109 protein-coding genes, 3 tRNA genes and 1 pseudogene (1 of these 113 cut by a window edge) are annotated in these 112,897 nt (G+C 54.9%); 53 read left to right on the forward strand and 60 right to left on the reverse strand.

Features of this window, described 5'->3' with window-relative positions; translation table 11 throughout:
* The first annotated feature begins 153 nt into the window (after positions 1-153).
* Positions 154-354, forward strand: coding sequence for a hypothetical protein (locus tag AC2T28_RS10625; RefSeq protein ID WP_486748974.1), 201 nt, complete (start codon positions 154-156; stop codon positions 352-354).
* Positions 355-476: 122 nt separating this feature from the next.
* Here the strand turns inward: AC2T28_RS10625 and AC2T28_RS10630 are convergent, their stop codons facing one another.
* From AC2T28_RS10630 to AC2T28_RS10645, 4 genes are all read right to left on the reverse strand, one after another.
* A complete protein-coding gene (locus AC2T28_RS10630) occupies positions 477-1,598 on the reverse strand; it encodes an aromatic ring-hydroxylating oxygenase subunit alpha (RefSeq protein ID WP_486748975.1) in 1,122 nt (373 codons plus the stop codon).
* A 127-nt stretch (positions 1,599-1,725) separates the two neighbouring features.
* Positions 1,726-2,460 carry a peptidoglycan-binding domain-containing protein gene (locus tag AC2T28_RS10635; RefSeq protein ID WP_486748976.1) on the reverse strand — a complete coding sequence of 245 codons (735 nt, stop codon included), beginning with the start codon at positions 2,458-2,460 and terminating at the stop codon, positions 1,726-1,728.
* Between the two features lie 500 nt (positions 2,461-2,960).
* Positions 2,961-3,755, reverse strand: coding sequence for a DUF2092 domain-containing protein (locus AC2T28_RS10640; RefSeq protein ID WP_486748977.1), 795 nt, complete (start codon positions 3,753-3,755; stop codon positions 2,961-2,963).
* A 131-nt stretch (positions 3,756-3,886) separates the two neighbouring features.
* Positions 3,887-5,206 carry an ATP-binding protein gene (locus tag AC2T28_RS10645; protein WP_486748978.1) on the reverse strand — a complete coding sequence of 440 codons (1,320 nt, stop codon included), beginning with the start codon at positions 5,204-5,206 and terminating at the stop codon, positions 3,887-3,889.
* Positions 5,207-5,293: 87 nt separating this feature from the next.
* Between AC2T28_RS10645 and AC2T28_RS10650 the strand changes: the two genes are divergently transcribed.
* The 3 genes from AC2T28_RS10650 (at position 5,294) to AC2T28_RS10660 (ending at position 6,707) form a co-directional block, all read left to right on the forward strand.
* Positions 5,294-6,211, forward strand: coding sequence for an MBL fold metallo-hydrolase (locus AC2T28_RS10650; protein ID WP_486749513.1), 918 nt, complete (start codon positions 5,294-5,296; stop codon positions 6,209-6,211).
* A 78-nt stretch (positions 6,212-6,289) separates the two neighbouring features.
* Positions 6,290-6,364, forward strand: a tRNA-Asn gene (locus AC2T28_RS10655).
* Between the two features lie 208 nt (positions 6,365-6,572).
* Positions 6,573-6,707, forward strand: a complete 135-nt coding sequence (locus AC2T28_RS10660) for a hypothetical protein (protein ID WP_486748979.1) — start codon at positions 6,573-6,575, stop codon at positions 6,705-6,707.
* A gap of 205 nt (positions 6,708-6,912) precedes the next feature.
* On the opposite strand, the gene AC2T28_RS10665 is transcribed toward AC2T28_RS10660, so the two are convergent.
* Entirely contained in the window at positions 6,913-7,527 is a 615-nt protein-coding gene (locus AC2T28_RS10665; RefSeq protein ID WP_486748980.1) for a dimethylsulfonioproprionate lyase family protein, read from the reverse strand.
* A gap of 516 nt (positions 7,528-8,043) precedes the next feature.
* Here AC2T28_RS10665 and AC2T28_RS10670 point away from each other — a divergent pair.
* Entirely contained in the window at positions 8,044-13,608 is a 5,565-nt protein-coding gene (locus AC2T28_RS10670; RefSeq protein ID WP_486748981.1) for a M10 family metallopeptidase C-terminal domain-containing protein, read from the forward strand.
* A gap of 1,034 nt (positions 13,609-14,642) precedes the next feature.
* Here the strand turns inward: AC2T28_RS10670 and AC2T28_RS10675 are convergent.
* From AC2T28_RS10675 to AC2T28_RS10700, 6 genes and pseudogenes are all read right to left on the reverse strand, one after another.
* Positions 14,643-15,092 (reverse strand): response regulator, encoded by a 450-nt coding sequence (locus tag AC2T28_RS10675; protein ID WP_486748982.1) that lies wholly within the window; start codon positions 15,090-15,092, stop codon positions 14,643-14,645.
* Between the two features lie 23 nt (positions 15,093-15,115).
* Complete coding sequence (locus AC2T28_RS10680) at positions 15,116-15,835, reverse strand: sensor histidine kinase (protein ID WP_486748983.1); 720 nt, start codon at positions 15,833-15,835, stop codon at positions 15,116-15,118.
* Positions 15,819-16,667, reverse strand: coding sequence for a Tll0287-like domain-containing protein (locus tag AC2T28_RS10685; RefSeq protein ID WP_486748984.1), 849 nt, complete (start codon positions 16,665-16,667; stop codon positions 15,819-15,821). The genes AC2T28_RS10680 and AC2T28_RS10685 overlap by 17 nt, the downstream gene beginning before the upstream one ends.
* Before the next feature lie 724 nt (positions 16,668-17,391).
* Positions 17,392-19,542 (reverse strand): CHASE2 domain-containing protein, encoded by a 2,151-nt coding sequence (locus tag AC2T28_RS10690; RefSeq protein WP_486748985.1) that lies wholly within the window; start codon positions 19,540-19,542, stop codon positions 17,392-17,394.
* Positions 19,457-19,942 (reverse strand): hypothetical protein, encoded by a 486-nt coding sequence (locus AC2T28_RS10695; protein ID WP_486749531.1) that lies wholly within the window; start codon positions 19,940-19,942, stop codon positions 19,457-19,459. The genes AC2T28_RS10690 and AC2T28_RS10695 overlap by 86 nt, the downstream gene beginning before the upstream one ends.
* A gap of 331 nt (positions 19,943-20,273) precedes the next feature.
* A pseudogene (locus tag AC2T28_RS10700) lies at positions 20,274-20,738 on the reverse strand (FecR family protein); the annotation flags it as partial.
* Positions 20,739-21,060: 322 nt separating this feature from the next.
* Between AC2T28_RS10700 and AC2T28_RS10705 the strand changes: the two are divergent.
* Both AC2T28_RS10705 and AC2T28_RS10710 read left to right on the forward strand, forming a co-directional pair.
* Positions 21,061-21,657: an ankyrin repeat domain-containing protein gene (locus AC2T28_RS10705; RefSeq protein WP_486748986.1), complete on the forward strand. Its 597-nt coding sequence runs from the start codon at positions 21,061-21,063 to the stop codon at positions 21,655-21,657.
* A gap of 14 nt (positions 21,658-21,671) precedes the next feature.
* Entirely contained in the window at positions 21,672-22,151 is a 480-nt protein-coding gene (locus AC2T28_RS10710) for a YHS domain-containing (seleno)protein (RefSeq protein ID WP_486748987.1), read from the forward strand.
* Positions 22,152-22,158: 7 nt separating this feature from the next.
* Here the strand turns inward: AC2T28_RS10710 and AC2T28_RS10715 are convergent, their stop codons facing one another.
* The 4 genes from AC2T28_RS10715 to AC2T28_RS10730 form a co-directional block, all read right to left on the reverse strand.
* Positions 22,159-24,366 carry an adenylate/guanylate cyclase domain-containing protein gene (locus AC2T28_RS10715; protein ID WP_486748988.1) on the reverse strand — a complete coding sequence of 736 codons (2,208 nt, stop codon included), beginning with the start codon at positions 24,364-24,366 and terminating at the stop codon, positions 22,159-22,161.
* A gap of 828 nt (positions 24,367-25,194) precedes the next feature.
* Positions 25,195-25,269 (reverse strand) — tRNA-Asn (locus tag AC2T28_RS10720).
* Between the two features lie 292 nt (positions 25,270-25,561).
* Positions 25,562-27,877 carry an ATP-binding protein gene (locus AC2T28_RS10725; protein ID WP_486748989.1) on the reverse strand — a complete coding sequence of 772 codons (2,316 nt, stop codon included), beginning with the start codon at positions 27,875-27,877 and terminating at the stop codon, positions 25,562-25,564.
* A gap of 197 nt (positions 27,878-28,074) precedes the next feature.
* Positions 28,075-28,608 (reverse strand): putative pterin-binding protein, encoded by a 534-nt coding sequence (locus AC2T28_RS10730; protein ID WP_486748990.1) that lies wholly within the window; start codon positions 28,606-28,608, stop codon positions 28,075-28,077.
* A 361-nt stretch (positions 28,609-28,969) separates the two neighbouring features.
* Here AC2T28_RS10730 and AC2T28_RS10735 point away from each other — a divergent pair, with 361 nt between their 5' ends.
* On the forward strand, positions 28,970-29,584 hold the full coding sequence (locus AC2T28_RS10735; RefSeq protein WP_486748991.1) for a response regulator: 615 nt from the start codon (positions 28,970-28,972) through the stop codon (positions 29,582-29,584).
* Between the two features lie 171 nt (positions 29,585-29,755).
* On the opposite strand, the gene AC2T28_RS10740 is transcribed toward AC2T28_RS10735, so the two are convergent.
* Positions 29,756-30,568, reverse strand: a complete 813-nt coding sequence (locus tag AC2T28_RS10740; protein WP_486748992.1) for a class I SAM-dependent methyltransferase — start codon at positions 30,566-30,568, stop codon at positions 29,756-29,758.
* Positions 30,569-30,679: 111 nt separating this feature from the next.
* On the opposite strand from AC2T28_RS10740, the gene AC2T28_RS10745 reads away from it, so the two are divergent.
* A complete protein-coding gene (locus AC2T28_RS10745) occupies positions 30,680-31,012 on the forward strand; it encodes a TfoX/Sxy family protein (RefSeq protein ID WP_486748993.1) in 333 nt (110 codons plus the stop codon).
* 75 nt (positions 31,013-31,087) lie between these two features.
* Here AC2T28_RS10745 and ndk read toward each other — a convergent pair whose 3' ends face one another.
* Positions 31,088-31,510 (reverse strand): nucleoside-diphosphate kinase, encoded by a 423-nt coding sequence (gene ndk, locus AC2T28_RS10750; RefSeq protein ID WP_486748994.1) that lies wholly within the window; start codon positions 31,508-31,510, stop codon positions 31,088-31,090.
* Between the two features lie 199 nt (positions 31,511-31,709).
* Here ndk and AC2T28_RS10755 point away from each other — a divergent pair, with 199 nt between their 5' ends.
* From AC2T28_RS10755 to AC2T28_RS10765, 3 genes are read left to right on the forward strand one after another with little or no spacing between them, the layout of a single operon-like run.
* The gene (locus tag AC2T28_RS10755) at positions 31,710-33,563 is read left to right on the forward strand and encodes an ABC-F family ATP-binding cassette domain-containing protein (RefSeq protein ID WP_486748995.1); all 1,854 of its coding nucleotides are present in this window, start codon (positions 31,710-31,712) and stop codon (positions 33,561-33,563) included.
* Positions 33,560-34,180, forward strand: coding sequence for a MarC family protein (locus tag AC2T28_RS10760; protein WP_486748996.1), 621 nt, complete (start codon positions 33,560-33,562; stop codon positions 34,178-34,180). Before AC2T28_RS10755 ends, AC2T28_RS10760 begins: the two co-directional genes overlap by 4 nt.
* A gap of 41 nt (positions 34,181-34,221) precedes the next feature.
* Entirely contained in the window at positions 34,222-34,803 is a 582-nt protein-coding gene (locus tag AC2T28_RS10765) for a retropepsin-like aspartic protease family protein (protein ID WP_486748997.1), read from the forward strand.
* Between the two features lie 33 nt (positions 34,804-34,836).
* Here the strand turns inward: AC2T28_RS10765 and AC2T28_RS10770 are convergent, their stop codons facing one another.
* Both AC2T28_RS10770 and AC2T28_RS10775 read right to left on the reverse strand, forming a co-directional pair.
* Entirely contained in the window at positions 34,837-35,295 is a 459-nt protein-coding gene (locus AC2T28_RS10770) for a DNA polymerase III subunit chi (protein WP_486748998.1), read from the reverse strand.
* Between the two features lie 7 nt (positions 35,296-35,302).
* Positions 35,303-36,778 (reverse strand): leucyl aminopeptidase, encoded by a 1,476-nt coding sequence (locus tag AC2T28_RS10775; RefSeq protein WP_486748999.1) that lies wholly within the window; start codon positions 36,776-36,778, stop codon positions 35,303-35,305.
* A gap of 179 nt (positions 36,779-36,957) precedes the next feature.
* Between AC2T28_RS10775 and lptF the strand changes: the two genes are divergently transcribed.
* The 6 genes from lptF to rsmA all read left to right on the forward strand — a co-directional run bounded on the left by lptF (position 36,958) and on the right by rsmA (position 44,492).
* Positions 36,958-38,100, forward strand: a complete 1,143-nt coding sequence (lptF, locus tag AC2T28_RS10780; protein WP_486749000.1) for an LPS export ABC transporter permease LptF — start codon at positions 36,958-36,960, stop codon at positions 38,098-38,100.
* Positions 38,097-39,200 carry an LPS export ABC transporter permease LptG gene (gene lptG, locus AC2T28_RS10785; protein ID WP_486749001.1) on the forward strand — a complete coding sequence of 368 codons (1,104 nt, stop codon included), beginning with the start codon at positions 38,097-38,099 and terminating at the stop codon, positions 39,198-39,200. The genes lptF and lptG overlap by 4 nt, the downstream gene beginning before the upstream one ends.
* 1 nt (position 39,201) lies before the next feature.
* Positions 39,202-41,343, forward strand: a complete 2,142-nt coding sequence (locus AC2T28_RS10790; protein ID WP_486749002.1) for an LPS-assembly protein LptD — start codon at positions 39,202-39,204, stop codon at positions 41,341-41,343.
* Positions 41,328-42,596 (forward strand): peptidylprolyl isomerase, encoded by a 1,269-nt coding sequence (locus AC2T28_RS10795; protein ID WP_486749003.1) that lies wholly within the window; start codon positions 41,328-41,330, stop codon positions 42,594-42,596. The genes AC2T28_RS10790 and AC2T28_RS10795 overlap by 16 nt, the downstream gene beginning before the upstream one ends.
* Positions 42,593-43,564, forward strand: coding sequence for a 4-hydroxythreonine-4-phosphate dehydrogenase PdxA (gene pdxA / locus AC2T28_RS10800; protein WP_486749004.1), 972 nt, complete (start codon positions 42,593-42,595; stop codon positions 43,562-43,564). The genes AC2T28_RS10795 and pdxA overlap by 4 nt, the downstream gene beginning before the upstream one ends.
* An 82-nt stretch (positions 43,565-43,646) precedes the next feature.
* A complete protein-coding gene (rsmA, locus tag AC2T28_RS10805; protein ID WP_486749005.1) occupies positions 43,647-44,492 on the forward strand; it encodes a 16S rRNA (adenine(1518)-N(6)/adenine(1519)-N(6))-dimethyltransferase RsmA in 846 nt (281 codons plus the stop codon).
* An 82-nt stretch (positions 44,493-44,574) separates the two neighbouring features.
* On the opposite strand, the gene AC2T28_RS10810 is transcribed toward rsmA, so the two are convergent.
* The 3 genes from AC2T28_RS10810 to prfA form a co-directional block, all read right to left on the reverse strand.
* Entirely contained in the window at positions 44,575-45,204 is a 630-nt protein-coding gene (locus tag AC2T28_RS10810; protein ID WP_486749006.1) for a DUF4167 domain-containing protein, read from the reverse strand.
* 221 nt (positions 45,205-45,425) lie between these two features.
* Positions 45,426-46,274: a peptide chain release factor N(5)-glutamine methyltransferase gene (gene prmC / locus AC2T28_RS10815; RefSeq protein ID WP_486749007.1), complete on the reverse strand. Its 849-nt coding sequence runs from the start codon at positions 46,272-46,274 to the stop codon at positions 45,426-45,428.
* Positions 46,271-47,326: a peptide chain release factor 1 gene (gene prfA / locus AC2T28_RS10820; protein ID WP_486749008.1), complete on the reverse strand. Its 1,056-nt coding sequence runs from the start codon at positions 47,324-47,326 to the stop codon at positions 46,271-46,273. Before prfA ends, prmC begins: the two co-directional genes overlap by 4 nt.
* 62 nt (positions 47,327-47,388) lie before the next feature.
* On the opposite strand from prfA, the gene AC2T28_RS10825 reads away from it, so the two are divergent.
* Positions 47,389-47,688, forward strand: a complete 300-nt coding sequence (locus AC2T28_RS10825) for a hypothetical protein (protein ID WP_486749009.1) — start codon at positions 47,389-47,391, stop codon at positions 47,686-47,688.
* A 13-nt stretch (positions 47,689-47,701) separates the two neighbouring features.
* On the opposite strand, the gene AC2T28_RS10830 is transcribed toward AC2T28_RS10825, so the two are convergent.
* From AC2T28_RS10830 to AC2T28_RS10845, 4 genes are all read right to left on the reverse strand, one after another.
* Positions 47,702-48,157 (reverse strand): DUF1499 domain-containing protein, encoded by a 456-nt coding sequence (locus tag AC2T28_RS10830; protein WP_486749010.1) that lies wholly within the window; start codon positions 48,155-48,157, stop codon positions 47,702-47,704.
* A gap of 55 nt (positions 48,158-48,212) precedes the next feature.
* On the reverse strand, positions 48,213-49,160 hold the full coding sequence (gene speB, locus AC2T28_RS10835; RefSeq protein WP_486749011.1) for an agmatinase: 948 nt from the start codon (positions 49,158-49,160) through the stop codon (positions 48,213-48,215).
* A complete protein-coding gene (speB, locus tag AC2T28_RS10840; protein ID WP_486749012.1) occupies positions 49,153-50,121 on the reverse strand; it encodes an agmatinase in 969 nt (322 codons plus the stop codon). Before speB (AC2T28_RS10840) ends, speB (AC2T28_RS10835) begins: the two co-directional genes overlap by 8 nt.
* Positions 50,122-50,200: 79 nt before the next feature.
* Entirely contained in the window at positions 50,201-51,364 is a 1,164-nt protein-coding gene (locus AC2T28_RS10845; RefSeq protein ID WP_486749013.1) for a M20 aminoacylase family protein, read from the reverse strand.
* Positions 51,365-51,427: 63 nt separating this feature from the next.
* Between AC2T28_RS10845 and mazG the strand changes: the two genes are divergently transcribed.
* The 4 genes from mazG to AC2T28_RS10865 all read left to right on the forward strand — a co-directional run bounded on the left by mazG (position 51,428) and on the right by AC2T28_RS10865 (position 54,267).
* The gene (gene mazG / locus AC2T28_RS10850; RefSeq protein WP_486749014.1) at positions 51,428-52,252 is read left to right on the forward strand and encodes a nucleoside triphosphate pyrophosphohydrolase; all 825 of its coding nucleotides are present in this window, start codon (positions 51,428-51,430) and stop codon (positions 52,250-52,252) included.
* A 118-nt stretch (positions 52,253-52,370) separates the two neighbouring features.
* Positions 52,371-53,312 carry a nucleoside hydrolase gene (locus AC2T28_RS10855; protein WP_486749015.1) on the forward strand — a complete coding sequence of 314 codons (942 nt, stop codon included), beginning with the start codon at positions 52,371-52,373 and terminating at the stop codon, positions 53,310-53,312.
* Positions 53,309-53,821 (forward strand): GrpB family protein, encoded by a 513-nt coding sequence (locus tag AC2T28_RS10860; protein ID WP_486749016.1) that lies wholly within the window; start codon positions 53,309-53,311, stop codon positions 53,819-53,821. Before AC2T28_RS10855 ends, AC2T28_RS10860 begins: the two co-directional genes overlap by 4 nt.
* Entirely contained in the window at positions 53,818-54,267 is a 450-nt protein-coding gene (locus AC2T28_RS10865; RefSeq protein WP_486749017.1) for a GNAT family N-acetyltransferase, read from the forward strand. Before AC2T28_RS10860 ends, AC2T28_RS10865 begins: the two co-directional genes overlap by 4 nt.
* A gap of 4 nt (positions 54,268-54,271) precedes the next feature.
* Here the strand turns inward: AC2T28_RS10865 and AC2T28_RS10870 are convergent, their stop codons facing one another.
* The 5 genes from AC2T28_RS10870 to AC2T28_RS10890 all read right to left on the reverse strand — a co-directional run bounded on the left by AC2T28_RS10870 (position 54,272) and on the right by AC2T28_RS10890 (position 58,032).
* The gene (locus AC2T28_RS10870; RefSeq protein ID WP_486749018.1) at positions 54,272-54,718 is read right to left on the reverse strand and encodes a GNAT family N-acetyltransferase; all 447 of its coding nucleotides are present in this window, start codon (positions 54,716-54,718) and stop codon (positions 54,272-54,274) included.
* 105 nt (positions 54,719-54,823) lie between these two features.
* Entirely contained in the window at positions 54,824-54,991 is a 168-nt protein-coding gene (locus tag AC2T28_RS10875; RefSeq protein WP_486749019.1) for a hypothetical protein, read from the reverse strand.
* A gap of 191 nt (positions 54,992-55,182) precedes the next feature.
* Complete coding sequence (locus AC2T28_RS10880; protein WP_486749020.1) at positions 55,183-55,638, reverse strand: MEKHLA domain-containing protein; 456 nt, start codon at positions 55,636-55,638, stop codon at positions 55,183-55,185.
* A gap of 84 nt (positions 55,639-55,722) precedes the next feature.
* Positions 55,723-56,997, reverse strand: coding sequence for a phosphopyruvate hydratase (eno, locus tag AC2T28_RS10885; RefSeq protein ID WP_486749021.1), 1,275 nt, complete (start codon positions 56,995-56,997; stop codon positions 55,723-55,725).
* Between the two features lie 150 nt (positions 56,998-57,147).
* Positions 57,148-58,032, reverse strand: coding sequence for a DMT family transporter (locus AC2T28_RS10890; RefSeq protein ID WP_486749022.1), 885 nt, complete (start codon positions 58,030-58,032; stop codon positions 57,148-57,150).
* Between the two features lie 188 nt (positions 58,033-58,220).
* Between AC2T28_RS10890 and AC2T28_RS10895 the strand changes: the two genes are divergently transcribed.
* Positions 58,221-59,039, forward strand: a complete 819-nt coding sequence (locus AC2T28_RS10895) for an isocitrate lyase/PEP mutase family protein (protein WP_486749023.1) — start codon at positions 58,221-58,223, stop codon at positions 59,037-59,039.
* 80 nt (positions 59,040-59,119) lie between these two features.
* Here AC2T28_RS10895 and AC2T28_RS10900 read toward each other — a convergent pair whose 3' ends face one another.
* Positions 59,120-59,533 (reverse strand): Fur family transcriptional regulator, encoded by a 414-nt coding sequence (locus AC2T28_RS10900; protein WP_486749024.1) that lies wholly within the window; start codon positions 59,531-59,533, stop codon positions 59,120-59,122.
* 365 nt (positions 59,534-59,898) lie between these two features.
* Between AC2T28_RS10900 and AC2T28_RS10905 the strand changes: the two genes are divergently transcribed.
* The gene (locus AC2T28_RS10905; protein ID WP_486749025.1) at positions 59,899-61,212 is read left to right on the forward strand and encodes a DEAD/DEAH box helicase; all 1,314 of its coding nucleotides are present in this window, start codon (positions 59,899-59,901) and stop codon (positions 61,210-61,212) included.
* A gap of 51 nt (positions 61,213-61,263) precedes the next feature.
* Here AC2T28_RS10905 and AC2T28_RS10910 read toward each other — a convergent pair whose 3' ends face one another.
* Together AC2T28_RS10910 and AC2T28_RS10915 are read right to left on the reverse strand one after the other, a co-directional pair.
* The gene (locus AC2T28_RS10910) at positions 61,264-61,962 is read right to left on the reverse strand and encodes an endonuclease/exonuclease/phosphatase family protein (RefSeq protein WP_486749026.1); all 699 of its coding nucleotides are present in this window, start codon (positions 61,960-61,962) and stop codon (positions 61,264-61,266) included.
* A 161-nt stretch (positions 61,963-62,123) separates the two neighbouring features.
* Complete coding sequence (locus AC2T28_RS10915) at positions 62,124-63,542, reverse strand: protein adenylyltransferase SelO (protein ID WP_486749027.1); 1,419 nt, start codon at positions 63,540-63,542, stop codon at positions 62,124-62,126.
* A 55-nt stretch (positions 63,543-63,597) separates the two neighbouring features.
* On the opposite strand from AC2T28_RS10915, the gene AC2T28_RS10920 reads away from it, so the two are divergent.
* Positions 63,598-64,017, forward strand: a complete 420-nt coding sequence (locus tag AC2T28_RS10920; RefSeq protein WP_486749028.1) for a cupin domain-containing protein — start codon at positions 63,598-63,600, stop codon at positions 64,015-64,017.
* A gap of 77 nt (positions 64,018-64,094) precedes the next feature.
* Here the strand turns inward: AC2T28_RS10920 and AC2T28_RS10925 are convergent, their stop codons facing one another.
* Entirely contained in the window at positions 64,095-64,472 is a 378-nt protein-coding gene (locus AC2T28_RS10925) for a VOC family protein (protein ID WP_486749029.1), read from the reverse strand.
* 40 nt (positions 64,473-64,512) lie between these two features.
* Between AC2T28_RS10925 and AC2T28_RS10930 the strand changes: the two genes are divergently transcribed.
* The gene (locus AC2T28_RS10930; RefSeq protein WP_486749030.1) at positions 64,513-65,052 is read left to right on the forward strand and encodes a winged helix-turn-helix transcriptional regulator; all 540 of its coding nucleotides are present in this window, start codon (positions 64,513-64,515) and stop codon (positions 65,050-65,052) included.
* A gap of 147 nt (positions 65,053-65,199) precedes the next feature.
* Here the strand turns inward: AC2T28_RS10930 and AC2T28_RS10935 are convergent, their stop codons facing one another.
* Together AC2T28_RS10935 and AC2T28_RS10940 are read right to left on the reverse strand one after the other, a co-directional pair.
* Positions 65,200-65,862: a phytanoyl-CoA dioxygenase family protein gene (locus AC2T28_RS10935; protein WP_486749031.1), complete on the reverse strand. Its 663-nt coding sequence runs from the start codon at positions 65,860-65,862 to the stop codon at positions 65,200-65,202.
* Positions 65,862-66,980 carry an anhydro-N-acetylmuramic acid kinase gene (locus tag AC2T28_RS10940; protein WP_486749032.1) on the reverse strand — a complete coding sequence of 373 codons (1,119 nt, stop codon included), beginning with the start codon at positions 66,978-66,980 and terminating at the stop codon, positions 65,862-65,864. The genes AC2T28_RS10935 and AC2T28_RS10940 overlap by 1 nt, the downstream gene beginning before the upstream one ends.
* Before the next feature lie 243 nt (positions 66,981-67,223).
* Here AC2T28_RS10940 and tyrS point away from each other — a divergent pair, with 243 nt between their 5' ends.
* Entirely contained in the window at positions 67,224-68,477 is a 1,254-nt protein-coding gene (tyrS, locus tag AC2T28_RS10945; RefSeq protein ID WP_486749514.1) for a tyrosine--tRNA ligase, read from the forward strand.
* A gap of 54 nt (positions 68,478-68,531) precedes the next feature.
* Here tyrS and AC2T28_RS10950 read toward each other — a convergent pair whose 3' ends face one another.
* Positions 68,532-69,494 carry a phytanoyl-CoA dioxygenase family protein gene (locus AC2T28_RS10950; RefSeq protein ID WP_486749033.1) on the reverse strand — a complete coding sequence of 321 codons (963 nt, stop codon included), beginning with the start codon at positions 69,492-69,494 and terminating at the stop codon, positions 68,532-68,534.
* A 265-nt stretch (positions 69,495-69,759) separates the two neighbouring features.
* On the opposite strand from AC2T28_RS10950, the gene AC2T28_RS10955 reads away from it, so the two are divergent.
* Positions 69,760-70,704, forward strand: coding sequence for a GNAT family N-acetyltransferase (locus AC2T28_RS10955; protein ID WP_486749034.1), 945 nt, complete (start codon positions 69,760-69,762; stop codon positions 70,702-70,704).
* Between the two features lie 50 nt (positions 70,705-70,754).
* Positions 70,755-71,510 carry an SDR family NAD(P)-dependent oxidoreductase gene (locus tag AC2T28_RS10960; protein ID WP_486749035.1) on the forward strand — a complete coding sequence of 252 codons (756 nt, stop codon included), beginning with the start codon at positions 70,755-70,757 and terminating at the stop codon, positions 71,508-71,510.
* Positions 71,511-71,720: 210 nt separating this feature from the next.
* Here the strand turns inward: AC2T28_RS10960 and AC2T28_RS10965 are convergent, their stop codons facing one another.
* The 3 genes from AC2T28_RS10965 to AC2T28_RS10975 all read right to left on the reverse strand — a co-directional run bounded on the left by AC2T28_RS10965 (position 71,721) and on the right by AC2T28_RS10975 (position 74,880).
* Positions 71,721-73,526 (reverse strand): ABC-F family ATP-binding cassette domain-containing protein, encoded by a 1,806-nt coding sequence (locus AC2T28_RS10965; protein ID WP_486749036.1) that lies wholly within the window; start codon positions 73,524-73,526, stop codon positions 71,721-71,723.
* Positions 73,527-73,608: 82 nt separating this feature from the next.
* Entirely contained in the window at positions 73,609-74,349 is a 741-nt protein-coding gene (locus AC2T28_RS10970) for a GNAT family N-acetyltransferase (RefSeq protein ID WP_486749037.1), read from the reverse strand.
* 63 nt (positions 74,350-74,412) lie between these two features.
* Positions 74,413-74,880 carry an outer membrane protein assembly factor BamE gene (locus AC2T28_RS10975; protein ID WP_486749038.1) on the reverse strand — a complete coding sequence of 156 codons (468 nt, stop codon included), beginning with the start codon at positions 74,878-74,880 and terminating at the stop codon, positions 74,413-74,415.
* 85 nt (positions 74,881-74,965) lie between these two features.
* On the opposite strand from AC2T28_RS10975, the gene AC2T28_RS10980 reads away from it, so the two are divergent.
* The 8 genes from AC2T28_RS10980 (at position 74,966) to AC2T28_RS11015 (ending at position 80,543) form a co-directional block, all read left to right on the forward strand.
* Positions 74,966-75,502 (forward strand): YceD family protein, encoded by a 537-nt coding sequence (locus AC2T28_RS10980; protein ID WP_486749039.1) that lies wholly within the window; start codon positions 74,966-74,968, stop codon positions 75,500-75,502.
* Between the two features lie 226 nt (positions 75,503-75,728).
* Positions 75,729-75,929 carry a 50S ribosomal protein L32 gene (rpmF, locus tag AC2T28_RS10985; protein ID WP_486749040.1) on the forward strand — a complete coding sequence of 67 codons (201 nt, stop codon included), beginning with the start codon at positions 75,729-75,731 and terminating at the stop codon, positions 75,927-75,929.
* Between the two features lie 37 nt (positions 75,930-75,966).
* Positions 75,967-77,079: a phosphate acyltransferase PlsX gene (plsX, locus tag AC2T28_RS10990; RefSeq protein ID WP_486749041.1), complete on the forward strand. Its 1,113-nt coding sequence runs from the start codon at positions 75,967-75,969 to the stop codon at positions 77,077-77,079.
* A gap of 14 nt (positions 77,080-77,093) precedes the next feature.
* Positions 77,094-78,065 carry a beta-ketoacyl-ACP synthase III gene (locus AC2T28_RS10995; protein ID WP_486749042.1) on the forward strand — a complete coding sequence of 324 codons (972 nt, stop codon included), beginning with the start codon at positions 77,094-77,096 and terminating at the stop codon, positions 78,063-78,065.
* 91 nt (positions 78,066-78,156) lie between these two features.
* The gene (gene ihfA, locus AC2T28_RS11000) at positions 78,157-78,459 is read left to right on the forward strand and encodes an integration host factor subunit alpha (protein WP_486749043.1); all 303 of its coding nucleotides are present in this window, start codon (positions 78,157-78,159) and stop codon (positions 78,457-78,459) included.
* A 13-nt stretch (positions 78,460-78,472) separates the two neighbouring features.
* The gene (locus AC2T28_RS11005; protein WP_486749044.1) at positions 78,473-79,186 is read left to right on the forward strand and encodes a MerR family transcriptional regulator; all 714 of its coding nucleotides are present in this window, start codon (positions 78,473-78,475) and stop codon (positions 79,184-79,186) included.
* A gap of 56 nt (positions 79,187-79,242) precedes the next feature.
* Positions 79,243-79,319, forward strand: a tRNA-Pro gene (locus tag AC2T28_RS11010).
* A gap of 144 nt (positions 79,320-79,463) precedes the next feature.
* On the forward strand, positions 79,464-80,543 hold the full coding sequence (locus AC2T28_RS11015) for a 2'-deoxycytidine 5'-triphosphate deaminase (protein ID WP_486749045.1): 1,080 nt from the start codon (positions 79,464-79,466) through the stop codon (positions 80,541-80,543).
* Positions 80,544-80,549: 6 nt separating this feature from the next.
* Here AC2T28_RS11015 and AC2T28_RS11020 read toward each other — a convergent pair whose 3' ends face one another.
* Positions 80,550-81,080, reverse strand: a complete 531-nt coding sequence (locus AC2T28_RS11020) for an Lrp/AsnC family transcriptional regulator (protein ID WP_486749046.1) — start codon at positions 81,078-81,080, stop codon at positions 80,550-80,552.
* Positions 81,081-81,151: 71 nt separating this feature from the next.
* Here AC2T28_RS11020 and AC2T28_RS11025 point away from each other — a divergent pair, with 71 nt between their 5' ends.
* Positions 81,152-82,312 carry an MFS transporter gene (locus AC2T28_RS11025; RefSeq protein WP_486749047.1) on the forward strand — a complete coding sequence of 387 codons (1,161 nt, stop codon included), beginning with the start codon at positions 81,152-81,154 and terminating at the stop codon, positions 82,310-82,312.
* Here AC2T28_RS11025 and AC2T28_RS11030 read toward each other — a convergent pair.
* The 7 genes from AC2T28_RS11030 to AC2T28_RS11060 all read right to left on the reverse strand — a co-directional run bounded on the left by AC2T28_RS11030 (position 82,272) and on the right by AC2T28_RS11060 (position 89,194).
* Positions 82,272-82,472 (reverse strand): hypothetical protein, encoded by a 201-nt coding sequence (locus tag AC2T28_RS11030; protein ID WP_486749048.1) that lies wholly within the window; start codon positions 82,470-82,472, stop codon positions 82,272-82,274. The genes AC2T28_RS11025 and AC2T28_RS11030 overlap by 41 nt on opposite strands.
* A gap of 69 nt (positions 82,473-82,541) precedes the next feature.
* Positions 82,542-83,195 carry an SMC-Scp complex subunit ScpB gene (gene scpB, locus AC2T28_RS11035; RefSeq protein WP_486749049.1) on the reverse strand — a complete coding sequence of 218 codons (654 nt, stop codon included), beginning with the start codon at positions 83,193-83,195 and terminating at the stop codon, positions 82,542-82,544.
* Positions 83,195-83,986, reverse strand: a complete 792-nt coding sequence (locus AC2T28_RS11040) for a segregation and condensation protein A (protein ID WP_486749050.1) — start codon at positions 83,984-83,986, stop codon at positions 83,195-83,197. The genes scpB and AC2T28_RS11040 overlap by 1 nt, the downstream gene beginning before the upstream one ends.
* Positions 83,979-85,010 carry a beta-N-acetylhexosaminidase gene (nagZ, locus tag AC2T28_RS11045; RefSeq protein WP_486749051.1) on the reverse strand — a complete coding sequence of 344 codons (1,032 nt, stop codon included), beginning with the start codon at positions 85,008-85,010 and terminating at the stop codon, positions 83,979-83,981. Before nagZ ends, AC2T28_RS11040 begins: the two co-directional genes overlap by 8 nt.
* Complete coding sequence (locus AC2T28_RS11050) at positions 85,010-86,110, reverse strand: SPOR domain-containing protein (protein ID WP_486749052.1); 1,101 nt, start codon at positions 86,108-86,110, stop codon at positions 85,010-85,012. Before AC2T28_RS11050 ends, nagZ begins: the two co-directional genes overlap by 1 nt.
* An 82-nt stretch (positions 86,111-86,192) precedes the next feature.
* The gene (argS, locus tag AC2T28_RS11055; RefSeq protein ID WP_486749053.1) at positions 86,193-87,938 is read right to left on the reverse strand and encodes an arginine--tRNA ligase; all 1,746 of its coding nucleotides are present in this window, start codon (positions 87,936-87,938) and stop codon (positions 86,193-86,195) included.
* 101 nt (positions 87,939-88,039) lie between these two features.
* Positions 88,040-89,194 (reverse strand): deoxyguanosinetriphosphate triphosphohydrolase, encoded by a 1,155-nt coding sequence (locus AC2T28_RS11060; protein ID WP_486749054.1) that lies wholly within the window; start codon positions 89,192-89,194, stop codon positions 88,040-88,042.
* Between the two features lie 90 nt (positions 89,195-89,284).
* Here AC2T28_RS11060 and AC2T28_RS11065 point away from each other — a divergent pair, with 90 nt between their 5' ends.
* Entirely contained in the window at positions 89,285-89,608 is a 324-nt protein-coding gene (locus AC2T28_RS11065; RefSeq protein WP_486749055.1) for a HesB/IscA family protein, read from the forward strand.
* 10 nt (positions 89,609-89,618) lie between these two features.
* Here the strand turns inward: AC2T28_RS11065 and AC2T28_RS11070 are convergent, their stop codons facing one another.
* The gene (locus AC2T28_RS11070; RefSeq protein ID WP_486749056.1) at positions 89,619-90,689 is read right to left on the reverse strand and encodes a DUF6902 family protein; all 1,071 of its coding nucleotides are present in this window, start codon (positions 90,687-90,689) and stop codon (positions 89,619-89,621) included.
* Positions 90,690-90,753: 64 nt separating this feature from the next.
* A complete protein-coding gene (locus tag AC2T28_RS11075; RefSeq protein WP_486749057.1) occupies positions 90,754-91,047 on the reverse strand; it encodes a hypothetical protein in 294 nt (97 codons plus the stop codon).
* 350 nt (positions 91,048-91,397) lie between these two features.
* On the opposite strand from AC2T28_RS11075, the gene xth reads away from it, so the two are divergent.
* On the forward strand, positions 91,398-92,204 hold the full coding sequence (xth, locus tag AC2T28_RS11080) for an exodeoxyribonuclease III (RefSeq protein ID WP_486749058.1): 807 nt from the start codon (positions 91,398-91,400) through the stop codon (positions 92,202-92,204).
* Between the two features lie 14 nt (positions 92,205-92,218).
* On the opposite strand, the gene AC2T28_RS11085 is transcribed toward xth, so the two are convergent.
* Both AC2T28_RS11085 and dksA read right to left on the reverse strand, forming a co-directional pair.
* Positions 92,219-93,394: an FAD-dependent monooxygenase gene (locus AC2T28_RS11085; RefSeq protein WP_486749059.1), complete on the reverse strand. Its 1,176-nt coding sequence runs from the start codon at positions 93,392-93,394 to the stop codon at positions 92,219-92,221.
* A 94-nt stretch (positions 93,395-93,488) separates the two neighbouring features.
* A complete protein-coding gene (gene dksA / locus AC2T28_RS11090; protein ID WP_486749515.1) occupies positions 93,489-93,911 on the reverse strand; it encodes an RNA polymerase-binding protein DksA in 423 nt (140 codons plus the stop codon).
* 186 nt (positions 93,912-94,097) lie between these two features.
* On the opposite strand from dksA, the gene AC2T28_RS11095 reads away from it, so the two are divergent.
* The 8 genes from AC2T28_RS11095 to AC2T28_RS11130 all read left to right on the forward strand — a co-directional run bounded on the left by AC2T28_RS11095 (position 94,098) and on the right by AC2T28_RS11130 (position 101,628).
* On the forward strand, positions 94,098-94,937 hold the full coding sequence (locus tag AC2T28_RS11095; RefSeq protein WP_486749060.1) for an AAA family ATPase: 840 nt from the start codon (positions 94,098-94,100) through the stop codon (positions 94,935-94,937).
* A gap of 91 nt (positions 94,938-95,028) precedes the next feature.
* Positions 95,029-95,478, forward strand: a complete 450-nt coding sequence (locus AC2T28_RS11100; protein WP_486749061.1) for a GNAT family N-acetyltransferase — start codon at positions 95,029-95,031, stop codon at positions 95,476-95,478.
* A complete protein-coding gene (locus AC2T28_RS11105) occupies positions 95,475-96,830 on the forward strand; it encodes a DUF2927 domain-containing protein (RefSeq protein WP_486749062.1) in 1,356 nt (451 codons plus the stop codon). The genes AC2T28_RS11100 and AC2T28_RS11105 overlap by 4 nt, the downstream gene beginning before the upstream one ends.
* Before the next feature lie 15 nt (positions 96,831-96,845).
* Positions 96,846-97,013, forward strand: coding sequence for a hypothetical protein (locus AC2T28_RS11110; protein ID WP_486749063.1), 168 nt, complete (start codon positions 96,846-96,848; stop codon positions 97,011-97,013).
* Between the two features lie 4 nt (positions 97,014-97,017).
* Complete coding sequence (locus AC2T28_RS11115; RefSeq protein ID WP_486749064.1) at positions 97,018-98,202, forward strand: vWA domain-containing protein; 1,185 nt, start codon at positions 97,018-97,020, stop codon at positions 98,200-98,202.
* 89 nt (positions 98,203-98,291) lie between these two features.
* Entirely contained in the window at positions 98,292-99,323 is a 1,032-nt protein-coding gene (locus tag AC2T28_RS11120; RefSeq protein WP_486749065.1) for a hypothetical protein, read from the forward strand.
* A gap of 67 nt (positions 99,324-99,390) precedes the next feature.
* A complete protein-coding gene (locus tag AC2T28_RS11125; RefSeq protein WP_486749066.1) occupies positions 99,391-100,821 on the forward strand; it encodes an alkaline phosphatase D family protein in 1,431 nt (476 codons plus the stop codon).
* 120 nt (positions 100,822-100,941) lie between these two features.
* Complete coding sequence (locus tag AC2T28_RS11130) at positions 100,942-101,628, forward strand: M48 family metallopeptidase (protein WP_486749067.1); 687 nt, start codon at positions 100,942-100,944, stop codon at positions 101,626-101,628.
* A gap of 30 nt (positions 101,629-101,658) precedes the next feature.
* On the opposite strand, the gene AC2T28_RS11135 is transcribed toward AC2T28_RS11130, so the two are convergent.
* From AC2T28_RS11135 to AC2T28_RS11155, 5 genes are all read right to left on the reverse strand, one after another.
* Complete coding sequence (locus AC2T28_RS11135) at positions 101,659-102,201, reverse strand: RSP_2648 family PIN domain-containing protein (protein WP_486749068.1); 543 nt, start codon at positions 102,199-102,201, stop codon at positions 101,659-101,661.
* 11 nt (positions 102,202-102,212) lie between these two features.
* The gene (locus AC2T28_RS11140) at positions 102,213-103,427 is read right to left on the reverse strand and encodes an RSP_2647 family RNA methyltransferase (protein ID WP_486749069.1); all 1,215 of its coding nucleotides are present in this window, start codon (positions 103,425-103,427) and stop codon (positions 102,213-102,215) included.
* Positions 103,428-103,480: 53 nt separating this feature from the next.
* On the reverse strand, positions 103,481-104,209 hold the full coding sequence (locus AC2T28_RS11145; RefSeq protein WP_486749070.1) for a DUF6778 family protein: 729 nt from the start codon (positions 104,207-104,209) through the stop codon (positions 103,481-103,483).
* Between the two features lie 157 nt (positions 104,210-104,366).
* The gene (locus AC2T28_RS11150) at positions 104,367-104,642 is read right to left on the reverse strand and encodes a hypothetical protein (RefSeq protein WP_486749071.1); all 276 of its coding nucleotides are present in this window, start codon (positions 104,640-104,642) and stop codon (positions 104,367-104,369) included.
* Positions 104,626-107,421, reverse strand: a complete 2,796-nt coding sequence (locus AC2T28_RS11155; protein ID WP_486749072.1) for a [protein-PII] uridylyltransferase family protein — start codon at positions 107,419-107,421, stop codon at positions 104,626-104,628. Before AC2T28_RS11155 ends, AC2T28_RS11150 begins: the two co-directional genes overlap by 17 nt.
* 454 nt (positions 107,422-107,875) lie before the next feature.
* Between AC2T28_RS11155 and AC2T28_RS11160 the strand changes: the two genes are divergently transcribed.
* The 4 genes from AC2T28_RS11160 to AC2T28_RS11175 all read left to right on the forward strand — a co-directional run bounded on the left by AC2T28_RS11160 (position 107,876) and on the right by AC2T28_RS11175 (position 110,101).
* The gene (locus tag AC2T28_RS11160; RefSeq protein WP_486749073.1) at positions 107,876-108,310 is read left to right on the forward strand and encodes a DUF2852 domain-containing protein; all 435 of its coding nucleotides are present in this window, start codon (positions 107,876-107,878) and stop codon (positions 108,308-108,310) included.
* Positions 108,311-108,379: 69 nt separating this feature from the next.
* The gene (locus tag AC2T28_RS11165; RefSeq protein ID WP_486749074.1) at positions 108,380-108,811 is read left to right on the forward strand and encodes an RDD family protein; all 432 of its coding nucleotides are present in this window, start codon (positions 108,380-108,382) and stop codon (positions 108,809-108,811) included.
* An 85-nt stretch (positions 108,812-108,896) separates the two neighbouring features.
* Complete coding sequence (locus AC2T28_RS11170; RefSeq protein ID WP_486749075.1) at positions 108,897-109,718, forward strand: arginyltransferase; 822 nt, start codon at positions 108,897-108,899, stop codon at positions 109,716-109,718.
* Positions 109,718-110,101: a VOC family protein gene (locus AC2T28_RS11175; RefSeq protein WP_486749076.1), complete on the forward strand. Its 384-nt coding sequence runs from the start codon at positions 109,718-109,720 to the stop codon at positions 110,099-110,101. Before AC2T28_RS11170 ends, AC2T28_RS11175 begins: the two co-directional genes overlap by 1 nt.
* 164 nt (positions 110,102-110,265) lie before the next feature.
* On the opposite strand, the gene AC2T28_RS11180 is transcribed toward AC2T28_RS11175, so the two are convergent.
* Positions 110,266-112,620: a TRAP transporter large permease gene (locus AC2T28_RS11180; protein WP_486749077.1), complete on the reverse strand. Its 2,355-nt coding sequence runs from the start codon at positions 112,618-112,620 to the stop codon at positions 110,266-110,268.
* 17 nt (positions 112,621-112,637) lie between these two features.
* Positions 112,638-112,897, reverse strand: the 3' portion of a protein-coding gene (locus AC2T28_RS11185; RefSeq protein WP_486749078.1) for a TRAP transporter small permease subunit. 697 nt of this gene lie beyond the right edge of the window; 260 of the gene's 957 nt are visible here — the last part of the coding sequence; the start codon falls outside the window, past its right edge; the stop codon is at positions 112,638-112,640.

Here is a 112,897-nt window from a genome sequence, read left to right on the forward strand (position 1 = left end):
TCTCATATCAATAAGGAAATTGAATCAGTCAGACATCCCTAAATCAACAAGAGTTTTTCAACAGAATAAGCCCAAAGTAGCGAAGGCTGCATTCCTCACCAAGTTCAGATATGAGTATGAGAATAAACCTAAAGTAGTAGTTTGGAACTTTGCATGACAGCCAACCAGATAGTCCTGATCCTCCTGACGGTCGTGGTTATTAGCCTGATCGTCGCCTTTTTACTTACTTACAGAAAGCAAAAGAAAAACAATCCCCCAAAAGTTCACGGGCCACACACTCCAGGAGCCGGTTACGACCCTAAACATATTGCACGCAGCAAGGGCAATGGTATGGCGGACGGCGGCGTAGGTTGAAACAAAAGCAGCCGTTTGTTCAACCGCAGCGAACGACAGCTTCGTCCGCATAGCCGGCAATGGTTCCTTTGTGGGAGTAGAATACTCACAAAGGCCACTAGCCCCGACACTGAGCGAAACCTCTAATCTCCCTGCTGAACCCGCGCGTTTACGTATTGGGCAAACTCGAAATTTGGGCGCTCCAAATGGGACAAAGGGCCTGATTCGGCTTGGTCCGAACACAGGCCCCGATAGACTTTCTCGGTGCAGCCGCGGTCTTCTTCGTTCACTTCATCCAGCAGGGTTTTCAGTGCTGCAAAGTGATTTTTGGCTTCTGGGTCGTCGCGAAACTCGGGCGCTAAACCACCGCCGTAGAGAATGTTCACATGATCCGGACCATCGGGGTGCAGGGACAGATACCAGAAATATCCCGGTGTCAGGGTGATCAAGAGCGCTGGATAGATCGACAAGAGGTAGGTCTTGTTGCGGTCTTCCCCTGTCAGGTGGGTATTGTTGGGATGAGCCAGGGTCAGCGGCATTGAATCGTCTTTCATGATCCAATGGTAGTTAAAGGCGGGCTGGCCCGGCGGGCATGTCATGCGTGCCAGATCGACGGTACTGCCAATGGTCGGGCCATGGCAGACCGGCAGGTGGTAGCTTTCCATGAAGTTCTCGGCCAGAACCTTCCAGTTGGTATTCCAGCGGTGAGTTTCTTGGAAACTTTCGACATAGTTTTCCATGCTATATCGACCAACCAGGGCGTCTAAGTCTGCCAAACCTTCGGCAACTGGCGCCGCATTCGGGTTCAAGGTGACCATAATCCAGCCCTTCCAGTCTTCGCACCGGATGCTGGGCAGCTTGATGTCGGATTTGCAGAAGGCCGTATTGTGCATCATTGCAGGCGCCCCACGCAGCGAGCCATCCAGATTGTAGGTCCAGGCATGATAGGGGCAGACGATGGATTTCACGTTGCCGCGCCCTTCGAGCAGGGTGGACATGCGGTGCCGACAGACATTGGATTGCGCACGCAGGACACCATCCCGGTCGCGCAGGATCATGATCGGCTCACCGGCGATCTCCATGGTGGTGTAGTCGCCGGGATTGGGCAAGGTGCTTGCTCGACCCGCACACAGCCATTCTTGGCGGAATATTGTTTTTAACTCCTGCTCAAGAAACGCCTGTGACGTATAAACCGAAGGCGGCATTGCCCTGGCCTGTTCAAAGGGGACTGAAACATTTTTACTGAGCTCTTGCCTGGCGTCCATTGGGTTCTCCAACACCTGGTTGCGTTGGAAACTGTGGGCGATTTCTGGCTATCGAGCAAGCGTTCAATATCGGGCTGGTTCACCCGGGCAAACGGAAAACACCGCCCCCGGGGGCGGTGTTCTAGTTCTAGTTCTGAGGTTCTGCGGCTTGATCGTCGGCGCCTGCAGCGGGGGGCGGCTCTGTCGCCGCTTCCTCGGGCGCGGCCTGATCGGTGCTTGGCGCGGCTTCAGGTTGGGCTGGGGTCGCCGGTTCAGTTGGTGGCGGTGCCCCTGACGGAGCTGCTGCGCCGGGTACATCATATCCCAAGAGCTGAGCGGTTGGCGGATCAATGGCCCCGGTAGATTCAAGCCCATTGTCATACTGCAACCACATCACTGCGGTTTCAGTACCACCACCATAAACACCATCTACACCGCCAACATCGTAGCCGGCACCAACCAATCGGTTCTGTAGCTCACGTACCAACTCACCACGCGTAAGCGGATCAGTTAGCGCCATGCCAACAACAGAGGCTTGCTGTCCCTGTTCAGGTGCTGGGTCCGAGACGATTTCGTAGACCTTTTCGTCTTCATAAAAGGTTGAGCGATACAGCACGCCATCACAGGCATAGAGGGTTTCGCCGTCGTCAACGACCTTCTCGCAGTCCTGATCTGACGGCAGCGAGGTTGTGTAAACCAGCGTCGACCCAACAATGGCCGCCGTGAAGAACCATCCCCAGGCCGGATTATAGTAATAAGGGCCGTAGTGATAGTGTGGTGGCCTGTAGTACGGGGGCCGGTAATAGGGCGGACGATAGGCTGGTGGCCGGTATCCCGGAGGCCGATAGCCAGGCGGGCGGTATCCCGGCGGGCGACTTCCCACTGGTGGTCGTGTTCCAGGTGGCCGTGTTCCAGGTGGTCTAGCCCCAGGCGGTCGGGTGCCGGGCGGACGTGTTCCCGGTGGGCGTGTTCCGGGAGGTCGCGCACCGGGTGGCCGCACGCCTGGTGTAGGACGTGTAGAAGGACGTTGCCCCGCCGCTGGGCGGCTTGGCTTTGCTGCAGGTGGTCTTGCAGGCCGGGTCACAGGCTTTGCTGCGGGAGGCGCTACAGGCCTTGTACTGGGCCGGGCTGCGGGTTTGGTTGCCGGTCGCGTGGCAGGCCGGGTTCCGGTCGACGGACGTGTGCGCGCACCAGACGGACGGGTTCTGGGCGCGGTTGAGAACCCACCGCGGTTCCCACCACCTCCGGCTCTGGCACCCCCTCCTCCACCACGTAAACTGCGGGCATCTGCGGTATCAGTCGTGGGCGATAAGCGCATGACACTTTGCGGTGATGTACCAACAGACAATGCAAAGACAAGTACCCCTAGGAAGAGCTGGCGCATCAGTTTCCCTCCCTTTGCAAGTCAACTTCGCCGGGTTTTGGCCAGGCCATAAGCTCGGCGTCTTCATCCGGCTCATAGACAAACGCATCGGGCGGTATTTCGGGGCTAAAGTTCCAGTTGGTGAAGTAAGCGCGATATTGCGGCCAACCCTGCGTATAGGGATCGGTGCCAACCAACATCAACAATTCCGGCTGCTCGGGATCAGCGGCCACCCAGATCTGCCAATCTGTTTCATAGTCAGAAAACGCCAAGTGGTGCGCAGTGTGACCAGCAATTCGCGTCGTTCCCAAATAGGCCGCCGATTCCGCTCGATCAAGCAGTTCCACACGAGGGTGGCTGCTCATCACCTGCCAGATTGGCAAACGGATGTCATAGGTATCGCCAATCTTGTTTGCCAGTTCATCGAAATCACCCATGAACGGGGCCGAGACATAGGCGTTCTCTTCTACATCCAAAATGCTGAACTGAGCGCCATCAAAGAAGAATTCGCGGGTTTCGTCGCCAAACTCGCTATAGCCATAAAACCCAACACCGCGTTGCAGCAAATTAGCGCCGCTGCGCATATAGGTGATTTTCTCACGCCCATCGACAACCACATCGAAGGACACAAACCAATCCATAGACAGGGTATCCTGCTCGGACAGGAAGCTTGTTGCTGCGGTCAGGATTTCGGCGGCTTGAGGGTCGATTGAAGCAGAGGCTCGAGCTGTTTCAGGGCTCGATTGCGCAGTTGCGGCCCCCCATTGCGATATCCCAGTTATCAATACCGTTGAACCCAGTAATAACAGACGCATTAGCAAACCACCGCTGAAAACCCGTTGGAAAATCAAATCGAAACACAGGGCAAGGGTACAAGTACCGCAGAAAATCACAATAAATTTGTTTATCTCGGCGCGAAGCCGCGTAATGCGACCGGTTTGTGGGGCTATCGCCCGACAACGATATCGGCTTGCAGACCGCCTAGATCATCACTTTTTCCCAATCGCAAGGCGCCCCCATGGGCGCGGGCAACGTCGGCAACAATGGCAAGCCCCAGTCCAACGCCCGACCCCAAATCCTGATTTCGCGCTGGATCGAGACGGGTAAAGGCGCGAATGGCCTCTCCCCGTTGATCATGTGGAATGCCGGGCCCATCGTCTTCAACCCGAACACGCAACGACCGGTCGGTCAGGGTGACGGAAACACGTGCGCGCGTGCCATATCTAAGGGCGTTGGAAACCAAATTCTCGACAGCGCGGCGCAGCGCAACAGAACGCAGCGTCATTGGTCCGGCCCCGCTTAATTCTCCCAGCATCACGTCTTTGCCTTCGCGGCGCCAGTTCTCAACGATGTCCTGCACCAGGGCCATTGGGTCAGTCAGTTCAGGTGAGCTGGTTGAAACGCCGCGCGAAAAATCAAGGAACGCATCCAAAAGCTGCTGCATTTCGGAGACATCGCGCAACAGCGGCTCGGCGTCCTCTTCGTCCAGCATCGCCAGCCCAAGTTTCATACGCGTCAGCGGTGTACGCAGATCATGACTAACGCCCGACAACATGATTGTGCGCTGTTCAATCTGTCGTTCAATTCGGGCGCGCATGTCCAGAAAGGCGCTACCAGCCGCGCGCACTTCGGTGGCCCCTCCGGGTCGGTACGTCACGTTGCGCCCACGGCCAAAGGCCTGAGCTGCATCTGCCAGCCGTTTGATGGGTCGCAGCTGATTGCGCATGTAAAGAACCGAAATTCCGGTCATGAAAATCCCAAAGAACAGCATTGTCACAAGCAGTTGATGCGGGGCTGCTGCGGTAACACGCCGACGGTCAAAGCTGATTTCCAAAGGTCCCAGCTTGTTTCGAAACACCAAGCGAACCAGTCTTTTGTCGGGAAATTGCACCGCCAGAACCGAAGGGAAGTTGCTGCGCAGGGTGTCGCGCACGATACGACCGGAGAACTCGTTCCAGGCCAGAATGTCATAAACCGGGAGTTCTTCTTCATCCAGAAAGCGTGCCCGCATCCGTAGTGGAGCCAGCAAAGGAGCTGTTTGCTCCAGCATTTTTTCTTGAGTTGGCGAATCTGCCGCGAGAACTGCAATCATTTCTAGTTCGCGCAACACGGTAAGGGTCATTTGCACCGTTATGTCCTGCAAGTGGCGCTGAATAAAGGCCACGGACACCACCAATTGCAGGACCACGACAGGCAACATCATGATCAGGGCCGCCCGACCATACAGGCTGCGCGGCATATAGTGTTTGAGCCAACGGAAGAACATGGGTTAAGCCTATAGCGCACCAGCAGGGTTGTGAAACACAGAACTTGCAGGGGTTTGAAATGAATAGCAAATGACCGAGGCAGCATGATGCAGGCTCCAGATAATTTCAACCCGATCCCGGGAGACGCAGTAGAATTGGAACCCGGATTGCGCCGAATATTGGCTGCAAACCCGTCGCCAATGACCTATCGCGGTACCAATACCTATGTGCTGGGGCAAAAAAAATCCTTGGCTGTCATTGATCCCGGCCCCGCCCTACCAGACCATCTCAACGCGATTTTGGCGGCGGTTAAGCCGGGGCAGACCATCACCCATATCGTTGTCACCCACAGTCATCTGGATCACTCCCCTTTGGCTGCCGAGCTGAGCCTGCGCACCGGGGCACCAGTATTTGCCTTTGGAGATGCCAAGGCAGGCCGCAGTTCAGTGATGGCCGAGCTTGCGGCGGCAGGGCTGGCTGGGGGTGGCGAAGGTATTGATGCTGATTTCTCTCCCGACATCTTCGTCGCCGATGGTGACATCATTTCCAGCAGCGACTGGACGCTAGAGGTCATTCACACCCCGGGCCATCTGGGCAACCACATTGCCTTGGCATGGAACGATGCCTGTTTTACCGCGGATCATGTGATGGGATGGGCCAGCTCCCTCGTCTCGCCTCCAGACGGGGATCTGAGTGATTTCATGGCCTCCTGCCATCGCTTGCGCCAACGTCAGTGGCGCGTCTTCCACCCCGGCCACGGCGCCCCGGTTTTTGAGCCGATGGAACGCCTGGACTGGCTGATTGCGCACCGTCAATCCCGCGAAGCAGCAATTCTAAAGGAGTTGGAGAGTGGACCTGCTACAGCACAGACCCTGAGCCAGGCAATTTATATCACAACGCCCCCTGCCTTGCTCCCAGCAGCCGAGCGTAACATATTTGCGCATCTGGTTGATCTCATAGGAAAATCACAGATCTCCGCAATTGGAGATTTATCAGCCACCGCCAGTTTCAGGCTTCGCGACTAAACAGACAAATTATTTTCAGAAATATCACATTTCCCCTCTGGACGGCCCAATTCACCGGCGCTATACGACACAAACCGTTCCGGCGTAGCTCAGCGGTAGAGCAGTTGACTGTTAATCAATTGGTCGTAGGTTCGATCCCTACCGCCGGAGCCATAATAAGTCACTAAGCCCAATAGCTTGGTGGCTTTTTTGGTTAATTGGGCATTTGGCAGACGAAGCCCTAGGGCACCGTTTGCCTGTTATCATATAGTAGAATTTGGATCAGTACTTAGCCCGTTTCCTCTCTATTTGCCGCAAAGATGATGCCTGACACACTTCGCTATTTGCATCGGTAGCGCGTGGCTTAACCCATCCTTCGGAAATGTCTGAGATACTTCGGGTTGGCCAAAGTGTTGTGGCCATGCTTCTCGACCACTTCCTGTCTTTATTCAATGGCTGGCTGGTCTCCGCGGGCATCACCAAGCCTGGCCCAGTAGACACCCCATTTCCATTCTAACACGACGGTCCTCATGACCGAACGAGTTTCGTCGGGTATGATCGAAGCAACCCCACTGACGCGTACAGTCCAGACCTGACATCGGTGACAGCGCTAAATGCTGCAAATGCAGCTTACCATTACGGACGACAGTGCAACCTGCAGCATCCCATGACTTTTGCGGTTAGGTGTTGATAGACGTAAACTTGGATCAAGCGACGGTTGCTCAGGCCAGCAATTCGGTCGCCGGATCTTCTGTGAATGCATAGGAATGTGTGTTGATGTCCCCGCTCCAGCGCCAGACTGCGAGGAACCCTTCAGGCCCGGTTCGAAAGGCATGAGGCATCAAGCTGGGGTGGTGGATCATATCACCTGCCCCCCGCGTCCGGATATCGTCTCCGGCTGTCCACAGCGCTTGTCCCGCAATAATGGAATAGGTCTCGTCAGCGTCATGAAGATGCAGTGGGTAAAAGCTTTCCGGCCTCATATAAACCAACCCCAACCTCACATCCGGTGCTGGAATCGGCCCTTCTGGCCCCAATAGGCTTGCTACGCTAATCATCGAAGCAATACTTCTTTCAGTATTATCTTCGACGGGGTTTGATCCCCGGGGCAGCAGGTTCTGTGCTTTCAGAACTGCTCCTGCTGTCGGGTGGTTACTGCTAGCCATGACCGTGCGAATGCCCTGATCTAGAAAGCAAGGTGGTAGCGGATCAAAGGTCACAGGGGACGGTGTAACTATAAGTGTATTTGCCGTATGAGGCCCCTGTGGGTCGGTCTCGGCCTCGTAGACCCTTGAGATTGCCTCAAGCATATCTTGAAAATGATTATTCTGAACCATCGCCCATACCCTCTGAAAGATGTGTCAATCTCGATCGATTCTCGTCCATCGATCTGCGATCAACGCGACCGGTTCTGGTCGCAATTATGCTGTCGGGAATTTTTGAATTATGCGGGCTTGGGTACCCAACATTGTGCCGAGCTATGGAAAAAACTGACTGAATCCACTCCTGAAGAACTCAGGTTCGCACTTTTTGTTGTTCAATTTTGGTAAGGACTACGTTTTCGGGAGCCTCTTTACGGCCCATTGCCGAGCTTGTTGTTCTGCGCAGCAAAGGTTCGTTTCGACTATTCTTTTCGTTTATTAAGTTGCAATGAGCGTCAGAAATCGTCGACTGATGCTTTGGAAAATCAAAACGTGACATTGGCTCTTTGCGCTCTATTTACGGGAGATGTCGGCCGCATCAGGGAACTGGGCCCGATCCGTCGGCCAGAGTGGTAACTCTGCATGGCCACTCCTCCGGAGTTTTCGGGGCTGCGCTGTCTTACCCAGTTTCTTTAGCTGAGGTAGTTGAAAATGGCTTATGGATGGGACCGGCGCGTCGTAGCGTCTGACTGGACTATTTTTCAATATAACACGTCGGGCGCCACAGCCAATTTTTTGCCTCAGTATGGCACGGGTTCCCTGCAGTACTGGGAACTACCAAACCTGACAGCCCCCAATTCACATAATGGGCAACTGGGATCGGGTTTCGCAGGGATTGGTGGGGCTTTTCAAAACGAAGTTATTGCCAGCCCTATGCATTCAGACATGTTTGGCACTGCGTTTGATAGCGACCAGGTTTCAGGTCAATCGGCGACCGACACCACATCTACCCAGACAGCAGGAGACTCTGGCGGGCTTGTTGGGGCGTTGGGGATTGGTGGCTATACCAACGGAGAGATCAGCACCAGCGGTGAACTTGACGAATATACACTGGCTGTTGAAGCGGGAAAAACTTATACCATTAACCTGTTTGGCAATAGTTCGGGCAACCGGAACTCTCTGACCGACTCTTATTTGCGGGTCTTTACCGATGCCGGGCTCACCAACTTGCTGATAGAAAACGACGATTCTATTTACAACAATGTGACAACCTATCTGAATTCCTATGTGAGGTTCACCGTCGCCACCGATACTACTCTTTATGTTCAGGCCTCGGCGGTTGGATCATTAACAGGTGAATACACCCTGATCGTGGAAGATGAGACCGTAGAGCGCCCCCGTGACAGTCTGGACTGGGGCAGCAGTTTTTATGACACGACGGTGAACGTTTATTTTGCTGGCGCCGGGGAAATTTACGATGGCAAGGCCTCGCTCGGCTTCACCCAGCAGCAAATTGACGACACCATGCACGCGCTGCAATCGATGGTCAGCGGCGTTAATTTGACAGCCTCCCGGTCGCTGACAGCCGGGGCCGCCAATATGTTCCTGATCACCTATAACCAAAATGACAATTCATCGGGCTATTTCAATCCCGCAGGACTACAAAGCGCGGGTGTCGGCGCGTGGAACCTTTATTCCACCAGCTATCTTACAAATGGTTTCTATACCAACGACTGGGATCCCGGAAATGGCGCATATCACACGCTGATCCATGAGTTTGGTCATGCACTTGGCCTAGCCCACGCGCATCAGGGAGGCGGCACGTCTGACACCATGGATGGGGTGACCTCAAACAGGGGGGACTATGGCGACTATGGGTTGAACCAAGGTGCCTATACCATCATGGGCTACAACTATCAGGGTGACATTGACGAAGGGGATGACACGACCGGCACTGCGGGCGCTGTGAATTATGGTTTTGCTCTGGGTCCATCGGCGCTGGATTTGGGCATTCTGCAGTCCCGCTATGGCGCAGACATGACTGTCGCAACGGGTAACGACGGTTATATTCTCGATACCACAAATGACGAAGGAACCGGTTTCACAACAATCTGGGACGCAGGCGGTACTGATTACATTCAGGTGTTTGGGTCAACTGGTGCAACAATCGACCTGCGCGCCGCAACTTTGCTGTATGAAGAAGGCGGTGGTGGCTGGATATCCCACGTGGATGGCATCTATGGCGGTTATACTATCGCCAATGGTGTTGTGATCGAAAACGCATATGGTGACGCCGGTAACGATAGTATCACCGGAAACGACAGCGGCAACACGATCAACGGCGAAGCTGGCAACGATACCCTTAGTGGGATGGGCGGCAGCGACATTTTGGGAGGACGTAGCGGAACAGACCGAATTTTGGGAGGGGCCGGAAACGACTATATTCAAATCGATCCATTGGACCCTACAGTGGGCGATTATTATGACGGTGGCGCTGATTACGACATAGTACAACTGTTTGGGCTGAGCTCCTCTTCGACTTTTGACTTTGAAACATCAGCTTTTTTCAACAACGAAGCACTATCATTTGCAGGGCCAGGTCGTGCCTATTTCCTGGCGGCACAAATAAGTCCGTTGCTTGATGTGAGCGCATCTGCCCACGTCGGGGAGACCGTGTATTTTAACGTGCGGATGTCTAGCCAAACTTTGCTTGATCTGTCGGGTATGGGGTTTTCCGGGTTTGATCAACCGGGAGATGGGACCACGATAACCGGGGACACGGACACCGAAATCATGATCGGCTCTGCTGTTGATGACATCATCCTTGGCAATGGCGGCAATGACACCATGGAAGGTGGCGCTGGTGTTGATCAGATGATCGGTGGCTCCGGTAATGACAGTTTCCGCTATAGTGATGGGCAAAATGGCGCAGTTGGTGAAATCGCCAATGGCGGTCAGGGTGCAAATAAGGTTCTGATTTCCGGTAGTGGCACATCTGACCTAAGGGATGTCACCTTTACCAACATCGGTGAAATTGAGTTTGACTCCAACGGCCCGGCCGGAGATTCAATGGTGATTGTCAGCACTGATCAATTGCTTGGGGACGCAGCATTTCTCGATGCCCTGTTGGTTGACGGCAACCTTGGCGATGACCGCGATGACACGCTGCGCATTGATGCGCTAACGGTACCAGACGTCGATATGACGGGCTTTACCTTCCAGACATGGAACAATGACACTTACAATGATCAGGATCTGATTGTTGTGTTCGGCACCGGGGTTGCCAACAGGTTCTACGGCAGCTCGCAGCACGATAACATGAGTGGCTTTGGCGGAGATGACCTCCTGGAAGGCAATGACGGCAACGATACCCTTGACGGCGGTACCGGTGCCGACACAATGACGGGTGGTCTTGGCAATGACGTTTTCAGAGTGGACAACACCGGCGACACAGTGAACGAAACTGCAGGGCAAGGCGTGCTGGATGTCATTGAGACCAGCATCAATTACACCTTGGGCGCGGGACAAGAGATCGAGATCTTGCGCACAATTACCCCCACGGGCTCCTCGGGGCTGATCCTGGAGGGGAATGCCGGAGACCAACGGATAGAGGGCAACGCAGGAGCCAATATCCTCGATGGCGGCGGCGGTACAGACACCCTGGCCGGAGGGATAGGAAATGACCTCTACCGGGTTGATGATCTCACAACCGTTATCGAAGAAGTGGACGGTGAAGGGAATGCCGACGCCATTGAAACCAGTCTTAGCTATTCTTTGACAGCGGGCCTTAGCATTGAGGAACTGCGCACCAATGATGCCGCTGGGACGACCGCTATTGATTTGACCGGTAATGAGCTGTCACAGCTGATCTACGGCAATGCTGGCGCCAACCGGCTCGACGATGGCGGTGGTGCAAACCTGGATCTGTTGACCGGCTATGCAGGCAACGACACCTATCTGGTCAATGCAGTTGGGACGAGCATTTCCGAGCTGGCAGGTGAGGGAACCGACGATCAGGTGCATACGACGGTTGATTTTGCACTGGCCACCGACAACGACATCGAAGTTCTGAAGGCTGCAGATCGTGCGGCGACAACCGCGTTGGCATTGACCGGCAATGAGCTGTCGCAAGAGATTATCGGAAATGACGGAGCCAACACGCTTGACGACGGAGGTGGTGCTGGGGCTGACAGTATGACCGGCCATGCCGGGGATGATCTGTATGTCGTTGGCAATGCCGGAACAACAGTAACCGAGGCTGCAAGCGAGGGAAATGATACGATCAATTCTGAGGTATCCTTCACGCTTGGTGCATTTGTCGAAAACCTCGTCCTGCTTGGGGGGGATGATCTGAATGGGGTTGGCAATGAGTTGGCCAACACAATTGTCGGGAACAATGGTTCCAATCTTCTGGAGGGTTTGGGAGGAAACGACACGCTGACGGGTTTGGCTGGGGACGACACACTGGACGGCGGTACCGGTGCAGACAGCATGGCCGGCGGTACTGATGACGATCAGTATATTGTTGATAACGCCGGTGACACTGTCACGGAAAACGAAGATGAAGGCATCGACACCGTTGAATCCAGTGTCAGCCGCACCCTAAGCGCTCATGTTGAAAACCTGACCCTAACCGGCACAGGAGATACCGACGCAACGGGCAATTCGCTGGGCAATACTCTTACCGGCAACGAAGGGAGCAATATTCTGTCCGGGGGAATTGGCGAAGATACCCAATTCGGGGGAGAAGGCAGTGATACCTTTGTCGTTTCTCGTGAGCAGTTTGCCATCACAATGGGAGACGAGTTTTCTGACTTTCAGTTTGGCATCGACCGGCTGGATTTCAGCGCCTTTTCTGCAGGTGAAATCGCGCAGATCACATCAGAAGCAGTGACCAATGGGCTCGATTTCATATGGACCCTGTCCGGGCTGGAATACAGCCTCGGGTTCCTGACTTTCGCCGATAGCAGTCTGGCGTCTGCTGGCCCAGTTACAATTACCGGAACCGAAACGCAGGGTGAAACCCTGACTGCAACGGTTGGTCCATTGATCAACCCGGATGACATAGGCACTTTGACCTACCAATGGCTCCGGTCTGGGTCCTTGATTTCCGGTGCTAACTCAGACAGTTATACACTCACCCAAGACGATGTAGATGAAACGATTACAGCGCGCGCTGTATTCCTGGGCGGGTTGTTTGAGGACGTCCACCTGACTAGTGACGCCACGGCAGCTATTGAAAACACGAACGATTTACCGTCCGGAGCAGTGACGATCAGCGGAACGCCAACCCGGGGCGAGGCTTTGATTGCAAACGGCTCCGGAGTTTCAGACCCAGATGGAATTGACGCCAGCACCCTGGCTTATCAATGGCTGCGCGACGGCACTCCCTTATCAGGCGCGACCAGCGCCAGCTATACTCTGACTGTAGATGACATCGGCGCACGCCTGTCCGTAAGGTTCAGCTTCACTGACAACCAAGGCACCGCTGAAAACGTCAGCAGTGCTGAAACGGCGCTCATCGAACCACGCCATTTGACGCTTGTCGGCACACCCGATGCAGATGTTCTACGAGGAGAGGAAGGTAATGACACCATCAGCGGTTTGGATGGCAATGACCGTCTGGTTGGAAACGAAGGCAATGACAGCCTGCTTGGAGGCGACGGCAATGATACGTTGAATGGCGGCGACGGCGATGATTCCATCCTAGGCGGAGAAACAGACGCTGACCTGCGCGACGTCGTGTATGCGGGCGTGGGCAACGATAGTATCGATGGCGGCTATGGCAATGACCTGATCTTTGGCCAAGAGGGGGATGACCATATTGCCGGTGGCTTTGGCGCCGACGAGCTGCAGGGCCAGGAAGGCAATGATATAATCACCGGCTCCGCTCTGTCAGACTTGGTGTTTGGTGGCGATGGCGATGATTTTGTCAACGGCGGCTTTGGTCATGACCGCATCAATGGCGGCGCGGGCGCCGATAGGTTCTATCATCTGGGTATTGCCGACCATGGCTCGGACTGGGTCCAAGAGTACAATGCCGCCGAGGGCGATGTGCTGTTGTTTGGTGACACTTCAGTCAGCGCCGATGACTTCCAGATCAACCTGGCCCATACCGCAAATGATGCGGGCGAACGATCGGGCGAGGATGATGTGATCGAGGCCTTTGTGATCTACAAACCCACCGGTCAGATCATCTGGGCGCTGGTCGATGGCGGCGGTCAGGATGAGATCAACCTGAAGATTGGCGGGGATGTGTTTGACCTGACGGCTTAACATTGAACGAGAAAATCAATTGAAGTGATGGACTGATCCATAGGATATGGCGGAAATTTCTACTGGGAAGTTCAAATGAAAAACCGCCGCTTTTTCCAGGGTCCGAGCGTACTGATATAACGCCACCCCACCACTTGTTTATTTTTTGGCAATCGCCAGTCCCAAGCCACTTCCTTCGACCTCGTCCCGTGGTTTCAAAGCGATAAAGGGCTCAAAATGCTTTGATGAAATTTCTTCTCGATACCGGACCCGTTATCTTCGATCTGAAAACTGCCAAGCTATGATCCAGTTGCCCTATGATGCGAATATAGGCCGTCCCTTGGCTATGATGCCGGACTGCGTTGGAAAGCAGGTGTTGGAAGGGAACGCGAAAAATTCTTGAACAACCTTTAGCCCCTGTAAAAACTGTGTCAGTCTCGATCTCATAAGTTCCCGTTTGTAAGACATCTTGGGCCAGCGCCCTTACCTCTGCATCCGGATCAACACTCTTGGCCTCTACGTCCGGACTTGCGACCAAAGCGTATTCCAGCACCCAGTTGGCAGACCATCCATTTGGTTAGCTTTGCTTTTGATCATTTTCAGATACTCGCCAACTTCAGCTGGGATGTGGGAGCTGGCCGTTTCAAATTATTCAAGACTCCACTCAGACAGGATCTGGAAAACACGAAGCTGGGAACGCATGTCATGCTCAATGCGGCGCGCAAACATTTACATTTCATCTCGTGCCGGGCAATGGTGGCATACCTCGGAGGCGTTGTTTCCTGTTGGTGCCGTTGATTGGGTATCCCCCATTTTCTCTCGATGTTAAAATTCTTTCTGGGTCGCGGCCAACTACGTGCCGTTCAGCTTTTGCTTGGTCATACAAAGATGGGCAGCACCGACAGATACCTCGGTGTCGAGCTGGAAAATGCTCCATTTCACAACACCTGCAGAGCGTTTCCTAGCATGTGTGCGGCGACCGGTCAAAACCGCCGCAGGAGGCAGGCTCTGCGAGGTTGGGTTCGCCCGCGCGCCTCCAACTGGCCGAACAAACCCTAACCGGACGTTTGAACGGTTTGCGGTTTAGGGTCAGCCAGCGAATCCACAATATTCTGGATGTCTTCCTTGGTCAGCGGTTTGCTGATGTAGCCTTGCACAAATGGGTATTTCAAAGCCCGCTCCTTGTCGGCCGGCAACTCGGAGGATGAGAACATCATGATGACCGACGAGCTCAAATTCTCATTAGATTCCAATAACTTTTGGAACTCCTCTAGAAACTCGAACCCACCCATTCTAGGCATGTTGATATCAAGCAGGATAACAGTTGGCGGGAAACCATCCTCCCATGCGGTTGGGTTTTCGCTGTGGCCTTTCAAAAAATCCAAGCCACCTTGGCCGTCGCGTTCCTGAAACATAGGACCGCCAAACCCCCATTTCTTCAGCGCCCTCTTGACAATGTATTGATCCATTTCGCTGTCATCAATTACAAGCAATGATTGTAGCATGCGAATAGTCTCCTGTATGGCTGTTAGCCTTGTCCTCTGGGGCCAGCATCCGGAAGTTCGATTATGAATTCCGTACCGTTGCCCGAATTGAAATCGATTTTGCCGCCAAGAGCATCAACATGCTTTTTGACCAAGTAGAGACCGAGGCCACTGCCAGAAGATTGCGTTGGATGAAACCGTGAAAACATTGAAAACATTGAAAACATTGAAAACACATCCGCCTTTTTGTCTGCAGGTATACCAATACCATTGTCCTGGATTGTAATGACAAAATGGGTCTCAGTTGTTTTAGTCAACACGGTCACACTGGGAAATTCCTGTGTCTTACATGCATATTTTATGCCGTTCGAAATTAGGTTTTCTAGTACTTGCTTAAGTCTGACTTCGTTGCTGTGGGGGTTCCATGCGTGGTTGAAATCTTTTGAAACTACAACTCCGCTCTCTTCGATCAGCCCCTGTAGGTTATCAATGACACTGGTGGTCAGCTCTTCAAAATGGACAATCTCGGCTTCGCTGTTCATATACTCGGCCTTCGTAAGGTTGAGCATACCGTTGATCGTGCCCTCGAGATTTTCAGACAACTTGCCAACCTTTGCAACATTTTCTCTGGCTTCGTCTAAATCGCCATCGTCGAAATCGTCAATGATGTACTGCGACAGCCCTTTTATTGAGAGCAACTGCGCCTTGAGATCATGAGAGGTGCGATAAGCAAACTGTTGCAGTTCGTCATTTAGAACCGTCAAGTTGGCGTTGTTGTCTTCGAGCCGGGTCAAATGGACCGAGTTTTCTGCGATCCGTTTTCGATATGCGAGAAAGACGGTAATCATCCCTAGAGCGCCCAGGGCTATCAATACGCTGAAACCCAGGTAAGATTTTTTTCACCTGCAGTGTAAAATTTTGCTGGATGGTGCCGATTGGCTGGATGACTTCCAGCAGCCCCCGAACATCCCCGATCTGCCAGTCAGTCTTAGGCGACTGAGGATGGGTATTGTGGCAACTGACGCAGGATTCCCGCATCAGGTCAGCCGTCGCGTAGCGAACTGTCGCCACGCCATTGTAAATTTCAGTCCGTACAAAAGGCTCGGAGGGGTTTTGTAAGATAGCCTCCCAAGCATCGACGCGAAAGCTGTCGTTCAGACCAGCGCCTTCGCGCCATGGAAAAGGATAAGGACTGTATAGTGCCGTTGACGCCCCTGTTGGCCCTGCAGCGATGGTTTGCCCCAACTCAATGGTTAGTGATGCTGGCAACGGTATAACGCCGGAATTCCCCTCGAACCGGTGGGAAATCTCAATTCCTTCTGCGCGGGCAACTTCAACAACTTCCCTAGTGTACAGACTTCTAACCGCCGTAAGCGCCGTACTTACCGTTTGGGCGTTATTGACAACCGTTCTCTCGATCACGGTTCCCAGGAGCCCAGAAAGGATGAAGTACCCGGCGACCATGACGGCGGCGAAAACGGCAGCGGCTATGAAATGAGCATAACCCAAAAAAAGCTTGTTGAGCCTATTCCGGGCTATATGGCTAATACTCACATCTATTCTGTCTTTCTCACGGTTAAATGATCCGGTCTGCACAGACGCAAATGCGGCGGCGCGCAAAATGGCACAGCTTTAGTGCTGCTCCATCCTTACCGACATACGTGCGCGTCGTGAACTTTTTGTTAAAAGTGTAGACATGAGACACAGGCTTTGTTGTTGCCTTCGATGTGCCATTCTTTGGCACAATAGGGGCGACTTTCTGTAGGCTTAAGCCGCGTTTAAAGTTGGTTTCCTATTCGGATGATGCGAGAGGACGATCAATTTTTTTCGCAGTATGGACATCTAAGCAATGTACAGTGAAAGGCCGTTTTATTCCGTTGCAGTATGAACTGGTTTTTCGCCAGGCGCGTGAATGAACGTCATGTTTTGGCTGGAACCGGCCATTAGACGCGATCACCTCCAACAGCAGAAATCCGCAGTTTCACGACTTTGGTGCGTCGTGCAGCATTCGACACTAAGAGCGGATACCGGGCCTTCGCCACATAGACCATTTTTGATTGAGGGTTCATGCCAGCAGTTCAAATACCTCACCACCAACTATCAGGTTGATTTCATCCTGCCCCGCGCCATCAACCAGCGCCCACATGATTTGTCCGGTGGGCTTGGTTAGTTGGAATTGTTCATCTACTCACGACCACTTATCTCTGCTGAGAGTTGGCTTGATAGCTGATCTTGCAGCTTGCGGATTGCCGAATTTGCCACGTCTGTCTGTCGTCTAACAAGCTCACATCACTGTAATTTTGACGATGCCGCAATGGCTCTAATGGCTATTGTTCGGAATAGGATCTTTAACCGTTACAGCTCTAAGCCCATTGTATGCTGGCTGTAAAAAATCCTCACGTCGCGCAATAATTTTTGTATAGAAATTTGGAAGGCGCGAGTTTACCTGCCCCGCGACTGCCATGAAAGATTGAATCTGCGTTTCCAAGCTGCTGTTAGCTTTGTTGTCGCAAAGATCTTTGATCAAGTGTTGGTGAAGAGATCTAAGTTTTGTGAACTCTTTAGATTTTGCGATCTCGTTTCCACCAACGACGATGTAAATGGGTTCTCGCTCGGTTTTGCCCTTGAGCTCAACGATGCCAGCTTCGAGCATCCCTATTTCACCGCCAATTGCTTCCATCACAGTTTTGGAGACAACAATATCAAATTCTACGTGCCTGCAGATATTTTCGATGCGTGAAGCGACGTTTACAACATCTCCGATCGCGGTGTAATTGAAACGGCTTTCGGAACCGATGTTCCCGACGCAGGCCTGCCCCGAAGCACATCCGATAGCTAGTTCAATGGGTGGGAGCCCTTGCATCATTGAGGCTTGATTGAAATCATCCAAAGAGGATCGCAATCGAAGCGCTGCGCGCACCGCATGCAATTGATGGTTTTCGATATTGAGTGGTGCATTCCAAAACGCCATGACCGCGTCGCCAATAAACTTGTCGACCGTACCCTTTTCAGCTTGGATGTCGCGGGCCAGACACGTGAACAATTTGTTGAGAAGATCAACCAAATCTGTTGGTGAAATGCGCTCGCTCAGCGGTGTGAAGTTACGAATGTCAGAAAAGAGCACTGTAATGTTTTGTGATTCCCCTCCTAGGCGTAATTCCTGCCCGGTTCGGTCTAACTCCTCTAGCACTCCTGGCGCGACATAATGCGAAAGTGACCTACGGATGACTCTTTTGTCGCGTTCGGCAACGCCATAAAGGTAACCTGAAAGGACTGCAAAATTGACCATTCCTCCTGCAAGAGGAAAGGTTGCGTCAAACAAAATTGAACCGTGTTGAAAGCCAAGCCAACTGGCCAACAGAACCAAAGCTGCCGCGACACCTCCAGCAGCAAAAGACATCAGAGCTCCACCAAGAGACATGACGGTTGTTACCACAAGGCCAAGTGCGACATAGGACAAGATCTCTAATCCGGCGACCGTATCTGAGCGATGCAATGATTGACCAAGAAGCAATTGCTCGATGACTTGAGCATGTATGGATACTCCTGGAACGGATTCTCCAAGAGGTGTCTGGCGGATATCAAGCAACCCGGCAGCAGATGTGCCGACCAAAATGATCTTTCCCTCAATCTCATTTCGCAACCACTCGTCATTTGAACTGTTCATCACATCGACGGCGGAGATGTATAATTCTGGGTTGTCATGGCGAAATCGAACCCATAGCTCGCCTTGTTCGGTCGTTGGAATTACCAATCCACCTAACTCGATGAACCGAACAATTCCCTCTTCCTCATGTGCCCCCTCTAGTATGATGTTGGGTTCTTGCATCGCTACACGGAGCGCTTCGAGACTGAAACTTGGCATCAAGCCATTGGGGCCTTGCCATAGCAAGGGAACGGTACGGACAGTGCCAAAGGTATCCCCCGGTGCAACATTGATACTGCCTATCCCACTAGCGGTTTCGGCAAGTGGAGGTGCCAGTGAAGTCCACGCGGCTACCCAATTCAAGCCGTTACTGGGGTTGTCGCCGATTTGAATGACTCCTGCCTTAGACTGAATGTTACTTTCGTCTGTGGTAGGTTTTAGTGCGACACCCAGGATGACTGGCAACGAAGCATTCGCATTTGCAAGTCTGACATCATTGTCGAGCAGTGATAGTTGATCTGTTCGCGTAAAAAGTTCTGCATAATTGGGGTCTTGGGCAAATCTTGCGGGAGAATACCTATCGGGTTCGGCAAAAAGAACATCGAAACCAACACTCGCTGCGCCATAGGCGTTTAGTTGGTCAACCATATCGGCCACTAATGTCCGTGGCCAAGGCCACTGTCCAAGGATTGATAGCGAAGTCTCGTCAATGTCGACGACACGAACCGGCAAATCTGGTTCAAACAATCGAGGGGAGAGACGTTGCAAATAGTCGAAATAGATGAGGCGTGTGGCAATAACAGGATATGGATCCAAGATCCGCACATAAACGCCCAAGCAGATTAAGATTAATCCGCCAATTCGAAGAAGCCAACGACTGCGCCACTTTAGGGCTTTTTCTGCACGGCTTCGGCGTAAGAACCTGAAAAACAAACCTAACGATCCTTCCCTCTACCTCCATTTTCCGCAGAATTTCCGTGACCATTTGCGTTGCCTCGGTTTTTACCTCCAGCGTTGTTCCGGCCCTTTCCACCATTGCTATTTGAATTTTCTTCTCTTTTTGCAGCGCCCTGGCCATTTCCTGTGCCAAAACCATTTTGGCCTTCGCTAACACCGCCACCTCGTCCTTGGCTTGGGCCGTCATCGCCACTTTGACCGGGAAAACCAGTTCGTTCCTCTTCAGTTGGTTCTGGTTCATCTGGTGTCGATGGGGGATCTGGTTCATCTGGTGTCGAAGCTGGATCTGGCTCAGGCCGTGGGGCAGGCACCGGAGGTTGCACAAAGGGAAGCAAAGGTTGTGGGGGGGTGATTAGGGGGTTGAAAATTGCTTGATTTGGTGGAACTTGGTGCCGCCTGCAACCGGCTGTTGGTGCATGCAATTGTTCATTGAGCGCCCTCTGAGACAAGATGAAGGGGAAACCTAAAGAAAGTAACGCGCTTGCTTGTTGCGGTCCGTTCGGGACGCCGATGGTTCCGCGAGGTGTAGTTGCTGCAATTTTGCAGGACCCTCTCACCAACGAACAACTCCCACTACTCCCACACATGCGCACTGAGCCGTTAAGAATTGCCATTGAAGTTTGGCGGTCTGACAAAACCCAAAAATCGAATATTGTCCCTCGAACACCCATCGTGGCAGTTGGGGTGGTTACCGTGTATGCTTTGCGCCTGCTATTTCCTGATACAAAACGGAATGATCCTCCAATAGCGTTAATGTTAAATTGGCTTGCCCGATTGCTTCTACGATTGAAAGAGGCGTCAACGGTCATCGTGGAATTTGGGCCCACTGCAATTTTTGTGCCATCATTGAAAAGTAGTTGAACGATACCGGTTTTGTTGGTTTTGATGACGTCTCCGGTATCCACCGGCATACCAGCTGAAATGCGCTGTCTTCGCCCGTCGCTCGTAACGTTTGCGCCGCTTTTAACCTCAAGCACCTTCCCAATCGATGCCTCGGCAGAACTAAAGTGCGTCGCAATAAGCGCGCAGATTCCATATCGTAATATGAGGCCGCACCATGTCATGTAGTGTCTCCTCCTAGAGACTACGATGGGCTGGTCGCTATGGGGACCGCTTCTATTTGTCGGTCCTTCAGGACCCAAAATGTGCCTGAATCTTAGCTTTCTGCGTGGCGCGGAGTATTACTTAGTTTTTGGATTTTTGCAAGGATTGATGGCTGATTGATGGCGTGCCGCATAAGCCGGCGACGGAGAAAAGTGCGCTTTGCATTCAGCTATTGGAATATTCACCAGCATCTGCGAGCAAAAGGCAGGTCAAGCCGGAGACGTCGAAGAAACGATGTTAGAATGTTACAATTCGTGGTATGATAAATGCGGAGGGCCGTTCATGTTACGCGTTGGCCTATCGACCTTTGCTCTAGTTCTGATATCCGGTTTTGCTGAAGCCGGTGCGCTCTATGATGCGGCAAAGATGGGTGATCTGGGGTCAGTCGAGCATCTTATTTCGACTGGTGAGAATGTTGACGCATTAGGCCCAAACAAGGAAACACCACTAACTGCAGCCACGCTGAGCGACGATGTCAAAATTGCCGAAATCCTAATTGACCGTGGCGCCAATGTAATGGCGCGCAACACTGGCGGGTTCACAGCTCTGCATGCCGCGGCCTATGCTGGAAGTGCAAAAGTCGCGGCGTTATTGCTAGCCAACGGCGCTGGTCTTGAAGACGTCCGGAATGTTTCTGGCGCGACACCCTTAATCGTAGCGGCAGAGGAAAACAATTTGGAAGTTGCTCGGCTGTTGATCGCGCGCGGTGCAAATATAAGTATTTTGGACAGAGACGGATTTTCTGCGCTGACCGGGGCATGGTCAAAAAACCGGATTGAGATGGTGCGATTGCTAAAGCAAAACGGCGCGGTCTGCCAACCTAGTGAGGTGCTGGGGACAGAAGAATATTACAGGAAATGCGTTGAATATGGCAAATAGCAGGAGGGTCGAAAATGTATGTTTTTCTCCGATTTTGGTTCGCAATTATGGTGGTATTCGGCGGCCCTGCTTTTGCGACCGACCCGGTAAACACCGGTCTTTTTGGCGGGGTGGCAATAAAGGGCTATGACACGGTCGCATATTTTTCTGAGGGTCGAGCAATGAAAGGTTCGGAAGAGTTCTCCCACAACTGGCTCGGTACACCGTGGCATTTCGCCAACGCAAAACATCGAGACATGTTCGCGTATAATCCCGGCAAGTACGCGCCACAATATGGCGGTTACTGTACCCTTGGTGTTGGTCTGGACGGGCACGCCGCAGAAAATATCGATCCCGAAACATCTTGGCGGATCATCGATGACAAGCTCTATTTCGTCTACGCTGCAGAATATGTTGGTGAGCTTGATGGGCCTTCACGGGACGAATGGCTGGCAAAAGCCGAGGCCAATTGGCCTGAAGTGAAAGCGCGTGTTGAGCAGGAACTGAGCAACTGAAACAGGATCAGTCGACCGGCGAAAAATGAAAGACTTTTGTCGCGTTGACGTAGGTGTACATGTACTCCCCCTCGACCCCAGAGGCGGCGTTGCGATAAATCGGACCACAGACGGTTCGACCGAGTGACAATGATTCGACACGTTCGCACAACATGTCGCCCGAAACGGTCACTTCCCCCGTTGCGATGTAAGCGTTTGTACGAAATGCCAATGAACCATCTGCACCGATTTGCGTAACACCGGGGCCGATCCCTTCGACATTTCCCTGCCATGTGCGGCCGAAAGTAACGTGCCTGATTTCATCTCCGGTCAGGGGCTCACGGGTTCCGGCATCGAAGCCCCATGGCCATTTTTGTAATCCACCCCGGGTGAGCGCGCCAAGAAACAGCTTCAAGTCTTCCGCTCTGCGGAGATGTCCAAACTTCATCCGGTATAGTTCCACGGACATGTTTGCTTCTAGACGTTCCGCCTCTGTGGCTGCAGCGCGGGCATGCTCTATGCGATCTGCCAATGTGTAGGCCGCAACGAGATATGCGTAGATTTCATCGACGTTCGGTGCCGCATCGCGAGCTTGTTCGAGCATGCTGACCGCACGTTCTGGCTGGCCACTAAACATGAAGGCTAAACTGGCGTCGAGGCGGGTTCCATTAGGAAGGTTTGGGTTCAGCTTCTGTGCGGCATCGATCGCCGCAACCGCGTCGGCATGGCGGCCGCTAAAGGTATGTACGAGATTCAGTGCCGCATAGGCTTCTGCCTCGTTTGGTCCCAAGGCGACAGCCCGTTCAGCAGAGATTAGAGCGTCCTCATAGCGACCGTCGATCACCTGTAGTTCTGCAAGTACAGAGTAGGTTAAGGAGAGTTCCGCGTCGATCTTCAGCGCTTTGCTGGCGTGTTCATAGGCTCGCTTTCGAGCAACCGGGAATGCCAAAACATCGTCGTAGTTGCTACGCATGACATAGGCCTCGGTCCTCGCTATCGCCGCAAAAGCCCGAGCGAACTCAGGATCGAGTTCCGTCGACTTTGTGTAAAGAGCCAGTGCCTCGTTCAGCTGTGGACGAAAGCCTGTCCGGGCTGCATGTTCGGCGCGTAGATAATAGTCGTATGCTTCGAGATTTTGGGTCGGCAGGCGTTCGAGACGCTTCTGCTCAGACAGTGAGAGCCGGACCGAAAGAGTTTCGACAATGTGGCGGATTACCTCGTCTTGAACCGCAAAAATATCTGAAGCGTTGCGCTCAATCCGGTCAGCCCAGAGGCTGTCACCTGTTTGACTATCAATCAGCTGGGCGTTGATGCGGATACGATCACCGGCGCGGCGCACACTACCCTCTAGTACATAGCGGACGCCAAGCTTACGTCCTACTTCGCGAATGTCCACAGGTTGGTCTGCCAGGGTGAACGCCGTATTACGTGCGATGACCAGCAACCCGGAGAGACCCGAGAGGTCCGTAATCAGATCGTCCGTTAATCCGTCTGCGAAATAGTCGTCGCTGGCATCAGCGCTCAGGTTGTCGAACGGAAGCACAACAAGCGAAGGCCGATCCGCGGGAGCCTGAATTTCTTGAGAGGGAAGCGGCGAAGGGGGCGGAAGCCAAGGCTGAAACCAGAGTACAAGTCCCGCCACCACTACAGCGGTCCCACCACTGCCGAGCGTGAGCCACCACATCATGGGCCGTGGCGTGCGCGGAGGTTTACCGACGGTATTCTGCATGGCCACGCGATAGACGTCGATGGGATCGGGGATATTCTTGACCTGATGCTCGCCCATAGCCTCGAAGGGGTGATCGACCTTTCCGCGTGTGTATTCGAAAACTGCGCGCGAAACACAGATGCCCCCGGGGTGTGCCAGCGCCTCGAGCCGGGCGGCGACATTTACTCCGTCGCCATAAATGTCTCCCTCCTCTGCGATCACATCACCAACATTGACGCCGATGCGAAACAGAATTCGTTGATCGGGCGGAACATCGACCTGACGTTTCGCGACGCTCTCCTGAATTGCAATCGCACAGGAAACGGCATCGACCACGCTGGGAAATTCGATAAGGGCACCATCGCCCATCAGCTTAATAATGTGCCCATTGTGTGTGGCAACAGTAGGCTCGAGGAAGTTATTTCGCTCAGCCCGCAACCTAACATAGGTGTCCGCTTCGTCCTTCGCCATCAGACCGCTGTAGCCGACAACGTCTATGGTAAGAATTGCTGTGAGGCGGCGCTCCATTTTCCCTCGCTGATTGCGACAAAAATTACACTTGTCTCAAACACTACAGCAGAATTGGCTCACTTATGCGATGGTCCGTGCTCTCATTTCCTGTCGCTCCCGATCATTGGGCTGGCAATATCCCATAATAGTAATTTCCAACCGGCGAACGAGGAGCGTTAGTGGCCGACTTTGAACTTCGGTCAAAGTGCGTTGTGTTTCCCGGGCGGCCAATCGCTGCGCCGCCCACGAAGTTCGGCTGAGGTCCGGTCTTGTCGGCCCAGCACACTTGGTGCCGCGGCTTTTCAAAAGATGATCTACTGCGCATTGTTGCCTTCGGAGCTTGGCGCTGCGAAGGTCAGTTGTCATCCGTTTCTACCTACCCTGCCTCGTGTAACCGAATACAGAACCATGTCATTTCGGGTTGTTAGCGCCCAATGAATGCTAACGCCATAAAATAGAGCTGATAGCTACCTTTGCCAGTCGATTTGGGAGGTGCCAATTTTCACTTTCCGTGACGGCGAAAGGTTGGTTCGAGCCCATGGCAGGCGCGCGAGGGCTGCCACATTGGTTATAGGCAGCCAGAAGGGCCTCTGACTGAATTGTCAAAAGTGTAGAAATGTCGAATTTTGTAAGCGGGCCCTATAACGCAATATCTCTGGCTATTGGGCGAGGTGCCGGGGTGAGGGCAGGTATCGGTCGATAGGTGATCGCAACGCTGGCAAAGTAGGAACATTACATAGTTCACTAATACAGATTTTGGGATCCACCTCGGGACCCAAACACACTCAGCCATCTGAAGTTGGGTCCCAAAAAAGCCCTTAAGCTTTTGGGCTCAAGGGCTTTTTATGGCTCCGGCGGTAGGGATCGAACCTACGACCAATTGATTAACAGTCAACTGCTCTACCGCTGAGCTACGCCGGAATGTGAGCCGTCGTATAGGGCCTCATAATCATCACGTCCAGAAGAAAACACCGAATAAATCGTTTTTTTTGGATGCGTTGGTAGTCTTGGAAATCCGACCACAAGAAACCTGTTATTTTGGTAATTTTGGTCTCAATTTAACTGGGGTTTCTTCTGGTTTGGCCATGCTCTCAGACTGTTATAACTGACCCAATGCCCCAAACGTCTAGCGCGTATTTGAATTTGATGGATACAGGACCTTACTGGCCGACGTTTTCCGCACCCTGGGGAAATACCACCACTCAACTTACATTTAGGCGCGAGAGCTATCTAGATGTAGTGCCAGTATTCGCCCCGCCTCGGTCCATGCTTGTTGCAGAGCTGCCAGCGAAACACTTTCGTCTTGGTCGGCAGATTCAATTTCTAGCATGCATGCGCGCAATTCACTGAGGCCTAAGACAGCCGCCGACCCGGCAAGGCGATGGGCCTCGCTTTGCTGAACAGGGCTTATGCGTTCGGTTGCATCAAGTGAACTTTGCAGGCGCACGACATCTTTGCAAAAATCATCAAGAAATCCCTGAGCGCGTTCTGCTCCCAACGCCGCAACAAACTGCTGAATATCAGTATTTTCATCCTCTGATGCCAGAACCTGTATGCCGCTGGTATAAAGCCCTATCATTTCTGCCAGCTTCGCCTGAGACACAGGCTTGGTGATAACTTCTGTAAAGCCCGCACTCAGTATTTTGCCCCGATCATCGGTCGCCGCATGAGCCGTTAACGCCACGATCTCGGTATCCTCGGCCAGCTTCTGAGATCTAATTGTCTTCAGAGCTTCTATCCCATCGACACCGGGCATGCTTATATCCATAAAAACAAGATCATAACTAGAATTACGGATCGACTCGACGCCCTCAGCCCCGCCAGCGGCGCAGTCGACGAGATGCCCCTGCCTTTGCAGCATTTTTTCCAAAAGCATACGGTTAATGTCATTGTCTTCGACAACCAGCAGACGCTTGGGTTCGACGACGTCAACGACCCTGTTGGGTTGCTGTTCGTGGTGTGTGGAGATTGCGCGTAATGGCAGGGAAAACCGGAACAGGCTCCCCTCCCCTAACTCGCTTTCTACACTAATTTCGCCACCCATTTTCTCGATGATGCGCCGTGTGATCGCCAATCCCAATCCGGTGCCTTCACGTGTGCGACTGTAGCTGCTGTCCAACGTTACAAAATCATCAAACACTCGATTTAAGTCTTCTTGGGCTATGCCGTAGCCCGTATCGCTCACCCGGAATTCAATCATGTCATTACTGCCAAGCCGCTCAATTTCGACCAGTACCGCTCCTTCTTCAGAGAACTTCAGCGCATTAGCAATCAGGCTCAACAGGGCCTGTTGAATGCGTTCGACACTGCCTAGAACGATGGGCCTATCGGTTATGCGACACTGGAGACTGAGTTCAATGTTGCAAGACTGGGCAGTGGCCTGCTGACTGTCGACCAGCCTCTGCATCATTTCGGGCAGATGAAACGCCCTGTACCGCTCGGGCGTGACACCTGCATCCAGGCGGGACATCTCGAGCACTTCGTTCACGTGATGAAGCAGCAACTCGCCAGAATCCCGCATTGCTTGTAGATAACGTTTTTCTTCGGGCAGCATTTTGCTGCTCTCCAGCAGCTCGATTGCCCCAAGGATACCGCTCAGCGGTGTTCTGATCTCGTGGCTCATGACGGTAAGCAAATCTGCTTTGGCTCTTTCGCCGGCCAAGGCATCATCACGGGCACGTCGCAACTCCGCCTCCCCTTCTACGCGGGCCGTAATATCGCGCAGAAAGGCGACAAACACTTCGTCGTTGCCGGTTTTGCTCGAGGACACACTGATTTCCATAGGAAAAACGCTGTCGCCTTTGCGCAATCCTTCAAGCTGCAACAGCCCATGGTCGACAATCATACCCCCGCCCGTGGCTTTAAAACTCGCCATATTATCAATGACAAATTGGCGCAGGTGGTCTGGAATTATTAATTCGACCATACGCTGTCCAACAGCTTCGTCGCTGGTATACCCGAAGATTGCTTGGGCGGCCCCATTAAAGCTAAGAATCTTCCCGCGCATGTCGACCATCAGGATGGCATCCAACGACGAGCGTACCATCGTGCGCATACGTGCGGCTGATGCCTTGTTTGCATCCGCCAAGACCTGACCACGATGAACCAATCTCCATACGATAAGGGCTGTTAGTCCCAGTGCAATCACCAAGGCAAGCAACACCCAGCCAAGCCTTTGTAACGTCGACGACAAGTGCACTTTGTTCTCGGCATCGTTTCGCGATTCTGTAAGCAGTCCGTATTGTGCCAGCGCCCTTACATCTCGCCAGTTTCCCTCTAATGCAGTCTCGAACTCTGTTTGCGCATTCAAAAGTCCTTGGTCAGGGCCATCAATCACCGGCGCCATGTTATCCAAGCGGCTTTGTATCCTTATCAGCAGATTGAAGATGTGCTCGTTTGCACGTAAATTCGCGAACATGGGACTCTCGCGCAGTGTCGCCATCCGGCTGTAGTAGACATCGAAATTAAATCTCAGATCTTCCAGCTCTCCACCCTGGTCGACTAAATAGATGCTTTCTTTTAACTGCATATGTTCAACCTGGACTTGTGCCAAATTCCAAACCAACCGTTCCGATGCTATCGGTCCAACGTTTCCGAACGTTCCTATTTTTTCGAGTTCCGTGAGAACCATGCGACCTAACAGAACTGAAAGTGCTGTTAGCGACGCTAAAAACAAAACAGTTAGCGAAAGGGCCAGCCGAGTACTCGTTGAGGCTCGCCCGGTCTTCACCGGCGCGCGCCCTCTTTGCCATCCTCAGGCACAACTTGGATTTTGGTGATCTGCCAAATGGTGTGGGAATACAACTTTTCCCTAACCAAAGGTGGAAATTCATCATAATCATAAACCAAACGCAGGGGGCCTTTTTTGCGAACCGTCATCGGTTCACCGTTGCGCTTATAGGCAATAACCGTGCCGAATTCAGCTGCAAGCGACATATCTATATCAATCGTAAAGCCATCACCGGCCGACACTGCCAGTGTTCCCTCTGTCACGCCGACGGCCTCCATAAGCTCTACCAGACGTACCCCCGCAAAATGCTGGGCTCCGGTAAACCAGATGGTCTCTGTTTCAAAATCAACCGTGGGCATCTTACGCAGATCCTCCATGGTAAACTGAATCTGGCTTGAACTGCCGCCAAGCTTACCCGGCACTTCAACCACCAGCAGAACCGTCTCTCTTTGATTAGTTGTATCAGCAAAGCCGATCACTGGAAGCAACCAGAGAACACTAGTACGAAAAAAGGCCGTTAAACGTGTCATTTTGTACCCCCACTATAGGCGCCCCAAAACGTCCTTCCTTGGCGCCAATAATTTCGCCCAAAGCGATTGTGCCACAAAATCACATTAAACGCATTATAACCAAGGTATAGCTGACTATCCTTTAGCATAGTTGAACTAAACATATTTGAGGATCAGCCCACCTATTGGCAGGTATGCAATGGGATACAATTCGACTAAAACTTGCTTGAGGCCAGGCGCTGAAGGGGGCCAGGTATAACAATAAAAATCGCCGCTCCCCTTCCTAAAAAATAAACGCTCCCCTTCCAAAAAAAAGTAGATGGATTTGAAGCGCCTACCCTTGTAGGCTGGTGTGAGGAACTTAATCCACTCAGTGAGTTTCATGCGCATACTTTTGGCAGACGATCATGACATGGTCCGCGAAACCATATCAGCCTATCTTCACTCAGTGGGTGGGGCTGAGGTTATTTCATCGGTCAACCTCACCGATGCTCTGGATCAAATCGAAAGTACTGGCCCATTTGATCTTGTCCTCCTTGATTACAACATGCCTGGGATGTTTGGATTAGAGGGTTTATCGCGCGCCCTCAAAAGCAACGGCGGAAAAGGCGTTGCTATCTTATCCGGCAGTGCACCATCTCATACTGCGCAAGAAGCTCTGGATGCAGGCGCCATTGGCTATCTCCCCAAAACGATGGGGGCCAAATCTTTGCTAAACGCAGTACGGTTCATGAGCGCAGGTGAAGTTTATGTGCCAGTAGAGCTATTGCGCAATCAGTCAGAAGAGTCTGTTCACCCAATGGCTGAAAAGCTAAGCCCACGTGAATTCGAAGTTCTTAGCGGTCTTTGCCGCGGTCAGTCGAACAAAGAAATAGCACGAGATCTTGAGCTACAGGAAGTCACCATCAAGTTACATGTGCGCACGCTTTGTCGCAAACTAGACGCTAAGAACCGTACTCAGGCTGCACTAACCGCAAAAGAAGCCGGGCTTTTTTAACCCACGATAGAACCCGAGTTTCGACCAGTGCATTACCAGCATTCGCGCTCCGTCATGAGAGCGAACAAGCGCCGCGGTTCTTTTTACTTCCCTTTCCGACATTTTTCACCTTCTCCAAAGCATAGGAAAAGGTGAAAATTAAAGGTGTCTCTGTCGGCTTGCAGTCATTTATCAGCGTCCCGTAAATCCAAATATCCCACGCGCGCTGTCTTCATCTGAACGTTTCAACCGGCGCGGCGAAGGTTTCATATCCTTGCGAATATCAGCATCCGTCTCTAGCTTTGGGTAATCCAATTCCTGATTGGACAACAAAATCCCTCGTGCCCCGGTGGACCCGACAACTTGGTAGATATTGAGAACGGGCCACTCAAGATGCCCTCCCTCATGCAATGATTTCAAATCACTAACAAAATTGTGACATTGCTGATTTTCCACAAGCAGCACATGTTTCTGTGCCATCCTGATCAAGTTGGACAAAGCAACCATATGGCTTACCGCTGTGTGGATATGCATGATGACGGCTTGAGTATAAACCAGTTCAGGGTTCGGCCACTGGTTGGAAAAGGGCATTGTAATATCTTGCAACCCAACTTTTCCTTTTAGCTGCGGATGACGCTGCAGAGCCAAGTCCAGCTGGGTTTCGCCCCGATCGCCTCCGGTGACCTGAACATCCGGGTACAATGTCGAAGCGTTAGCCACATGGTCCCCTCCTCCGCAGCCTACTTCATGTGCCGAGGCGACGTTTAGCTGGCCAATCACTTCAAGAATCAAATGAGGGTTCGGATGGATCGCTTCGCCCGTAGATATAACGGCGCCGGTTTCGGCATCAAAACGCAATTCGTCTTTATCGGAAATCGCACGATACTCGGTTTCGACATCGCCCTTTAACCTGCGATGATAACTGTCCGCCGTGTAGTGCTCCCAATCGAAATCATCGTCATAGAATTTACGTTTCTTGTAAAAAATCTGCCGAAGTAAGTTCATTTGCGCCCCCTAAATGCTGTGGACGGCTTATCCGACGGCAAGATTCGGAGCAAGTTTTAGAAGTTCATTCTATGGGTGACATCAGAAAGTAAGCATCGTAAGAAACGAAACATGAACACACCAATCTCATCCATCCGAAACTTGGGCCCGGCATATGAAGAAGCTTGCGCCCGGGCAGGCATCACCACAGCAGAAGAATTACGTGAATTGGGAGCAGATGAAACGTACTCTCGACTTTTGAGGACCGGCTCAAAACCGCACTTCATTGGATACTATGTTCTGGTGATGGGCCTTCAGGGGCGACCTTGGAACGATTGCAAAGGTGAAGAGAAAAAGGCACTGCGTGTTCGGTTCGACGCCATCAAAGAAAGCGCGTTCGACAAGGGCCTGTCAGAACTTGAGACCGTGTTGAACCAAATTGGCGTCATCGAAAAGCGCCGCTGAACTTTCTGGATCTGCAAACAAAAAAGGGCCGCCTGTATCAAACAGACGGCCCTTTAATTTTTTGACGGCTAAGGTTTAGCCAACCAGTTCAAGACCGGAGAAGAAGTAAGCGATTTCAACAGCTGCAGTTTCTGGAGCGTCGGAACCGTGTACCGAGTTTTCGCCAACAGATTCAGCAAAGTCGGCACGAACGGTGCCAGCAGCTGCGTCTGCAGGGTTGGTTGCGCCCATGACTTCACGGTTCTTTGCAATGGCGCCTTCGCCTTCCAGAACCTGGCAAACGATCGGAGCCGACGCCATGAATTCACACAGTTCGTCGTAGAAAGGACGCTCAGCGTGCACTTTGTAGAACTCGCCAGCCTGAGCTTTGGTCAGGTGAATACGCTTTTGCGCAACTACGCGCAGACCAGCGTCTTCGAACTTGGCGTTGATTTTGCCAGTCAGGTTACGACGTGTTGCATCAGGCTTGATGATCGAAAATGTACGTTCCAGAGCCATTGGGCTTCTCCTGTTTATCGAGTTCGGACAAATCGCCCGAGCGTCGGTGAATTTATTTGGCGCTCCGGTAACACGATGGGCAGCCTTTGGAAAGGCTTCTGTTGGCTTATTGGCGAACCAAACAACACAGTCAGACAGATCATTTGCGAGCAAAGAACTGAGGCTGGCGTAGTCCTTCATGGTCTGCTACGTCCGGCCCATGTTACGCATCCAAGATATCAATTACGCGGTCGAAGGTCGGCCCCTGTTCGAAGGCGCCAGCGCCACAATTCCCAATGGGCACAAAGTGGGCCTTGTTGGCCGCAATGGCACCGGGAAGACCACACTGTTCCGCCTGATCTATGGCGAGCTGGTGTTGGAGTCTGGCGACATTTCGCTGCCCAACAAAGCCCGTATTGGCGGTATCTCGCAAGAGGCGCCATCGTCGAATGTCTCGCTGATCGATACCGTGTTGGCAGCAGACACCGAGCGCGCAAGCCTGATGGCCGAGGCTGAAACCGCCACCGACCCTCACCGGATCGCCGAGGTCCAGACCCGCTTGGCCGATATCGACGCCTGGTCCGCGGAAGCGCGTGCAGCCTCGATTCTCAAGGGTTTGGGTTTCGACGTCGAAGCCCAGCAACGCCCCTGCTCTGATTTTTCCGGCGGTTGGCGAATGCGGGTAGCGCTTGCGGCGGTATTGTTCTCCGAGCCTGACCTGTTGTTGCTGGACGAACCGACCAACTATCTCGATCTTGAAGGCGCATTGTGGCTCGAAGCCTATTTGGTGAAGTACCCGCACACCGTGATCATCATCAGCCACGACCGCGAACTGCTGAACCGCTCGGTCAATGGCATCTTGCATCTGGAAGACCGCGGGTTGACGTTCTACTCGGGCAACTACGATCAATTTGCCCGACAGCGTGCCGCCAACCGTGCGGTACAGGCCGCTGCCGCCAAGAAACAAGATCTACGCCGCGCCCACCTGCAAAGCTTTGTTGACCGGTTTAAGGCCAAGGCAAGTAAAGCCAAACAGGCACAATCCCGCGTAAAAATGCTGGAAAAGATGGAAACCATCCGCGCGCCCGAAGATGCGGCGCGCACTGTATTCACCTTCCCCGAGCCCGAGGAGATGTCGCCACCAATTATCGCAACCGAGGGTGCCTCGGTTGGGTATGATGGCAAGGCAATTCTAAGCAAGCTGGACCTGCGTATCGACCAGGACGACCGGATCGCTCTGCTGGGGAAAAACGGACAGGGTAAATCCACCTTGGCGAAGATGCTGTCGGCACGCCTGCAGGTGATGTCGGGCAAGATGACCCAATCGAACAAACTTCGCATTGGTTTCTTTGCCCAACATCAGGTGGATGAGCTGTTCATCGATGAAACGCCGCTGATGCACTTGCAACGCGAACGCCCTAACGAGGGCCAATCCAAACTACGCGCCCGATTGGCCGGATTTGGCCTAGGCGCCGATCAGGCCGATACCGAAGTTGGTCGCCTGTCCGGTGGGCAAAAGGCCCGTCTGTCGCTGCTGCTGGCCACCATCGACGCTCCGCATATGCTGATCCTCGATGAGCCGACCAACCACCTGGACATTGAAAGCCGCGAAGCCCTCGTCGAGGCGCTGACCGCCTATAGCGGTGCAGTGATTCTGGTCAGCCACGACATGCACTTGCTGAGCCTGGTTGCTGACCGTCTATGGTTGGTGTCCAAGGGCACCGTGAACCCGTATGAGGGTGATCTCGCGTCCTATCGCGACCTGCTACTGGCCAAGGACAAACCCGTCGCCAAGGCGGCGGCGCCCAAGCCAAAGCCCAAGCGCCCCTCTCGCGATGCCATTCTGGCCCTTCGATCCGAAGCCCGCAAAAGCGAGCAAAGGGTAGAGAAGCTGACGCAGATGAAGGAAAAACTGGACGCCAAACTGGGTGATCCGGAAATGTACGAACCAGAGAACAAAGATCAGGCCAAAGTCTGGCAGGGCAAGCACGCCGAAGTCATGGTCGCCCTGAACCGCGCCGAAGCCATGTGGATGAAGGCGCTGGAGAAGCTGGAAAAAGCTGAAGCCTCATGATTGATACCGCCTTTCTGATCACCTCTTTTGTGACGTTGTTTGTCATCGTTGATCCGATTGGCCTGACGCCAGTTTTCCTGGCGTTGACTCAAGGCATGAGCCCTGCCCGCCGCCGATCCGTTGGCCTGCGTGCGTGCTTCACTGCTGCAATCTTGCTGGCTGTTTTTGCCGCATTTGGCGAAGCAGTGCTGGGTTTTGTCGGCATTTCGATGGCTGCGTTCCGCGTGGCCGGCGGTGCGCTGTTGTTTTTGACTGCGTTGGACATGCTGTTTGAGCGCCGCACCAAGCGCCGCCAGGAACAAGGTGGCGAAGACGATATCGAAGATCCGTCGATTTTTCCGATGGCGATGCCACTGATTGCTGGTCCGGGCTCGATAGCGACCATGATCCTTCTGGCCGGTCAAAAGCCCGGTATTGAAGGGTTTGCCATGGTCATCACTGTAATGCTGGCCGTATTGGCGGTCATGGTTCTGATGTTCCTTGCATCGGGCGTATTTGAACGCCTGCTGGGCAAGACCGGTATCAATGTAATTACACGTTTACTGGGTATGTTGCTGGCTGCCCTTTCGGTGCAATTTATCCTTGATGGCCTTAAGGATTTTGGCTTTGCCGGGTAGCCCCGCCCTATTACAAAAAGTGCGTTTTGGGAGGATTAAAAATGGCAGATCTCGACTTCGGCCGGATGGCTTATCTGGTGTTGTTGCTGCTTGTTGTTGGCTCTTGGGTATTTGTTCAAAATCGCCAAACATTAAATAAAACCTTGCAGCAGGCGGCTATTTGGGCGTTCATTTTCTTGGGCACAATTGCGGGGTTTGGACTGTGGGACGACATTCGCCACACCGTAAGTCCACGGCAAGCCGTGATTGGTAACGGCGGTCAAATTGAGGTTCCGCGCTCATCCGATGGCCACTATTATCTGACTTTAGACGTAAACTCCGTTCCGATAACATTTCTGGTCGATACAGGGGCCACAGATATCGTTTTGAACGCAACTGATGCGCACAAAGTGGGACTAGACCCCAATAGTCTTGCTTATCTGGGCCGCGCCAGCACCGCCAATGGAGAGGTGCGAACAGCCTCTGTTCGGCTCGACAGCATTTCACTGGGAAATGTCACAGACGAAAACGTGCGGGTCCGGGTAAATCAGGGGGAGCTTGAGCAATCCCTGCTTGGGATGACCTACCTGCAACGGTGGTCCAGCATTGAAATTCGCAACGGATCTTTGCTGCTTACACGCTAACAAAGTCAGCGCCTTTCGGCGTTGACCTTTTCGCTATTTCTCTGCCTTCTTTTCCCAACCGCCGCTTTCTTCAGACCAGTACTGCGCACTGCACCCTGCATCGGTCAGCGTTTTCCACTGTCCGCGCGCGTGTTGCACTGCCTCTGGGTCGGTGCCGTCAAACAAAACGCAGACCCGTTGCAGCGCTTCAACCTCGTCTGGGGCCACCGGGGCACCTTCGATCGCCATAATACACTCGGGTGAGTTGGCCGCTTCGGCACCAGTTGTCAGCAAGATCGGCTGAAGCGCATCATGCGCCCCGCCCTGCAGACCGTGCGCCAGGAAGCTGTCTTTGCTGCCCTGCCACAACCGCTCATCCAGCCAGCCCATGCGATCCGGGTCATTGCCCCGAACCGCAATGCGCCAACCTGCACCGCGTGCTTTTTCAAGCAACACGGGCAGCGTCTGGTCCAGCGGGCCGCGTGTCAGGTGGTAAAAGTAAACCGCACCCATGTTTGCGTCACTCAGTCTCAAATCCGTCTTGGATCATCCGGCTCAACGCCGCAACGCCCCAGCCAGTTGCCCCTTTTGGCGCATATGCGGTATCCGACTTCACCGAGGCAACGCCTGCAATATCCAAGTGGATCCAAGGGGTATCATCCTTGGTGAACCGCTGCAAAAACTGCGCCGCGGTGATCGACCCGGCCGGGCGGCCACCGATGTTTTTCATGTCCGCGATACGGGATTTCAGCAAATCATCGTATCCTTTGCCAAGCGGCATTCTCCACGCGCCTTCGTCTTCGGCTGCGGCGGCTTTCAAAAAGACATTGCACAGCGCATCATTGTTCGAGAACACACCGGCATTTTCATGCCCCAAGCCTACAACAATCGCCCCGGTCAAGGTTGCCAGATCAATCATGCCCACTGGATTGAAACGCTCTTGCGCATACCACATCACGTCACACAGAACCAAACGCCCTTCGGCGTCGGTATTGATCACTTCAATGGTATCGCCTTTCATCGACTTCACAACGTCACCGGGCCGTGTCGCATTGCCGGATGGCATGTTTTCGACCAGTCCAACCAATCCCACAACATTGGCTTTAGCGCCACGCATCGCCAGAGCACGCATTGTCCCTGCCACAACACCCGCGCCGCCCATGTCCATGGTCATGTCTTCCATGCCACCGGCCGGCTTCAGAGAAATACCCCCCGTGTCGAACACCACGCCCTTGCCCACCAGAGCCACCGGAGCCTCGCCCTCGACGCCGCCATTCCACTGCATGACCACAACTTTGGAAGGACTATCCGATCCCTGGCCGACACACAGCAAAGACCGCATGCCCAGCTTTTCCAACTCGGCCTCGTCCAGAACTTCGACTTTCAACCCAAGCGCTTCCATATCGACGAGGCGGTTGGCAAATTCAGTGGTGGTCAACACGTTGGCTGGCTCGTTGACCAAATCACGGGTCATGTGGACCCCTTCGGCTACCGCCAACAGTGGTGCAAATTTCTCGCTCATGTCTTCATGGGCTTTGTGCGCGATTTTTATGGTGACGGCTGCTTTCTCGTTTCCTGCTGTCTTGTGGGCTTCAAAGGTGTAACCTCGCAGCGCAATACCGAGCCCAAGTTCAGCGGCTTTTGGCATAGACCCGGCCATCACCGTCATGCTTTTGCCAGCACCTGTTTTGGCCAATGCAGCACCAGCTTTACGTGCCTCAATTGGGGTCACCCGTCTTGGCAGCACCAAGATATCCAGAGTTTCAACTTTCAAGCCAGTCGGCCAAGCCAACGAGATTACCTGACCAGTCTTTGCTTTTGCAAAGGCATCACTGGCAATCAATCGTGCAAGTGCCCCCTTGGTCAGACGGTTGGCGCTGCGTGCAGCCTGATCCATCGTTCCCTCGGGCGTGACCAGCACCACCAAGCGCCCTTCCAGATCAGCCAGCACTTTAGGATCATAATCAGTGAATTCGATCGGTGTCAGACTGCTCATTGGGAAGGCTCCTGTTCATCTTAATAGGTTTGCCCCAACAGCTAGCCTGCGGTGTATCAATTGGCCAGTGCCCGTCTGGCACGAGGTTCTTCATTTGCAACGCAAATTGCAGTTTTCCCCGACACAAAATTCATCTAAGGTCGGCAAAAATACGAATGACAAGATCTGGGGGGGTCGCAGTGTCACGATTTGACAGATACGTGCTGTCCCAATACCTGCTATTTTTCGGCTTTTTCGCGCTGATTCTGGTGGCCGTGTTCTGGATCAACCGCGCTGTTGTCCTGTTCGACCGGTTAATTGGTGATGGGCAGTCGGCCCTTGTTTTTCTTGAGTTTACCGCTTTGGCATTGCCCAATCTTGTTCGAATGGTTTTGCCAATTGCGGCTTTTGCATCTGCTGTATGGGTCACCAACCGCCTAAACAGTGAAAGCGAGCTGACAGTTCTGCGTGCGACGGGAACCAGCCCATGGCAGATGGCGCGCCCTGCGCTTGCCTTTGGTGTTATTACCGCTTTGATGATGTCTGTTCTGACACATGTTTTATTACCGACTTCGATCGCTCAGCTGGAGGAGCGCGAAACCGAAGTTGCGCGAAATGTTACCGCCAAGCTGTTGACCGAAGGCAATTTCCTGCACCCGGCAAAGGGCGTCACATTCTACATACGCCAGATCGATCCAGATGGTACTTTGAACGATGTGTTCCTGTCAGATCGCCGTACCGAGGATCAAAACGTGCTCTATACAGGGGCTCGCGCCTTTCTGGTTCGCGACGAAGGCCGCACCCACCTTGTTATGGTGGATGGGATGGCGCTGAGATTGGACACATTGGGGCGCACACTTTCCTCAACAGCGTTCTCTGATTTCTCGTACGATATAAGCACCTTAGCCGACAAAGCAGACGGAAAATCTCGTAACATTCGGGCGATTTCCAGCATGGAACTGCTGACCCAAGCCGACCAGATCGTTAAGCAAGAGGCCTTTAGCCATGGTCAGTTGGCCGAGGAACTGCACCTTAGGTTTGCCCGAGCGTTGATTTGCATTGCAGTTGCTTTGATTGGGTTTTCTTCACTGATGCTGGGCACCTTCTCAAGGTTTGGTGTCTGGCGCCAGGCGCTATTGGCCTTTGTATTGCTCATCTTTGTTGAGGGGCTACGCGGGGTCGTGGCCGATCCTGTGCTGAATAATGCCGATTTGTGGCCACTTATCTATTTACCTTCTTGCATTGGAGTGGCGATCGCACTGCTGTTCCTGCAGTTGGCGGCGCAGCCGATACAGTTTCGCAAGAAATCAGCCCGAGCCAATTTGACAGAGGCCCCCCAATGAAGCTGGATCTGTACTACGCACGACGCTTTTTGCAGTGGTTCGCGATAATTTGCACGGTTTTATTGACCTTGGTGATGTTGATCGACTTGAACGAGCAATTTCGCCGTTTTGATGGCCTTGATCTCGGGTTTGGCCAACTTGTCAATCTGACCCTGCTTAACGCTCCTGCTGCGCTGAATGAGTTTCTGCCGCTCATCATGATCTTGTCTACAATTGTTTTGTTTGTTGGCTTAGCACGCAGCAGCGAATTGGTCGTTACCCGCGCAATTGGTCGGTCTGGCATTCGGGCTTTGGTGGCGCCGCTCGCAGTTGCCGCAATAATCGGTGTGTTGACCGTTAGCACCCTGAACCCAATTGTCGCGGCCACTTCAAATCGGTACCAGGACTTGTCTGATACTTATCGAAACGGTGGTCCCGCTGCTCTTTCGTTGTCTGGTGAAGGTCTGTGGCTGCGCCAAGGGGGTAGTCAGGGGCAATCGGTCATCCACGCAACCGGCTATGGCGGCGAGGTCGACAACATTACATTGCATGATGTCACCATCGTCTCCTATGCGCCTGATGGCGGGCCAGTTCAGCAAATCATCGCACAAAGCGCCAGGCTTCAAGGCGATCACTGGCTTTTGCTCAAAGCAAAGGTTTGGCCATTGACGCTTGGGGTTAATCCAGAAACGAACTCTGTCGAACACGAAGAACTGCAATTGCCTACAACACTGACACAAGACCGCATTCGAGACAGCCTTGGAACCGCATCAGGCATTTCTGTTTACGATCTGCCCGAGACCATCCGCGCGCTGAACCAAGCTGGCTTTTCAACCAAGCGGTTCGAAGTTTGGTTCCAAGTTGAATTGGCCCGCCCGTTGTTTTTGATGGCTATGGTGCTTGTTGGCGCGGCCTTTACGATGCGCCATGCTCGTTTTGGCGGCACGGGCCTTGCTGTTCTGACGGCTGTTCTTCTGGGATTTGGACTATACTTCATTCGCAATTTCGCTCAAATTCTGGGCGAGAACGGACAAATCCCCGTCGCTTTGGCGGCCTGGGCGCCTCCAGTGGCATCTATCTTACTTACCTTGGGGCTGCTGCTCCATGCGGAGGACGGCTAATATGCGTCGTACCCTACTTGTTGTCGCAGCTGTCCCCTGGATAGCATTGTCGCCGATCGCGCATGCTCAACAATCGAACACCTCTGATGCCCAACCAGCAATGCTGGTGGCAGATCAGGTCTTTATCACACGCGAACGCACGCTAATTGCGCAAGGAAATGTTGAAGCGTTTCAGGGCGACATTCGTCTTCGAGCGCAGAAAGTCACCTTTGACCGTGACAGTGGAACACTACAGATCGAAGGCCCAATTCGAATTGATCAAGGCGGTGAAATTACGATCCTCGCCTCGGCTGCCGAACTCGACAAGGACTTGCGCAACGGCATTCTCAGCGGCGCGCGTATGGTGTTTCAACAACAGCTACAGCTAGCCTCGCAGCAAATGACCCGCGTCGAAGGCCGCTATACGCAGCTGTATAAAACTGCCGTTACATCCTGTCATGTCTGCGACGACGGATCGCCGCCGCTTTGGCAAATCAGAGCGGAGAAAATCACTCACGACCAGCTTGAAAAACAGCTGTACTTTGAAAACGCACAGTTTCGTATTCTGGACGTCCCCGTTTTCTATTTTCCGGGCATTCGTCTGCCTGATCCCACACTGGAGCGGGCGACCGGTTTCCTGGTCCCCTCTCTGCGAACAACCTCTAATCTTGGCACAGGGGTTAAGGTTCCGTATTTCTTCACCCTGGGCGACAACCGAGATCTGACTCTCACCCCGTATCTGTCATCCAAGACGCGAACGCTGGGAGCTCGGTATCGTCAGGCATTTCGAAATGGGCTTATCGAGCTAGAGGGAGCTGTCACGCGGGATGATCTGCAGCCAAACGACATGCGGGGATACCTGTTTGCTGATGGTGCCTTTGACTTGCAGCGCGATTTCAAACTGGAGTTTGAGGTCAAAGCAACATCAGATGACGCCTACCTCGCTGACTATGGGTTACCGGATCTGGACCGGCTTCGGTCGCAGCTAACCCTAACACGGGTAAGACGCGACAGTCTTTTCCGTGCTGGTGCCTTCTACTACAAAACCCTGCGTGACAGCGAAGACCAAACCCAGATCCCCTCTTCCATTGCGGATGTCTTCTACCAACAGCGCCATCACCCTGCGCAGCTTGGTGGTGAACTGCAGATGACGCTGCACGCGCATAGCCACAGCCGGACATCGAATACGGACATCGTAGGCCGCGATGTGGCCCGTACAACTTTTGATGCTGATTGGCAGAAAAGCTGGCACTTGGCTGGCGGGATTGTAACCGAAGGGCAATTGGGGCTTTCTGCCGATGCCTTCGGAATACAAGATGATAGTTCCTACCCTTCCAACGCCACTCGCTTGACCCCGCGTGGAGCTGTTACATTTCGTCTGCCGATGACGCGCCGCAACGCTTCAGGAGCCACTCATTTCCTTGAACCCATTGCTCAGTTGAGCTGGAGTGATGTGACTGGAGACGATGTTCCCAATGACGAAAGCAATTTTGTAGAATTCGACCAAGGCAACCTGCTGGAACTCTCGCGGTTCCCTGCAACGGATGCCCGCGAAGACGGGTTTTCGTTTGTCTATGGTTTCAACTGGGCACGATATGCATCAGACGGCTGGCAGGCCTCCGCCACAATCGGCCAGGTTTTTAGAGAAACAGCCGATAGCCAATTTACCAAGTCCTCGGGCCTTGGTGGCACATCCTCCGACGTGTTGCTGGCTGGTCAACTGAAGCTAGACGACAAACTGGCCCTGACCGCGCGCGGTTTGTTGAATGGAGCTTTCAACTTTTCAAAGGCCGAACTTCGGGGTGACTGGAGTGACGGCCGCGCAGATGTCTCAGGTAGCTATCTGTGGCTCGGGACCGACCCAGCCGAGGGCCGGACTGAAGAAACCTCTGAATTGTGGTTTGATGGCAGTTACGAAATCCACCCAAACTGGTCTGCCAGCGCCAATTTGAGATATGATATTTCCGATGCCCGGGCATCTCGGGCTGGCATAGGCTTTGTCTACAACAACGAATGCGTAAAGGTCGATCTTTCCGTCAACAGGCGTTATACTTCGACATCAAGTGTTGAGCCTTCGACCGATTTCGGCTTTACCATCGCATTAAATGGATTTTCCGTCGACGGCGGCACAAAAAAGTACAGGCGATCATGCAGCAATTCCTAAAGTCTTGGTTCTCTGCTCCGGACCTACTACGCGGCACCGTCCGCGCATCCTCCGCAGCTTTCCTTTTTGCCACTGTGGCAAATCTACCTGATGTGGCACATGCGCAGGGCCTGTTTTCGCCCGCAGTCACCGTAAACGAATCCGTTGTTACCAACTATGAACTGGAACAACGCACCCAATTCGTGCGGTTGCTTGGTTCAACTGGTGACCCCTATGAACAAGCGCGGGATGAACTGATTAATGACCGCCTGAAAGAGGCGGCCACCGCAGAGGTTGGCATCACCGTTTCCGAAGAAGAGGTCATCGCCGGGATGACTGAATTGGCTGGACGCGCCAATCTATCATTAGACGAATTTATCAAAGTTCTCGGCCAAAATGGTGTCTCCCCTGAAACTCTGCGTGACTATACCACCGCAGGCCTTACATGGCGCAACTATGTCGGGGCCCGCTTCCTATCCCAAGCACGGCCTAGCGATGCCGAAATCGACCGTGCAATGGGCCGGGCCGGCACCGGTGGAGTTCAAGTCCTTCTGTCCGAAGTGATTATCCCCATCAATGAGCAAAATGCGCGCCAGGTCGAAGAACTGGCGGAGCAAATCAGCCAGCTGGGTAGTTATGGCGCGTTTTCTTCAGCCGCGAAGCAATACTCAGCCGCAGGCAGCCGCAACGATGGAGGTAGGCTGAGCTGGATCGCCCTGACCAAATTGCCACCACAGCTGCAAGAAGTCGTATTGGGACTAAAACCAGGAGAAATTACAGCCCCATTGCCGCTGCAAGGGGCCGTAGCTTTATTTCAACTCCGTGGAATTCGCGAGATTGCCGGATCAGCACCTCGGTATGCAGCTATAGAATATGCCAGCTACTTTATTCCAGGTGGCCGTAGCCCCGAAGCGTTGAATACCGCGAGCACTATTGCCCGCCAGATTGACACCTGTGACGATCTTTATGGAATTGCCAAAGATCAGGATCCAGAGATTCTTGAACGCCAAAGCCTTACCCCTGCCGAGATCCCGCAAGACATTGCTCTGGAACTGGCAAAGCTTGATTCTGGCGAAACTTCAACGATGCTGACACGCAACAATGGTCAAACATTGGTTTTGCTGATGATGTGTGGACGTACGGCAGACCTCGGCACCGGTGAGGACAATGGGCGAGAAGCTATTGCCAATGCGCTGACCCAACAGCGACTTGGCGCCTTTTCCGATAGTTTTGTCGAGCAGTTGCGTGCAGACGCGGAAATTGTCATCAAATGACCCAAGCTCCCCCCATCGCTCTAAGCTGTGGGGAGCCCGCTGGAGTGGGCCCGGAAATTGCAGTCAAAGCCTGGGAACAGCTGCGTGATAGCTGTCCCTTTTTCTGGATTGGCGATCCACGCCACCTGCCCGCTGGCACTCCAATTGCTGAGCTCAGCTCTCCAGCTGATGCCCTCACCTGCTGCTCAACTTCATTTCCGGTGCTGCCAACGCTCTTTAGTGGTTCAGTTACCCCGGGCGCACCCAGACCAGAACACGCTGCTGGCGTGATCCGGTCGATTGAAACAGCCGTCCAACTGGTCCAATCCGGCCAAGCCTCAGCAGTTTGCACGGCTCCCATTCACAAAAAGGCCCTGATCGACGGGGCTAACTTTGCCTATCCTGGGCATACCGAATTCCTAGCATCTCTGGCCAACCGCAAACGGGTTGTCATGATGTTGGCCTCTGATCAGTTGCGCGTGGTGCCTGCGACCATTCATATTGCTCTGGCCGACGTACCGCAGCAGTTGACCCCTGCTCTGCTCCGCCAGACAATTGAGATCACCGCGCGTGGCCTGCAGGCACAGTTTGGCATATCACATCCCCGCATTGCGGTTGCTGGTCTAAACCCACATGCTGGCGAAGGCGGAGCCATGGGCCACGAAGAGCTCGATTGGATCAATACCCTTCTGGACGAGATGCAGTCCGAGGATTTTTCACTATCTGGTCCGCACCCCGCAGACACGCTCTTCCATGCTGCTGCCAGGAAACGCTATGACGCGGCGGTCTGCATGTACCACGACCAGGCCCTGATCCCGATCAAAACGCTTGATTTCGACCGCGGCGTCAACGTGACCCTTGGCTTGCCCTTTATCCGCACCTCTCCCGACCACGGTACCGCCTGTGATATAGCAGGACAGGACATGGCCAACCCAACCAGCCTGATCCAAGCCCTGAAAATGGCACAGAGCATGGCACAAACGCCTTGATCCTTCATCTGGCTCCAAATATCCCCGCCGGAAGCAAGATGACTCTTACACAGACATCGCCCAGCCCCAGGTAAGAAATGATATGTCCGCCATCGACACCCTCCCGCCTCTGCGCGATGTAATCGCAACCCACCAACTGTCGGCCCGTAAATCACTAGGCCAGAACTTTCTGCTCGACCTCAATCTGACTGCCAAGATTGCCCGCCAGGCTGGAGATCTGACAGGTTGCGACGTGTTGGAAATTGGCCCCGGCCCCGGCGGGCTTACCCGTGGACTGCTGGCCGAGGGCGCCCGCCGGGTACTGGCCATTGAAAAAGATAGCCGTTGTATGTCGGCTCTGGCAGAAATCTCAGATGCCTATCCCGGTCGGTTGCAAGTGATCGAGGGCGACGCGCTTGAAGTTAACCCGCTGGAGCACCTGACCCAGCCAATCCGCGTAGCGGCCAATCTACCGTATAACGTAGGGACCGAGTTGCTGGTGCGCTGGCTAACCCCCAAACAATGGCCGCCCTTCTGGCAAAGCCTGACCTTGATGTTCCAGCGCGAGGTTGCAGAACGCATTGTCGCCAAACCCGGCACCAAGAAATATGGTCGGTTGGCCCTGTTGGCGCAGTGGCGGGCCGAGCCGCAAATCGTGCTGTCGCTGCCGCCAGGCGCCTTCACACCGCCACCCAAGGTGTCCAGTGCAGTTGTGCACCTGAATGCCCTTGCCGAACCTCGGTATCCGGCAGATGCAGCTACGCTGAACCAAGTGGTCGCAGCGGCCTTTAACCAGCGGCGTAAAATGCTGCGCTCGGCCTTAAAAAGCGTCGCGCCAGATATTGAGGACCACCTGAAGGCTGCGGGCATTCCCCCCACCGAACGGGCAGAGCAGGTCAGCCTCGAAGCATTTTGCGCCTTGGCACGTAGCCTTAAGCCAGCCACTTAAGACCGAACAAGACATTCATCCAACAAAGAAAAGCCCCGGAACAGCTTGGCTCCGGGGCTTTTCTAATCACGGAAAAGATTGCTTACTCAGCGGCCTCAGGTGCGTCACCAGCCTTGGCTGCGGGAGCCGCTGACTCTTCTGCCTTCTTCTCGGCCACTTCTTTGGGCTTAGCCGCAGGCTTACGTGTACGTGGGCGACGGGTGCCCGTTTTCTTTGGCTTGCTTTCTGGTGTCTCAACAAGGCCGGAATCGCCATTTGTTTCACCAGAGGCGCCTATATCCAGAACGTCGGGCTGTGGAGCTGCGGCAGGATCTTCGCTTCGCGCTACTGGCTCTGGCTGAGCAGCGGCTGCTTCACTACGAGCGGCGGCCTCGCGTTCCTGGCGTTCAGCGCGTTCGCGATCACGCTCAACCTGACGTTCGCGGTTTTGCCGCTCCTGCTCTTCACGACGGGCGTCTTGTTCCCGCTGCGCTTCGCTCAACATCCGCAGATAGTGTTCCGCATGCTGCTGAAAATTCTCAACGGCAACGCGATCATTGCCCAGCTGCGCATCGCGAGCCAGTTGGTTATACTTGTCGATGATTTGTTGTGGGGTGCCGCGTACCTTGCCTTCGGGGCCCGAGCTATCGAACACCCGGTTTACAACATTACCACCACCAGTGGGGCGATTGCGGTTCGACTTTGACCGCGAACGTGATTTAGACGATCTCATTTGTTTAACGTCAGCCTTGATTCGTTGTGTCGTAGTTCCCAAAGTGCGCTGTTTGCGCAGGATCATCGACCATTTTGGGCTTGGTGTCGCCGGTAAGATATTTTTGCCAAACACACATGCGACACCTATGTGTAACCATGTCAGGTACATGCAGACAAGGGGCGGAAGAGAATTTTTCTACTTTTTTTCAACCAAATTGGCCAAATCCTGTTTTAGCACAGTTAAACTGCCATGTTCTCAGCACATACAACGCGGTCACGCCCATCAAGGTCCTGAACCACCCTGACATTGCATAACTCGGCCTGTTCAAACAGAGAGGCAACCGCAGCTGCCTGTGTTGGACCAATCTCGACCATGACCCGTCCACCTGACCGCAAAAACTTGCGCACGTCTTGGGCAATCAAGCGATATGCGCCCAAACCGTCACCCCCATCGGTAAGCGCCATTTCCGGTTCATGTTTGCGCACTTCGTCAGACAGGCCCGGCATTTCATCCAATGCAATGTAAGGAGGGTTGGAGACGATCAGGTCAAACTGTCCCTCGACTTTCTGAAACCAGTTCGATTGCCGAATATCCGCGCGTTCGGCAACGCGGTGTAGCACTGCGTTGGCACTGGCTTGTAGACAGGCAGCCTCGCTCAGATCGACGCCCAATCCGGTTGCGTCACTTTGTTCAGCAAGCAAGGTGACCAAAATGCAGCCCGAGCCGGTGCCCAAGTCCAATACGCGCTGAAACGGCTCGGCCAAGGCTGCCTCGATCAGGCATTCGGTCTCTGGGCGGGGATCCAGGACATCACCAGACACTTTAAACCGTCGCCCATAGAACTCGCGCTCCCCCAGCAGATGCGACACAGGCACCCGGATCACTCGCAGGGCAATAAGCTGCTCATACCGGTCGGCAACATCATACGCCAATTCCTCAGGAGCAATCAGCGTCACACGGCTTGCTTCGATCCGGGCGGCATGTGCGAGTAGGACGCGCGCGTCTCGGGCCGGGTCTGGCACGCCTGCTGCCCGCAAACGAGCGGTCGCCGCCACCATTGCCTGCGCGGCTGTTGGCGCGCCGCTCATTGTCCCATTTCGGCCAAGAGCCGCGCCTGATTGTCTGCAGTTAAGGCGTCGATGATTTCATCCAAATCACCGGTCATCACCTGATCCAGCTTGTATAATGTCAGATTGATCCTGTGGTCCGTCATACGTCCCTGTGGAAAGTTGTAGGTGCGGATACGTTCCGAGCGATCCCCGGAACCAACCTGCGAAGCACGGTCGGCCGATCGCTCGCTATCGACCCGTTGGCGTTCCTGATCATAAAGCCGGGCTTTCAAAACCTGCATGGCGATCTCACGGTTGCGGTGTTGTGACTTTTCAGAGCTGGTGACAACGGTTCCGCTAGGCAAGTGGGTGATGCGCACAGCGGAATCAGTGGTGTTCACGTGCTGCCCCCCTGCCCCGGATGAGCGCATGGTATCAATTCGCAGATCGTTCGCATTGATCTCGATGTCCACATCCTCAGCTTCGGGCAGCACGGCAACCGTAGCTGCAGACGTGTGGATCCGACCACCGCTTTCAGTGGTTGGAACCCGCTGCACGCGGTGCACGCCGGATTCGAATTTCATCCGGGCAAAGACGTTCTCGCCCTTAATATGCGCGACCACTTCTTTGATGCCGCCCAACTCGGTTGCCTGCTCCTCAAGCACCTCAAATTTCCAGCCACGCGCCTCGGAGTATCGCTGGTACATCCGGAGCAGATCCCCCGCAAATAACGCCGCCTCATCCCCGCCGGTGCCGGGACGGATTTCAAGCATAGCTGGCTTGGTATCCGCCGCATCCTTGGGCAGTAGCGCCAGCTGAAGCGCCTTCTCGGCATCGGGGATCGCCGCTTTCAGCGCCGGAATTTCCTCTTCGGCCAAATCCTTCATATCCGGATCACTCAGCATTTCCTGAGCCTCGTCCAAATCGGACATCAGGCGCCGATATGACTCGATCTGCTCGACGACGGGGCGAAGATCGGAATACTCCTTGGCCAGCTGTGCGATATCACCAGCACCAGCGCCGTCGGACATCGCCGCTTCAAGATACTGAAACCGCTGAATGATCTGTTCAAGGCGTTCTTCGGGTATCATCGATGCTATGTCCGTTTATCGTAGAATTTGGTCAGGCCTGTTCTTTGTGATAGGCTAGTGCCATGCAACATGCCAGAGCCGTTATAACCCTCATCCTTGTTGTCTTTGCCCAACCGGTGCTGTCAGACGTCAAAGCACCAGGTGGCAAGACAATTGATTGCTATTGCACGGACAAGTCTGGATCCCGCATTGAACTGGGGGAAACGATCTGCATGCAGGTGGATGGCCGCATGTTTATGGCCCAGTGCCAAATGTCGTTAAATGTCCCAATGTGGCGCGAAGTGAGCCAGGGTTGTCTGTCGTCATCGCTGGATCAACGTGTCGCAAATTACAGCCCCATCTCCAAGCTTCCGCCCCTATAGACCACTGCAGTCGTTATTGCCCCGGCACAGGCTCTGTCTCAATCTGCGGGCTTTGCTCGATCTTCATTTGGCCCAACCAATCGGCGATCCGTGCGCCATTAACACCCAGATCGGAACGCCCAAAGCGAAGGCGTGCATAGACTTTGAGCAAATCGCCGTCCTGTCGCGCAGTAGTATAATCGGGGAACCCAAACAGTTTGGTACGCGTCACATAGGTCGCCTGCCCATCCTCGACCGAACCGGCAAGAAGCTTGGTCCTGGGGGCCACACTGGCGATCTGGTCAAACCGCCTCAACCCATCAGGACCGGTACGCACAACCCGAAACACGCCACCGCGAAAGGCTTTATCCTCGGTAAACTCGGGCTGCGTATTCCAATCCAATGGATCAACGGGCGCAAAGCGAATGAGCCCAAGCACCACAATGAGCACGGCCAAACTCAACCAAACAAAAACCATCACGCGTCCCATTGTAGTTTTGACCCTGTGCCAGTGGCCCAAGGCCAGCTGATCCTCATATTCCTCGTTATCGCGTCGTGACCCCAGGCAGTACACAGAGTAATTCGTACAGCAAATTGGCTGCGGTCAGAGCCGTGTTGCCACTGGTGTCATAGGGGGGGGAAACCTCGACCAGATCACAACCAACGATATTCACTCCGCGCAGGGCTCGGATCAGCTCAAGCGCCTGTGGTGTTGTCAGGCCACCAATTTCTGGCGTGCCGGTTCCGGGCGCATAGGCTGGGTCAAGACTATCAATATCATAGGTGACATAGGTCGGCCGATTGCCGATATCGCGGCGAATTTCCGCACCCAAATTGTTCAAGGAACGATGCCACAACTCGGATGCCGGAAACTGCTGAAAGCCCCATTTTGCGGCCTCGGTAAAGTCAGACGCCGCATAACCAGTACCACGCAGACCAACCTGGTAGGTTTTATCGGCTTGGATCAGACCTTCCTCGTAGGCACGCCGAAACACTGTACCGTGGGTTTCTTTCTCGCCAAACATGTCGTCGTTGACGTCCGCATGCGCATCCACATGAACAACCGCCACCGGGCCATATTTCTTGGCGATGGCGCGCAAAATTGGAAGGGTGATCGAGTGATCGCCGCCCATGGCCACCGGGACAGCACTGCTGGTCAGGATAGCGTCATAGCTGGCTTCTATGATCCGCAAACTTTCAGAAAGCGAGAACGTATTGATCGCCAGATCACCAATATCTGCCACCTGAAGACTATCGAACGGCGCCACGCCATTGGCCATGTTGTACGGCCGGATCATCGAGCTTTCAGCTCGGATCTGCTTGGGGCCAAACCGTGTTCCCGACCTCCAGGAAGTTCCGATATCCATCGGAATACCCAACACTGCCACATCCAGCCCGTCCAGCGAGGTTGCCTGTGGCAGTCGCATGAATGTCCCAGGGCCCGAAAATCGGGCCAGATCGTTACCGCTGATGGGTTGATTATAGTTAGTCATTGTTTCTCATATTCCAGCCCAGCAGGCAGATAATTTCGGTGGCCACATGGGCTCCGGCAATTGCAGTTGCGCCTGTGGTATCAAACGGAGGCGAGACTTCAACTACATCGCCGCCTTTGATATTGATACCAGCGATTTCGCGCAACATACGCGCGGCTTGGGCTGAAGTAAGACCGCCCCAAACCGGCGTGCCAGTGCCGGGTGCATAAGCTGGATCCAGCCCATCAATGTCAAAGCTCAGATAGGTAGGATGGTCTCCCAGGATCTCTTTGATCCGGCGGGCTGTTTCCACGGGGCCGATTTCGTGCACCTCGGCGGCGTCGATGATATTCACCCCCATGGTGTCTTCGTTTGAGGTGCGTATGCCCACCTGAACGGACTTAGCCGGATCAATCAGCCCCATCTTGATCGCCTTGTAGACAAAGGTACCATGATCCACCCGGTCCATATCGTCATCCGCCCAGCTGTCGCTGTGGGCGTCAAACTGCAGCAGCGCCATTGGTCCATATTTCTCGGCATAGGCCTTAAGGATCGGGAAGGTGATATAGTGATCCCCACCTAAAGTGACCGAGGCCACATCAGCTTCCAAGATAGCGCTCATATGCTGCTTCAATGCTGCCGGAAAACCCGCAACGTTGGCATAATCAAAAGCCAGATCACCATAATCGACAATGGCCAGCTCGCTCAGTGGGTCATAGCCCCAGCCGTAAGGCGCATCCGGGCTTTGCAGCGCCGATGCCTCGCGAATAGCCCGCGGCCCTAGACGCGTGCCAGGTCGGTTGGTGACAGCTTGGTCAAACGGTACGCCGGTGACAGCGATATCAACACCCGTCAAATCCTTGCGATAGCGACGGCGCAGAAACGAGGTTGCACCACCAAAGGTGTTCTCAAAACTCAGCCCCTTCAGGTCTTCCCGCGTAAAAGCCTCGTCGACCAAATGTTTTGCGTCTTCCAATGCCATTCTGACACACCCTCTGCACTAGTATTGCACCCGGCATAGCCGAGTGCATTCTCTCTGTCACCAAAACCTTGGTTAACGCTTAGCTCAACGGCTGAGCCCGCTCTACCAATCGGGCAAAGAATGAAGCGCCGATAGGAGCGATTTCATCGTTAAAGTCATATTTGGGGTGGTGCAATCCTGCACTATCGCCCTGCCCCAGGAACAGGTAAGCACCGGGCCGCGACTGCAGCATATACGAGAAGTCTTCAGCTCCCATTTCACGGGTGCCTTCGGCCTCGACATTGTCTGCTCCGGAAATCTCGCGGGCCACGTCAACCGCAAACCCCGCCTTTTCAGCATCATTGGCCGTAGCGGGATAGCCAACGACATAATCCAACTCTGCCTCAACCCCGTAACTTGCCGCCTGCCCGGCCACGATTTCGTGCATCCGCTTCATCACCATGGCCTGCACTTCTGGGTCAAAAGTGCGCACGGTGCCGTTGATATAGGCGGTATCCGGGATCACGTTGTCCGTGCTACCAGTGTGGATCTGGGTCACCGAAATCACCAGATCCTGCAGGGCGTAATGATTACGACTGACGATGGTCTGGATCGCCTGAGCAATGCCACAGGCCGCCATCACCGGATCGCGCGTTTCATGCGGCATGGCCCCGTGGCCACCAACGCCCTGAATATTCACATGGAACTCATCAACCGCTGCCATCAGCGCACCCGAGGTGGTCGTAAAACTGCCAACTGGTAGGTTCGGCGCATTGTGGATGCCATAGACCTGCGAGATGTCAAAAGTGTCCATCATGCCCTCTTCGACCATCACCCCAGCACCACCGCCATCTTCTTCGGCCGGTTGGAAAATCAGCGCAACACGACCTTTGAAGTTTCGAGTCTCGGTCAGGTATTTTGCCGCGCCCAACAACATGGTGGTGTGCCCGTCATGACCACAGGCGTGCATATTGCCTGCATGACCAGACGTATGTTCTGCGCCGGTTTCTTCGACAATCGGCAGCGCATCCATATCCGCCCGCAGTCCAATGGTTGGCCCGTCACCTTGCCCATTGATGATGGCCACCATGCCTGTCTGCGCAATGCCCTCGTGTAGCTCGTCCACACCGATCTCGCGCAACCGCGCGGCCACAAAGGCGGCGGTTTTAGGTAGATCAAACGCCAGTTCCGGAATCTGATGCAGCTGTCGCCGCCAGGTTTTCATCTCTTCGGCATAACCGGCGATACGATTGACAACAGGCATGGGCTGGACTCCTTGGTCAGACTCGGGATTGATGCATCTGACACAGGAACAAGAGCCGCTGCAATGCCCGAAAACCCCATCATCCACGATCAAACCGCCGGCATTGAACGCCTGCTGGAAATCATGCGCCGCCTGCGCGATCCACAAACCGGCTGCCCTTGGGACATCGAACAGGACTTTGCCACTATCGCGCCCTATACCATCGAGGAAGCATATGAGGTGGCCGATGCCATTGAAAAACAGGATTGGGCGGAGCTGAAAGGCGAACTGGGCGACCTGTTATTTCAATCCGTGTTCCACGCGCAAATGGCAGATGAGGCCGGGCATTTCACCTTTCAGGACGTGGTCACCACCATGTCGGACAAGATGGTCAGCCGTCACCCACATGTCTTTGGCGACGAATCGCGCGACAAATCCGCCGAGCAGCAAACCCAAGACTGGGAGACCATCAAAGCCGCCGAGCGTGCTGGCAAAGAACAACAAGGCACGCTGGATGGGGTCGCCGTTGGCCTGCCGTCGCTGCTGCGCGCCTACAAGCTGCAAAAACGAGCTGCCCGCGTTGGGTTTGACTGGCCGTCAGCCCAGAATGTTCTGGACAAGATTTCCGAGGAAAGCGCCGAACTGGTCGAGGCCCGCGACGAGCTGACTCAAGACGCCGTTGAAGAAGAATTTGGCGATTTGCTGTTTGTGATGGCCAATCTGGGTCGCCACCTTGGCGTTGAACCCGAAGCCGCCCTGCGCCGCGCCAATGCCAAGTTTACCCGCCGTTTCGAGGGGGTTGAGGCTAGACTTGCGGACCGGGGAAAAACTCCATCAGACAGTAACCTCGAAGAAATGGACGCTCTGTGGGACGCCGTTAAGGCCTCAGAACGCGGCCCTTCTTCCTAGCCCACCCAGGCTTCTTCTTGCTAAGAATACTCATTCCTACACAAACAACCCTGGCCAGCGCTGGACAATTGCCCCCCGCCTTGCAAATGTCACTCTTCGCAATACCTAGAGGCTCCTCATGACCACGCGCAAAATCATCATCGACACCGACCCCGGCCAAGACGACGCCGTTGCCATTCTGCTGGCCTTGGGCAGCCCGGACGAGGTTGACCTGCTGGGCATTACCACCGTGGCCGGTAATGTGCCTCTGGCCCTGACTCAGAAAAACGCCCGCATTGTTTGCGAGGTTGCGGGCAAGATGGATGTGCCGATCTATGCGGGCAGCGACGCGCCGCTAGAGCGACCACTGGTCACAGCAGAACATGTGCATGGCAAAACCGGCCTAGACGGGCCAGACCTGTTTGAGCCCACCCAGCCGCTTACTGAGGGCCACGGTGTTGATTTCATCATCGACACCCTGCGCAACAACCCCGCCAAAACCGTGACCCTGTGCACCTTAGGACCGCTCACCAATATTGGCGCAGCCTTTCGCAAGGCTCCGGACATTATCGACCGGGTGCAGGAAATCGTTATGATGGGCGGCGCTTATTTTGAAGTGGGCAACATCACCCCGGCGGCCGAGTTCAACATCTACGTCGACCCCGAAGCTGCTGATATCGTATTTAAGTCTGGCCTGCCTATCGTAGTGCTGCCCCTAGATGTCACCCACAAGGCGCTGGCTACCAAACCCCGCGTTCAGGCCTTCCGCGATCTTGGCACCCGCACCGGCATCTTCACGGCCGAGATGCTGGAATTTTTTGAACGGTTTGATATTGAAAAATATGGCTCCGAAGGCGGCCCACTGCATGACCCCTGCGTCACCGCCTATGTCATCAAGCCCGAGCTGTTTTCAGGCCGCCATGTGAACGTCGAGATCGAAACCCAGTCGGAACTGACCCTGGGCATGACTGTTGCCGACTGGTGGGGCGTCACGGATCGCAAGCCCAACGCAATGTTCATGAGCCAGCTCGACGCCGACGGTTTCTTTGATTTGCTAACGGAAAGACTTGGACGGTTATGATCCAGCTTGTTGCGCCAGATCCCGAGTGGCCCGCCATGGCGCAGGTCGAGGCTGATCACTGGCGCACCGCTGGATTAGATGGTTTGATCGCAGTCCACCATATCGGCTCCACCTCGGTGCCCGGATTGCCCGCCAAGCCCATCATTGACCTGCTGCCTGTCTTTGAGGACATGGACCAGATGGAGGCCAGCCGCGCGGCACTGGAAGCGATGGATTATGAATGGATGGGCGAATTTGGCCTGCCCGGTCGGCGCTATGTACGCCGGGACGATCCCGACAGTGGTAAGCGCCTTTTTCAGGCTCATTGCTATGTCACCGGTTCGCCCGAAATCACCCGCCACATCGCCTTTCGTGACGTCCTGTGCGGCAATGGCCCATTGCGGGCCGCCTACAGCTCGGTTAAGGCGCAATGCGCCGCACGTCATCCCGGTGACCATCAGGCCTATGGCGCCTGCAAATCCAACTGGATCGACAAGGCAGAACGCAAGGCATTGGAGTACCTAAAATGAGCGCCGCCCTTCACCTCGCCAAACCCGAAGACCTAGACAAGGTGCTGAAACTGGTTGCCGCTTTTCACGAAGAAATGGAGATCTCTAGCACCGACGACAGCCGCCGCGCTGCCATCGAACCATTGCTGAACGGCATCCCCTACGGTGCGGTCTATCTGGCCGGCCCCACCAAGGCACCAATTGGCTATGTCGTCGTCACCTTTAGCTGGTCCATCGAATTTGGCGGCATGGATGGCTCGATTGACGAACTCTATATCCGCCCACCAGTGCGCAAACGCGGCATCGCTACCGAGGTGTTGATTGCGCTGCCAAAAACACTGGCCGAAGCAGGCATCACCGCCTTGCATCTTGAAGTCGATCGCGAAGACGAAGACACCCAGCGGCTTTATGCCCGCACCCGGTTCCAGCCGCGCGAACGATATCTGCTGATGACCAAAGAGCTGTAAAGCTCTAGACCAACCTGCGCAATCTGGGACCGACCTCGGCAAAACCATTTCTCTGGTAAAAATCCACGGTCCGCTTCCAGGTCGGCTGATCTGGAGCTCCAACTTCCAGCCTTTTCCAGCCTCGGTTCTTTGCCTGAGCCGTCGCTGCGTCTAACAGCTGTGCCGCCACACCTTTGGAGCGCATGTCTGGCACCACGTAGATTTCAGTGATTTCGCCAAATAGCCCACCTGCATAGATCGCAGCACATTGGTTGAGCATAATCAGGCCCACCGGCCTGTCGCCATCAAACGCCAAAAAGCCGTTCACATCATCACGCCCAAGCAGCTCAGCAGCAGTGGCCTCCAATTCCCGAGCATCAAACGCGTCTCCTCCGCTCAGCTCGGTCAGCAGAGCAGCCACATTTTCAGCCACAAGCGCGCAGTCGTTCGGTGTTACAGCTTTCAACTTCATGTTGCCCTCGGAATTTGATCAAATTTCCAAAGACACATTAAGGTGCATTCAGCACGTCACAAGCTCATATTAAAGCAAGGTCCAGTACTTTGCCTGAAAGCCTAGTCAGAAATACATTGGTGGCGCGTAGAGATTATTCATCTGCTGATTGTAGGTAGGAGCAGCTGTATTCGGAACATAGTTGGTGACACCGGGATCAACCCATTCAGTACACCCAAACAGCAAAATTCCCATAACGCAGACCATGGCAGTGCGCTTTAATTGCGTAATCATCGCAGGACCCCCTCCATTCCCGCGACATGACATTTTGGGTCTAATATGCACCTCGTCTTGCACAGCTGGCCCAGTCAGATCGCGGCCCAATTCACAAAAGGCAGGTAGCGCTTCAAGCGTAAAATCAAAGAAAAAGCCCCTGCCGTGACTATACGGCAAGGGCTCGGGGGCATTTGTCGGCAGATAGCTGCCTATTTCAGGAACGAATATTCCTTAAAGGTCGCCGCCTCTCCCACCTTTTGCCCTGTCTCATTCAGCAATGGCCAAATGACCGCATTGCGGATTTCAAAGTGCTTGCCACTGGCGCTGATCCGCACGCCGGAATAGTTCTCGATAAAGCCATTCGCACGCATTTCGGCAAACATCGCGTCCCGTTGTGCCCGATGCGCCGGTTCAGCCGTCAACCTTGAAGGTAAGACGGTAAGAGCCTCCCACGACATCTCCCACAGATTTTGCGCCGCCAGATTACCATAGGTCAGGATGGGGTCTTCGGCACCGTTATGCGCAAGCACTGGAAAATCCGAATAATAAACGGCCTTGGCCGAACTATCCGGCAGCAAAGGACGACCAACCACTTTGGCAAAAGAACGCACCAACAAGTCAGTGAATTCAGCTTGATAGCCGTTCTCGACACTTGGTTCCTGCATGTGCCCTCTCCTCAAAACAGGAGACCCCACCAGTGGCGGGGTCTCTGGGGCAGACTAGGCTGCCCAAACTTAAACGCACAAGGCTTACTTCAGGATCGAACGGCCAGCGTATTCAGCCACTTCACCCAGAGTTTCCTCGATACGGATCAACTGGTTGTACTTGGCCAACCGGTCGGAGCGCGCCAGCGAGCCGGTTTTGATCTGACCACAGTTGGTGGCCACAGCCAGATCAGCAATGGTGGCATCTTCGGTTTCACCCGAACGGTGCGACATTACGTTGGTGAAACCAGCCCGGTGTGCCATGTCAACGGCACGCAGGGTTTCGGTCAGGGTACCGATTTGGTTGACCTTGACCAGCATCGAGTTGGCGCTGCCTTGTTCGATGCCCATGGCCAGACGTGCTGGGTTAGTTACAAACAGATCGTCACCCACCAGTTGCACCTTGTTACCCAGGGCATCAGTCAGAGCTTTCCAGCCGTCCCAGTCATCCTCGGACATGCCGTCTTCGATCGAGATGATCGGGTAGTCATTTACCAGCGCAGCCAGATAGTCGACGTTCTCGGCCGAGCTCAAGGTCTTGCCCTCGCCAGACAGCACGTATTTGCCGTCCTTGTAGTACTCGGTCGCCGCACAATCGAGCGCCAGATAGATCTCTTCGCCGGGCTTGTAGCCAGCCTTTTCGATCGACTTCAGCACAAAATCCAGTGCTTCACGGGTCGAGGCGATGTTTGGCGCAAAACCACCTTCGTCGCCAATACCGGTGGACAGGCCAGCCGCCGACAGCTCTTTTTTCAGGGTGTGAAACACTTCGGAACCCATGCGCACGGCTTCGCGGATGTTGTCCGCAGCCACTGGCATGATCATGAATTCTTGAATGTCGATTGGGTTGTCGGCGTGCTCGCCACCGTTGATGATGTTCATCATCGGAACTGGCAGAACCCGCGCCGAGGTGCCGCCGACATAGCGGTACAGCGGCTGGGTGGTGAAATCGGCTGCGGCCTTGGCCACGGCCATCGACACACCCAAAATTGCGTTTGCGCCCAAACGGCCCTTGTTCTCGGTGCCGTCCAGCTCGATCATCGCGCCATCGATCGACACCTGTTCGGTAGCATCAAAGCCCAACAGTTCTTCGGCAATCTCGCCATTCACAGCTGCAACCGCTTCCAGAACTCCCTTGCCCATGTAGCGGGATTTATCACCGTCGCGTTTTTCAACTGCCTCGTGAACACCAGTTGATGCCCCCGATGGAACTGCTGCACGGCCCATGGTGCCGTCTTCCAGAACCACGTCTACTTCAACGGTCGGGTTGCCCCGGCTATCCAGAATTTCGCGGGCGTGAATGTCGATAATGGTGCTCATCTGAGGATCCCTGTCTATGACACTTGATTGCCAGCGTCATAGGCACCCCAAACGGGAATGTAAACAGTTCTCGTTACCGCTAACAGCGCATTTTCCAGTGGTTTAGGGCTAACATTTGACTGTTTGCGCCAACAGCGGAACAACTGCGCGTTAGGCAGGAACACCCACCGCAGCCCGTGCCAACCGACGTTCGCGAATAAAGGTGTACATCCCAGACCCAATGATCAGCGACGCCCCCGCCAAAGTCATTAAGTCAGGGCGCTCGTTGAACATCACCATGCCAGCCAGGATCGAAAACAATAGGCGCGAGTAGCGAAACGGCGTAACAGCCGAGGCATCCCCGACCCGCATCGCCACCACGATGCCGTAATAGCCCATGACCCCAAATAGTATCCCTCCCAGGATCATCATACTTTGGGTCCCGTCCAACGCTGCCACCTCTCCAGGTGTGAACAGCAACAGCACTGCGCCAGCCGGGATCAAGGATGCGAACCCCTGAAAGCTAACCACAGCTGATGACACCGATGAGTCAGTCAACCGCGTCAAAAGATCCCGCGCCGCAATGGCAAACACTGCCGCGAGGACCAGCAACGAGGCAGGTTCAAAACCGCTTAGCCCCGGACGAATAATCATCAACACTCCGATGAACCCCACTGTAATCGCGCTCCAGCGACGCCAGCCAACCTGTTCGTTGAAAAACAGCGCCGCGCCCATGGTGATCACTAGAGGCAGCGCCTGAAACACGGCGGCCACAGTGGAAATATCCACCAGCGCCAGCGCCGAGGCAAAACACAATGCGCCAATGGCTTCGGACAGCGCCCGCAAAAGCGCCGCTGGTTTCCAAGCGGCGGCCGCAAACAGATTTTGCCGCTTGGCCGCAATCAAAGTGGCAAACACAGTTGCACTGCCTGCCCCAAGCATAATCAGGATCTGCCCAACCGGCAGGTCCTGCGACAATTGCTTGATAAACATGTCTTCCAGCGTAAAGGCCGCCATTGCGGCGATCACCATCAAGATGCCGTTGAGATTATTCATGAGCGCGTTTCCATAGGTCGTACGGTCAGCAATTGCCGACACATCTTGCCCAGATCAACCGCATTTGCGCACAAAGGGCTAGTCTATTCACGACGCAGCAACACAACTACTCGTGCAGCACGTCATCACAAATCTTGATGTTCTTAATTTGTTCGCGCATATTGCAGATGTTTATCAGGAGCCATTTAATGATTTCACTTCAAAGCAAGTACGACGCCTTTTGCAAACTCCACACCGGTCCCGGCGCCTTTGTCATACCAAACCCCTGGGATGCAGGAACTGCCAAGATACTTAGCGCCCTAGGTTTCAAAGCTCTCGCCACCACCAGCGCAGGTCATGCCTTCTCAATGGGTCGCAAGGATGCCGAAGGCGCTCTGAGCCGCGACGAGATCCTAGCCAACGCTCGCGACATCGTCGAGGCCTGCAACCTTCCTGTTTCAGCCGATCTTGAGAATGGATTTGGTTCATCACCCAAAAACGCCGAAACAACGATTAAACAAGCCATGGACATCGGATTGGTCGGCGGTTCGATCGAGGATACAACCAACGACCCGACAACCCCTATTCTGGATTTTGACCAAGCCGTCGAACAGATCCAAGCCGCAGCTCAAGCCTGCAAGGACCGCCCGTTTCTCTTAACCGCACGTGCCGAAAATTACTCCTATGGTCGCGTCGACCTAGCTGACACCATCGCCCGCCTCCAAGCCTTTGGCGAAGCGGGTGCCCATGTTCTCTACGCGCCTGAACTGCCAGATCTGCAATCCATCAGAACCCTGTGCCAAGAGGTGGACCAACCGGTGAATGTCGTCATGGGACTTGGTGGCCCAACATGGTCCGTCAGTGAGTTGGCAGAGGCCGGGGTTAAGCGGATCAGCGTGGGCGGTTCCTTTGCGCGCGTCGCACTAGGGGCCTTGATACAGGCCGCAACCGAAGTGCGTGAACATGGAACCTTCAGCTATGCGGAACAAACCCTATCTCACACAGCGATCACAAAAATGATGGCCTGATCTGTGCAGCTCGCGCTAAAGCTTGAACGGATTGAGCCCAGTGTTTCTTTGGTCCAAAACACTCATTCCAAACCGCTACCCTAATCCTTGCGGATTGGAACCCCATATAGCTCTAGCTTGTGCCCCTTCAGCTGGTACCCCAACTTCTGGGCAATCTTCTCTTGCAGGGCTTCGATCTCGGGATCAACAAATTCGATCACTTCGCCGGTGTTCATATCAATCAGATGATCATGATGGTCGCGTTCGGCATCTTCATAACGGGCGCGGCCATCACCAAATTCCAGTCGCTCCAGAATGCCTGCTTCTTCGAAAAGTTTCACGGTGCGATACACCGTCGCGATCGAAATCCCCGCATCCAACGCACTGGCACGGGCATATAGCTCTTCGACATCGGGATGGTCTGCGCTGTCTTGTAAGACGCGCGCAATGATGCGGCGCTGGCCAGTCATACGCAGGCCTTTGGCCTCACAACGGGAAATGATCGTGTCAGTCATCTGCATCCTCTATACGCTTACTTTGCGCTTGGGTTCCCTGTGTAACGAAAGAACCATCGCTCGAAAACCGGGTAATTAAAATAGAATGCCAGTTGACAAACGCCTTATCCACAGCCATTTGCCCCTTCAGGTATCCCTCTCTGCCGCGTGAGCAGAGGCGTTCGGGCAATTTGTCCCCTTCCGAGGCTCCGGCCTCTAACGCCTACAGTGACATACCTGCGTTCCCAAGATCACGCGTGGGGCACGAGCAGACGACCGGCGCTCTGGCATACGGCCAGCAGAACCTGAGGTCCCTGCCCCAACCCGCCGCACAGGATGTGGCAAACACCGGCCGTTGCATCCGCACGGCTGCGAAAGGATATGACTTGAGTGAATTCTCAACAATGGGGCTTCCTGAGAAGCTTCTAACTCGTATTGAGGCGATGGGCTTCAAAGATCCGACACCTATTCAATCGCACGCGATCCCGCATGCACTGCAGGGCCGTGACGTATTGGGCCTAGCCCAGACTGGCACCGGCAAAACTGCTGCCTTTGGTGTGCCGCTGATTGCACAGATGATGCAGTACGATCGTAAACCCGCAGGCAAAACCGCCCGTGGTCTGGTTCTGGCTCCAACACGCGAGTTGGCCAACCAAATCTGCGAACAGCTCAAAGGTTTGCTTGATGGCACACCCATGAAAGTTGGTCTGGTTGTTGGTGGTGTGTCGATCAACCCACAAATCCAGCGTATTGGCCGTGGTATCGACATCCTGGTCGCCACCCCTGGCCGTCTGTTGGACATCATTGATCGTCGGGCACTGAATCTTGGCTCCTGTGATTTCCTGGTACTGGACGAAGCTGACCAGATGCTGGACATGGGCTTTATTCATGCCCTGCGCAAAATCGCCGCGCTGCTGCCCGAAGAACGCCAGACCATGCTGTTTTCGGCCACCATGCCCAAGCAGATGAACGAGATTGCCGGCAGCTACCTCAAGAGCCCGGTCCGCGTCGAAGTCTCGCCTCCGGGCAAAGCTGCGGACAAAGTGACCCAAGAGATCCACTTTATCGCCAAAGCTGAGAAAACAGCCCTGCTGAAAGAATTGCTGGCCAATCACAAAGACGAGCGTGCGCTGGTCTTTGGTCGTACCAAGCACGGTTCTGAAAAGCTGATGAAGACGCTGGAAAAGGCTGGGTTCTCAACCGCGTCGATCCACGGCAACAAAAGCCAGGGCCAACGTGACCGTGCGATTGCAGCGTTCAAATCCGGCCAGATCAAAGTGCTGGTTGCCACCGATGTGGCGGCACGCGGATTGGATATCCCAGACGTCAAACACGTCTATAACTATGATCTGCCAAATGTTCCGGACGCCTATGTCCACCGTATTGGCCGGACAGCTCGTGCTGGCAAAGACGGTGCTGCGATTGCGTTCTGTTCGCCAGATGAAATGGGCGAACTGAAGGACATTCAAAAAACACTGGGAACCACCATTCCTGTTGCCTCGGGCACCCCGTGGGAAGTGCAGCCGGGTGCCAAGAAAAAGCCCAATGGCGGTGGTGGCCGACGTCGTGGTGGCGGTGGCGGCGGAGGCCAAGGTGGCCAACGCAGATCTTCTGGTGGCGGTGACGGAGCCAAGCCAGGTGGCGGTCAGCGTCGGCGTCGTCGCAGTGGCGGCGGTGGCAGCAACCGTACCGCAGCCTGATCTCTGACAGCTTCAAACCCCGCTCCGGACCTCTCCGGAGCGGGGTTTTCTTTAGGCCAGGTGAACATCCGCCCAAACGGGCAAGTGGTCCGAGGCAATATGTGCAGGCCGATCACTGTACACCCCATGCGCCGCCACTTTGAGCTTGGCACTGACAGCCATGCGATCCAGCGCCCCAATAGGCCGCAGCGCGGGAAAGCTGGCTTTGGGCGCAAGGAAATGCATCGAAGGGGCCAGATGGTCTAGCACCGGAGATCGTGACCATTCGTTGAAATCCCCCGCCCAAACCAAGGGGGTATCGTCAAAATTGGCACTCTCTCGGGCCAGATGCAGCACCTGCTCGTGGCGCGCCCGGCCCGTCAGCCCCAAATGTGCTCCGATAACCCGAATGGGCCCAATCGCCGTTTCAAAAGACGCCCAGACGGCGCCGCGAGGTTCCAGCCCTGGTAGCTTGATATGCCCCTGGTCGAGCATTTGAACTGTTTTGGATCGCCAGACGATGGCATTGCCGTGCCATCCTAACGATCCCGCTCCGCCCAGATTCACAACCTGCCAGCCCGCCTCGTCCAGTACAAAATGTGGCAGCGCTGCAGGTCGAGGCGGCAGGCGTTTGTCAGCTTCCTGCAACAAGACAATCTCGGCCCCGGTACCTTCGATCACCTGCAACGTCCGCCTTGGCAGGCGGCGCAAATCCAGGCCGATGCACTTCTGAATATTGTAGCTGGCCAGTCGCAGGGTTGGGGCAGACATCACGGATCCTTTGGCTTGCTTATTTATTGCGGGAGACTGCGGGTCTGGTCCAGAGTTAAATGGCTTGGGGTTACAAGTTAGTGTTTGCAGAGAGGGGCTGTGTGCCCCTCTTGGCCCTTGGCCAATTCACCCCGAGGATATTTATGGCCAGATGAAGCCAATCAGGTGCCGCAGAACGTAGCCTGGACAACTTCCTCTGCTGCCGGAGGTCGCATCAAGTCGATATTGTCCGGTTGCTCGGTGTAAGGCTGCGCAAGCACGTTGTTCAGGCGGTGGAACAAGTTGTAATCGCCATCGGCAGCCGCGGAAATCATCTGCTCAATGCGGTGGTTGCGCGGGATGAAAGCAGGGTTTGAATTCAGCATACATGCTTGAGGGCCCAGCTCTCCGTTCAGTCGCGCCTGCCATTCGACGTGCCACGCATCAAAGGCGTTACGATCCACAAATTGATCACGTGCATCCCCCAGCGCCAAAGCCCGGAAAGTGTTGGTGAAATCGCTCTGATCCTTGGCCATCAGGGCAAACAGGTCGGAAATCAACTGCAGATCATCGTCGCGTGCCTGTGTCAGGCCAATTTTGGCGCGGAAGGTTTTCAGCCAGTGGGACTGCATCTGGTCAGGCATGGCATGGACAATTTCAGTTGCCTCTTCCACGCCCTCTTGCGGATCATCCATTTGCTGGATCAAGGCCGTAGCCAATTGCGCCAGGTTCCACACGGCGATGTCAGGTTGGTTGCCATAGGCATAGCGCCCATGGCGGTCGATCGAGCTAAACACCGTCTGTGGATGGTAGCTATCCATGAACGCACAGGGACCATAGTCGATGGTCTCCCCCGAGATCGAGGAATTATCAGTGTTCATCACACCATGGATAAACCCAACACCCATCCAGGCGGCGATCAGGCGGCTTTGAGCGTCACGCACTGCGCGCAACAGCCCCATCGGCCCCTTAGCGTCAGGGTAATGGCGCTGGATGGCATAATCCGTCAGCTGCTTCAGGCTGTTGGTATCGCCTCGGCTGGCAAAGACCTGAAAGGTTCCCACCCTCAGATGGCTGGAGGCCACACGGGTCAGCACAGCGCCCGGCAGCCCCGTTTCGCGTTGCACTGTCTCGCCAGTTGCCACGGCAGCCAAAGCGCGGGTGGTTGGAATGCCCAAGGCATGCATCGCCTCGGATACCACGTATTCTCGCAGTACCGGGCCCAGCCATGCGCGCCCGTCTCCGTTACGCGAATAAGGCGTGCGCCCCGAACCTTTGAGCTGGATATCACGGCGCAGCCCATCCGCACCGATGGTTTCCCCCAGCAAGACTGCGCGGCCATCACCCAGTTGCGGGTTATAGGTACCAAACTGATGCCCAGAATAAAGCTGCGCCAGTGGGTCAGCTCCCTCGGGCACCAGATTCCCACCAAACACCTGGGCCATTTCCCCGGCCTCACCTGGTGTGATCTGAAGAACCTTGGCCAGATCGTCATTAAAGGCGATCATTTTGGGGGATTTCACCGCTTCGGGCACCTGTTTGCTATAGAACGCGGGCGCCAGTCGGGCATATGAATTGTCAAAGGGGATGTGCATGCTCATGTGCAGAACATATGCATTGCCCTCAGAATTGCCAGAGACAAAGGATTACCCGCCCATGACGGCCCAAGAGATTATCAACAAGCTGGACCTGCAACCGCACCCCGAAGGCGGCTGGTACCGGCAAACCTGGCAAGCAGACAATGAAGGTCGTGCCACAGGGACCTGTATCTATTTCTTGCTCGCCGCTGGGGAGCACAGCCATTGGCACAGGGTCGATGCGGCCGAGATCTGGTTGTACCATGCTGGCGCCCCACTGGTGCTGTCGCTGGCTGAGACAGAGCAAGGCCCGGCGCAGGAACATTTGCTGACGCCTGATCTGAGCCAAGGCGAGCCACAACTCATCGTACCCACCGGTCACTGGCAGGCCGCCCGCACCACTGGTGATTACACATTGGTCAGCTGTACGGTTTCGCCGGGGTTCCAGTTTGAAGGGTTTGAGTTGGCAGATCCGGGGTTTGATATTCCGCGCGCCTAATGCCTGCTTCCAATTCTGCGACCCATAAAGCGCCCTGAAGATTGGGCGCAGAGTTTAACTGCGCCCATGGGGTGGTCTTAATTCGCGCCAGTCAAATCCTGCGCCAACATCAAAGCATTGCCATCGGGATCGTAAAATGTTGCGGTGCTGACCATGCCTTCGACAGTATCGGTATCGCCATCAAATCTCACCCCTGCCGCTTCAAGATCTTTGCGAGCAGCATCAATATTCGCGATTCCAAAAACCGGAACGGAATTGCCGGGTGCTGGCTCAGCTTGCTCTCCTAAACCCAGGGTTACACCTTCTGTTTTGGTCTGCATCTCACTCCACCCGGCCTCATCAATGTGGTAGAGCAGTTCAAACCCAAGCATTTTTCTGTACCAATTCGCGCTGGCATGGCGGTCTCGCACCGAGATGGCGAGGGTGATGGTATTATCTAACGAAACAACTGGCATGGCGCTTCCTTTTGACCAGAAAATATATAAACTATACTTTATGGACGTAAATTCACTTGTCAAGCTAACCTCACGCGCCTGGTCCCTGACCATTCTGGCGCTTTTGCACTGTGGCATCCCCGGTCGACAGGCTGCTTTGCTGGCCGCATCGGGTGCATCCCGTACAGCCTTTGCCCATAGCTTAAGGCATCTGCTTGATCTTGAATTGTTAGAACGCAATCCTGGTCATGGGCATCCGTTGCGGCCCGAATACCGCTTGACCCAGAGTGGTGCAGATATTGCAGATATTGCAGACAAAATTACCGCCGCTGCCCCGCTTCCTGCAGAACAAGCCTTACTGCGACGCAGCTGGACCATGCCGGTTTTGGCTCTGTGCCGCGAACCTCGGTCTTTCAGCGAAATAAAGAGCGCGCTTGACGGGATAACAGATCGCGCCCTGTCGCAGTGCCTCAAACAGCTGCAAACACAGCAGTGGGTTCAGCGAGAGATTGACCCCGACAAACAGCCTCTGCGGCCGCAGTACCAAGCTTTCAATGCAGGCGCTGAGATTGCTCAAACTGTCAATTTGCCACTTGAGTAAGACTGGCCAGCCCAAGTCGTCATGCGCTGAAATTCTGACTGCGCCGCCACTCACTTCATCTATGCCGTCGGAGTTTCAATTTGACGGGTTTGGGCGGGCAGCTTCGGGATCTGATGTTTCGCAGGGGTAAGAGGGGACACAGATATCCTATAACTCGGACGTCGATTTCACTTCTGCCGACCAGCTCAGCGGATTGGGAGGTTTGCAATTTGCATAGTCTGCTCGAATGACCCGCCGCCCTCGCCCCAGTGTCGATGACCGGGATCTGTGAACCATAAACATACTCATCACCAACACATCGCCACGGCTGGCCTGCTCTACTTCAGTCACGCAGTTATCGGCTACATCGTTAGCTCGCGAAGCAAGAACCAATCCCGATTGATGGCTCCCCAGTGCCAGTTCCATTCCACCGTTCTCGGCATCGACATCATCCAGATAAATTCTCACAAACAACATCTTAGACAGGGTTTCTTCATCAGGTTCACAGTGCCAGGTTCCGGCCTTCTGCGTCCAGTTTGAAACCTCGGCGCAGTCATGCCTTTCCTGGACTGCGATCACCCGATCCTGATGCCAAGGCAGCGTCCAGTTCTGACTTTGTGTCTTGTCAAAAGCAATGGCTCGCACCGCAAAAGCTCCGGGCAAGACTGGCGCAAAAGCATTGGTCAACTCGGGAGTGTTCAAAGCGGTGAGATCTGAAATACGCTGGCCTGACTTGCCGCCTTTGGGGCTCATAGCATTTAGTTGATGCAAGCTGTCATCTGACAAAACACCACGCAGCCACATGCGACCATCTTTTTCAAACTCCTGCATCAGCTCTCTGACACTGAAGGCACGCTTACCACGCCGCCCCCTACACAGGCACCGACACCGGTGGTGCCCGGGGCTGAGGTTGCCATGCCACGCGCCACTCGTACCGCCAGATGAGCAAAGGCCTGGGCTTCCAGCATGTCTCCATCCAGCCCGACCTCTTCGACAGGTTTCACTGGGCAATCCAGCGAAACAGAAAGCATCTGCATCAGAACCGGGTTGTGACGCCCGCCGCCTGTGACCAAAACAGCCGAGGGTTTCTCGAGGCAGTGCTGCATGCCCTGAGCAGCCCCTGCGGCACACATCGCAGTCAACGTTGCTGCTGCATCGGCGTCGCTCAGCTCTCCGACCAGTCCAACCATTTCAGAGAAATCGTTCCGATCCAGCGATTTGGGCGGCAATCTTGAGAAATATGGCTCTGCCAGGAACAGCTCCAGCGCGCCTGTCTCGACCGTGCCGCCTTGGGCGATCTTACCGCCCTTATCCATATCCACGCCCAACCGAGCCTGTAATAGATCGTTCAACGGCGCATTAGCTGGGCCAGTGTCAAAGGCTAGCAAGGCGCCAGCCTCCTCAGGGGTCTCAAATCGAGGATCGACATAGGTGATATTGCCCACCCCACCGAGGTTCAGAAAACACACCGGTTGACGCAGGTTCAAATACTTGGCGCAGGCAAAATGGAAAAACGGCGCCAACGGCGCGCCCTCGCCCCCCATCGCCACATCGTCTGACCGGAAATCCCAAACCACAGGTTTGCCCACAATCTCTGCCAAAGCCGCACCATTGCCCACTTGCAGAGTGCCTTGTTGGCGTGGGGCATGGGCAAGGGTCTGACCATGAAACCCTGCCAGTTCATAGTTTGAAAACTCAGACAGCAATTCGGCATGAACTGCATCAACCACTTTGGCCGCGGCCTCTGCTGCCTCACCGCCCCAACTTCCCAACGCATTTCGCAGAACTATGCGCTCGGCGTCGGTATAAGCCCGATATCCACTGGCACCAAAGCCGTGAATGCGCGTTCCATCCGTTTGCACTACGGCCGCATCCACCCCATCCAACGAGGTTCCGCTCATCATCCCAAGCGCCGTTACGGCACCTGCTTTTGAAATTGCTCTACCCATTGAACTTAACCTTATCCAAGTGCCGGATCTGCTGGTCCGGTTTGCGTTAACTATAAGTGTGGTTTGCGTGAACGGAAATAGAGCTTTGACCTTGGTTCACTCAAATCAACACAATTCGCCCCAGCGTGCTGTCACACTCGCTCTGGGGCTGGACATTCAGAACGAATTAAGAGACTTCCATGGGTTGAAATGATTAGAACTCGCCCCAGCCGGGGCGCTATACCACAAGGGCCGATGAATATCATGACCTACCATCCCAAATCGGAATTCATGCGCATCATGATGGAGCGTGGCTATCTGGCCGATTGCACCGATTATCAGGGGCTGGACGAGGCCTTGGTGACACCCGGTCAACCCGCCTATATCGGTTTTGACGCCACAGCCAAATCGCTGCATGTCGGTTCGCTGATCCAGATCATGATGCTGCGCTGGTTGCAGAAAACCGGCCACAAACCGATCACCCTGATGGGCGGCGGCACCACCAAGGTGGGCGACCCGTCGTTCCGCGCGGATGAACGCCCGCTGCTGACCGAAGACCAGATCGACGACAACATCGCTGGCATCAAGAAGGTCTTCTCGGCCTATGTTGATTACAACGATGGCGAAAGCGGCGCTGTGATGGTCAACAACGCGGAATGGCTGGATGGGCTGAACTATCTGGAATTCCTACGCGACATCGGCCGCCACTTCTCGGTCAACCGTATGCTGGCCTTTGAATCGGTAAAATCACGGCTGGACCGCGAACAGTCGCTGTCGTTCCTCGAATTCAACTACATGATCCTGCAGGCCTATGACTTTATGGAACTGCACAGCCGCTATGGCTGTATCCTGCAGATGGGTGGATCGGATCAGTGGGGCAATATCGTCAACGGTATCGACCTGACCCGCCGCACCGTCGAAGGCGAGGTGTTTGGCCTGACCTCTCCGCTGTTGACCACATCAGATGGCAAGAAGATGGGCAAATCGCAGTCTGGCGCGGTCTGGCTGAACCCGGACATGTTGTCGTCGTATGAGTTCTGGCAATTCTGGCGCAATACCACTGACGCCGATGTGGGCCGGTTCCTGAAGCTCTACACCGAATTGCCGATCGAAGAATGTGACCGTTTAGGTGCGTTGGAAGGGTCCGAGATCAACGAGGCCAAAGTGCGCCTGGCCAATGAGGTTACAACCCTGTTGCACGGTGCCGAAGCGGCCAAAGCGGCCGAAGCCACAGCACGCGAAGTGTTTGAAAAGGGCGGCATTGGGGATGACCTTCCAACTCTGTCGCTAACAGCCGCAGATCTGGGGGATGGCATGTCCATCGTTCAGCTGATCGTGAAATCCGGTCTTGCCAAATCCGGCAAGGACGCCAAACGCCTGATCAAGGAAAACGGTGCCAAACTGGACGACGAGCCATTGACCAACGCAGGGCTGATGATTGATGCAGCCGCATTGACCTCTCCGATCAAACTCAGCGCCGGTAAAAAGCGCCATGCCCTGGTGCAGCTAGACGGCTAAGACGTTCTTCTGAACAAAACAAAGGCCCGCATGAATTGCGGGCCTTTTCTTTTATCAAACAACAACATCCTCGATCTTGATGATATTGTTATGGCCGATGTCGATCTGCCTATGATCAACCATTTCGGCGACCCCCATATCGCGGTAGCCCCAATCCGCCTCAATCGAGCGGTCTTCATCCCTGCCATAAAACGCGTCTTGGTGCCCAACTGGAACACCTTTGGGCGTGGTATGCACGACAAACGAATTGCGTGTGGCGCCCTTATCCTCGATTGGCGTGCCCCCATGCGGCAAGTGCGGGTGCCACAACACGGTTGATCCAGCCTTGACCTCTATCGTTTCCGGCTTCAACCCAGCGGCATCAACCGACGCCTTCATACCGGATTGATAGGCATCCCACATCTCCATATCAAAGGCTTCAACGGACTGCCCGTTTGCGTACTTCTTGCTTGCCAGTGCCTTCAGATCCAGCTCGGGCAGCAAGTGCCCTCCCCGCACCACCTGAAGGGTACCATTTCGCGTTGTTGCGTCTTCCAGAGCCACCCAGAACCCAACATAGTAATTGCGAGGGTTTGTGGTGAAAAATGGGGAATCCCGATGCAGCGGCTGGGACGAGCCCCGCTGAAAATACAAAGACGTATACAAGGCCGGTCGAGCCTGAAAAAGAAACTCCAGAAGTCTCAGCGCCTTGTTTTCGAAATACAGCTTTCGCATCTCAGGCAGTACAAGGTGCAAGTTAATAAGGCGGGCATAGTTGCCCTGTGCATCCGCTGCTGCTGCAAACGCTTGCTTGTTATTTGCGACTAGCTTGTCAAAACCCTTTAGGGCCTGATCCGTCATCTGCTCAGATACGGAGTCTTCGACAACAACGACACCTTCTTCGACAAACTGCATAGCCATGTCACGAAGATCTGACGGTGCTTTGCGGTTCACAAATGCGCGCTGCTCTTCTATCGGTGCACAATACCAGGGCGTCTTGCCCTTAACGACATTGCCCGATTTTTTGCGAAAAAACATGTGTCCAAACCCCACCTATCTGTAGGTGCAGGCTATGTTTTTGATCCACGCTTTGCAACACGATTGGACGGCGTCTAAAATGCTATCCAAGCAGCCAAGACAGGCAGTTGAGCAGAACGAAAACAGGAACAGACAAAGCAGTGGCCAGCAAAACGGCAGCGGCTTTAGTCATACGTGGCGCGGGGGCAACATGGCCCATGATAATTGATGCATTTTTCATGAGTTCATTAACCATCATTTAGGTTTCTACATGGTTAATGAGCGCATGTTTGATTTTATGCCAGCAGATGTCATGCCCCGCCCGATCCAACGCTCTGTTCCCATCTTCTCTCTTGCCCAGTCGCAAGAGTTTGCCCGCACCCTTCGTGCTAGGGGACAAGATCCCATAGTCCTTGATCAACTCAATGACACGTTGGTCATGCGCCGCCGCATCTGGGATCGTGTTGATGTCGCCATGGTCAATCGCGCTCAGGTCAACAAACCTCTTCGCTTGCTGGAAATGTTGCAAGAACAAGGGATTCGCCGAACACCTGTCATCCTGTCACCCGAAAACCCGGTACCAGAACTGGCCAAGCTAGGCGCTGTACCACTGATGAGCCCGGCAAAGGTTGCACAGCTTGATCTGTCCTTAGATATGGATGATCTGCGCGCCAATCTGCACCAGAAATGGCGCAATCGCCTAAAACATGCCGAGTCGCAAAAGCTGCGGATCACCCGGCAGAACATGCCACTGGATCCCGATCACTGGCTGCTTCGGGCAGACGCCAAACAACAGGGGCAGCGCGGGTATCGGAGCTGGCCGCTGGATCTGACCCTGTCGTATATTCAGGAAAACCCCGGCAAGGCAAAACTGTTCCAGGCACACGAGGGCAAGGAAGTGGTCGCCGCGATGCTGATCCTGTGCCACGGCGCAAGCGCGACCTATCACATTAGCCACACCACAGATCGCGGCCGTACACTCTCGGCGCATAACTTGCTGATGTGGCGGGCGATGAACTGGCTTGCAGCTCAAGACTACAAGCAACTGGATCTAGGCGTGATCAACACCGAAGACGCAGCCGGGCTTGCGCGGTTTAAGCTGGGCACTGGCGCAAATTCCCAAAGTTTGGGCGGCACCTGGGCTTGGTGGCCCCCAATGGGCCGACTGTTGCGCCCACTAGCCTCGCTAGATCGCAGATTAATGACGCCCCGGAAAACTGGACAGGCCTAGTCTCCCATGCTTATCTGAACATACGTTCAGATACCGCTAGGAGTCGTCTAATGAAATTGTCTAACACCGCTGCCGTGATAACTGGCGGCGCTTCGGGTCTGGGTGAGGCCACGGCGCGTCATTTTGCTGAAAATGGCGCACAGGTCACAATTCTGGACCGCGATGCAGAACGCGGTGCAGCCGTTGCAGCGGAGATTGGCGGGCATTTTGTCGAAACAGACGTCACCGACGAAGACTCGGTGGCCGCGGCCGTTGCTTATGCTGTCGAAAAGATGGGCCGGATCTCGGCCTGCGTGAACTGCGCTGGTATCGCCTATGGCATCAAAACCGTGGGCCGCGATGGCCCCCACCCGCTGGACGCCTATAAGCGCACCATAGACATCAATCTGGTTGGCACCTTCACCGTTGCACGTCTGGCAGCGGTTGAGATTGCCAAGAATGAACCAGAATCCGATGGTGCCCGTGGTGTGATCATCAACACTGCCTCTATCGCCGCTATCGAGGGGCAAAAAGGGCAAGTCGCCTACTCCGCCTCCAAAGGTGGTGTGATTGGCATGTGCCTGCCCATGGCACGTGATCTGGCCTCAACCGGCATCCGCGTGATGACCATTGCGCCGGGCATCTTTATGACCCCGATGCTGGCTGGCCTGCCTGAGGAAGTTCAAGAACAACTCGCCACTGATGTTCCCAATCCGGCCCGTCTGGGTGACCCTTCGGAATACGGACGCACCGCCGGGTTCATTGTCGAAATGGGTTACCTGAATGGCGAGGTCATCCGCCTGGACGGCGCCCTGCGCATGCGCTGAGCTCGTTCAAACTCAAGGTGTTGCCACCGCTCTGTGCCCGTTGCGCGAATGCGGGCATCTGCTGAAGCATAAGGCGTGAATGTTAGGCGTTTCTATTTTATTCCCAACGGAATAGAGGCAACATCTTAAGTTAAGAAACAGGTAGCAGACCTATACGGTCTGTTACCAAACAACCGACAATTTTAGCGAATGTTTCGCGCGCGAAACATTTCACCCTCCAGCCTTTTCCTCCAGCTCCAGCCATTCCTCTTCCGATTCGGCCAGTTTCTGTTGGCGCTGAACCAAAGCATCGCTTGCCTTTTGGAACTTCACCGGCTCGCGCGTGAACAGCTCGGGATCTGCCATCAGCTGTTCCAGCTTGGCAATCTCTTGCTCCAGCCGTTCCATTTCATCCGGCAAAGCTTCAAGCCTATGCTTTTCAGTAAACGATAACCCAGATGCAGCTTTTGTTTCTTGCTTGGCCTTTGGCTTTGCAACTTTGGCCTTCTCCAACTTTTCGTCTTCGACGGGCGCGCGCTGGTCGAGATAGTCACTCCATCCCCCAGCATAGGCTGTAGCCTGCCCATTGCCTTCCATGGCGATTGTTGTGGTTGCAACCCGGTCCAGAAAGTCCCGATCGTGGCTTACCAGCAGTACGGTTCCGTCATAGCTGTCCAGCAGTTCCTGCAGCAGATCCAACGTTTCGATGTCCAGATCGTTGGTGGGTTCGTCCAAGACCAACAGATTGCTTTGCCGCGCCATCAGCTTGGCCAGCAGCAATCGAGCTTTCTCGCCCCCAGACAGCGACCGCACCGGCGCACGGGCCTGACGTTCGTCAAACAAGAAGTCCTTGAGGTAGCCAACAACGTGCTTGGGATTACCGCGCACCATCACTTGGTCTGACTTACCCGACACACCCATTTCTGGGTCTGTGGTCAGGTTGTCCCACAGGCTCAGATCCGGGTTCAACTGATCACGGGTCTGGTCAAACAGCGCAATATCCAGCTTGGTCCCCTGCTTTACCGTGCCCTGATCCGGCTCTTCCAGACCCAGCAGCATTTTCAGCAGCGTGGTCTTGCCCACACCATTGGGACCAACAAAGGCAACCCGGTCGCCGCGCTGCACTTTGATCGAGAAATCCATGACGATCTGTTTGTCGCCAAATCCCTTGGACAGTCCCTCGGCCTCAATCACCTTGCGGCCCGACTTGGGGGACGCGTCGAGCGCAAAATCTGCTGTTCCCTGACGTGTGATCTGGCTGGAACGCTCGGCTCTCAGGTCTCGCAGAGCCCGCACCCGCCCCATATTGCGCTTACGTCGTGCGCTGATGCCTTCCACCGCCCAGCGTGCCTCAGACTTGATCAGCCGGTTCAGCTTGTGGCGCTGCATGTCTTCTTCTTCCCAGATGGTGTCACGCCAGGCCTCAAAGGCATCAAACCCTTTTTCCTGTCGCCGCACCTGTCCGCGATCAATCCACAGCGTCGCGCGCGTCAAAGCCCGCAAGAACGCCCGGTCGTGAGAAATCAGAACATAGGCGGCACGGGTCGATTTCAACTCGCCCTCAAGCCAGCCGATTGCCTCGATATCCAAATGGTTTGTGGGCTCGTCCAGCAGCATCAAATCTGGCGATTCAGCCATCAGTTTGGCCAAGGCCGCCCGACGCCGTTCACCGCCCGATGCGGTTTCAACCGATCTGGCGGGATCAAACTTCAACCCCTCACCTGCCCGCTCGACCTTGTACAGTTCACCTGGTTCCAGCTCGCTACAGGCAAAATCGCCTAGGGTCGCAAACCCCTCCATCGTGGGGTCCTGCTCCATATAGCCAACCGAGCGCCCTTGCGGGATCACAATGCTTCCGGTGTCGGCCTCGACCAATCCGGCCATGACCTTCATCAGAGTTGATTTACCTGATCCATTTCGTCCTACCAGCGCCACACGGTCGCCAGGTTGAACTACCAGATCAAGATCGGAAAACACCGGTTCACCACCAAAGGTTAGTGAGATATCGGACATTTGCAAAAGAGGAATACGTGCCATAGCAGCCAGCTATCGCGCCACCCGAGACAGGTCAACGCTCTGCATTGTCGAAAAGACTATTCTTCGTGGTTATCAGCCGTTTTCACTCTGCCAGTGCTCTCAGAAGTCGCTGGCGCGCTGCAGGTATGGAGTTCACCTCCAGTCCAGTAAAAACATGCAGGGTATTCATCTCGTCGTCGACCACGGCATGATCGCTGACCCACCCTCCCATGACCAAATAGCTACGCAACAAGGGCGGCATCTGAGCAAAAGCCAACTTCACGTCAGGCTCCCCCCGCAAAACTCTTGCAAATGGATAGATATTTTCCACTTTCACCTTGGGCTGCCAACGTGAGGGGGCTAGATGGCGGTCTTTCAGAAGTTTGAAAACGTCCTGATACGGCTCGGTCGTAGTGCCCGCAAAAGACGAACAGCCAAACAGCATCTGCACATCATGTTCATCAACAAGCCGCGTCAGTGCGCCCCATGCCATACGCAGAATATCGGGGTCTTTCCTATCTGGGTGTATGCAGAACCGGCCCAGCTCAATCATCGGACCAGAAAAATTTGCCAATGCCGACAAGCCGTAATACCGCGCAGCATAGCTCTGTGAGATCCGACCACCATCAGAGAGCTGCATGATTCGAAATGAACACACCAAGTCGTTGGTGCGCGTGTCTTCTACTAGCAAGTGGGAACAGTCTTGGTCCACCGCTTCCAAATCGGTCTTACTGGTCTCAAAACACAGCGCGCGCAGCGCCAAGGTCGCAGCCAAATCACCGGGTGTATTTGCGATACGAACCCGGTAATTTCCTTTATTTAAGATCTCCTGGCCGTTTGACATGGAAGATCTCCGCAGAACAGCAGGAGTTTGAGATGTTTGGTCAGCCTCCAATCGGTTGACCAATCACTCAATAACGCTGCCAGGTCCGATGTTGCCCAAACTACCCAATAGCTGCCTGAGGAAGGTTTTATCCTGCACGCCCGAACTTGTTACGCGCCGCTGCAGGGGAATCACTTGACCATTTTCCAACCCATATCGCTCAACACCGTTGACGACACCGGTTTGATCAAAAGTAATGGCAACAAGTTCGCGAGACACAGGCTTGGGTTCACTCGGTCCATAGTGCCGCATTCGAGTTGCAACATAGTAATACCCGGAGCTATCCAAAACACCCGAAGACGACGGCGCGCCAATGGTTTCAGAGATCGAATCTTGCGTATCAACCCCCAATACTACCTCAGCCAAGTCTTCTTCGCTGGGCACAAAACCGTGGTTGCGGTATTGTGCAGAGCAACTGGCAATCACCATCCCAGCTCCCGCTAAGACCGAAACCCTGATCACTCTTCTCACCCGATTTGCCAATGCAAACATACTGCTCCCCCGTCGCGGCTTGATAACGCCTTTGAACCCGCTTACCTAATGCCGGCCTCCGGTTCAAGAAATGAAAGTCTCTGAAATGACTGACACCACCGCCCTGCGCGTTACTGATCTACCTCAAAACAGCCCAACAACCTTTGATATTCGCCCCGATAACGCGACCTTGACCGCGCTGGCCAACGAACTGGGTTTGCGTGGATTACGCAAAGTCCGGTTTAGCGGGCAGTTGCAAGCACGCGATCGCCGCGACTGGCATTTAGCCGCCCAGCTTGGGGCAACCGTACAGCAGGAATGCGTTGTTACACTGGAACCAGTCACCACCCGTATCGATGTACCGGTAGAGCGCCATTTCCTTGCAGGGTTAGAAGATCCAGACGAGCCAGAAGTTGAAATGCCCGAAGATGAAAGTGTCGAACACCTGGGCAGCCACATTGATCCACACGCCGTGATGATTGAGGCATTGGCACTCGCTCTGCCGCAATATCCACGCAAAGACGGTGCCGAACTGGGCGAGGCCGTGTTTACCGTTCCGGGCCAGGAGCCCATGCGCGATGAAGATACCCGCCCGTTTGCCGGATTGGCGGATCTTAAGAATCAGCTGAAAAAAGAACAGTAAGCGGCATTTTCTTGAAACAGGGGCAGATCAGGACTAGCCCTAACGGCAATGCTGACCTAAAAACCGCTTGCACCGCGCCAGATTCGCAGTATTTTTGCGCGCTCATCGGAATTATGGTTGGACATCGGGCGGGCCGCGGCCTAAACGCACGTCACACCGTTTGAAACGAACAACGAAATCAGGCTTCGGGTTCTGCCCCATAGCCATAGTAGACAAAGGTTGAGACATGGCTGTCCAACAGAACAAAGTATCCAAGTCGCGTCGCAACAATCGTCGTGCACACGATGCCCTGGTTGCTGCAAACCCGAACGAATGCTCGAGCTGCGGCGAACTGAAGCGCCCTCACCACGTTTGCCCCTCCTGCGGCAACTACGGTGAAAAAGAAATCGTCGCCATGAACGACGAAGTCGATCTGGACGCGGCATAAGCCGCGTTCCACGCTCATTTGGCAGGCAGGCTTTCGCATGACGGTTCAGACCGATCTATCTAAGGCAACTGTCGGCCCTATCACCATTTCGGTTGACGCTATGGGCGGAGATGCCGGTCCAACGGTTGTTGTGGCCGGCATTGCTATGTCTGCCAAGATGAACCCGGACATCAGGTTCATCCTGCATGGCCCCATCGAGCAGCTGGAACCCCTGGTCTCCAAAAAACGCATCCTTGACGGTCGTGTTGAACTGCGAGATGCGCGTGACGTTGTCACCATGGAGGACAAACCCTCTCAGGTGATGCGCAATGGCAAGGGCACCTCGATGTGGTCGGCCATTGACTGCGTCAAGCAAGGCGAAGCCGCCGGTGCGGTATCTTGTGGCAACACTGGCGCGCTGATGGCGGTCAGCATGATCCGCCTGCGTAAATTGCCCGGCGTTAATCGCCCCGCAATTGCGATTCTCTGGCCATCTGGGAACCCTCAGGGGTTCAATGTGATGCTGGATGTTGGTGCAGATGTACGCGCAGATGCCCAGGACTTGCTGCAATACGCCCTCATGGGCACGTCTTATACCCGCAACTCAATGGATATTTCCCACCCTCGTGTGGGGCTGTTGAATGTTGGCACCGAAGAGCACAAAGGCCATGCTGAGCTAAAAGAGGCCTATTCGCTGATCGCGGATCATGCCGAACGGGGCAACTTTGAATTTGTTGGCTTTGTCGAAGGCAGCGATATCCCCGGGACCGCAGCTGATGTGATTGTGACAGATGGCTTTACTGGCAATGTCGCGATCAAAACGGGCGAAGGCACCGCCAGCTTGATCCGCTCAACACTGCGACAGGCCTTTGAATACTCCATCTTATCACGGTTAGCGGCGCTTTTGGCGTTGCCATCGCTGACGCGGCTGTCGAAAAAGATTGACCCACGGCGGGTTAACGGCGGTGTCTTCCTCGGCTTGAATGGCACAGTGGTCAAATCCCACGGCGGGGCTGATGCTACTGGTGTTTCAGCTGCAGTCAAACTGGCGTTCCGTTTGGCACAACAGGGCTTTGCAGAAAAGCTGGCTGCACGGGTTGCATCCTCTGTTGAGCTTACCCAAGATAAACCTGCCCGTGAACTCACTCGGGCCACGACTCAAAAAGACTAAAGGCAGGCAATAGAATGACGCGACGTGCTGTGATTACCGGTGTTGGGCACTATCTTCCCGAGCGCGTGGTTGAAAACGCCGAGTTCGAAGCCACGCTGGATACATCGGACGAATGGATTCGCTCCCGCTCGGGCATTGAGCGGCGCCATTTTGCTGCCGAAGGCGAAACAACGTCTAATCTTGCAACAAACGCCGCCAAAGCTGCGCTGGCAGACGCTGGTTGTGTAGCAGATGACATTGATGCGATTGTTGTTGCGACATCAACCGCTGATCTGACCTTCCCCTCCGCTGCAACTATGATTCAGGCAGCTCTGGGCATGACTCGTGGCTTTGCCTTTGACGTGCAGGCCGTTTGTGCCGGTTTTGTCTATGCGCTGAGCAATGCCAACGCCCTTGTTTTGTCGGGTCAAGCCAACAAGGTCCTTGTCATCGGGGCTGAGACCTTTAGCCGGATCATGGATTGGACCGACCGTTCAACCTGTGTCCTGTTTGGTGATGGCGCTGGCGCATTGGTCATCGAAGCACAAGACGGCGCCGGCACCAGCGATGACCGGGGAATTTTGTCGACCGACCTTCATTCAGATGGCCGCTACAAGGACCTTCTTTATGTAGATGGTGGCGTTTCGACCCAGAACACTGGCTTTTTGCGGATGCAGGGCAATCAGGTCTTCCGTCATGCAGTCGAAAAACTTGCATCAACCGCTCATACCGCCCTCGACAAAGCAGAACTGACCGCCACTGATGTGGATTGGGTTGTGCCGCACCAGGCAAATATCCGTATTATTCAAGGCACTGCCAAGAAGATGGGTGTCAGCATGGACAAGGTCATTGTGACCGTTCAGGACCACGGAAACACCTCAGCAGCCTCGATTCCGCTAGCCCTGTCAGTTGGCAAACAGAGTGGAAAAATCAAAAAAGGCGACCTTATTGTTGCCGAAGCGATTGGTGGTGGACTAGCCTGGGGAGCAGTTGCCTTACGGTGGTAAGCAGTTTGGCTAATCCACCTATTGCAAATCATTGATATTGACAGGGAAATTCCGTTCCCCTTATTATTTATAAAACACATGAGGATTGGCTATGAGTGATACTACTCTGACTCGAATGGATTTGAGCGAAGCCGTTTTTCGCGAAGTAGGCCTCTCGCGCAACGAAAGTGCCCAACTGGTTGAAAGCATGCTTGGCCATATGTCCGATGCACTGGTACGTGGCGAGCAAGTAAAAATCTCGTCTTTTGGGACCTTTAGCGTCCGTGACAAGTCTGCCCGCATTGGGCGCAACCCAAAGACCGGCGAGGAAGTTCCTATTCAGCCACGTCGCGTTCTGACCTTTCGGCCATCGCATCTGATGAAAGATCGTGTCGCAGACGGCAACCGGTCGTAACGGGTCCTGTCACATGTCAAAATCACCTGATGCCTTTCGCACCATTAGTGAAGTTGCGGAATGGTTGAGGATTCCTGCGCATGTCTTGCGCTTTTGGGAAAGCAAGTTCACTCAAATCAAACCTGTAAAACGGGCTGGTGGCAGGCGCTACTACCGCCCGTCTGATATGTTGCTATTGGGTGGAATTAAGCGGCTTTTGCACGACGAGGGCCAAACCATAAAACAGGTTCAGGCCTTGCTACGGGACCAAGGCGCATCTCATGTCGCCGACATGTCTCCTTCGCTGGAAGAAAATGCGGATCCTATGCCGGTAGTAGAAACCGACGAGACAGTGGTTCCTTTTTCAGAACCGAAAAAGCCTTCTCCAGCGCAAATGGATATGGATCTCGATGCGCTGCCTGAACCTGACTTGGTTGCAGAACCAGCGCCGGAACCCGCCGAAGAATGGCTGACTGTGGAAGACGAATCAGAACCAGTTTCGACCCATGCAGCTGTCGACCAGCCAAATGGGGTCACTCACGAAACGGCGGACACAGCGCCGAGCCCACAGGTTGTCGAAATTGAAGATATTGCTGATGATGCATATGTCGTCGAACGGCTGGGTGTACTGGCGCGATTAGCCCATGTCACAACATTAAGTGAAAACTCGCAAGCAGAGGCGTTGATTTGTTTCGACCAACTCCGAGCTTTGACCACCAGTAAAAACAATATTCCAGCCAATTCATAAAAGACCAAGATTACCTCTTGCCCCTGCCCTGAAATCCAGTAGAACGCTCTCAATAACGGGCTATGGCGCAGCCTGGTAGCGCGTCCGTCTGGGGGACGGAAGGTCGCAGGTTCGAGTCCTGCTAGCCCGACCATACAAAAACGCCCGGGTGTTCATTCACCCGGGCGTTTTGTGTATCAGTGGCAAGTATTTGCATGTAGGACAAATTGAATGCGGCATAAAATAAGCCAGCATCACCCGGCGCATTAAACCGGGTTTGCAACTAAAGGGAACAGTCATGACAGGCGTTTTGCCCAGCCAATCCATTGAAGCAATGCTGGATCACGGTGAGATCAGCGTTGCCGAACCCACCGTGTCCGGACAAATTCAACCTGCTAGCCTTGATCTGCGCTTGGGCAATGTTGCTTACCGTGTGCGTGCATCCTTCTTGGCAGGCGAAGGTCAAAGCGTATCTGATCGCCTGCGCGAATTTGAGATGCATCAAATCGACCTGAGCATTGGCGCTGTTCTTGAAAAGGGCTGTGTCTATGTGGTTCCTTTGATGGAAGGGCTCGCCCTGCCTGATGACGTGTCCGCCGTTGCCAACGCTAAAAGTTCGACCGGTCGTCTGGATCTTCTGACCCGTACCATCACCGATGGCGGCGCTGAGTTTGACCGGATCAAACCCGGCTACTCTGGCCCGCTCTATGCTGAAATTTGCCCCCGCTCCTTTTCGGTCCTGGTGCGTCCCGGTATGCGCTTGAACCAAATTCGGTTCCGCACCGGACAAGCCGTTTTGAGCGACGACGAGTTGAATGCCCTACATCTACAGTCGCCACTGGTAGACGGCCCCGCAGTTATCCAAGACGGCCTTGGATTCTCGGTCGACCTGCAGCTACCCGGCAGTGATCTGGTTGGCTATCGTGCCAAGCCGCATACCGGAGTGATAGATCTGGACCGGATCGGCGAATACGATCCGCGTGACTACTGGGAAGAAGTGCGCACCACCGATGGCCGCATTATCCTCGACCCCGGTGCGTTCTACATTCTTGTCAGCCGCGAGGCGGTTCACATCCCTCCGCAATACGCCGCTGAAATGGCGCCCTATCTGGCGATGGTGGGTGAGTTCCGCGTACACTACGCTGGCTTCTTTGACCCCGGCTTTGGCCACGACGCTGCCGGTGGCGCTGGCTCGCGAGGCGTGCTTGAAGTGCGCTGCCACGAGGCGCCTTTTGTGCTGGAACATGGGCAGGTTGTGGGTCGTCTGGTCTATGAAAAGATGGCCGAGGTACCCGAGCAGCTCTATGGGTCTGGAATTGCGTCGAATTATCAGGGCCAGGGTTTGAAGCTTTCAAAACACTTCAAAACCCCCGGCTAGTTCGTATTATTTGATTACAGTCATCGCCTCTAAGTCGGTCGAAACCTCGGCTTGAACTGAACGTTCGAGATGCGTCGAAAGCGTCATGTAGGTCCGCGTGCCACGCACGCCTTGGGTATCGTAGAGCTGCGATAGTAGCCCTTCAAGCGCCAGAGTAGACGCCACACGCACCTTGAGGATCAAACAGGTATCACCAGTTGCTGAATGGATTTCTTCGACCTCGGGCCAATCGCCCAGGGCCATCAGCGCTGTGGTCTTGCCCCATCCCACCGTGTCGACATGAATAAAGGCCAGCAGCGGCTTGCCAACCCCGGCCCCATCCAGCTGCGCAACCGTTGACTTGATTACACCAGACGCCCGCAACCGCTTAACACGCTCATGAACCGCAGGTGGTGACAAGCCAACCGTTTGCCCAATCGCAGCGTAGGCTTGGGTCGCATCCTTGCTCAGCTCACCTAATATTTTTCGGTCAATCTCATCCACGCCCCGCTCTGCCCGGGGTTTTCTCTGAATGCTATCTGTTTTTTCTAAAGCCATAGAGCTGATCCCTTCACAGAACTTAGTTCTGCCTATAGCTAATATCTCTGAACTAAATTCGGAGCAAGGCAATGTTGGCATCCATACTCATACTACTCGCCGCAATAGGAGTGATTGGTGCCAACTCGTTGTTGCTGTCGCCATTGGTAACTGCAGTCGGCACCGACCTTGGTGTCAGCGCTGCTCAGGTTATGCAGGCTGCCAGCGCATATGGTTTGGGTGTAGCTGCAGCTGCGTTGGCCTTGGCCCCACAGGGAGACAGAATCGGCGCAGGCCGCGTGCTGCGTGCTGCTCTGATCGTGTTGGCACTAGGCTTGGCAGCCAGTGCGGCATCTCCAAATGTGCTGGGTTTGATAGTAGCGCAGGCTGTATGTGGGCTTGCAGCTGGTGCTGCCCTCCCGTCGATCTACACCTTGGCCGTTACAATTGCCCTGCCCGGCCGTGAATCCCAGACACTGGGCGCGGTACTGACCGGCTGGACCGTGTCACTGGTGCTAGGGGTCAGCTTAGGTGCCTGGATTACTGACCTACTGGGTTGGCGCGCGGTTTACTGTGCCTTGGCGCTCTGCGCAGCTCTGCTTTGGCTGACCAGCGCCAAGCTCCGTCATTTGGGTAACACGGCTGCACGTGCAACCTCGCCGCTGACCGCCCTCAAAGTGCCCGGAATAACCCGCGGGTTACTTGCCACCGCGCTACTTATGCTCGCCTTTTATGTCACCTATTTCTTCATCGGCGCGCATGTCACTGTCGATTTGGGACTCAGCACAACACAGGCAGGCTTGGTGCCCCTGTTCTACGGAATTGGCTTTGGGTTGGCGGTCTTTGCTGACCCGCTGCTTGACCGCCTGGGGATGGCCCGCGTTACCGCGCCAGCCTTTCTCGCCATTACGCTGGTATATGGCGCCATGATCATTCTGTCTGGCACATTCTACGGGCTACTGGCCGTGGCTGTTGCCTGGGGCATCACCCAGCATTTTGGATTGAACTTGGTTGTGGCGCGCCTGACCGCGCTGGACCCGTCACAACGCAGCGCCATCATGGGCCTGTTCAGCACAGTTACTTATCTATGCATCTTTGCGGTGCCCGTCCTAGGCGGTCTGGCCTATGCCGGTTGGGGGCTCGTTGGCTGTTTAACGGTGTCTGTGGCGCTCTGCCTGATCGAAACTGTCGAGGCACTTAGCCTGCGACGTGTTACTTCCACGGCCCACGCTGCGCCAGACGTGCCTGCTTAGCCGCAGGGCCGGTATCAACTGGGGGTGCAGCGGTCTGGCTATCAGCCGGACGCCCCTTTCCCGCCTTCGACGCCGCATTGATGCCAGCGCCAATACCGAAATTCACCGCCCGGCGCACCAGCTGCCGAACAACCATATTGATGATCGTGTTCATATTCATAACGCAGTTCCCATTGCTTTCGCTAAAACTTACCAGTGAATTAAGACGATTTAGAGGCCATCGCGCGCATTAGTCTTCAAACAGTTCCGGCTGCTCTTCATCTTGGTCATCAAGATCACCAAGTTCGGTAGTGCCCGGTGGCGGACGGTTCTCAAGCAAGCCAGCCGCGCGCAGCTCTTTCAGCCCCGGTAGATCTCTCGCGCTCTCAAGACCAAAGTGATCCAGGAAGTGAGGTGTTACGACAAAGGTCACCGGGCGGCCCGGTGTCATCTTGCGACGGCCCAGTCGGATCCACTCCATTTCCATCAGCTGATCAATAGTACCGCGTGACACAGAAACACCGCGGATTTCCTCAATCTCGGCGCGGGTGACGGGCTGATGATAGGCAATAATCGCCAAGGTTTCGGTTGCAGCGCGGCTTAGCTTGCGGGTCTCAACCGTTTCTTTCTGCATCAGAAATCCAAGGTCGCGGGCCGTGCGCATAGCCCAACGGTCACCAACACGCACCACTTGCACACCGCGACCCTCATATTTCTTGCGAAGATGCGCCAAGGCCTCGGCAGGATTGCAGCCATGGGGCATGCGGGCCTCAAGATCGCGAATGCTTATCGGCTCGGCGCTGGCAAACAGGACCGCTTCAACCATGCGCTCTTGTTCGGCCATCACAGGCGCGTCAAACAGGCTTTCGGCGCCCTCTTCAGGATCGACAATTCGGTCTTCCATCAATGATCCTCGCTGCGACTTCGCAGTTGAATGGGGGCATATGTTTCAGATTGCCGCACCTCAAGTTTCCCTTCTTTAACCAGCTGCAGCGCCGCTGCAAAGGTTGCCGCTGTCGCAGAGCGGCGTTTCACCGGGTCGCTGTGCCACCCATCGGGCAGATAGCTTAGCATGTCAGTCCAGCTACCGGTAAAGCCAATCAATCCGCGCATCCGCTCCAACGCCTCTTCCATGGTGAAAACCGATTCCCGATCCAGAACAAAGGGGCGAAAGTCGTCACGGGTGCGAATACGCGCATAGCCCTGCATTAGATCCAGCAAGGTGGCACTATAGGTTACGGTTTTGATGCGAGTGATGTCTTCAGCCTGCCCACGGGCAAAAAAGTCACGCCCCAATTGGTCCTGCGCCATCAGCCGCGCAGCAGCGTCGCGCATGGCCTGCAGGCGTTCCAACTGGAACGCTAGGTGCGCTGCCAGTTCTTCGCCCGAAGGGCCTTCTTCGCCCGGTTCAGGCGGCAATAGCAATCGCGATTTAAGGAAGGCCAGCCAAGCGGCCATCACCAAATAGTCTGCGGCCAATTCAATCCGCAGCACTTTGGCACGTTCAACAAAAGAGAGATATTGCCGCGCCAATTCCAACACGGAAATTTTGCGCAGATCAACCTTTTGAGTGCGCGACAGGCTAAGCAGCACGTCAAGCGGGCCTTCGTACCCGTCGACATCCACAATAAGCGCTTCGGCCGCCAGCCTTTCGGCCACCGATTGCGCAGTCTCCTGAAACAGATCGTCAGCCATATACCAGTCCGCCCATTAGGGCAGATAGTTCCTCTTCGGCGACGTCAATGTCAAGTTCTACGGGAGTTTGGCGCGCATCAAGGGCGCGTTGGGCACGGATTTGAGCCGCTTCGGTCATCTCACCGGCGGCTTGGGCAACCGCGGAACGGTCGGCAAGTGGACCATTGCAATACAGCGCAACATCACATCCTGCATCCAGCGACGCGCGTGCCATTTCCGCGGGCGTGCCCTGAAGCGCCTTCATCGAAATATCATCGGTCATAATTAACCCGTCAAATCCGATTAGATCGCGGATCAACTGGATCATGACTGGGGAGATCGTGGCAGGAACAGGATCGATCGCCTCGTAAACCAAATGGGCCGTCATCCCCATCGGCAGATCGTTCAACTGGCGAAAGGCTTCAAAGTCGCTGGCCGTCAAGGTGGCCAAATCGGTGTCGACATGTGGTAGGCTAAGATGGCTATCGAGTGTAGATCTCCCATGCCCCGGCATATGCTTTAGCACCGGCAACACGCCACCATCCAGCAGGCCCTGCGCAGAGGCTCGACCTAAGTCGGTAACGGTATCAACATCACCGCCATAGCAACGGTTTTTCAGGAAAGCATGGGTGCCGTCACCTGCGAGGTCCACCATTGGGGCGCAGTTGCTATCGATGCCCAAGGCACGCAATTCATCTGCAATCAAACGATACCGCAAATACATAGCCCGCGCGACTGGCTCCAAATCAACCGAAGGCGCAGCCTGGGCCACAGCCCGTTCAACGTGATCCAGTGGCGGCATCCATTGCCGGGCCAGCGGCGGACGCAGACGTTGAACCCGTCCGCCCTCTTGGTCGATTGTTACAGGGCAGTTGCGGCCCACAGCATTGCGAAAGTCATCGCACAGCGCCCGAATCTGGTCCGGGGTATCGATGTTGCGGGCAAACAGGATAAACCCAAATGGGTTTGTATCGCGAAACAGAGCTGTTTCCTCGGCCGTCAGCCTCAGGCCTTCGGCATCAAGGATGGTGGCCCCGAACCGCATCAACGTGTGGTCACGGGAATGCAGTCCGCATTTCCTGCGACAAGAATTGCACAGAAACGGCGCGCGTCTGACAGATCATCAAAACCCATTGCCCGCAGGCGATAGAACGAACGACCACCTTTTTCGGCCTTCTGAATCACGCGTTTTTTGCCGTCCAGGTAGTCCGAGAACCGACCGTGGATACGATCCCATTCAGAGCGCGCGACATCTGCGCTGTCATAGGCCCCAAGCTGTGCCAGGCGGGTGCCAACAGGAAGGCTACCAGCATCGACGTCTAGCGCCGCGTTGATTTGGGCCGCTGAATTAGAAGCAGGTGCAGACGGGAACCGGGCCGGACGCACCAAGGGGCGCAGCGAGACCTTTACGCCGGGGGCATTTAGAACTGTTGGCGAAGCACTCTCGGTCACAGCAGGCTGCAGCGGTGCAGGCTGAGTGATAACCGGAGCAACGACCGAAGCCAAAGTTGCGGAAGCTTCGCTTGTTGTTTCAGTCAACGGTGTAACGCCTTGGGTCAACTCAGCGACCAGAGCGTTGATTTCACCACTCTGATAGGCCGCGACAGCCTCGTCTGAGACCGCGTCGCCCTGCACCGCTACGACCTTAGGTGCTTCGGTGATCGCAACTTCGGCAACAGGAACATCATCATCTGTCAGGGTCAAAGACGCCGGCGCCAAGGTCAATCGATCGGCTGGATCAGCGGCGGTTCCATTGGCGGCAACTGCATTGACGGCCAACCCCTGATTAACAGCGGCCTGACCACCAGGGTTATCTGGTTGGATACGCATCGGCCCTTCAAGCGAGCGCACAACAGGAACACCGCTCACATCACGGGCAACCAGTTTGTAGCCCCAAACGCCGACGCCAACGATCAGCGCCAACGACGCCACGGCGCCCAACATGCCAAGTGCCTTGGCCATCCCACCTGAATGGGCTGCAGGCGTGCTGTAGCTTGCCGCCTGCTGTTGGCCCTGTTCATAGGCTTGGGGATCGTATTGTTGATACTGCTGTTGGTGCTGCGCACCATAAGATGCCCCCTGTGAAGGGGTCGCACCCTGAAGAGAATAAGCCTGGCTACCGCCAGCTTGCGCGCTATACGCCATGTCCGCCTCACTGCCCATTTAATGCGTCATTGCGCATTGTTGGGTCTCTAGAACTGCCTCAGGCCGACGTTGTGCGCGATTTTTATCGCATCTCCTGCGCCGGTTTCACCCCTAGAATACCCAAACCAGCAGAAATAACAATCGAAACGGCCCGGGCTAGCGCCAAATTCGCATGTGTTGCCGATTGGCTGCTCGTGTTAACAAAACGTAAATTTTCGTTAGATTTGCCAAGATGATACAACCCGTGCAGATCTGAAGCCAGGTCGTAGAGATAGAAGGCAACGCGATGAGGTTCATGCGTCCGTGCGGCGATTTCCACTAGGCGCGGCCATTCAGCCAGCTTCTTGGCGACCGACAGCTGTGAAGGATCTTGCAGCAATGTAAGGTCCGCAGCTTCAAACGTGGCATCATCGGTATTGATACCCTCGTCCGCAGCTTTTCGCAAAGTCGAACAAATCCGGGCATTTGCGTACTGCACATAGAACACTGGGTTGTCCTTGGACTGCTCCAGAACCTTGGAGAAATCAAAATCCAATGTTGCATCGTTTTTACGGGTCAGCATCACAAACCGGGTCACATCCGGGCCAACCAGATCCACCACATCGCGCAGAGTGACAAAAGTCCCTGCCCGTTTGGACATCTTGAATTCCTGACCATCCTTGAACAGCTTCACCAACTGGGTCAGCTTGATATCCAGCGGCACTTTGCCATCTGACAGCGCAGACACAGCGGCTTTCAGGCGCTTAACATAGCCACCGTGATCAGCACCAAGAATGTCAATCAGCATGTCAAAACCACGATCAACCTTGTCATAGTGATAGGCGATATCCGGCGCGAAATAGGTCCAGGCACCGTCAGACTTCTTGACCGGACGATCCACATCGTCGCCATGTTCTGTAGATTTGAACAAGGTCTGCTCACGCGGCTCCCATCCTTCGGGCTTTTTGCCTTTTGGTGGCTCCAGCACGCCTTCGTAGATCAAGCCCTTGTCGTCCAGCTCGGCAATGGCGGCCTCGATCCGGCCTGTGCCATACAGCGATTTTTCGGAATAGAACGTATCCATCACCACGCCCAGTGATTTCAGGTCGGCGCGGATCAGGTCCATCATCGCATCTGTTGCAAACAGGCGTACGTCCTGTAGCCAGACATCCTCGGGCTGGTCAATGTAAGCGTCGCCGACTTTCTCCTTCAGCGCCTCGCCGGTCTCGATCAAGTAGTCACCGGGATAGGTGCCATCGGGGAATGCAACTTCTTGACCGTGTGCCTCGAGGTACCGCAAGTAGACCGAGCGGGCTAGAACATCGACCTGTCCGCCGCCGTCGTTGATGTAATACTCGCGGGTGACGCCATATCCGGCAAAGTCCAGCAGGCTGGCCAGCGCATCGCCAAAAACCGCACCTCGGGTGTGGCCCACGTGCAGCGGGCCGGTTGGGTTGGCTGATACGTATTCTACGTTGACCTTGATGTCTTTGCCCATGTCCGAGCGGCCAAAGTCCAGCCCGGCGCTGAGAACGGATTTCGGGATGCCTTGCCAGATCGACGGCGCCAAACGCAGGTTCAAAAACCCAGGTCCAGCAACTTCGGCCGAGGTGATCCGATCATCGGCCGCCAGCTTGGCAGCCAAGGCCTCGGCAATATCGCGTGGCTTCGTTTTGGCAGGTTTCGCCAGAACCATCGCCGCATTGGTTGCCATATCGCCATGGGCCGCATCTCGCGGAGGCTCGACCGCGACATTTCGCAGATCCAGGTCTGCGGGCAGGCTACCCTCGGACGCCATAGCGTCGAGGCTTTCAATCACAAGCGAGCGAATATCTGTAAACAGGTTCATGTCTGGCGTCCCATTGGTTCAGAGATGCGACCTACCATGCCCAGCCCAAGGGTCAATAACCTATAGAGCGATCCAAGCCCGCTGAGTGGCAGTTTTAACCCTTACTTGCTGACTTCCAGCCCCTTGATCAGCCTCTGATGCTCTTGCAGGGCAAATCGATCGGTCATCCCAGCGATATAGTCCGACACGATCCGGGCCAGCGCTGTTTCACTATTGGCGGCCTGAACTTCGGGATGCCAGCGTTCGGGCATGTGCAGCGGGTTTTGCTGGTAATACGGGAATAGTGCCTCAACCACTTTGGACACTTCAGAGCGTTTCACCATGACCGAGGGGGCCCGATACATACGGGTGAACAAAAAGGCGCGGATCTCTTTGAGCTCGATCCAGATTTGATCCGAGAACTGCACCACCGGGTGATCCAGCGCCCGCACAGCCTCGACACTTTGTACGCAACTGTCCTTTATCAGCGCCCGGGAGGTATTGATCACATCCCCAACCATTACACCGAACACACGTCGCAGCGCCTCGTGTCGCAGCCGATTACTGTCTAGCCCGGGATACAGCTCATCCACTTTGGCATAGGCGGGGCCAATCATCGGCAACTGGGCGATATCCTCATCGCTAAACAACCCGGCGCGCAGACCATCGTGCAGGTCGTGATTGTTATAAGCGACATCATCCGCCAATGCGGCCACCTGAGCCTCGGCACTGGCGTGAGTATGTAATTCAAGGTCGTGGATCGCATTATAGTCCGCCAGCGCATAGGGCAGCTCTCCCACGACAGGGCCATTATGCTTGGCAATCGCCTCTAATGTCTCCCAGGTCAGGTTTAACCCGTCAAATTCAGCATAATGGCGCTCCAGCGCAGTCACGATGCGAATGGCCTGTGCGTTATGGTCAAACCCGCCATAGGGTGACATCAGCTCATGCAGCGCGTCTTCTCCGGTGTGACCAAAGGGCGTATGGCCCAGATCATGGGCCAGTGCGACAGCCTCTGTCAGCTCTTGGTTCAACCCCAACGACCCGGCAATGGTCCGCGCCACCTGCGCCACCTCGATCGAGTGGGTCAAACGTGTGCGATAGTTGTCGCCTTCGTGTTCCACAAACACCTGGGTCTTATGCTTTAGCCTGCGAAAGGCGCTGGCGTGGATGATCCGGTCACGGTCCCGTTGGAACGGAGAGCGAAAACTGCTCTCTTCCTCATTGACCAGACGGCCTCGGATATTATCGGGGTTCGAAGCATAAGGCGCATGCATATGTAATCTTTTCCTTTGAAAATCTTGTCGCCTGGCTTTCACCTTTCTATATAATGATCTGCGCCGCAACTGATGTGTTTGGAGATAGGCATGCAACTACCGCCGAAAGTTACCGATCGTGCCTTTGCTCGACTGGCCGAGATCGGTGCTGCCGATCAGGGACAAGTCCTTCGCATTGCTGTTGAAGGTGGAGGCTGTTCCGGGTTCCAGTACGAAATTGCTTTGGATGATGCCAAAGAGGACGACCTGGTACTCGAAGGCCAAGGCGAACAGGTTGTCGTTGATTCAGTCTCGCTGCCATTTCTGGAAAATGCAGTGATCGACTTTACCGAAGCACTGATTGGCGCCCGGTTCACCATAGAAAACCCCAACGCCACCTCTAGCTGCGGCTGCGGAACATCATTTTCCATGTAAGCGGTGCTGGTTATCCAAAAGCTGCTCCTGCACGGGCAAACCCGGCAAAGAAGCTCTCAAAATGACTACTGCTGTTCTCGGCCGCACACAAAACGTTATGCGCATCCTCGCTCAGTCCTGAAACCAGATGACGCCGCATAACGGGCCAGTCAGCACTGCGGCTTTCGCTTAGATCGAATAACATCCGTGACATCTGCCGTAACGGTCCAGATTGGTGTGAGCTCTGCCGGACCTGAATTGGTCCAGGCACCACCGGCTGGGTAAAGCTCGCGCTATTTGTTGTGCCCATCAGCCAGTTGCAGACAAAGTAATCGTGGTACAAGTCATCCATGAATTCCGCTGTTCCACCCGACAGGACAAATCCAGCGGTCTGGCGCTGCAGCCAGGCCATCCATTCGACTGGTGGCTGCATTTGGGCATAGATCATGGCAATGCAAACCTCGGCCAGCAGATCCGAGTTTTGTTCAAGATAGGCCAGCAGACCTGCATACTCGAGACTAACCATTGCATCTGGTGCCAGTTCGGGGTCACGGCGGCCATATTCTGAAAGATAGAAAACGATATGTGTCAACTCATATGCAGCTTTCTTATTTGGAAGCGCAAATGTTTCAGAGCGATTGATAAACTGATGCAGGCGCTCTACCAATCCTTTGGTATCAGCGACACCACTCACACCGCGACGTTGCAACAGGCGATGGGCTTCAGCGCGTTGAAGGTCAGACAGTTCAGCCTCGGCCAAACCCCGTTTGTGGATCCAATGGGCGATCTCTTCGCCTTTGTGTCCGGGCAAGCCCAGATCCTCGAGATCCAGACAGATCGACAGAATGAAACGATAATACTGTTGGAAGAAACACACCCGGCTTTGGATTTCACTGTAGAAGCCAGCCAGTGGTTGCAACTGGTCTTCGCCCAGCCCCGCCCCGGTGCATTCCAAAATATTCAAAAGCTCGGCGTTTTCCTTTAGCCAGAACACATCATCCATAGATCTGCGATGCTGTGCAAAGGTTTGTATCAATGCTGCGTGTTGCTGCGCAGGCTGGGGTTGCGGGGCCGGCATCTTTAGATGAATGACATTGGACATTTTGCCCTCCGGTTCACGTTGAATGATCACAAGATGCCGCCCCTGCAATAGGGAACGGTGGTGTTTAGCTGCCGGACGAGAACATTTCGGTTCCCTCGCCTTCGGTGGTCAGTTGCAAGCGAACCGGCGCTGAACCTGATGAGAACAGCTGAGTTCCTTCCCCTGCCAACGTGCCCGCCGCAGCAGTCGGAGCAGAGCCGGAAGAGAACGCCCAAGTTGCCTCACCGTCCAGCGCATCGGCGCTCATTTCAGGACGCGAACCTGACGAAAACAAAGCGATACCTTCACCGTCAAACAGGCTGTGCGTGTCAGTTGCAAATTCACCTTCGAGGCCAGTGGTTTTAAGTAGAGCGGTCATGACAGAAACTCCTTGTTTAATTGAATGATGGTAAGCAAGCCTTGCACGCAAAAAGAAATTCAGAAACACCGCGCCACCCCTGAGGTTGTTGCTGCTTTGCCATTTTGCAGAAAAGCACGACGCAAGTGACTGAATTAAAAACTCAATAAACCACCACAAAATCCACTAAGCACTTATACACAAAGGAAAAAATGCAAAACAAATCTAATCTACTCACGGTTGATTTTGCGATTCTTCATCAACCAAAAGGAGCCACCCTCCGAATCAATCTCGCCGTTAGCCACCCTCTTGCTTGCCCCGGACGCCAACTTCGGCAATAGATCACTCCTAGCCTCAACAGGAGACCAGAGATGAAAATTGCCACCTTTAACATTAACGGGATCAAAGCCCGTTCATTGGCTCTTCCTGCATGGCTGGACGAGGCACAGCCAGACGTGGTTTTGCTGCAAGAAGTTAAATCAGTGGACGAGCTGTTCCCGCGCGAGATTTTCGAAGAACGCGGTTACAACGTCGAAACCCACGGACAGAAGGGCTTCAATGGCGTGGCCATTCTGTCCAAGCTACCACTGGAAGACGTAACCCGGGGATTACCGGGCGATGATGACGATGTTCAGGCGCGCTGGATCGAAGCAACCGTGGTTGGCAAGCAGGCGATCCGGCTTTGCGGGTTGTATCTGCCCAACGGCAACCCAGTCGAACTGCAAGAAGATGGCTCACCAGTGCCGGGCGGCAAATATGACTACAAGCTGCGCTGGATGGAGCGGCTGCAAGCGCGCGCCGCCGACCTGATGGCCCAAGATGCCCCAGCCCTGATGGCTGGTGACTACAACATCATCCCTCAGGCCGAAGACGCCAAACGCCCCGAAGCCTGGGTTGACGATGCCTTGCACCGGCCAGAAAGTCGCGCCGCCTTCCAACGCATTGTCAATCTTGGCTTTACCGAGGCCTTCCGCGCCCGTCACCCTGGCCCGGGCCACTATTCGTTCTGGGATTATCAGGCCGGAGCATGGAACCGCGACGACGGCATTCGCATCGACCACTTCTTGCTCACCCCACAGGCCGCTGATCTGCTGATGGATTGCCAGATCGACAAACAGGTCCGCGCGGGAGAAAAGCCGTCTGACCATGTACCTGTTTGGGTCGAGCTTGATCTGTAACTAGAGCTAAATAGTCAGCCCGATGTTTTTGTCACATCGTGACGGTAAATCCAGTCGTACTGGCTCACCATCTTTTGAGGGGCAAATCGACCGGCAAGTTTCAGTATCTGATGCGCGGGCCAGGCCAATGGTGCGCGCAGGTGGTACTTCCAGGCGTTACCGTTGGCAGCTTCTACCACCTTTACTGTACGATCATAACGTTGCTGTTGGTAGGATTGCAGCCCGGTTTCATAGTCCGGCACACCAACCAACGCGCCACATAGCGCCCATGCGTCTTCCAACGCCATATTTGCCCCCTGCGCCATGAATGGCAGGGTTGGATGAGCCGCGTCTCCCAAGATGGCCACGCGATCTTTGTACCACTGTGTTGCCACCGGATGACGGAACAGCCCCCAGAGCCGCACCTCCTCTACCGCTGAGAGCAGCCCGGCTGCCGTTCCACCAAACTCGCGGAAAGCAGCCCGCAGATTGGCGGGGTCGTCTTCGTGGTTCCAGCCTTCTTCCGCCCAGGCGGACCGCTCCTGAGCCGCAACAATGTTGACTAAATTGCCGTCCCGCAGCGGATAGGCCACCAGGTGTTTCTTAGATCCCATAAAGACCTGCGCTTCGGGCGGCAGGTTCATCACATTGGGCACGGTCGCCCGCCAGGCGACCTGCCCGGTAAAGAATGGCTGGCCTGGGTTGTTAAAGGCCTTGCGGGTTTTGGAATGAAGACCGTCAGCGCCAACCACCAGATCACTGTGGCACTGATCACCATTGGTCAAATGCACCACAGGCGACGCCCCCGGCTCTACCCGCTCGACCTTTTGCAGCAACCGCACCTGCACACCAGCTCGCCGAACCGCATCAACAAGAATAGATATCAGATCCGAACGGTGCACAAAGTAGTACTTTTGATCCGCAGCGTACTGATCGAGATCTAGGCGAACCACCTGACGACCTGAGCGATAATGGCGCAATACAACGGAACGCGCCCGCTGCGAGCACCAGGCCAAATCGTCGTGCAATCCCAGAGCAGACAGAACTGCGACCCCATTGGGGGTGATCTGCAGGCCAGCCCCAACTTCCGAGATTGCGTCAGCTTGCTCAAGGACCGTGATCTCGGCACCTTGTAACCGCAATGCCAAAGCAGCAGTAAGACCGCCGATTCCGCCGCCAATAACAGTGATATTTTGACCTGTAAGTTCCATCACACCTAACCGTGTCTATGCATACCCCACATAAACGAAAAACGCCGGGACAACAGGCCCCGGCGTTGATTGTTTTTTTGGAACTTAAACTGAGTTAGTCGTCGCGATGAACTTTTTCACGACGTTCGTGACGTTCTTGCGCCTCAAGGCTCATGGTGGCGATTGGCCGGGCGTTCAAACGCTTCAGCGAAATCGGTTCACCTGTCACATTGCAATATCCGTATTCACCTTCGTCAATACGGCGGATCGCTGAGTCGATCTTGGAAACCAACTTGCGCTGGCGATCGCGTGTCCGCAATTCCAAAGCACGATCTGTTTCTTCACTGGCACGGTCGGCAACGTCCGGGATATTGCGGGTATTGTCCTGCAACCCTTCGATTGTATCGCGACTGTCAGCCAGAAGATCCTGCTTCCAGTTCAACAACTTGCGTCGAAAATATTCCAATTGCCTATCATTCATGAAAGGCTCATCTTCGGCCGGTCGATAGTCATCCGGCAGAAACACTTCTTGCTTCATTTCGGCTCCTTCGGTCTGGCCATGAATGTCGGTCATAGTGCACTCCCAAACATTTGGCCGCCCCCTCTGACGCAGCATTTATCTGCTCCACTTCGGATTGTCACTACACAATAGTAACTGTACTGGGTTAAAAGCTCCGTAACAGAGACCGATCAGCAACTCGTCTGCAAGCAAGGTAGGAATAATATGCGTTTTCAGGGCACTAAAGACTATGTTGCAACCGACGACCTGAAAATCGCGGTAAATGCAGCGGTAACACTTGAGCGTCCCTTGTTGGTCAAAGGGGAACCTGGCACCGGTAAAACAGAACTGGCCCGGCAAGTTGCCGACTCTCTGGGTTTGCGGATGATCGAGTGGAACGTTAAGTCAACAACCCGCGCCCAACAAGGCCTGTATGAGTACGATGCCGTATCGCGGCTGCGAGACAGCCAGTTGGGCGATGAACGTGTCAACGATGTAAAAAACTACATCAAAAAAGGCAAGCTTTGGGAAGCCTTCGAGACCGATGAACGGGTTGTTTTGCTGATCGATGAAATCGACAAAGCAGACATCGAGTTTCCCAACGACCTGCTGCAAGAGCTCGATAAGATGGAGTTCTTTGTTTACGAGACCGGTGAAACCATCCGGGCCAAGCACCGTCCGATCATGATCATTACCTCGAACAACGAAAAAGAACTACCCGATGCCTTTTTGCGTCGCTGCTTTTTCCACTACATCCAGTTCCCGGATGCCGAGACGATGAAGAAGATTGTCGAGGTCCACCACCCCGGCATCAAACAGGCCTTGCTGACAACGGCGCTAACTCAGTTCTACGAAATTCGCGACACCGCTGGTTTGAAAAAGAAACCGTCGACATCCGAGGTGCTGGATTGGCTCAAGCTGTTATTGGCTGAAGACCTGTCTCCAGAAGATCTGGCCCGCGATGGCTCAGATGCATTGCCCAAATTACACGGTGCTTTGTTGAAAAACGAGCAAGATGTTCACCTGTTTGAACGCCTCGCCTTTATAGCGCGTGGCAAGCGCTAACCATTTGGTCAGCTTGTCAGCCCAAAGTCGCAATGGCACCATGTGGAAATGGGCGCAGATAACCCATGTTTAGCCGCTGAAAGATCCAACCATGACCGGCCCTGTAACGATCCGCGCTCTGCGCCAAGAAGACCGTCCTGAATGGGCAGACATGTGGTTCGACTATCTCGCGTTCTATGAAACTAGGGTTGCGGATGCTGTCTATGACAGCACTTTTACCCGGCTAATTGGCGACGATCCGCAAGATTTCTCGTGCTTTGTGGCCGAACAAGACAACCGGTTGGTTGGCCTGACCCACTTTCTGTTCCATCGTCACGCCTGGACCTTGGACAATACCTGCTACCTGCAAGATCTGTATGCCCGCCCGGAAACACGCGGCACCGGAGTTGGTCGCGCTTTGATCGAAGCTGTCTACAAAGTGGCCGACCAAAAGGGCAATGGTTCGGTCTACTGGCTTACACAAGAGTTCAATCACACAGCGCGCAAGCTCTATGATCGCATTGGCAAACAAACCCCGTTCCTCCGGTATCAGCGGCCATGATCCGTCGTGCGGTCATCATTGGGTGCTTGGCACTGGCCGGCTGTGATACGGTTCCGCTAGAACAGCCGCCAACACGTGCTCAGATTGCCGACAGCTCGCTTCCCCCGGTCAAAAATTTCTCGACCCCGCGCCCGGTGCCTCCTCAGAGATCAAATTCGGACATTGCGCGTGATTTTCTGGACCTTCACTTCAAGCTGGAGGGCGGCAGCGATTTACCCGTTTTCACTCGGTTCGAGGGGCCTATCACCCTGCGGGTCACTGGAAGGCCAACCCGAAATCTAAATTCGGACCTGTCCAATTTGCTGGCGCGCCTACAACGAGAAGCTGGTATTGATATTCAGCGGGTTAACAGTGGCGCCGCAAACATCACGATTGAAGCCGTGAGCCGCGATGACATTCGCAAGGTTCTCCCCAAGGCTGCCTGTTTTGTGGTCCCCAACGTCAGCTCGCTGGCCGAGTTTCGACGTAACAAACGTAGTGCCAGCACCAACTGGTCGCAATTGCGTCAGCGCGACAGGCTGGCCATTTTCCTACCCAACGACGTCAGCCCCCAAGAGGTCCGTGACTGCCTGCACGAAGAGTTGGCGCAGGCGATTGGCCCGCTCAATGATTTGTACAGGCTGCCGGATTCAGTGTTCAACGATGATAATGTGCACACCGTTCTTACCGGTTTTGACATACTGGTTCTACGCGCCACCTATGCCCCTGAATTGACCACCGGTATGAGCCGCGCCGAGGTGGGGGCGCAGTTGCCTGCAATCCTGTCGCGCTACAATCCCCAAGGAAACGCTGTACGCTCAGCCCCCTTGCCTGAAACGCCCCGCGATTGGATCAATGCTGTAGAGACCGCCTTGGGACCAGGCACAAATATCGACCTACGCAAGAAGGCAGCGAACCAGGCGACCACAATTGCTCAGTCCCAAGGTTGGCGAGATCACCGGCGCGCCTTTAGCCACTATATTCTCGCCCGGATGATCCAAGCCTCAGAGCCCGCTTTGGCGCAGAGACATTTCAACACAGCAATGCATTATCTCAAAGGCTCTTCCAGCACCGAGCTGCATCAGGCTTTGGTTGCCACGCGTATGGCAGCCTATGATATCACTCTGGGCCGTAGCCAATCGGCGCTGGCCATCATAAATCCAAGTGTTTCAACCGCAGCCAGATATGAAAACGCTGCCCTGTTATCGACGTTGATGCTGCTACAGGCTGAAGCACTGGAAATATCAGGTCAATACGATGCCGCTAAATCGGTCAGACTGGACAGTCTGGGATGGGCACGTTACGGCTTTGGCTCGGATTGGTCAGTTCGCGCCAAGATGAACGAAATTGCGGCCCTGCGCCCAAATACTTAAACGAACGGACAACTCATGATCGTAATTGGTGGCTTGGTCATCGGCGCCCTATACGGCATCTACTCAGCAAAGAAGCGTGGCGGCAAGCTGGGCGACATCCTGCAATACGCGGCAGTCTATGCCATCATGCTGGGACTGGCAGGTATGCTGCTCACCATCGTGGTACATCGCATGGCGGTCTAACCCCATGTTTCAGCCTTTCTTTGAGAACCTTCGCAATGCCTCGGTGCCGGTTTCCCTGCGTGAATACCTGACGTTTCTCGAAGGGCTGAAGGCCGGTCTGGCCACCTATGATATCGAGTCCTTCTACTTTCTGGCACGTGCCTCGATGGTCAAAGACGAGCGCAATATCGACAAGTTCGACCGCGCCTTTGCCGCAACATTCGAGGGACTAGAGGCCATCCCTGCTGAGGCAGTAATGAATGCGGTCGACATTCCCGAAGAGTGGATCCGCAAGATGGCGGAGAAACACCTGTCCGAGGAAGAGCGCGCCGAGATCGAGGCTCTGGGGGGCTTTGACAAGCTGATGGAAACGCTCAAAGAACGCCTGAAAGAACAAGAAGGCCGCCATCAAGGTGGCAGCAAGTGGATTGGTACTGCAGGCACGTCGCCCTTTGGTGCCTATGGCTATAATCCCGAAGGCGTGCGCATCGGCCAAAAGGAAAGCCGCCACCAGCGTGCCGTCAAGGTCTGGGACAAACGTGAATTCAAAAACCTGGATGGCGATGTCGAACTGGGCACCCGCAACATCAAAGTCGCCCTGAAACGCCTGCGCCGCTGGGTACGTCAGGGCGCAAATGAAGAGCTGGATCTGGACAATACCATCCGCTCGACCGCTGAACACGGTTATCTGGACGTGAAAACCCGGCCCGAACGCCACAACGCGGTCAAGGTGCTGCTGTTTTTGGATGTGGGTGGATCAATGGATCCGCACATCAAGGTGGTCGAAGAGCTGTTTTCGGCTGCGCGCACTGAGTTCAAGCATCTGGAGTACTACTACTTCCACAACTGCCTGTACGAGGGCGTGTGGCGAGACAACGCTCGACGTTGGGATGCACAGATCCCCACTCGCGAAGTGCTGCGCACCTATGGCTCTGACTACAAATGCATTTTTGTCGGCGACGCCTCGATGAGCCCCTATGAAATCGCCTATCCCGGCGGGGCTAATGAGCACTGGAACAAAGAGGCCGGCCAGGTCTGGCTGCAACGCGCTCGCGATCAGTGGTCGTCGAACCTGTGGATCAACCCGGTGCCCGAGAAACACTGGGACTACACCCATTCCATCGGCATGGTCCGCGAGATTTTTGAGGATCAGATGGTGCCGATGACCCTGGCTGGGCTGGAAAAGGGCATGAAAGAACTGACCCGCTGAGCTCAAGGCCTGTCTCGGAATGCAGAACTGGACAAGACGCTGCTAAATGGGGAAATATGCAGCCAAAGTAGTGAGATAGAGGCCTCTATATGCTAATGCGATTTCTGAAACGGCTGGTTTCTACCTGTGCATTGGTCCTCTCGATCTCTCCTGCCTTGGCGGATAGTCCGCTTGAGCAAGCCATAGAGCTTTGGCTTGAGGGGGATGACATCTACAGCCTGTCGATCATGTCCAATCTCGCCCGTGACGGAAATGCAGATGCGCGCCTTCTGCTTGCGCGCATAGAAACCACTGAGCTGGGGCTTTCCCCCTTTCGCATGTCGCTGCCCTCCGAACAGTCCAAACATCTGTTCCGCGCACCTGGGAATGGCGACCTGGCCAAAACCTGGCTGAGCATCGAGGCAGAGCTGGGCAATCCGCTGGCTCAAACGCTTCGGGAGGCAGCGCAACCAGAGCCAAGCCTTGCCGTCATCCAAGAGCTTGCAGCTATGGGAGAGTATCAAGCCACCGACCACCCCACCCGCATTCTGGCGCTTTATGGCGCAGCGGCCGAGAAGCAGGAGCTGCAAGAGGCACCCTTGCTTCTGGATGACCTGCGCCCCTATCTGGCCTACCTTTCAGATCAGCCGGAACCACGTGGGGATGGCCTGGCCGCGCTGCGTCACATGACTAGGCAAGAGATGTCCGAATTGAACGCAGAAACACCCGGTGCCTTGGGCATGGCTGAACTTCTGGCCCTGGGCTATGGGTATGGCGACCACCACAGCGACAATCCCTTTCGGCCAGAGGTGGAGAACTGGGTCATGACCGCTACATCGACACGCCCGATTAGATCCCTCTGCCAGTCGCACTGTAGTGATGAGGCCACCCAATGCGCCTTTGCCTTTATGGCCCTGTCGGGGGGCTATTACGAGGCGATCCGCTATGACAGCCCTTTGGAACAGCGCATTTCCCAAGAGCGTTTTCTGTCCAGCCCTCGCGCCCAACTGATGGTCTTGCGTCGCACCGCCATGGCGCGGGCTGAAACCAACCTGAAATGGCTGGGTGAGGTTGATGAAATTGCTGAGATGTCGCAGTGCGCCGCCGAGCTCGTGAAGAACCAGCGCAACCAATTCGACTGATAAAACAAGTTTTTTCGGCTCTGACCTCTTGTTTCCCAGCAGCCGGGTTTTTAGCTAATCAGCCGATATGACTGATAGCAAAACCATAGTTGGCCCGATCCTGATCCTGGATGATTTCCGTGATGCAGACATGCAGTGCGCGGCAATTTTTGTTACCGCATCAGGCGATGCCCCATCTGCCATCACGGCGAATGGCCAAGACTACAAGCCCGAACTGATCGCACGTTATTCAGAGCACGACGTCTACCGCACAAGGTTTCCGCTGCCGACAAATGAGGCCTGCGCGTACCAATGGAACGGTACAGTTTATGCAGTGCAGGCCAGTTTCAACCAGGATCTACGGATTGCCTATGTGTCCTGCAATGGTGAAGAAATTGGCGATCTGGATCGAAAAGGATCGGAACGTAACGCCATGTGGGCGCGGATGTGTGACGAACACCGGCAAGAACCATTTTCGTTGCTCTTGCATGGCGGTGATCAGGTCTATGCGGATGAAGTAACCCACGGCCACCCGCTGAGCGAGGACTGGCCTGACAAGCTGCCACGTGACCCATCGCGCGAAGATCTGGCCAGCCTGCGTGACCACCTGCGCGAACGGTTCCTGAAGCGCTACCTGTCGATCTATTCCTCACCCGAATTTGCCTGGATCGCCGCACGTGTTCCATCGCTGATGCAATGGGACGATCACGACATCTGCGACGGCTGGGGGTCACTGCCCCGGTCCCGCACCTATTCTCCGGTTGGGCAAACGCTCTTTGCGGTTGCACGTGAAAGTTTCCTGACCTTTCAGCAAGGGGTGAGCGAACAGGATCTAGCCTCCCGCTTTCAAGATCCAGACGGCGCACATCTGGGCTGGTCGGTGCAGGTTCCCGGCCTGCGCATCATTGCCCCCGATCTGCGATCCGAACGCACCCGGCGGACTGTCATGTGGAAAGGCGGTTGGAAAGCGATGGCAGACGCGACCAAGGCCGAGTTTGCCGGGCGCACCCTACTGATGTCCAGTGTGCCATTGCTGGGACCGCGCTTGTCCCTGATCGAAATGATCATGGTGCTGATCCCCAAGATGCAAAAATACGAGGATGACCTGCGGGACCAATGGCAAAGCCGAGCCCATCGCGCGGCCTGGCGGCGCATGTTGCGGCTGGTTCTCAAAATGGCCCAGAACGATGGCCAACAGGTCACGGCCCTGTCAGGCGAAATCCATTTGGCCACCCGAGCTGAACTGCGGCTGAATGACAATGACATCATGCACCAACTGGTGGCCTCGGGTATTGCACATCGCGCACCGCCCAAGGGTTGGGCCAGAATACTGGGAACCCTGGCCTGCTTGGGCGAAGATCCCCTCCCCGATCACCCCATCGCAATTCGCCGCATTCCCGGTCAAAACACTAGATACGTTGCTGAACGCAACTATCTGATCCTAGAGCGCCGTGCCGACAACTGGACCGCAACCTGGAACTTTGAAACCAGCGGAAAATCAACACCGCTATCGATCTGATCCGGAATTTACGAAAATTCCAGCCAATTTTCTTCGAAGAAAATCGCTGTTCAATTGCCGCTTAAAGCTCAGGCTCCCTCACCTCTTGCTTTGCGTCTTCAACCCGCCCATATCTAAATCATGTTACGTTTGATGCCCATTCTATTGGCGGTTGCCTATGGTCTTGTGATGTACCGGATTTCGATCTGGCGCACGCACAAGGAATTGGACAACCGCTCCACCGAGCTCGCTGATCCACGGTTGAAGCGACTAACCGATCGCATGGCAGCTGCGCTCGAGATCCCACGAATCCCTGTGTTCATCTACGAGATTGATCCGGTTAACGGGCTGGCGGCGCCGGATGGGCGGATTTTCATCACCCGTGGTTTCTACCGCAAGTATCAGAATGGTGAAGTCTCAGGCGACGAGCTGGCCTCGGTCATAGCCCATGAACTAGGCCATGTGGCGCTGGGGCATGCCAAACGACGGATGATCGATTTTTCGGGGCAGAACGCGTTGCGAACCGCTTTGATGATTATCCTAGGTCGGTATATTCCCTTCATCGGTCCCTGGATCGCGGGCATGCTGACGTCATTAATCGCTGCGCGACTGTCCCGTTCCGATGAGTACGAGGCTGATGAATATGCCGCAGCGCTGCTGACCAAGGCCGGGATCGGGGTTGAGCCGCAGAAAAACCTATTTCTAAAACTGGAAGAGCTGACCCAGTCCCGCGCAGGTATGGCCCCGGCTTGGCTGATGAGCCACCCAAAGACCGAAGAGCGGATCGAGGCACTGGAGCGGCTTGAGATTAAATGGGCTCGCTCCTGAGCTGCGCTCGGTCTCGTGCAATGGAGGCGCTTACCCCGCCAGCGCCTTGGCCAATCTTGGCAGGCGGGCTTTTTTCAGCAAGGGGCGGATCTGCCAGTCCTCGCCCGAAAGCCGGATGGCCTCATCCAAGACCTTTTCTCCTAACTGTGCCATGCCATCAGGGTCCTTGAGCCAGATGTCATAAAGCAATTGATCAGGGCCAAGACGCTGCAAACCTTCTTCGGCAAGGATATTACGCGGAAAGTCCTTGTTGTTCATCGTGACGATGGCATCAGCCGAACCGGAAATGGCTGCGGCCAAAACATGGATATCCGCCACATCCGGCAACCATAACCGCGCCTCTAGCCCTGGTGCAGGGGGTAGTTCGGCCTGGGGCCAGTTGGCGCGGATCAGGGCAATCTCGGCACTGGCTTGAGCCGCTCCTACCGGCCCAAGTTTGACCGCTGCACGCTCCCACTCGCCCAAGATCCGCGCCGACCACAGCGGCACAAAATGACCCAAGCGCGCCGCACCCAGCAACACTTCACGCATCACTGTTGGGTACAGCACACAGGTATCAAGCAGCAATTTCACCGGGTTATCCCTTAGTCGAGCCGGAAGAACACGGCTTTCAGATAGCCGCTTTCGGCCAGCTGCGGCAGTTGCGGGTGGTCCGCGCCAGCATATCCAGTGTGGATCAGTTGTGCCGAACGCCCTGCCCGACCGATGCCACGTGCCGAAGCACCGCGGAACTTGCTAAGGTCTGCCGCGTGACTGCACGAACACAGGCCAAGAAATCCACCGGGTTTGACCAGTGGAGCTGCCAGTTTGGCGATGCGTTCATAAGCGCGCAAGCCCGCCTCAAGCGCGGGTTTGGATGGCGCAAAAGCCGGTGGATCACAGATCACAACGTCGAACATCTCACCTTCGGCTGCCAGCGCGGCCAGCGTGTCAAACGCATCGCCCTGACGGGTGGTCATTTTATCGCCAAACCCACTTGCCACAGCGCCCTTTTCAGCCAGCGCCAATGCCGGGGCTGAACCATCAACACAAAGAGCACCGCCAGCACCGCCAGCAAGCATCGCCAATCCAAAGCCGCCAACGTGCGAGAACACATCCAGCACGCGCGCACCAGGAGCAGCCAGTCGGGCGGCAAACGCATGGTTGGGGCGCTGGTCGTAGAACAACCCGGTTTTCTGACCACCAGTCAGGTCAGCCATATAGCTGGCCCCGTTCATTTGCACCGCAATTGGGGCGTCAGGTGCTGCGCCATGCAGCACCATGTTTACATCATCCAGCCCTTCCAGGCTGCGGGTACGTCCGGCGGCATTCTTGAGCACTACATCGACGCCAGTTACGTTGATCAGTGCCTGAGTGAGCAGCTCAATATGCGCCTCGGCCCAAGCCGCGTTAGGCTGCAGCACGCAGGCGTCGCCAAAACGGTCAATCACAATTCCGGGCAATGCGTCCGCCTCTGCATGAACCAGTCGGTAGAACGGTGCATCAAACAATTGCTCGCGCATCTGCAAGGCGCGGGTCAGACGGGCCTCAAACCAGTTCAGATCCAGCTCGGCCTCAGGATCGCGGTCCAGCATCCGGGCAATGATTTTGCTATCGGGATTGACGGTCACCAGCCCAAGTGGCGTGTGCACTTCGTCTTCAAGCACCGCCAGTGTTCCGGGGGCAAGTTTACGAGTACGCCGATCAGTGACCAGTTCATTGGCATAGACCCAGGGAAACCCGTGCCGGATGGCGCGGGCATTGGATTTGGGTTTCATACGGACGCGGGCGCGCTGGGACGCAGAAGAGGAGGCTGTCATGGCCCCCTCTTAGCGATATCCCTGGTATAGGGAAAGGCCCCCCGGCCCCCACCTTACATGTTGTTAAGCATCTGCATGAAGCCCAGCTTAGCGTTCTGGTATCCTTCGGGGCTGGTCAGCTCCTGCTGGATCACCGCTGCCAGATGTTCGCTAATCCGAACTTTCTGTGTCTCGCCGCGTGCCATCGCATCCAGCGCTTGCTGGCCACCAAAAGCCTTGAGGTCTGCGCGTACAGACCGCACTGGCATCAACAGCTCGCCGGTTTCAGGATTTTTCACTGTCATATCAAAGGTAATGGCATGCACACCACCAACTGAATAGCGGGCCTTTTCAGTCAAGGCGTGAAACCGGGTGACCTGAACGTCCAGCACAACAGGAACGTCACCATTCAGACCGGCGACACCACGCTCCATTGCGGCTTGAACAATTGTCTGCACCTGCGAATGGCGATCTCCGGCAGGATCCTCGCGCCAGACAATGTCACCGCGTGGCAAGTAACGATTGGCTTCTGAAACCTTCAACTCACGCGGCACCCGAACCAGAACCGAGGTCACCCGTACCGGCGCAGTCGCGCCCAACGCATCCACTGCAATCACCGGAGTGATATCTGACGGGATCAAGATCGGTTCCTCGGGCATCTGCTGTTCATACCCAGGCAGCGGAGCAACCTGCCCGCTGGGCAAAAGCTCAAATGGCGCATTGCGCGATGGGACATCCACGCTTGCACAGGCCGAAACTGCCAGCCCAAGGCTCAACATCATGAATTTGCGAAACAAGGTCATCGGTTTGCTCCTATCAATGGCCGGATATTCGGCCTTAGTGGTCAAACACAATGTCGCGGCCAATCAGGGCAACTTTGAGACAAACTTCGCTCAATTTAAGGATTTGTTAACCAAGCTGAGCCGCCGGATATTGGCGACATCGCAACAGCATAATGGATTAATGCAGCCGATCCCGCCCACGCCAGCCACCACGCCGCTTGGGTTTGGTGATGGTTTGCAAACCCTGTTGTAAAACGTCGGTCATTGGATGATCAGGATGCGCCACGCCATAAAGCTCCAGCATGACCTGAATCGCCTGGCCATTGTCTTGCTCCGCAGGCAAACACAGTGCCCAGTCCAGAAAGATGCTCCGGCACTGCGACGCTGAAATACCCTCAATACGATAGGCCTCTCGCATCAGTGATTTTGGGTCCAGTTCAGAGTTCGTCACCATCTGTGCCTTTGCGTTTCAATGCCTGTGTAATCAGCTCATTACAGGCCGCGTATCGTCTTTCCAAGTCATCCTGAAGCGCACTCAGGTTGTTGAACCCGGTGCTGCGGCACAGAAATTGAACACCGCCCTCACCAAGCGTATCAGCCCCAATTTCCGAACCAGAAAGCATGCGTGCCACGGTCTGTACGGACCAGAATAAATCATAACTGTTCTGCAACTGTGTTGCCTCAGCGACGTTCAACCAACCACATGCGACCGTCGCCTGCAGCCCGGCCCGAACATCCTGCGCTGCGCTCCCTTTCAACAAGGCCCCCACCTGCGAGATCAGTTCGATATCCATCATCCGGCCGCCGCCATTTTTGGCATCCCAGATGCTGGAGGGAGCCTTGGCAGCTGCCAACCTGACCCGCATGTCGGTCACTTCGTCCATAACCTGCCTGCGATCGCGGGCGGAATTCAGAACCTCACTGCGGAATGCCTCGATGTCGTGGGTCAGCTCCTTGTCCCCCGCAACCACACGCGCGCGGGTCAGCGCCAAATGTTCCCAAACCCAAGCCTCGTTCTGTTGGTAATGGGTGAAACTGGGCCAACTGGTGGCAACTGGCCCCTGCGACCCCGACGGGCGCAGCCGCATGTCCACCTCGTACAGGCGCCCCTGCGCCATCGGAGCCGTCAGGGCAGTGATCAGGGCTTGCGTCATACGCGCATAGTAAGGACGCGTCGACAGCGGGCGTTTGCCGTCAGACATGTCCTCGTCGAGCGGATCATAAATCACAATCACGTCCAGATCCGACTGTGCATTGATCCGGCCAGCCCCCAATGACCCCATCGCCAGCACAGCAGCGCCCCGCCCCGGAGGTGGGCCGTGTTTGGTTGCAAACTGTGTAACGACAATTGGGCAAATTGCGGCAATCACCGCCTCGGCCAGTTCGGCGTATTGCTCACCTGCCTCTTGGCCATCGATCAGACCACGCAAATAATGCACGCCGACACGGAAATGCCACTCCTTGCACCAGCGCCGCGTGGCATCTAGCTGCGTTTCATAGTCATTTTCCAACACAAGGACATTTGTCAGTTCAGCCTGCAAGACCTCGGTGCCCGGCCAGTCATCAAAAAACGACCCACCAATCACCGCATCAAACACACTTGAATTGCGCGAAAGGTGGCTGGCCAAAGACGGAGAGGTGCCCGCGATGTCAACCAGCAGATCAATCAGCTGAGGGTTGGCCTCGAGCAGCGAGAACAGCTGCACTCCGGCAGGTAGCCCGGCCAGAAATCCATCCAGCGCCATCAAAGCCTCGGACGGCTTTGCGGTCTTGCCCAAGCGGGACAACAGCTCAGGTTTAAGACGTTCAAAAATCTGCGCCCCTCGTACCGAGCGCAATGCCGGATAGGTTGGCCAGCGTGCAATAATATCCCCGTCCAGCTCTTGTGGCACCACCGCATTTGTGGCCTCCGCACCTGGCGCAAAAAAGTCCTCGGTCAGTTCATGCACTTCGGTCAATCGGGCCTCGGTTTCGGCCAACAGCTCTGGTAGGTCGCGGCCCATCAAACAGGCCACCCGCGCCAACCCCTCGGCTGATTTGGGCATTCGGTGGGTTTGGGAATCATGCACCATCTGAATGCGGTGCTCCATTTCACGGTGGGCGCGGTAATGTTCGGTCAACTGATCTGTCACCATCTGCGGCACCCAGTCCCGCATGGCCAGCGCGGCCAAGCCCTCGACTGTGCCACGCAGGCGCAGGCTCTCGTCTCGCCCACCAGCAATCAACTGCCGGGTCTGGGTAAAGAACTCAATCTCGCGAATACCGCCCCGCCCCAACTTCATGTCATGGCCAGGCACCTCTATTGCACCTCCGGTGCCCTTGTTCTCACGAATACGAAGCCGCATGTCGTGGGCATCCTGAATGGCGGCAAAATCTAGATGACGCCGCCAGACAAAGGGGCGCAGCGTTTTCAGAAACCTCTCACCAGCCGCAATGTCTCCCGCGCAGGCGCGCGCCTTGATATAGGCCGCCCGCTCCCAAGTGCGGCCAAGGCTTTCATAATACCGCTCCGCTGCCTCCATCGCCAAACACACCGGGGTCACCGCCGGGTCAGGGCGCAATCGCAGATCGGTGCGAAACACATAGCCATCCGCCGTACGGTCGTTCAGCGTGGCACACATATTGCGCGTGGCCCGCACCATACCCTGCCGCGCCTCAAAGAAGTCGTCCGGGTCATAGCGGCTCTCGTCAAACAGGCAGATCATGTCGATGTCCGAACTATAGTTCAGCTCATGCGCGCCCATCTTGCCCATCGCAAGAATGGTCAGCCCGCCTGCGGTTTCAACATCGTCCTCACCCATCCCCGGCAGTTTCTTACGCGCAATCAGATTGGCGATTTCCCCCTTGATCGCCACATCCGCCGCCAGCGCCCCGAAGTCAGTGAGCACGCCCGTGACTTTTTCCAGCGCCCAGCCACCGCTCAGATCCGCCAGAGCTGTCAGCAAAGCAATACGCCGCTTGGCCTGCCGCAATCCCGTCTTCAACTGATCAAATGCCAAGGCCCGGCAGTCCTCAAACACCTGCACCACAGCCCCATCCGGGTCATCCAACGCGCCTTCCAGCCAGCCTGCCTCGCGACCAATCAGTTCCTTTAGATAAGGGCTGGACCCTCCAGCCCCGCTGACCAATGCGGCAAAGTCCCCTTCCAAACCGGGAACCTGAGCGCGTGCCTCAGCCCCCAGATCTGCATCAAAAGGTTGTGGAAGTCGGGTTATTTGCAAGGACGTTGTCATGACTGCAGAGTGTTCCGAGCAGCAGGTGACGTCAATGGATCAAAGTGATGCTTATCCGCTAAGGACTTCAGCAAAGGTCTGGAATACCCGCCTTCCCCAAGGGAAACCAAAATCTTAAGCTACCCAAGGCTGTAGCCTATTGGATCGATGTCTCGTTTAATTATTTCAAAACCCAGGGATGCGCAGAGAGGTTTGGAGATCAAGACCAGTCTGCAAGTACCAGCACCCTAGATCTGTTAATTTGTTCCTCCACGGTTCAATCGGCTGCAACCACCACGACGCAACATGCGCAAAAGAACCCGCACCCATAAAGTCCCGCTTTAAATTAATCACTTACCGGCATCAGTACGCCCGATGTAAAAAAGATTTACATCCTCCCTTGCAACGGATCTCGGCGGTTCCAATATATCATCATGTAAAAGGAGTTTACATTCACCAACTCGGGAGAGACCCAATGACCACATTTGCCGAAACCGCCCCTCCTCCATTAGCCGAACAGGGATGGTTCACCCGCAGCGAGGCCTGGCTAGACAGCAAGGGCAAAGGTGCCTGGATCGCCGCCATGGTCCTGGGCTTTGTCTTCTTCTGGCCAATTGGCCTGGCCCTTCTGTTTTACATGATCTGGAGCAAAAAAATGTTTGCATCATCTTGCCGTCACAGCTCGCGCCGCAAAGCCTGGTCGCGCCACTCCATGGCCTCGACCGGCAACAGTGCCTTTGATGCTTACAAAGAGGACACTTTGCGCCGTCTGGAACAGGAACAAAGCGACTTTGAGTCCTTCCTGCAGCGCCTGCGTGAAGCAAAGGACAAGGCTGAGTTCGACGACTTCATGGACGACCGCGCCAAAGCCGCACAGGAAGAGGCTGATAATCCTCGCGATAACGCCTAAAAGCGATACAAACCCCACTCCCCCAGCAGATCGAAGGCTGGGGGGCATACCTTCAAGGAAATACATTCAATGAGCGCCCTGCCCGATCCCGATTACCAACCACAGTTCTATCAGGCTGTGGCCAGCAAACGCCTGTTGGCCTGGGTCATCGATAGCATCGTCATCACCATCATCTGTTTTGGCATTTCTGTGATGACCGTATTCGTCGGGTTCTTCTTCTGGCCCGTGCTGTTTCTTGTTCTCGGTTTTGCCTACCGTGTTATCACCATTGCCAATGACTCGGCCACGCTTGGCATGCGCTTTGCCGGGATCGAGCTGCGCACCCTGTCTGGTCACAAATTTGATATGCAAATGGCCGTGCTGCACACCGCCGGCTACACGATCTCTCTGGCCCTACCGATCCTGCAGATAATTTCGGTTATCATGATGCTGACCTCGTCCCGCGGCCAGGGGCTCACAGATGCTTTTCTCGGCACCACGGCGTTAAATAGACGAGTCTGAAACCATTTCTAAGATCTCTACTTGGCGGCTTGCCAACAGATTGCTATCCTTTTGGCAAGCTCGTTGAAATCACCACCGGTTCTTTATGCGTCATACGCTTCCAATTGCTCCGCAGTTCTACGTAACTGCGCCACAACCCTGCCCCTATCTTGAGGGCAGGATGGAGCGGAAATTGTTTACCGCCTTGCAAGGTGACGATGCAGATCAGCTCAACAACAGCCTGTCGCAACAGGGGTTTCGGCGCTCACAAAACGTCTTGTACCGCCCCTCTTGTGCTGAATGCTCAGCCTGTCTGTCTGCGCGTATCAACATCGCTGAATTCACTTCCTCGCGCAGCCAGAAGCGCACGCTGAAACGCAATGCGCACCTACAGCGTCGCGCCACCTCGCCCTGGGCTACCGAGGACCAATACGCGCTGTTTCGCCACTATCTTGACAGCCGTCACGCCGATGGCGGCATGGCAGATATGGATGTGTTCGAATTTGCCGCAATGATCGAAGAAACCCCGATCCGCAGCCGTGTGGTCGAGTATCACAATCCCGATCAGGATCAGCTGACCGCCGTATCGCTCACCGACGTTCTCGAAGATGGTCTCAGCATGGTCTATTCCTTTTACACCCCCGATCTGCCCAAAAATTCATTGGGCACCTATATGATCCTGGATCACATCGAGATCGCACGCGAAGCTGGATTGCCCTATGTCTACCTTGGCTACTGGGTCCCTGGCAGCCCCAAGATGGGCTATAAGGCTGGCTTTGCCGGGCTCGAGATTTATACCGGCGGTACTTGGCACCCAATGAAAGATGCCAAAACATTTGAAGCCAACCTGCATCCCCTGTCGACAGATCCAATCGCCGAGCAAGTTGCCAATATCAACTTGCCCGACCGTAGAGCCCCATCAAGCTAATGCAAACCCTACACGCCTTCTCACTGCTGGTTCCCGACTATGATGCAGCGATAGATTTCTATTGTGGCACACTTGGCTTTCAACTGGCCGAGGACATAGACCAGGGCCGCAAACGCTGGGTGCGGATCCTGCCACTCGGTGCCAGCCAGGGCAGCATGATACTGGCCCGCGCCGACACCGATCAGCAACGTGCAGCCATTGGCAATCAGTTCGGCGGCCGCGTTGGTCTGTTTTTGCACACCGATGATTTTGCCCGCGATCATGCCGCCATGGTGGAACAAGGTGTCCACTTCGAAGAAGAGCCCCGCCATGAACCCTATGGCAGCGTCGCGGTCTGGCGCGATCCCTTTGGCAACCGTTGGGACTTGCTTCAGCTTACCTGACCTCACATGAAACCACACAATGTTGTACGGCCCCTGACGGGGTCGTTTTCTTTTGACGAGGGCACCTTGGGGAAACTCACCAATTAGACCACGAGCCCCAAAATGCAACAAGGGGCCACGCAGGACCCCTTGTCATTGTTTTCAGATCTTTGGCTGATCTTTGATCAATTCCCAATCAACGCCGGCACGATGGTCACGATAACCGGGAAGAAGTAGAGCAGCGCCAGTCCTGCCACCTGGATCAGCACAAAAGGTGCCACACCACGGTAGATGTGCCCGGTGGTGACTTCCTTCGGTGCAACCCCACGCAGATAGAACAGCGCAAAGCCAAACGGTGGTGTCAGGAACGAGGTCTGCAAATTCACCGCAACCATGATGGTCACCCATTTGGGATCAAACGAACCGCCATAGATCACCGGTCCGACAATCGGGATCACGATGTAGATGATCTCCAGGAAGTCCAGCACAAAGCCCAGGAAGAACAGCACTAGCATCACGATCAAGAAGACCGTCAGCTCGTTATCAAAGCTCTTCAGGAACTGCTGGATATAGTGCTCACCCCCAAACGAGATCACCACCAGGTTCAGCAGCTGCGAACCGATCAGGATGGTGAACACCATCGATGTCACCTTGGCGGTTTCGCGCACGATCGGTGACAGTACCCCACCTTTGAACAACACCCAGCAGCCATACAGTAGGCCGAACAGCGCAAACAGATAGGTTGCATAAGCCACAAAGAAGGCGATCCAAGTTTCAGCGTTCACCTTCGGCTGGTTGATCCGCAGATCAAAGTTCACCCCGACCAGGATACAGATCATTACAGCGAAGGTTGACCAGATGATGATCTTTCCCGACCGACCTTCGTCCTGCAACTTGCGATAGGCCGCCAGCATGATAGCGCCACCTGCCCCCAGCGCCGCAGCCGGCGTTGGATTGGTGATACCACCCAGGATCGAGCCCAGCACCGCGATGATCAGAACCAGCGGTGGGAACACCACCCGGATCAGATCATTGCGCGCGCAGCGCGCAGCCGCCTCACGACAGCCATACAGCGCCAGCACTGCTGGAATGGCAATCAATATGACTGTCAAACCGGACGAAGTAGTAGGCGCGATCCAGGCCACATCCACAAGCGCGATCAGCAACACACCAATGGCGCCCAAAATCAGCGGCTTAGGATCGCTCGATGGTGAAACACCACGCGCAATTGCCAGTGTCAGCCCCATCAGAACCATCAGAACGGTCAGACCAGTGCCGATAGGCGCTGCCGCAGCAATCTTGGCTTCCTTGGCTGCTGCCAGTTCTTCATCGCTCAAACGAGTGCTTTCGGCAATTCCTCCAGCGTCGTTAATCACCGCCTGCTCTGCAACAGCGTGATCCCAAGCTGTCTGACCGTGTAGCTCAATCATCGACGCCTGACATTCCGCGCCAACATTGGTACGCAGTGATGCGGTTTTTCCAACGTCTGAGAACGAAGACACGGTGATGTCCTGGCTACCGATCAGTCCAACAGAGCCAAGCAGCATGGCACCACCAATCAAAGCAATTGGTGCCCCCAGGAACCAAGTCAGCGCTTCACTGCGGGTCACCGGCTCATTGCTGCCACCTTCCAAAGACACCGCCGGTGCTTTTTCTGGGTTCAACATCGCATAGCCAAAGGCATAGAGCGCATAGAGCAGGGCAAGCATGATACCGGGCAGCAGCGCGGCTTGGAACAGCGTCCCAACCGACACAACAGCTGGTTCGCCAAGATAGGTCAACGCATCGGAACAACCCGCTTCCATTGCGCGGCTTTCCTGCGCAGTCGAGTACAGGTCACCCGCCAATGTGCCCAACAGAACGATCACAATCGAAGGCGGAATGATCTGCCCCAATGTACCCGAGGCAGCAATCACACCTGTCGCCAATTCCGGCGAGTAGTTGTTCTTGAGCATGGTTGGCAGCGCCAACAGGCCCATGGTGACAACAGTTGCACCAACAATACCTGTCGAAGCTGCAAGGAAGGCCCCCACAACCACAATCGAAACCGCCAGACCGCCGGGCAGCGGGCCAAAGACGCGCGCCATAGTAGTCAGCAGATCGTTGGCGATCTTTGAGCGTTCCAGGGTGATCCCCATCAGCACAAACATCAGCACCGCTAGCAGCGTTTCAATCGACGCCCCCGCCAGAACCCGCTCGTTCATACGGTTCACGATGAACGAGATGTTGCGGTCCATCGCGGTTTCCCAACCGTTGACAAACACGGGTTCAGCCAAACGTGGCAGATCCGGGTATCGGAACACCGACACCACATCCGCTTTGACGCCCGAATTGATCAGGTCGTTGTAGGCTTGAGATGAGGTATCAATCGCCTGGTGGATCAGCAATCCAGCAGAATCCAGTGAGGCAATGATACCAAATGAGATGATACCGGCCCCACCGATGGCAAATGCCACCGGGAAACCAGATAGAATGCCTCCGAAGAGACAGAGAAAGACGATGAGCAAGCCGATTTCGACGCCATCAAGACCGAATAGCATATCCGTAGTCCTTTAAGTTAATGAGCGCCTTCATAGGCTTCTTCACCTTCGCCAAGGCTATCCTTGTCGAGGTACTTTCCTTCACTGCCCTGTCCTTCGACAAACTCGAGGAACGAGCGGTAGAAAAAGGCAATTGCATGCAGGAATATCATAGCAGCAAAGGCTACCAGCAGGATCTTGAACAGGAAGTACCCGTTAAATCCGTTAGGGCTAAAGCCGATGGTTTCCACATTCCAGCGCAGCGCACGGGACTTCATCACCAGCCGCTCCAGCGCAT

It is taken from the genome of Parasedimentitalea nitratireducens, assembly GCF_057444295.1.

What these genes read in the sequence shown, in the direction of transcription:
- AC2T28_RS10625 (WP_486748974.1), top strand. Translation starts at nt 154, where the DNA reads ATGACAGCCAACCAGATAGTCCTGATCCTCCTGACGGTCGTGGTTATT.
- AC2T28_RS10630 (WP_486748975.1), bottom strand. Translation starts at nt 1,598, where the DNA reads ATGGACGCCAGGCAAGAGCTCAGTAAAAATGTTTCAGTCCCCTTTGAA.
- AC2T28_RS10640 (WP_486748977.1), bottom strand. Translation starts at nt 3,755, where the DNA reads ATGCGTCTGTTATTACTGGGTTCAACGGTATTGATAACTGGGATATCG.
- AC2T28_RS10645 (WP_486748978.1), bottom strand. Translation starts at nt 5,206, where the DNA reads ATGTTCTTCCGTTGGCTCAAACACTATATGCCGCGCAGCCTGTATGGT.
- AC2T28_RS10650 (WP_486749513.1), top strand. Translation starts at nt 5,294, where the DNA reads ATGCAGGCTCCAGATAATTTCAACCCGATCCCGGGAGACGCAGTAGAA.
- AC2T28_RS10660 (WP_486748979.1), top strand. Translation starts at nt 6,573, where the DNA reads ATGTCTGAGATACTTCGGGTTGGCCAAAGTGTTGTGGCCATGCTTCTC.
- AC2T28_RS10665 (WP_486748980.1), bottom strand. Translation starts at nt 7,527, where the DNA reads ATGGTTCAGAATAATCATTTTCAAGATATGCTTGAGGCAATCTCAAGG.
- AC2T28_RS10670 (WP_486748981.1), top strand. Translation starts at nt 8,044, where the DNA reads ATGGCTTATGGATGGGACCGGCGCGTCGTAGCGTCTGACTGGACTATT.
- AC2T28_RS10675 (WP_486748982.1), bottom strand. Translation starts at nt 15,092, where the DNA reads ATGCTACAATCATTGCTTGTAATTGATGACAGCGAAATGGATCAATAC.
- AC2T28_RS10695 (WP_486749531.1), bottom strand. Translation starts at nt 19,942, where the DNA reads ATGAACCAGATCCCCCATCGACACCAGATGAACCAGAACCAACTGAAG.
- AC2T28_RS10705 (WP_486748986.1), top strand. Translation starts at nt 21,061, where the DNA reads ATGTTACGCGTTGGCCTATCGACCTTTGCTCTAGTTCTGATATCCGGT.
- AC2T28_RS10710 (WP_486748987.1), top strand. Translation starts at nt 21,672, where the DNA reads ATGTATGTTTTTCTCCGATTTTGGTTCGCAATTATGGTGGTATTCGGC.
- AC2T28_RS10715 (WP_486748988.1), bottom strand. Translation starts at nt 24,366, where the DNA reads ATGGAGCGCCGCCTCACAGCAATTCTTACCATAGACGTTGTCGGCTAC.
- AC2T28_RS10725 (WP_486748989.1), bottom strand. Translation starts at nt 27,877, where the DNA reads ATGCAGTTAAAAGAAAGCATCTATTTAGTCGACCAGGGTGGAGAGCTG.
- AC2T28_RS10730 (WP_486748990.1), bottom strand. Translation starts at nt 28,608, where the DNA reads ATGACACGTTTAACGGCCTTTTTTCGTACTAGTGTTCTCTGGTTGCTT.
- AC2T28_RS10735 (WP_486748991.1), top strand. Translation starts at nt 28,970, where the DNA reads ATGCGCATACTTTTGGCAGACGATCATGACATGGTCCGCGAAACCATA.
- AC2T28_RS10740 (WP_486748992.1), bottom strand. Translation starts at nt 30,568, where the DNA reads ATGAACTTACTTCGGCAGATTTTTTACAAGAAACGTAAATTCTATGAC.
- AC2T28_RS10745 (WP_486748993.1), top strand. Translation starts at nt 30,680, where the DNA reads ATGAACACACCAATCTCATCCATCCGAAACTTGGGCCCGGCATATGAA.
- ndk (WP_486748994.1), bottom strand. Translation starts at nt 31,510, where the DNA reads ATGGCTCTGGAACGTACATTTTCGATCATCAAGCCTGATGCAACACGT.
- AC2T28_RS10755 (WP_486748995.1), top strand. Translation starts at nt 31,710, where the DNA reads ATGTTACGCATCCAAGATATCAATTACGCGGTCGAAGGTCGGCCCCTG.
- AC2T28_RS10760 (WP_486748996.1), top strand. Translation starts at nt 33,560, where the DNA reads ATGATTGATACCGCCTTTCTGATCACCTCTTTTGTGACGTTGTTTGTC.
- AC2T28_RS10765 (WP_486748997.1), top strand. Translation starts at nt 34,222, where the DNA reads ATGGCAGATCTCGACTTCGGCCGGATGGCTTATCTGGTGTTGTTGCTG.
- AC2T28_RS10770 (WP_486748998.1), bottom strand. Translation starts at nt 35,295, where the DNA reads ATGGGTGCGGTTTACTTTTACCACCTGACACGCGGCCCGCTGGACCAG.
- AC2T28_RS10775 (WP_486748999.1), bottom strand. Translation starts at nt 36,778, where the DNA reads ATGAGCAGTCTGACACCGATCGAATTCACTGATTATGATCCTAAAGTG.
- lptG (WP_486749001.1), top strand. Translation starts at nt 38,097, where the DNA reads ATGAAGCTGGATCTGTACTACGCACGACGCTTTTTGCAGTGGTTCGCG.
- AC2T28_RS10790 (WP_486749002.1), top strand. Translation starts at nt 39,202, where the DNA reads ATGCGTCGTACCCTACTTGTTGTCGCAGCTGTCCCCTGGATAGCATTG.
- AC2T28_RS10795 (WP_486749003.1), top strand. Translation starts at nt 41,328, where the DNA reads ATGCAGCAATTCCTAAAGTCTTGGTTCTCTGCTCCGGACCTACTACGC.
- pdxA (WP_486749004.1), top strand. Translation starts at nt 42,593, where the DNA reads ATGACCCAAGCTCCCCCCATCGCTCTAAGCTGTGGGGAGCCCGCTGGA.
- rsmA (WP_486749005.1), top strand. Translation starts at nt 43,647, where the DNA reads ATGTCCGCCATCGACACCCTCCCGCCTCTGCGCGATGTAATCGCAACC.
- AC2T28_RS10810 (WP_486749006.1), bottom strand. Translation starts at nt 45,204, where the DNA reads ATGAGATCGTCTAAATCACGTTCGCGGTCAAAGTCGAACCGCAATCGC.
- prmC (WP_486749007.1), bottom strand. Translation starts at nt 46,274, where the DNA reads ATGAGCGGCGCGCCAACAGCCGCGCAGGCAATGGTGGCGGCGACCGCT.
- prfA (WP_486749008.1), bottom strand. Translation starts at nt 47,326, where the DNA reads ATGATACCCGAAGAACGCCTTGAACAGATCATTCAGCGGTTTCAGTAT.
- AC2T28_RS10825 (WP_486749009.1), top strand. Translation starts at nt 47,389, where the DNA reads ATGCAACATGCCAGAGCCGTTATAACCCTCATCCTTGTTGTCTTTGCC.
- AC2T28_RS10830 (WP_486749010.1), bottom strand. Translation starts at nt 48,157, where the DNA reads ATGGGACGCGTGATGGTTTTTGTTTGGTTGAGTTTGGCCGTGCTCATT.
- speB (WP_486749011.1), bottom strand. Translation starts at nt 49,160, where the DNA reads ATGACTAACTATAATCAACCCATCAGCGGTAACGATCTGGCCCGATTT.
- speB (WP_486749012.1), bottom strand. Translation starts at nt 50,121, where the DNA reads ATGGCATTGGAAGACGCAAAACATTTGGTCGACGAGGCTTTTACGCGG.
- AC2T28_RS10845 (WP_486749013.1), bottom strand. Translation starts at nt 51,364, where the DNA reads ATGCCTGTTGTCAATCGTATCGCCGGTTATGCCGAAGAGATGAAAACC.
- mazG (WP_486749014.1), top strand. Translation starts at nt 51,428, where the DNA reads ATGCCCGAAAACCCCATCATCCACGATCAAACCGCCGGCATTGAACGC.
- AC2T28_RS10855 (WP_486749015.1), top strand. Translation starts at nt 52,371, where the DNA reads ATGACCACGCGCAAAATCATCATCGACACCGACCCCGGCCAAGACGAC.
- AC2T28_RS10860 (WP_486749016.1), top strand. Translation starts at nt 53,309, where the DNA reads ATGATCCAGCTTGTTGCGCCAGATCCCGAGTGGCCCGCCATGGCGCAG.
- AC2T28_RS10865 (WP_486749017.1), top strand. Translation starts at nt 53,818, where the DNA reads ATGAGCGCCGCCCTTCACCTCGCCAAACCCGAAGACCTAGACAAGGTG.
- AC2T28_RS10870 (WP_486749018.1), bottom strand. Translation starts at nt 54,718, where the DNA reads ATGAAGTTGAAAGCTGTAACACCGAACGACTGCGCGCTTGTGGCTGAA.
- AC2T28_RS10875 (WP_486749019.1), bottom strand. Translation starts at nt 54,991, where the DNA reads ATGATTACGCAATTAAAGCGCACTGCCATGGTCTGCGTTATGGGAATT.
- AC2T28_RS10880 (WP_486749020.1), bottom strand. Translation starts at nt 55,638, where the DNA reads ATGCAGGAACCAAGTGTCGAGAACGGCTATCAAGCTGAATTCACTGAC.
- eno (WP_486749021.1), bottom strand. Translation starts at nt 56,997, where the DNA reads ATGAGCACCATTATCGACATTCACGCCCGCGAAATTCTGGATAGCCGG.
- AC2T28_RS10890 (WP_486749022.1), bottom strand. Translation starts at nt 58,032, where the DNA reads ATGAATAATCTCAACGGCATCTTGATGGTGATCGCCGCAATGGCGGCC.
- AC2T28_RS10895 (WP_486749023.1), top strand. Translation starts at nt 58,221, where the DNA reads ATGATTTCACTTCAAAGCAAGTACGACGCCTTTTGCAAACTCCACACC.
- AC2T28_RS10900 (WP_486749024.1), bottom strand. Translation starts at nt 59,533, where the DNA reads ATGACTGACACGATCATTTCCCGTTGTGAGGCCAAAGGCCTGCGTATG.
- AC2T28_RS10910 (WP_486749026.1), bottom strand. Translation starts at nt 61,962, where the DNA reads ATGTCTGCCCCAACCCTGCGACTGGCCAGCTACAATATTCAGAAGTGC.
- AC2T28_RS10915 (WP_486749027.1), bottom strand. Translation starts at nt 63,542, where the DNA reads ATGAGCATGCACATCCCCTTTGACAATTCATATGCCCGACTGGCGCCC.
- AC2T28_RS10920 (WP_486749028.1), top strand. Translation starts at nt 63,598, where the DNA reads ATGACGGCCCAAGAGATTATCAACAAGCTGGACCTGCAACCGCACCCC.
- AC2T28_RS10925 (WP_486749029.1), bottom strand. Translation starts at nt 64,472, where the DNA reads ATGCCAGTTGTTTCGTTAGATAATACCATCACCCTCGCCATCTCGGTG.
- AC2T28_RS10930 (WP_486749030.1), top strand. Translation starts at nt 64,513, where the DNA reads ATGGACGTAAATTCACTTGTCAAGCTAACCTCACGCGCCTGGTCCCTG.
- AC2T28_RS10935 (WP_486749031.1), bottom strand. Translation starts at nt 65,862, where the DNA reads ATGCAGGAGTTTGAAAAAGATGGTCGCATGTGGCTGCGTGGTGTTTTG.
- AC2T28_RS10940 (WP_486749032.1), bottom strand. Translation starts at nt 66,980, where the DNA reads ATGGGTAGAGCAATTTCAAAAGCAGGTGCCGTAACGGCGCTTGGGATG.
- tyrS (WP_486749514.1), top strand. Translation starts at nt 67,224, where the DNA reads ATGACCTACCATCCCAAATCGGAATTCATGCGCATCATGATGGAGCGT.
- AC2T28_RS10950 (WP_486749033.1), bottom strand. Translation starts at nt 69,494, where the DNA reads ATGTTTTTTCGCAAAAAATCGGGCAATGTCGTTAAGGGCAAGACGCCC.
- AC2T28_RS10955 (WP_486749034.1), top strand. Translation starts at nt 69,760, where the DNA reads ATGTTTGATTTTATGCCAGCAGATGTCATGCCCCGCCCGATCCAACGC.
- AC2T28_RS10960 (WP_486749035.1), top strand. Translation starts at nt 70,755, where the DNA reads ATGAAATTGTCTAACACCGCTGCCGTGATAACTGGCGGCGCTTCGGGT.
- AC2T28_RS10965 (WP_486749036.1), bottom strand. Translation starts at nt 73,526, where the DNA reads ATGGCACGTATTCCTCTTTTGCAAATGTCCGATATCTCACTAACCTTT.
- AC2T28_RS10970 (WP_486749037.1), bottom strand. Translation starts at nt 74,349, where the DNA reads ATGTCAAACGGCCAGGAGATCTTAAATAAAGGAAATTACCGGGTTCGT.
- AC2T28_RS10975 (WP_486749038.1), bottom strand. Translation starts at nt 74,880, where the DNA reads ATGTTTGCATTGGCAAATCGGGTGAGAAGAGTGATCAGGGTTTCGGTC.
- AC2T28_RS10980 (WP_486749039.1), top strand. Translation starts at nt 74,966, where the DNA reads ATGACTGACACCACCGCCCTGCGCGTTACTGATCTACCTCAAAACAGC.
- rpmF (WP_486749040.1), top strand. Translation starts at nt 75,729, where the DNA reads ATGGCTGTCCAACAGAACAAAGTATCCAAGTCGCGTCGCAACAATCGT.
- plsX (WP_486749041.1), top strand. Translation starts at nt 75,967, where the DNA reads ATGACGGTTCAGACCGATCTATCTAAGGCAACTGTCGGCCCTATCACC.
- AC2T28_RS10995 (WP_486749042.1), top strand. Translation starts at nt 77,094, where the DNA reads ATGACGCGACGTGCTGTGATTACCGGTGTTGGGCACTATCTTCCCGAG.
- ihfA (WP_486749043.1), top strand. Translation starts at nt 78,157, where the DNA reads ATGAGTGATACTACTCTGACTCGAATGGATTTGAGCGAAGCCGTTTTT.
- AC2T28_RS11005 (WP_486749044.1), top strand. Translation starts at nt 78,473, where the DNA reads ATGTCAAAATCACCTGATGCCTTTCGCACCATTAGTGAAGTTGCGGAA.
- AC2T28_RS11015 (WP_486749045.1), top strand. Translation starts at nt 79,464, where the DNA reads ATGACAGGCGTTTTGCCCAGCCAATCCATTGAAGCAATGCTGGATCAC.
- AC2T28_RS11020 (WP_486749046.1), bottom strand. Translation starts at nt 81,080, where the DNA reads ATGGCTTTAGAAAAAACAGATAGCATTCAGAGAAAACCCCGGGCAGAG.
- AC2T28_RS11025 (WP_486749047.1), top strand. Translation starts at nt 81,152, where the DNA reads ATGTTGGCATCCATACTCATACTACTCGCCGCAATAGGAGTGATTGGT.
- AC2T28_RS11030 (WP_486749048.1), bottom strand. Translation starts at nt 82,472, where the DNA reads ATGAATATGAACACGATCATCAATATGGTTGTTCGGCAGCTGGTGCGC.
- scpB (WP_486749049.1), bottom strand. Translation starts at nt 83,195, where the DNA reads ATGGAAGACCGAATTGTCGATCCTGAAGAGGGCGCCGAAAGCCTGTTT.
- AC2T28_RS11040 (WP_486749050.1), bottom strand. Translation starts at nt 83,986, where the DNA reads ATGGCTGACGATCTGTTTCAGGAGACTGCGCAATCGGTGGCCGAAAGG.
- nagZ (WP_486749051.1), bottom strand. Translation starts at nt 85,010, where the DNA reads ATGCGGTTCGGGGCCACCATCCTTGATGCCGAAGGCCTGAGGCTGACG.
- AC2T28_RS11050 (WP_486749052.1), bottom strand. Translation starts at nt 86,110, where the DNA reads ATGGCGTATAGCGCGCAAGCTGGCGGTAGCCAGGCTTATTCTCTTCAG.
- argS (WP_486749053.1), bottom strand. Translation starts at nt 87,938, where the DNA reads ATGAACCTGTTTACAGATATTCGCTCGCTTGTGATTGAAAGCCTCGAC.
- AC2T28_RS11060 (WP_486749054.1), bottom strand. Translation starts at nt 89,194, where the DNA reads ATGCATGCGCCTTATGCTTCGAACCCCGATAATATCCGAGGCCGTCTG.
- AC2T28_RS11065 (WP_486749055.1), top strand. Translation starts at nt 89,285, where the DNA reads ATGCAACTACCGCCGAAAGTTACCGATCGTGCCTTTGCTCGACTGGCC.
- AC2T28_RS11070 (WP_486749056.1), bottom strand. Translation starts at nt 90,689, where the DNA reads ATGTCCAATGTCATTCATCTAAAGATGCCGGCCCCGCAACCCCAGCCT.
- AC2T28_RS11075 (WP_486749057.1), bottom strand. Translation starts at nt 91,047, where the DNA reads ATGACCGCTCTACTTAAAACCACTGGCCTCGAAGGTGAATTTGCAACT.
- xth (WP_486749058.1), top strand. Translation starts at nt 91,398, where the DNA reads ATGAAAATTGCCACCTTTAACATTAACGGGATCAAAGCCCGTTCATTG.
- AC2T28_RS11085 (WP_486749059.1), bottom strand. Translation starts at nt 93,394, where the DNA reads ATGGAACTTACAGGTCAAAATATCACTGTTATTGGCGGCGGAATCGGC.
- dksA (WP_486749515.1), bottom strand. Translation starts at nt 93,911, where the DNA reads ATGAAGCAAGAAGTGTTTCTGCCGGATGACTATCGACCGGCCGAAGAT.
- AC2T28_RS11095 (WP_486749060.1), top strand. Translation starts at nt 94,098, where the DNA reads ATGCGTTTTCAGGGCACTAAAGACTATGTTGCAACCGACGACCTGAAA.
- AC2T28_RS11100 (WP_486749061.1), top strand. Translation starts at nt 95,029, where the DNA reads ATGACCGGCCCTGTAACGATCCGCGCTCTGCGCCAAGAAGACCGTCCT.
- AC2T28_RS11105 (WP_486749062.1), top strand. Translation starts at nt 95,475, where the DNA reads ATGATCCGTCGTGCGGTCATCATTGGGTGCTTGGCACTGGCCGGCTGT.
- AC2T28_RS11110 (WP_486749063.1), top strand. Translation starts at nt 96,846, where the DNA reads ATGATCGTAATTGGTGGCTTGGTCATCGGCGCCCTATACGGCATCTAC.
- AC2T28_RS11115 (WP_486749064.1), top strand. Translation starts at nt 97,018, where the DNA reads ATGTTTCAGCCTTTCTTTGAGAACCTTCGCAATGCCTCGGTGCCGGTT.
- AC2T28_RS11120 (WP_486749065.1), top strand. Translation starts at nt 98,292, where the DNA reads ATGCTAATGCGATTTCTGAAACGGCTGGTTTCTACCTGTGCATTGGTC.
- AC2T28_RS11125 (WP_486749066.1), top strand. Translation starts at nt 99,391, where the DNA reads ATGACTGATAGCAAAACCATAGTTGGCCCGATCCTGATCCTGGATGAT.
- AC2T28_RS11130 (WP_486749067.1), top strand. Translation starts at nt 100,942, where the DNA reads ATGTTACGTTTGATGCCCATTCTATTGGCGGTTGCCTATGGTCTTGTG.
- AC2T28_RS11140 (WP_486749069.1), bottom strand. Translation starts at nt 103,427, where the DNA reads ATGACAGCCTCCTCTTCTGCGTCCCAGCGCGCCCGCGTCCGTATGAAA.
- AC2T28_RS11145 (WP_486749070.1), bottom strand. Translation starts at nt 104,209, where the DNA reads ATGACCTTGTTTCGCAAATTCATGATGTTGAGCCTTGGGCTGGCAGTT.
- AC2T28_RS11150 (WP_486749071.1), bottom strand. Translation starts at nt 104,642, where the DNA reads ATGGTGACGAACTCTGAACTGGACCCAAAATCACTGATGCGAGAGGCC.
- AC2T28_RS11155 (WP_486749072.1), bottom strand. Translation starts at nt 107,421, where the DNA reads ATGACAACGTCCTTGCAAATAACCCGACTTCCACAACCTTTTGATGCA.
- AC2T28_RS11160 (WP_486749073.1), top strand. Translation starts at nt 107,876, where the DNA reads ATGACCACATTTGCCGAAACCGCCCCTCCTCCATTAGCCGAACAGGGA.
- AC2T28_RS11165 (WP_486749074.1), top strand. Translation starts at nt 108,380, where the DNA reads ATGAGCGCCCTGCCCGATCCCGATTACCAACCACAGTTCTATCAGGCT.
- AC2T28_RS11170 (WP_486749075.1), top strand. Translation starts at nt 108,897, where the DNA reads ATGCGTCATACGCTTCCAATTGCTCCGCAGTTCTACGTAACTGCGCCA.
- AC2T28_RS11175 (WP_486749076.1), top strand. Translation starts at nt 109,718, where the DNA reads ATGCAAACCCTACACGCCTTCTCACTGCTGGTTCCCGACTATGATGCA.
- AC2T28_RS11180 (WP_486749077.1), bottom strand. Translation starts at nt 112,620, where the DNA reads ATGCTATTCGGTCTTGATGGCGTCGAAATCGGCTTGCTCATCGTCTTT.